An 81,071-nucleotide genomic window follows, 5' to 3' on the forward strand; every position below is an offset into this window, starting at 1 on the left:
CAGGATGATCGATTTTCAGCCAGGAGGACGGATCTAGCAGATTGGCATCTGCTGGAGCCACTAGCATACCCAAGCAGTAGTTTTCGTCTGTTGCGCTGGCTGAGTATGTGAGGAAAACATGATTGTTCTTTATGAGTACGCTCGGTCCCTCATTTACCCAGAAAATCTGTCGTTCCCAGCTGAACTCAGGTTGAGTCAGGAGGGTAGGTCTTCCGGTCAGCGTCCACGGATTTTTCATTTCAGAGATGTAAAGATTGGAATGGGATTTTTCACTGATGTCCTTATCTTCTTGGGCCCAAATATAATATAGTTTGTTGTTGTGTTCGAATACTGTGGCGTCCAAGGAAAAGGATTCCCAGCCTGTATGGATTTGTCCCTTCTCTACCCAATGGGGAGTCAGCGGATCAGCATTGCTGTTTTCCAGTACATACATGCGGTGATTGAAGGTGTCGCCAGTTACCTGCTGGTTGGGGGCAGCGGCAAAATAAATGTACCATTTGCCGCGAAGATAATGGATTTCTGGTGCCCAGATCAAGCTGCTCATTTCTCCTTGCAGGTGATGCGTCCAAGCAGTAAAAGGAGAAGCTGTATCAAGTCCGGCCAGAGTTCTTGCACGGCGGATTTCGATGCAGTCATAAGCGGGGACTGAGGCTGTGAAGTAATAATAGCCGTCTGTATGCTTGTAGATACAAGGATCAGCTCGTTGAAAGACCAACGGATTCGGATAACTCTTTGTCATGATGACCAGCTCCTTCTTAATTAAGTGTACTATTAATTATGTATTTAAATAAATAATTTGCTTTATTTAACCTTTAGCTATAATATACTCGTTTATTATCATTATGTCAATGCTTCTGTTTTTATTATTTCCGTTTTTTCTTATTTTGCTAGTAATGACAAGAAAAGATTGCTATATCATTGTTGGATATGGTATATTGATTAAGGAAATACTTAATTAGAAGGTGCGTTTTATGCGTGAATTGTTCAGCCTGGAAGAGTTGACGGCTTTTGCCAAGGCTATTAGTTCCGATATGCGGGTCAATATCATTTTGCAGGTAGCGCAGCAACCGGGAATCGGGTTGATGGAATTAGCAGATCATTTTGGCGTGAGCAGGGCGGCAATAACACAAAATATTAAAATCCTTACCGCTGCTGGACTTATTGAGCTTGGACAAACGGATGGGGAAAGTGGTGCCCGCAAGGGGTGCTTTGTGACAGAGGATAGATTCCTGTTGAATTTTCATCGCCGGTTATTGACACAGAAAATCTATACAACAGAAATTCCTATCGGCCAGTATAGCGATTGCGCGATTACGCCTACTTGTGGTATTGCAACTGCAGAGGAGCTTATTGGGCGTGTGGATGATCCAGCATTTTTTGATGATCCCAGGCGCTTTGCGGCAGGAATCCTTTGGTTCAGTACAGGCTTTGTCGAGTATCGGCTGCCGAACTATCTGCAGGAGGGGCAGTCGTTGGTGGAGATCCAATTATCGTTTGAAATTTCTTCGGAGGCTCCGGGAATTGCGGAAAACTGGCCTAGTGATTTGACTTTTTTCTTGAATGGGACAAAAATCGGTACTTGGACAAGTCCTGGCGATTTCGGTGAGGTGCGCGGGCGCTATACGCCTGCGTGGTGGGAACCCAATTGGAATCAATATGGTCTGCTGAAATTACTTTCCATCAATGAACGGGGGACTTATCTGGACGGACGTATGATTTCCATGCAGAACATCCATAATCTTCAGCTGGATAACGATAGTGAGCTGCGCTTCCGTATAGCAGCGCCAGCAGAGGCGGCCAATGCGGGTGGCTGTACGATTTTTGGCAAGGGGTTCGGTAATTATAATCAAGGCTTGAAGTTCAATATTATTTATACAGAAGCATAGACATAATCTTGTAACATTTTTAACAGACTGTTTCCGTTTTTTCACGTATATTTTTAGACAGTGATGAAACGGAGGGAATAGAATGAGTGCTTTTTTAGGGCCCATCCATTATTGGATGTATGAGAAAATCAAGGTACAGGAGGAGCTCTTGCGCCGTATTGCTGCCAAAGCAGAGCAGGAAGGTTGGCTGGCAGCAGCGGCGGAGTTCGTCAGGGAGGAGGAGCGTCCGCTGGAGCAGATCATCGACGCCGCCAATATCCATGGCTGGCTCAATGGTCATATCGAAAGTGTGGAGCGCCGCTATGCAGAGCTGACGACTGCCGTCCTGGCTGGTCACGCGGAGCGATTGGAGGAACTCAAGGCAATCGCTTATGGACTGGGACGGGAAAAGTCTGCGGCGGCGGACAGCACGGCTGAGCAGTGCTATAAGCGGATCGAGGATTGCACGCTGAATGGCATGCCCTGCGATGGCGTCAATATCGTCACGGATAAGAGCGAGGAACATTTCAGCTGGGAACAGCGCTTTGATGTCCATGGTGCTTACTGGATCGAGGCTGGTGGCAATGCGGCCGATTATTATGCCTTGCGCCAGCAGTTGATTGCAGGGATACTGGCAGGAACGCCATTTGTGCTGGCAAGCCCTGCCCCTGGTACATATAGCCTTTGCCGTCGCTGAGAGAAGAATATACCGTAGGGAAAAGCTGCTGTTGCTGCATCTGGCACAGCAGCTTTTTTGGTGAGCAGCGATAAAAACGGGGGCTGGCCGATGGTGATTGGATTACGGAGCTGCCTTGCCTGCTGGTTGTATAATGGAACCAATCTATATTCAGGAGGATCTTTATGTGTAAAAAGAAACGTCAGGCCGTGGTGCAGACGGCAGACTGTGTGGCTTGCGGTACCTGCGTGGATGTATGTCCGCGCGGGGCGCTTACGATCTATCGGGGAAGTTTTGCGCAGGTGGATGCCGTGGTCTGCGTGGGCTGCGGCAGGTGCGTTCGGGAATGTCCGGCTTCTATAATACGGCTGGAGGTGCAGGTATGAAAAAGCGTTGGTATCATTATCTGTGGATTTGGTCGCTGCTTTACTTCAGTTTAGGCTTTTTCAACATACTCTTTGCTTGGCTGGGACTTATAAGTTTTGCTTTGCCGCTGGTCATGGCCATTGGCTTTGGCAATAAGCTATTCTGCAATCGCTATTGCGATCGAGGGCAGACGTTAAGAGCTTTGGGGCAGCTCGGTTTTTCCCGTCGGCGGGATATGCCTGCCTGGATGAAGAGCCAGGCATTCCGCTATGGCTTCATGGTGTTCTTTTTTGCCATGTTTGGCAATGTTCTCTACAGTACCTGGCTGGTTTATAGCGGCGCTGGTTCTCTGCAGGCAGTGGTTACACTTCTGTGGACTTGGCAGCTTCCATGGCAGTGGACGTATTCGGAGATGGTGAATCCTTGGACAGCACAGTTTGCCTTTGGACTCTACAGCCTGATGCTGACTTCTGAGGTTATTGCTCTCCTTACCATGCTCGTATACCGCCCGCGCTCCTGGTGCGTCTACTGCCCGATGGGAACTTTGACGCAAATTGTCTGCAAGGCCAAAGCAACAAAAAAATAACAGATTAAGCAGGTATTCTTGTTGTTTACGCGGCCGGAAAAATGGCTTTATGGTAAACTGACTTACATGTAATGGTTGACGCTTACAGTATATATATCTATAATGGGAAACAGTAGAAAAGTGAAAGAGAAAGAAGGCGGCAGCAAAGACAATGGAAGAGGTTTATATCTTAGGAGCTATGCGCACGCCGATTGTGGGGAAAAATGGGCCTTTTCGAACGGTGCGGCCGGAGGTGTTAGGCGCGCGGGTACTGCAGGCGTTGCAACAGCGTTATGATGTGGGGCCTTTGTCCGGCGTTATCGGCGGTAATGCTGTGGGGACAGGTGGCAATATCACGCGGCTCATGGCTTTGCTGGCAGGTATCGGGCAGACGGTACCTGCATTTACGGTCGATATGCAGTGCGCATCAGCGGCAGCGGCTATTTCGCTGGCCTATGCCAAGATTGCCAGTGGACAGGGGGATGTCTGGCTGGCTGGAGGCATGGAGAGCTCGTCCCTGCAGCCCTTGCGCGTCTATGCCAGGCAGGATGAGCGCTACGGTCTTACCGCTAAGGGCGATGGCTGTTATTATACCGCGCAGTTTGCTCCAGGAGATATCGCAGAGGACACCATGCTCTGGGGGGCTGAGCGGGTGGCCGCTGCTGAGCACATAAGCCGCAAGGAGCAGGAGGGCTGGGCGCTGGTCTCTCATGCCAGGGCGGCTGCTGCGGCAAAGCGGGGAGTTATGCGCGACATCGTGGTACCGATCGATGGCTGGGAGTGGGACGATGGCATCCGGGAGCGCATGAGCCAGCGGCTGCTTGACCGCCTGCCGCTTCTGCTGGGGGAAGGGACCTCCCTTACGGCAGGGACAGCTTGCAGGATAAACGATGGGGCGGCCTTTGCCCTGCTGGCTTCGGGAAATGCTGTCCGGCAGCGGGGATTGCATCCCGTGGCCCGCATCCTGGGGACAGCGTCGCTGGGCGGAAATCCGGCGGAAAGCCCGCGAGGCGCGATGGCGGTAGCGGATGTCCTGCTGCGGCGTCATGGGCTTTCTTATGGGGATCTGCAGGGAATCGAGTTCAATGAAGCGTTTGCGGTCATTGACGTGCTGTTTGCCCGTGCGCATCCGGAGTGCAGCGGGCGGTATAACCGCTTTGGCGGAGCCTTGGCGTATGGGCATCCGTATGGAGCTTCCGGGGGCATCTTGCTGGCCCATCTGTTGAAATCCCTGCAGGCTGCTGGCGGTGGCCGTGGTTTGCTGGCTATTGCTGGTGCTGGGGGAATGGGCGAGGCGATCTTGGTGGAGATGATAGCGTGAATTATTATGAGTTGCTGCAGCTGTGGTGCGGGCGGCAGGCAGAGAAAGTGCTGCTGGTGGAAGATCAGCGCGAATACAGCTATGGAAAGATGCTGGAGCAGGTGGATGCACTGCGGGCAGGGCTGGCTGACGAGGCAGCCCATGGGCTGCGGGGCAGCATCTTGGTGCTGGCCGACACGCTGAACGGCCAGCTGGCAGCTTTCCTGGCATTGCAGGCCTTGCAGCTGCGCCCGGTCTTGCTGCATCATGGTTTGGCAGAGGGCGAGATAAAGGCCATCCTGTGCGAGAACAGGCTGAATGGCCAATTGGTCATACGGCAGCGGTCTCCGGCCCAGTCAGATCTTGACTGGACCTGGCTGGAAAGCGGTCTGGAAGAACAGGGGCGTGCGCAGGAAGATATCCTGGGGGTCTTGAGTTCTGGTTCGACGGGGGTACCCAAAGTCATGTATCGGACGTATGAGAGTTGGGCAGGTTTCTTCCCGGTGCAGAACGAGATTTTCCAGATCACAGGGGGGACGCGGTTGTTCCTTCATGGCAGTTTGAGCTTCACGGGGAATCTCAATGCGCTGCTGGGGGTGCTGTATGCTGGTGGCAGTATTATCACCAGCAGCAGATGGCATTGCCGCTGGTGGGCGCAGCTGATGGCAGACTGGCAGGTGGATGCCATCTATCTTGTGCCCACCAAGCTGCAGCTGTTGGCGGCAAAGGTGAAGCAGCCGCTGATGCAGGTGCGTTCGCTGTTCACTGGTTCGCAGCTGCTGAGTGACCGCAATATCGGCGACCTGCAGCGGCTGCTGCCCCAGGCGAAGATCATTCTTTATTACGGGGCCAGTGAGCTGAATTATATCACCTACACTGTCTGCGGGGAGAAAAGGCGGGACAGCTGCAATCTGGGCCGTCCATTCCCCGGAATCGGACTGCGTGTGGATGATGGGATCATCTATGTAGATACGCCGTATCATGTGAGTGGGCTGAAACCGCCCTATACAGTGAGGGACACTGGCTGGCTCAATGAGGCAGGCGAGTTGATGTTTGAGGGGCGGCGTGAGAATTGGATCAATAAGGGCGGTGTCAAACTGAATACCCTGCGGCTTGAGAACAAGCTGCGAGCAGTGCCAGGTATACGGGCGGCGGTAGTGATGCCCATGGCGGATGCGCTGCGTGGCAGTACCGTGGCGGCCTTTGTCGTCAAAGAGGGCGACGTCAGCGCTGCCAAGGTGCGCCAGGCGGTAAGGCAGGTGCTGCAGCCCGTAGAGATCCCGCGCCGGCTGTTGTTCCTGCCACGGCTGCCGCTCAACGATCGGGGCAAGGTGGATCGAAGCGTGCTGGCCAAGCTGGTGGATGAATAGAAAACGTGCTATGATATAAGAGTGCTCGGCAATTGCTGAGCACTCTTAGTATTTTAGCTGTCTGTATTTGGTTGGATAAGATTCAGGGAAGGTGCGTGCGTATTATGATTCATGAGATGTTTTCCCATCGGCTTTGCAATGGTTTCCTGCCGGAGATTGAGCCGCAGGCGACGGATATCATCATCTGTGTGAGCGGGAATGCCATCATGGTGGGGGGCGAACCGGAGGCGGCGGAGTTCCCTAGGGGCAGTCAGCTGCCGTCAGATGGCACGTATCTGTACTTGTTTTCCGTTGATGGCCAGAATGTGTTCTGGTCGCAGCAGGAGGACAGAGAGCTGCTGCCGGGGTTTGCCTATAAGACGCTAAAGGAAATCCGCTGGGAGCTCAAGGGGCCGGCGCATTATATGTACCTGGCCTATACGGCATGGCATCTCATCTCCTGGTATCGCGACAATCGTTTCTGTGGCCGCTGCGGTCACAACACGCATCCGGCAGCAGAGGAGCGGGCGCTGGTCTGTGACAGCTGTGGACATGTGATCTATCCGCGGCTCATCCCGGCTGTGGTCGTCGGCATCATAAATGGCGATGAGATCTTGATGACGAAATATGCCAATCGCGATGTGCCATTCTATGCCTTGGTGGCAGGCTTCACGGAAATCGGCGAGACGCTTGAAGAATGCGTGGCCCGTGAAGTCATGGAAGAAACGGGGCTCAAGGTCAAGAATATCCGCTACTACAAATCGCAGCCTTGGGGCAGTGTGCAGGATCTGATCGTGGGCTTTTTCTGCGACCTGGATGGCGACCCGACCATCCATATGGATCGGAGCGAGCTCAAGGAAGCCGTATGGGTGCAGCGTGCAGATATCCAAGGCCAGCCCGATGATTGGAGCCTGACCCATCATATGATGATGACCTTCAAGGCAGGCAAAGAGCCGGCTTGAGGCTCGTCTGAGCAGCCGGCTCTATCTTATCCGGCGTCAATATCCACATTGGCGCCGAGGTATTTGCTGCGGTCGGAAGATTTCAGGTCCTTCTGATAGGGATTGTCTTCATTATAGTAGCGGATCTGGGTGTTGGTTTCGCCACCCGAGATATAGGTGCGTCCACATTCGGGGCAGACGGAAGTTTTCAGCCGGACGCTGGCGCGGACGACTTCGCCGTTGCCCGTATCGGCTTTCTGATAGGCGTTGGCGACATGTTCCTGCTCGTGGCTCATGACCACGGAAGCTGCATTGTCGGGATCGATATGGCCTGCCGCCTTGAAGGAGACCATTTCGTTTGAACCGTCTTGATATTTGCGGCGCTTGCAGGTCTCGCACTCGGCGGGATTGGATTTCTGTCCGCTGATCTTATCGGTTTGGTTGTAGCCATTGTAGTTGCCGTAGCTGCTGTCGTAGGGCGAGCCATAGCTGCTGGCGGTGATGCCCATAGTTGTCATCTTGCCCACATCCTTCCTGGTGGTAAAATACTCCTATATATTATATCGGAACAAACTGCTGAAAGATTAAGTGGAACTATTGATTTTGGGCCGGAAAAAGCCCCGCGTCTGCATGGACGCGGGGCTGGTATTTTTGATGAGGTTATTTTTTCAGGCGGTCAAGGATGCGGCGTGCGACGTATACACCGCTGGCACCGGCCTGGGAGAGGCCGCGGGTCACGCCGGCGCCATCGCCGATGGCGAAGACGTTCTTGAGTTCCGTCTCAAGTTCCTTGGACAGGACGACGCGGGAGCTGTAGAATTTGACTTCGACGCCGTAGAGCAGCGTGTCGTCGTTCGTCATGCCTGGGGCGATGTTGTTGAGTGCCTGGATCATCTCGATGATGTTGTCGAGGTGGCGCTTCGGCAGGACGAGGGACAGATCGCCCGGCGTTGCCTGGAGCGTCGGCTTCGTGAAGCTCTTGGTCATGCGGTGCGCATTCGTGCGGCGGCCTTTCATGAGGTCACCGAAGCGCTGGACGATGATGCCGCCGCCGAGCATGTTCGAGAATGAAGCGATGCGCTTGCCGTACTGATGCGGGGACTTGAATGGCTCCGTGAAGCGGTTGCTGACGAGCAGCGCGAAGTTTGTGTTGTTGCTCTGGAGGCTCGGATCACTGTAGGAGTGGCCGTTGACCGTCACGATGCCATCGGTGTTTTCCATGACCACATGGCCGTGGGGGTTCATGCAGAAAGTGCGGACCTGATCGCCGTAGCGTTTCGTGCGGTAGACCAGCTTGGCCTCATAGACCTGGCTCGTGATGTGGTTCCAGACTTCATCGGGGACTTCGACGCGCACGCCGACATCGACGCGGTTGTTTTCCTGCTCCAGGCCGAGGGATTCGCATTCGTTGGAGAACCATTCAGCACCTGCGCGGCCCGGGGCGACGATCAGGTACTCAGCTTCAACCGTCTCGCCATTGGCCAGTTCAAGGCTGTTGTTACCGGCGCCGTCCGAGTGGATATGGGAGACCGGGCACTCGAAGCGGAATTCCACTTTGTCTTTGAGGTATTCGTATGTTGCTTTGAGCATGTTGAGGTTGTTTTCCGTGCCGAGGTGGCGGACGCTGGCCGACAGCAGATGGAGGTCATGCTGCAGGGCGAGCTGGCCGATGTTGGAGTTCTCGGTCGAGAATACTTCAGCGGGGGCACCGTGCTTCATGTTGATCTTGTCGACGTAGTTGATGAGATCCATGACTTCGTCATCGGGCAGATACTCGTTGAGCCAGCCGCCGAACTGCGTCGTGAAGTTGTACTTGCCATCGGAGAAGGCACCAGCTCCACCGAAGCCGCGCATGATGCTGCATGGTTTGCAGCCGATGCAGCTCTTCACCTTGCCGGCAGAGATCGGGCAGACACGCGTGTAGATGTCTTTGCCGCTCTCGAGCAGCAGGATGCGAAGCTCCGGGCTTTTCTCAGCGAGTTCGTAAGCCGCAAAGACACCGGCCGGGCCGCCGCCGACAATCGCTACATCATACTTTTTCATGATAATTCCCTCCTAATACACCGGGCACGGATCTATATCCGGGCGCACGAAAAGAGCGCAGATTTTTGCTGTTCCTGTGGTGAGCAATCTGCGTATCGAATCGACTTTTTCAAAACCTTAGCTATTATACGGGATGCTTTTACAGAATGCAAGCATTTTTTCGGCGAAAAAAATAAAGGATGTACACTATAACAGAAAAATCATAGCTCATATATAAATTATAGTTGCATATATGCTGTATTTACAGGTATAATGTATAGCATATTGTAAACCTGTAATACATTCGTAAGGAGGAGAATCGTTGGTACACAATTTAGCAATCATTAATACATTTATCCTATATATAGGACTCATGATGGCAATCGGCGTCTATTACTATCGCCGGACGCGCAACATGAGCGATTATTTCCTCGGCAACCGCAAGCTCGGGGCCTGGGTGACTTCGATGAGCGCGGAGGCCTCGGATATGAGCGGCTGGATGCTCATGGGCGTGCCGGGCTTTGCGTATCTGGCGGGACTCAATGCCGGCTGGATCGCTGTCGGGATCGCTGTCGGTACTTGGGCCAATTGGCAGTTCATCGCTGCCCGGCTGCGCAAGTATACGGAGCTGGCCAATAACTCGCTGACGCTGCCGGAGTTCTTCGAGAATCGCTTCGAGGACAAGAGCGGCCTTCTGCGCATCGTGCCGGCCGTATTCATCCTGATTTTCTTCATCATCTACACGTCGTCGGGGTTTGTCTCGGCGGGCCGTCTGTTTGAGACGGTATTCGGCATTCCGTATCATTATGCGATCTTCATCGGTGCCGGTTCGGTGGTTTTCTATACGCTGGTCGGCGGCTTCCTGGCCGTCTCGCGCACGGATTTCATCCAGGGCATCATGATGTTTTTCGCCATCCTTGTCGTGCCTATCACGGCGGCGATGGAGATGGGCGGTTTTGCGGCGACGCTGTCGGCTATCGATACGGTGCAGCATTCGATGCTTGAGCCGCTGACGAAACCGGATGGTTCGACGCTCGGAGCAATCGAGCTGATTTCGCTGCTCGCCTGGGGTATCGGTTATTTTGGCCAGCCGCATATCCTCGTGCGGTTCATGGCGATATCGAGTTCCAAGGAAATCAAGCAGGCAACGCGCATCGCGATGACCTGGGTGGTCGTATCGCTGGCGGCAGCCGTAGCAGTTGGCATGGTCGGCCGCGTATTCCTCACGACGCCGCTGGAAGGCACGGAGTCGGAGACCGTATTCCTCGTGATGACGAATACGATGTTCCCGCCGGTCGTGGCCGGACTCATCCTCTCGGCCGTGCTCGCGGCCATCATGAGTACAGCGTCGTCGCAGCTTTTGGTCGCTGCGTCGGCTTTTGCACAGGATTTCTACCGCACGCTGCTGCGCAAGGATGCCGAGCAGAAGGAACTCGTCTGGATCAGCCGTGCTTCGGTGCTCGTCATCGCTTCGCTGGCTATTTTCCTCGGCCTTAATCCGAATAATTTCATCCTCGATATGGTTGCCTATGCCTGGGCCGGTTTTGGTGCGGCTTTTGGGCCGGCATTGCTCATGAGCCTGTTCTGGCGCCGGACGACGCGCAATGGCGTGCTGGCAGGCATCATCACTGGTGGTGTGACTGTGCTGGTCTGGAAGCAGTTTGCCTTCTGGGGGCTCTATGAGATTGTTCCTGGTTTTTTGCTGGCGCTTTCTGCGATTTATATTGTCAGCAGGCTGGATGACAAGCCGGCAGAAAGTATTACGGCAACCTTTGATTCTGTAGGCCGAAGTGAGATATAATAAGGCTATAAGGAGGTGCAGTCATGAATTTTAAATTTGCACATAACAATTTCAATGTTCTCGATTTGGAGAAGAGCTTGAAGTTCTATCATGAGGCGCTCGATTTTACTGAGGCGCATCGCTTGGAGACGCCGGACTTCACGCTCGTGTATCTGTCCGATGGCGGCCGTACGCCCCATGAGCTTGAGCTGACCTGGCTCAAGGATCGCAAGGAGCCGTATAATCTCGGCGAGAATGAATTCCATCTGGCACTGACGGTGGATGATTTTGCTGCGGCGCATGCTCGCCATAAGGAAATGGGCTGCATTTGCTATGAGAATACTGCTATGGGCATCTATTTCATCAGCGATCCCGATGGCTACTGGATTGAGATCCTGCCCGAAAAATAAGGCCATGCCAGGCAAATGGCATCGGTGGAATGCATCGATGTCATTTTTTTATTATTTTTCAAACAGATAGCAGGGATTTTAATGTGGTGTAGCGAAAATTTAGGTATTGAGAACTATATGATTAGGAAAAGGGTACTATCAAGAATAAAGAGAAGCAGGTGAGCATTTGTGGAGAAAGTCAAAGTAATGATCGTCGATGATTCCAAGATCAGCTGCGCAATGCTGGCGGGAAGCCTCAAGAAGACGAATTTTGAGGTTTGTGCGACGGCTAAAAACGCTGCCGAAGCGGTTCAGTTCTATGCTGAACGCAAGCCGGCTGTAGTGACCATGGATATGAACCTTCCGGATGCAGATGGTATTGAGTGCAGCCGTCGGATTCGGGCAATCGATCCTGATGCTAAGATTGTCATGATTAGTGCCATGAAGGACGCCAGCCTTGTCGCCAAGGGGCGCGAAGCTGGGATCAGTGCCTTCTTGCAGAAGCCCATCAATACCAATGACCTCATCGATACGCTGATGATCCTTTGCCAGAGCAAGGTCGGCAAGGTGGCAGTGCTGCGCGAGTCGTATGCCAAGCCCTTTGCGCGGGCGTTGCAGCAGGGCTTGTTCAGCTTGATCGGTGTGCACAGCGAGGTCGAGGTTGAGCTCGATGAGCGTCATTTCCTCGATGTCAGCGGCATCGCTGTCATCATCGGCCTGACCGGTTATCCGGTGGGGCGTGCCATCGTATCGATGGAAGCGGAGACGATGCGCAAGTTCTCCATGATCATGATGGACAAGGAGAACATCGAGGACGTGACCGAAGAGGAGGCCAGCGAATCGGTGGAGGAGTCTGCCAACATCATCGTGGGCCGTGGTGTATCGAATATCAATGATGTGTTCAAGGACAAGGAGATGCGTATCACGCCGCCGGGGACGATTTGTGGCAACAATATCCGCATCGCCAGTCCGAAGCTGACAACGTTCTGCATCGTTGCGAAGACAAGGATTGGTGATATCAGTATGAATGTAGGATTTGCGGAAGGAGATTGATGAGATGGATGCAAAGTTAGTTAATCCGTTTGTCGATGCATTCACGACAGTCATGCCGCAAATGGGGTTCCCTGAGCCGAAGCGCGTCAAGATGGGTGTGCAGAATACGAATGCCGTAGGCTTGGGTGTGTCGGTTATTGTCGGCTTTACGAAGCAGATCCGCGGCAATGTCGTCTATAATATGTCGGAAGATACGGCAAAGTTCATCGCATCGACGATGATGATGGGCATGCCGGTCGCAGAGTTTGATGCGATGGCCCAGAGTGCCATCTCGGAGATGAGCAATATGCTCACGGCTAATGCGGCTACGAATCTGACGGGAATGGGCTTTGAAGTAGATATCTCTACGCCGTCGCTTTCGATCGGTAAGGATTTCCAGGTCAAAATCAGTGACGGACAGTATCTGACTGTCGAGATGGATTTGGCTGGTCATACGGTTGAACTTGACATTGCCGTAGAGCAGCAGTAATATTAGACATGGATTAGAAATGGGCATTGCATGAAGTGTTTCATGCAATGCTTTTTCTGACATTGACAGGTGTTGTAGGTATGGCCAGATAGGGAAATCTGGCGAGGGTATTTAGGAGGTTGAGTATGAAGCTTAACAGTCTAAGGACAAAATTTCTGGCAGGTTTTTTGCCGCTGTTTCTAGGTAGCTTTATTGTATTCTTTGCAATCAGCTACTATATGTCGAGCCAGGCATTGTTTCGCAATGCCGATATGATTTCACAGGAAATCGGCAAGAGCACGGCGCTGGAAATTGAGAAGACGTTTCAGAAGAAGGAAATGCTGGTCAGTGAGCTGGCGCATAATCATGGCATCATCAATGGTGATCGGGCGCAGCGCACGAAGATCCTGGCTGACAGCAAGGCCAGGAGTGAAGGCTTTGCAATGCTGGCCTTTTCCGATGTGAATGGCAAGGCTTACAGCGAGAAGGGCAAGGACATGGACCGTTCGTCGCGTGACTACATCAAGCAGGTCCGCGAGACGAAAAAACCGGTCATGACGGGGCCGTCCGTTTCGGGTACCAGCGGCAAGCTGATCACGATCATCGCCTATCCGGTGCTCGATGGCAATGAGCTCAAGGGCATCGTCTACGGCACGATCGAGCTCGATGAGATTTCGGAGATCGCCGGCCGTATCAAGTATATGGAAACGGGCCGCGTATTCATCGCTGACCAGGATGGTCTGGTCATTGCTTATGCCCAGCAGCCTGACGATGTCGGCAAGCTGGATCTATCCAAAGAGACTTCGAATAAGACAATCGACAAGGCACTGGTGGATGGCTTTACGAATGCTGTCAGCCAGGATAAGCAGATTCCGGCTTCATACAGGACTTCTGCTGGTGTAGATTCGCAGGCGGTCATGACGCCAATCCATCTGGGCAATCGCAGCTGGGTGGCTGTGTCTGTAGCTCCGTTGTCGGAGATTCGTGCGGATGCGAATCATCTGGTCACAGTTATGGGAATCGTTGGTTTTGTGATGATTGTGGGCATTGCCCTGCTGATCTGGTGGGTATCGGGCCGCATGGTAGCACCAGTCATTGCCCTGCGTACCGAGTGTGAAATCTTGAATGATGGCGATTTGCGCCAGCGTCCGCTGTCGAATGATGGCAGTGATGAACTCGGTGATCTGGCCCGCGGTTTCCAGACCATGCGTCAGACGCTGCGCGATCTCATCAGCCATATCCAGGCTAATGCCGAGAAAGTATCGGCTTCAGCGGAGGAGCTTACGGCGGCTTCGCATCAGTCGGCTGAAGGCTCCAATCAGATTGCAATGCAGATCACGGATATCGCTGGCGGTATTGCCAGCCAGTCGGAATCGGCGCATTCGGCGGATGATGTGGCCAAGGATATCTCCGAGCGTACGGACAGTGTTGTGATGAATACTGATGCGCTGGCAGCCGTTACGCAGATGACCGTCGACAATGTAAACTCTGGCCGTGATGCTATCAACTCCGTTGTCGGAGCAATGAAACATATCAACGACAGCACGACGACGGTCAAGACGTCGATCCAGGAACTTTCGAAGAGTTCCGATGAAATCAGTAAGATTGTCGAGATGATCTCGGGGATTGCCGAGCAGACGAATCTGTTGGCACTCAATGCTGCTATTGAGGCCGCTCGTGCTGGCGAGGCTGGCCGCGGCTTTGCCGTTGTGGCCGATGAGGTACGCAAGCTGGCTGAGGAGTCGGCATCGTCGACGCAGCAGATTGCCAACCTCGTGACGAAAATCCAGAGCGATATGAAGGAAGCTGTGGCGGCCAGCGAGCTCAGCTCGGAGAGTGTTATGAGCAGCATGGATTCTGTCAAGAGTGCTGATGAAGTGTTTGAATCCATCAAGATATCGATCGATTCGCTGTCGATGGGAATCGATGAGGTAGCGACGAATTTCCGCAGCATCGCTGAGGGCACGACTTCGATGCAGAAGTCGGTGCAGGATATCGCTACGATCAGCAATCAGAATGCTTCGCGGGCACAGTCCGTGTCGGCAACGACAGAGGAGCAGTCGGCTTCGGCACAGGAAATCGCGGCGGCGACCCGCAGCCTGGCCGAGCAGGCAGAGAAACTGGCTGGCGAGGTAGCCAAGTTCCGCATCTGACGGACGCAGATATTGTCCAGTGGCAGGCGGCACATCGAAGGATGTGCCGCCTGCTTTTTTAAAAAAAGGGAGTTGGCAAGGTCTGTGCATTGGGTTATAATAGTGTACAGTATGTTTTTTGAAGAGGTGACGTCATGAACGGAATGAATCCGGTGATCATTCGGATCCGTGGAACCCAGCGGGATGAGGCAGGCGAGACCAATACCATCGAGTCCATGGCTGTGGGCCGTCACTCGGTGAAAAACGGCAAGCATTACGTGCTTTACGAGGATGCCATGCTGCACGAACAGCAGAGTGTTTCCACGGTGCTCAAATTCAGTGACGAGGAAATGTCTTTGTTGCGGAAGGGTGCAATGAAGCAGGAGATGCGTTTCCGGCCAGGAGCTGCGACCGTCAACCGCTATCGGACGCCATATGGTGACTTGGCGATGACGATCCGCACGCATCGCCTGGATGTCAGCTATGGCCTGCTCGAGGGCTTCATCGAGGCAGAGTATGATATCGCCATCGATGACCAGCATCAGAGCACGAATACGCTGCGGATCGAGATTGCCAATGACAAGAAGAAAAAAGAGGGATAACATGGATATCAAAGATACGCTTTCGGCTGCAATCGAGCAGGCCGCAAAGGACGCTATTGCAGCGGGTGTGTTCCCGGAAGGGGAACTGCCGAAAATCGTTCTGGAGGTGCCGCCGCAGAAGGAGTTTGGTGATTTTGCTACGAATTTTGCCATGCAGTCGGCGCGCGTGTTTCATAAGAACCCGCGTCAGATCGCTGAGGAGCTGGCCAAGCGCATCGAGGGCGATTGGCTTGATCATACGCAGATTGCCGGTCCGGGTTTCCTGAACTTCTATCTCAAGGGCAATGTGCTCTACGACTCGTTCCAGAAAATCTATGCAGCAGGTGAGGACTTCGGCCAGCTGCCAGCCAAGGATGCCCCGAAGATCCAGGTCGAATATGTCAGCGCCAACCCGACGGGCCCGCTGCATGTCGGCCATGGCCGCGGCGCAGCGGCAGGCTCGGCACTGGTCAATCTGCTGCGGGCTGCTGGCTATCCGGTGGAGAGTGAGTACTACATCAACGATGCAGGCAACCAGATGAACAATCTGGCTCGCTCGGTCAATGCCCGCTATCTGGAGCTGCTCGGCCAGCAGGTCGATTTCCCAGAGGATGGCTACCATGGCCAGGACATCATCGACACGGCGCAGCGCATCATCGATAAGGAAGGCGACAAGTATCTTCATATGGAGGAGGCAGAGCGTCTGGCAATCTTCCAGGATCTGGCTTATCTGGAAAAACTTGCGGCACTCAAGGAAGACCTCGCAGCGTTCCAGGTCACGTTTGACAAGTGGTTCAGCGAGCGCACGCTGCATCCGGAGGCGGTGAAGGCTGCGGTCAAGATCCTGCAGGACAATGGCAACATCTATGAGCAGGATGGGGCACTGTGGCTCAAGTCCACGGCTTATGGCGATGACAAGGATCGCGTTGTCATCCGCGACAACGGCGTGCCGACGTATCTGGCTGCTGATATCGCTTACCATCACAATAAGTACGAGCGCGGCTTCGACCGTCTCATCAATATCTGGGGCGCTGACCATCATGGCTATGTCTGCCGTGTCAAGGCGGCGATGGCGGCTCTGGGCCACGATCCGGAAAAGCTCAAGGTACTGCTGCTGCAGATGGTGGCCCTGTTCCGTGGCGGCGAGCTCGTCAAGATGAGCAAGCGCACGGGCCAGAGTGTCACGCTCAATGAGCTTATGGAGGAAGTCGGCACCGATGCTGCCCGTTACTTCTTCCTGATGCGTTCCCTCGACAGCCAGCTTGATTTCGACCTCGACCTGGCTAAGAAGAAGTCGAACGATAACCCGGTTTACTATATCCAGTATGCGCATGCGCGCATCTGCAGCATCTTCCGCCAGGCGGAGGAGACGAAGCTGACGCTGTCGGACAAACCGCAGCTTTCGCTGCTGACCGATCCGTCGGAAATCGATCTCATCAAGAAAATCGAAGAGTATCCTGAAGAGGTGGAGAAGGCAGCTGCCGATTATGCTCCGCAGCGCATTGCCCGCTACAGCTACGATCTGGCATCCCTGTTCCACAGCTTCTACAATAAGTGCCGCATCATGGGCGTAGACCCGCAGCTCGCGGAGGCCCGTCTGGCCCTCGTGACAGTGACGGCTCATGTCATCCGCCACTCGCTGGGCATCCTCGGCGTTTCGGCCCCGGACCATATGTAAGAAATATCTGCAAGAAAAGATTTGGAAGGAGACCACTATCTATGGATTTCGTCAACAGCTCGGAAGTAGACATCGCCTATCACATCCTGACCCAGAAAGGCCAGACTATCTATTATAAGGATCTGGTCCTCGAAGTCATCGAAAAGAAACATAAGCCAGTCCAGTCCCTGGCGGCAGCTATCTCGGAAGTCTATACGCTCATCAACATGGACAGCCGTTTCCACTATGAGGGTGACGGACAGTGGGGCCTTACGGAGTGGAACCCGCCTGAGGTGAAGCGCCATAATAGCCGCACGGGGGCTGGCAAATCGAAAGCTGCCAACAAGGCAATCAACAATCGCCAGAAGAAGCTTGAGAGTATCCAGGAATAATTTCCTGGCAGTGTATTGACAGTACTTGGTAAAAAGGCTAGAATAGTCAACATGTGATTTTTGAAAAGCAACAGGAGGCAGTTCCATGGCAAAGTATATTTTCGTTACCGGTGGTGTTGTATCTTCCCTGGGCAAGGGCATCACGGCCGCATCGCTCGGCCGTCTGCTCAAGAGCCGGGGCCTCAAGGTCACGATCCAGAAGTTTGACCCGTATATCAACATCGATCCGGGCACGATGAGCCCGTATCAGCATGGTGAGGTTTTCGTCACGGACGATGGTGCTGAGACGGATCTCGACCTTGGTCACTATGAGCGTTTCATCGACATCAACCTGTCGAAGAACTCGAATATCACCACGGGTAAGGTATACTGGTCTGTCTTGAACAAAGAGCGCCGTGGGGAATATCTGGGCTCGACGGTCCAGGTCATCCCGCACATCACGAACGAGATCAAGCAGAAGGTCTACGATGTAGCCAAGGCTGATGGCGCTGATGTCGTCATCACGGAGATCGGCGGTACGGTCGGTGATATCGAGAGCCAGCCGTTCCTCGAGGCCATCCGCCAGGTCAAGAAGGAAGTCGGCAAGAACGACACCCTCTACATCCATGTCACGCTGCTGCCGTATATCTCGGCTGCCGGTGAGCTCAAGACGAAGCCGACGCAGCATAGCGTCAAGGAACTGCGCGCTATCGGCATCCAGCCGGACATCCTCGTCTGCCGCACGGAGAAGACCATTTCGAAGGAAATGAAAGAGAAGATCGCGATGTTCTGCGATGTGCAGCCGGAGGCTGTCATCGAGAACCGCACGGCTTCGACGATCTATGAGGTTCCGCTGATGATGCAGCGCGAAGGTCTCGACAAGATCGCCCTGCAGAAGCTCAACATGGATTATTTCCCGGCGGATATGTCGGACTGGGAAAAGATGGTCTACAAGATCAATCATCCGTCCAAGAAAGTGAAAGTCGCTGTGGTCGGCAAGTACGTCGAGCTGCCGGATGCCTATATCTCCGTTACGGAGGCACTGCACCACGGTGGTATCGACAACGATGCGGCTGTCAAGATCCATTGGGTCAACGCCGAGGAGATCGAGAATCCGGACACGGATCTTGACGAGGTGTTTGTCGGCTGCAAGGGCATCCTCGTGCCGGGCGGCTTCGGCGACCGCGGCGTCGAGGGCAAGATCAAGGCCATCCAGTATGCGCGTGAGCACAAGCTGCCGTTCCTGGGCCTCTGCCTGGGCATGCAGTGTGCGGTCATCGAGTTTGCCCGCCACGTCTGTGGCATGACGGACGCACATAGCTCCGAATTCGATGAGGAGACGAAGCATCCGGTCATCGACCTCATGGAATCCCAGCAGGGTGTCGAGAACAAGGGCGGCACGATGCGCCTCGGTTCCTATCCGTGCAAGCTGCGTGAGGGTACGCATTCGCTGGCTGCTTACGGCAAGGCTGAGGTCGAGGAGCGTCATCGCCATCGTTATGAGTTCAACAACAAATACCGTCAGGAACTCACGGAGAAGGGACTGGTCATCGCCGGTACCCTGCCGGATGACAGCCTGGTCGAGATGATCGAGGTCAAGGATCATCCGTGGTTTGTGGCTACGCAGGCTCATCCGGAGCTCAAGTCCCGCCCGAACAATCCGCATCCGCTGTTCCGCGACTTCGTCAAGGCAGCGCTGGCCAACGTACAGGTCAAATAAGCATAGAAGCATAGCATACGCCCCGTCATCCATTGAGGATGGCGGGGCTTTTTTGTCAAGAAATATTTTCAGGCGGGAGGATTTTGCTGGCTGATTGGCGAACTATTGACTTAGGAAACAAAGGTTGGCGAATGGGAAATGGACAAGAGACAAAAGAGAGGAGGAAAACCGATGCTTATCGATACGGCCTGTTCCTTGGCGTTTTACTGCCAACGCTGTGGCCGGATTGAGCTCCATGATGTGCCGCTTTTCAGTGGGCAGAAGCATTTCACGCTGGAATGTGGCAGCTGCGGGCATACAATGGGAGAGATCTCGCTGAAACCACGTCAGGGACTGATACTCACGACTACCTGCGGTGTCTGCGGGGGGAAGAACCAGCAGCAGTTCACCTGGCGTCAGCTGCGCCATCTGCGTTTTGAAAAACTCTACTGTGAACACGATCATTTTGAGCTGGGATACATTGGCCAGTGGCAGGATATCGCCGAGTTCCTGGACTTCAATGCCGCCGAGTATGATTCGCTGCATCCCAATGATGGCGATGAGTACCTGGAGCGCCAGCAGACGCTCTTGGAGGCACTGAATCGCGTGCATGACCTGGCGGACAGCGGTGAGCTCGTCTGCCCCTGCGGCAGCAAGGACATCGTGGCGGGGATACGCGGCGAGGAGATCGTGCTCGAGTGTGAGTCCTGTGGCAGCTATTGTGTCCTGCCGGCGCGTACGGCCAAGGATCTGCAGAGCCTGCGCCCCGGGATGGCTGTGGAATTTGTCTGGAAACAGCGTTCGTTCCTTGACGTGCGCTAGAAATAGGATTATCATAAAATACATTGAAATGAAAGCATTACAAGGGACTATCGGCTGTCTCGCGCAGCCGGCAGTCCCATTTTGGCGTAATTGATAAGATAGACAGAGGTGTGAAGATGGATTCATTATTGGCGGCCATAGGACTGGATGCCGCCGTACAGAAGCTGCAGGAGCGGTTTGCCGGAAAACCGGGAGAGACGCTGGCTTATGGACTTTCCGGCTCGCAGAAGCATGTGGCCTTTGCTGCCTGCTACCGCAAGAGCCCGCAGCCATGGGTGGTGCTGGTGCACAACAGCGATATGGTCAGCGCCTGGCGGGAAGACTTGGAAGCGCTCCTGCCGGAGGCGACGGTCGTGGAGCTGCCTGAGCTGGATATCGTCAATGTGCAGGCAGCGGCCAAAAGCATCGAGCGTTCGGCGCGCCGCATGGATGTGCTCGGCCGGCTGATGCGGCAGGAGCCTGTCATCGTGCTGGCGACCTCGGCGGCAGCTGTCCAGAAAGGGATGAGCCGCAATGAGTTCGAGCGCCTGAGCCTTGGTGTCCGCATCGGCCAGCAGCTGCCCCGCGAGGAGCTGCTGGCGCGCCTTGTCCAGCTTGGCTATGAGCATGCAGAGGAAGTGGAGCGCGTCGGGCAGTTCAGTTCGCGCGGCGGCATCGTGGATGTCTATGCCATCAACAGCCCTGCACCGGTGCGCATGGAATTCTTTGATGACGAGATCGATTCGCTGCGCGAATTCGATCTGGCGACCAAGCGCTCTATCCGCAACATCAGCAGCACTGCCATCCTGCCACTGGCTCAGACTGATGATGCGGGACGTCCAGAGCTTTTCCTGACGTATCTGGAGAAGAAGGGGGCCGTGCTGTTCGATGAACCCATCCGCATCCGTGAGCAGATCAAGACGATGGTCAAGGAGAATCCTGACATCAAGACCAAGGTGTTCAGCTGGGAGGATATGCGCGTAGCTGCCCAGGGCAACCACGTATTCTACTCGGCCTTGATGCTCCAGCAGGTCCACGGGGCTGAGCCGGATGCAACGATCAGTTTTACGGCGACGAACATGACACCGTTCCAGCGGCAGATGGACTTGCTGGAAAATGAGATCGGCCGCTGGCTCGGCCAGAAGCAGCGTGTGCTCATCCTGCTCGGGGACCGTGCGAAAGCGGATTCGATGCGCGAGCTGCTCGCACGTCATCGGGTGCCCTCTGCCGTCGTCGCGGCAGGGGAGGAACTGCGCACCGACCTGGTCAATATCCAGCAGGGGGCACTCCTGGCCGGCTTCGAGATGGCCGCGGCCCGGCTGGTGGTGGTGACGGAGAAGGATATCTTCGGCCGGCAGAAGCGCCGCATCGTGCGCAGCGCCAATCAAGGCGAGAAAATCTCACATTTCCGGGAGATCCGGCCTGGGGATTACGTCGTCCATGTGAACCACGGCATCGGCAAATACCTCGGTGTCGAGACGCTGGAGGTCGGCGGTATCCACAAGGACTACCTGCATATCAAATACGGCGGCGATGATAAACTGTTCGTGCCGACCGACCAGGTCGGGCTGCTGCAGAAGTATATCGGCTCGGAGGGCGATGTACCGCGCCTGCATCGCATGGGCGGTACGGAATGGGTCAAGGCTAAGGCACGCGCGAAGAAATCCGTGGAGGACATCGCCAAGAAGCTCATCGAGATCTATGCCAAGCGGCGGCAGGCCACAGGTTTTGCCTTTTCCCCTGACGATGCCACCCAGCGCGACTTCGAGGATGCCTTCCCCTATCAGGAGACGGACGATCAGCTCAAGGCCATTGCGGAGATCAAGGCCGATATGGAAAAGGAGAAGCCGATGGAGCGTCTGCTCTGCGGCGACGTAGGCTTCGGCAAGACCGAGGTCGCCATCCGGGCGGCCTACAAGGCGGCTATGGACGGCAAGCAGGTGGCCGTGCTCGTACCGACGACCGTGCTGGCTCAGCAGCACTTCCAGACCTTCAGCTCCCGGTTCATGGATTTTGCGCCGAATGTTGATGTCATCTGCCGGTTCCGTACGGCAAAAGAACAGAAGGCGACGCTGGAGCGGGTCAAAGAGGGAAAGGTGGATATCCTCATTGGCACCCATGCCATCCTGAACCAGAAGAAAGTCCAGTTCAAGGAACTGGGTCTGCTGATTGTCGATGAGGAGCAGCGCTTCGGCGTCAAGCAGAAGGATAAGATCCGCAGCCTGTCGGCAGGCATCGACGTGCTGACTTTGTCGGCGACGCCGATTCCGCGCACGCTGCATATGTCGCTGGTCGGTGCCCGGGACATGAGTATCATCGAGACGCCGCCGGCTGAGCGCTTCCCGGTGCAGACGTATGTCGTGGAGAACAACGACACGATAATCGCCAATGCCATCAAGCGCGAGCTCAAGCGCGGCGGGCAGGTTTATTTCGTCTACAACCGCGTCGATACGATCGACCGCATGCGCGACCATATCCAGCAGCTCGTGCCCGATGCCCGCATCCAGACGGCGCACGGCCAGATGCCGGAGGAGATGCTCGAGCGTGTCATGATGGACTTCTACGAGGGTGATTACGATATCCTGCTGGCAACGAGCATCGTCGAAAATGGACTCGATGTGGCCAATGCCAATACGATCATTGTCTACAATGCCGACCACTTCGGATTGTCACAGCTCTATCAGATGCGTGGCCGTGTCGGCCGCTCGCACCATATGGCCTTTGCCTACTTTGTCTATCAGGCCGACAAGATCCTTACGGAGACGGCGGAGAAGCGCCTGCAGGCCATGAAGGAGTTTGCTGAGCTCGGGGCTGGCTTCAAGATCGCCATGCGCGATCTCGAGATACGCGGAGCCGGCAACCTGCTGGGCTCGCAGCAGCATGGACATATCGCCAGTGTTGGTTTTGAGATGTATTGCAAGCTGCTGGAAGAAGCTGTTGAGAAGCTGCGGCAGGGCAAAAAGGAGGTCGAGGCACCCAAGCCGGATCCGACCATCGACCTGCAGGTCGAGGCCTATATCGATGGCGGCTACATCGACGATGCCATGCATAAGATCGAGCTTTACCAGCGCATAGCGGCTATCCGCACCGACGAGGAGCTGCACAATCTGCTCGACGAGCTGATCGATCGCTTCGGTGAGCCGACCAAGCCTGTCATGAATCTGCTGGCGGTGGCGCGCATCAAGAATCACGCGCGCGCGCTGGGCCTCCGCTCGCTGGCGGAGCTCCCCCAGGCGCTGGACATCTACCTGCTGCCGGACTGCAAGCTGCCGGTCAAGGGGCTGCTGGCGCTGGACAAGATGTTCGGCCGTACCATGAAGGCGCTGCCAGGCAAGCATGGCTATCGCTTTGCATTGAATGAAAAATACAAACAGGACATCACAAACTTCGCTACCCGGCTGCTGCTGGCAGCGGCTGGTGATGAAACGGCGATGTCTGCCAGGAAAACTGCCGGGCAGGAATGAGGAATAGGAGACAGAATATGGCAACCATTACAGTAACAGGCCTGGGCCCCGGAAGGGCTGGCCTTATCACGCGTGAGAGCTGGGAGCTCATGGCCAAGGCCGAGCGTCTCGTGCTGCGCACGCGCATCCATCCGACCGTAGCGGCCATCGAGGCGGCGGGCATGACGTTTTCCACGTATGATGGATTTTATGAGGAGGCGGCGGATTTCGAGTCGCTCTACGGGGCGATTGCCCGTGATCTCCTGCAGCGGGCAAAGTCTGAGGGTGATATTGTCTACGCTGTGCCGGGCAGCCCGCTGGTGGCGGAGCGCACGGTGGTGCTGCTGCGCGAATTCGCGCGTACCAGCGAGGTGACGGTCAATATCCTGCCGGGCATGAGCTTCGTCGAGGTCATGTACACGCGGCTCGGCATCGACCCCATCGATGGGCTGACAATCCTTGATGCTGAGGATGTAGCAACGCTCAAAGAGCGGCCGGCCCAGTCCCTTGTCATCACGCAGGTATACAGCCAGCCGATCGCTTCTGATACGAAGCTCATGCTGATGGAGCTGTTCCCTGATGAGTACGAAGTGACCTATATCCACAATCTGGCCCTGCCCGATGAATCCATCCGGCAGATCCCGCTCTACGAGCTTGACCGGCAGAGGGATGTCGATCATCTCACGAGCCTGTTTATCCGTGCCAAAAGCGAATCGTAGATAATAATTGTCAAAACTGGCGGACTGTTTCGTGTTTTTTCGTGAAACCCCTTGCTTTTTCGGAGCTTTTCTGTTAAATTCTCTTATAGTGGCAGGAATTACGCGGAGGAGCGCGAATTCAACTGTCGTAGACAAATCATTTATCTTTAAGGAGGCTACGGTTGTGAACAAAACTGAATTGGTAGCTAGTGTTGCTGAGAAAACCGGTCTGACGAAGAAAGATGCAGAAAAAGCTGTAAATGCTCTGTTTGACAGTGTTCAAGACGCGCTGACGGCTGGGGATAAAGTCCAGATGATTGGCTTTGGCACGTTTGAGGTGAAAGAGCGCGCTGCCCGCAAAGGCCGCAACCCGCGTACGGGTCAGGATATCGAGATTCCGGCATCGAAGAATCCGGTATTCAAGGCTGGTAAGGCACTCAAAGATGCCGTAAATGGCTGAGGATAGCAAAAGCATAAAAGCAGGGCCGGGTTCCTTCGGGAACCCGGCCCTTTTCAAAAGGGAGATGGATGGAAATGGATATGCGGATGACAGACAAGGTGGTCATGATATCTGGCGGTACTTCGGGGATCGGACTGGCCGCTGCCCGTGAGTTCCTGCAGGCCGGAGCCAAGGTGATGCTGCTCGGGCGGTCCGTGAAGCACGGCCAGGAGGCACTGGCTCAGCTGGCGGCAGGGGAGCGGACATCTTTCCAGCCCTGTGATGTGAGCCGGCGCGAGGATTGCCAGCTGGCGGTGGATACGGTGCTGAAGCGCTGGGGACAGCTCGATGTGCTTGTGAATTCCGCTGGTGTCTACTGCGAAGGTGCCATCGAGGACGTGAGTGAAGCACAGCTCGAAGAGGTACTCGATATCAACGTCAAGGGGACGTATTATCTATGTCAGCTGGCGGTTCCGGCGCTCAAGAAGATGCACGGCAATATCGTCAACGTGGCTTCGGATGCTGGTGTCCATGGCAATTACTATTGCACGGCTTACTGTGCCAGCAAGGGGGCAGTCGTCATGTTCACGCGGGCGCTGGCCTTGGAGCTGGCTGGCTTCGGCGTGCGCGTCAACGCCATCGCCCCGGGAGACATCCTGACGCCGCTGACAGAAAAGCAGCTGGCAGCGATGCCTGACCGGGAACAGGCGTTGCGCGAGATGGCCTCGGTCTATCCGTTGGGGCGCATCGGCACACCGGAGGAAGCGGCAGCGCTGATCGCTTTTCTGGCCTCACCGGCTGCAGCGTTCGTGACCGGTGCGGTCTGGGGGGTCGATGGTGGCCTGACTGCCTGAAATGTGATACAATAGGCGGGTATGATTTCAACGGAGAGAAGGAACAAGATGAAGGCAGACAGGATACTCATACTGACGGCATCGATCGGCTCAGGCCATATCAAGGCAGCTGAGGCCGTGGCCAAGGAGATGCAGCGGCAGCTGCCGGAAGCCGTGCTCACCACGGTGGATTTCATGGCGCGCGATACGGCCTGGCTCCATTGGCTGATGAAGAAGATCTATCTTGTCATGCTGGCCTTTGTCCCGAATCTGTATGATGTATTCTACAAGGTGTCTGGCGGGGCGGCGAGCGGTTCGCTGGTTCAGAGTGCCTTTGCCGCTATCATGCAGCCGGTTGTGAAGCGCCTCATCCGCAGATATGAGCCGACGGCCATCATCTGCACGCATCCGTTCCCAGAGGGAGCGGTATCCCTATGGAAACGACGCCAGCATAGCCAGCTGCCGCTGGCTGTGGTCATGACGGATTACTCGCTGCATCAGATCTGGCTGTACCCGCAGGTCGATCAGTATTTCATGGCGACGGCGGCGATGCAGGCAGAGATGACAGCCTGTGGCTTTGCGGTGGAGACACTGCAGGCAACGGGGATTCCTGTGGACAGCAATCTGCGCAGCCTGCCGCCGAAAGCAGAGCTGCGCCAGCATTTTTCGCTGCCGCTGGAACAGCCGACCGTGCTGCTGATGGGCGGCGGCCTGGGACTGGGAGGCATCCAAGCCACCCTGCAGGCTTTGGAGAAGCTGCCGCAGCAGTTGACACTGCTGGTGATTGCCGGGCGCAATGCACGGCTGCTCAATGAGGTACGGGCGTTTGCCCGCACCTCGCATCATCTGGTGAAGCTCTGGGGATATACCGATAAGGCCCATGAGCTCATGCGAGCAGCCGACCTGCTGATCACCAAGCCAGGGGCACTGACCATCAGTGAAGCCTTCGTGCTCGGGCTGCCGATGCTGCTGCACGATCCCATCCCCGGACCGGAGACTGAAAACGCCGTCTATGCGACACGTCATGGTGCGGCTGTCTGGCTCCATCCCGGCGAGAAGCTGGCACCGGCGGTACAGGAACTGTTTGCCGAGGGCTGCCTGCAAGCGATGTCTGAGCGGGCGCTTGCCTGTGCGCGGCCTGAAGCTGCGCAGAAGATTGCCTGCGCGATTACAGCTTTCATCCAGGCGGACAGTGGCCAGTAAAAATAATTCATCACCAGGCAGGTTTTTTTCTGCGATATGGGGAATATATATAGATAGTCTGCTGAGCACCCGATATGTTGGTTGGGAAAGATATGGTGATGGAAATGGCCGTTTACCAGTTAGCAAAAAATGATAAGGGGCAATATCTCTGTCCGAAATGCCAGGGGAATCTTCGGTTTGTCGATGGCACGGCCGTACAGATTGTCGATGGGCGGGCGGATATGTCTGCCATATTGCCGAAATACGAGTGCCATCACTGTGGCATATATTTTCAGGAGCTGCTGGGATCGGGGTTCTTCGATGAGCACGATCTGCCGCAGCAGCCTAAAACCAAGGTGCTCAATGTCCGCCGTACTGGCGATCTTGAGCCGATGATCCTCAAGAAGGATGTCAACAATCAATGTGTCTGCCCGCGTTGCGGCCAGAAGATGGATTTCGTTGAGGGACAGGCCGTCCGCATCGTGGATGGCCGTGCGGATATGGAAAACGTCAAAGATCATTTTGATTGTCCGCATTGTTCATCAAAATTCCGCCGGATAGCATCAACCGATTATTTCCAGTGGTCAGAAAAATAATTGCAGTTTTGCTTGCATCCGTCCATAAATATCGGTATCATTAAGGAGATTGATGTTTTTTGAAGGGGGGATAGTGATGCAGCGCCAAAGACAACAGAAAAAACGCCGGTTCAGCTGGTTTTTTATCCTGATGGTTGGCAGTGTAGTCTATTTTTCCTCGATTCTCATCTCGCAGCAGCTTTACCTGCGCCAGGTAGGCCAGGACCAGGCCGCAGCAGAGGCCCGGCTGGCCGCCGCGCAGAAGGAGAATGAAGCTCTGCGGCAGGAGAAAGAAAAACTCAATGAACTGGGGTATATCGAGAAGATTGCCCGGGAAGAACTCGGGATGACCCGGGCGGGGGAATTGCCCTATACGACCGGGCGCAGCAAATGATTATGTTCCTTGACACTGTTTAGCGTGCAAGGGTATAATAAAGCGTGTATTCTTTAATACTTAAGGGGGAAGAATTAATTTGTCCATTGAAGTTGGCAGTGTGGTTGAGGGTGTCGTAAGCGGCATCACGAACTTTGGTGCATTCATCGAATTGCCAGAGGGTAAGACTGGTCTCGTCCACATTTCGGAAGTCGCAGATGTTTATGTAAAGGATGTTCATGACTTCCTCGCAGAAAAAGATAAGGTAAAAGTCAAGGTCCTGACGATTGATGAGAAGGGCAAGATCGGTCTTTCCATCAAGCAGACTCAGGAGAAGAAACCAGAGGAACATGCCACTACCCAGCAGCATGCCGCCACGAATAATTCTTCCTTCCGGACGCCGCGTCCTGCACGCGGGCCGCGTGATTTCCGGAAACCGAATAATCGTTTCAACAATACCTCGGCATCCTTTGAGGATAAGCTCTCGCGCTTCCTCAAGGACAGCGATGAGCGTCTAACGGACTTGCGCCGCAAGACGGACTCGAAACGCGGAGGCCGTGGTTCCCGCCGTTCGGACTGATGGGACGATCGTAGTTCGTAGTTTCAAAGCACTCTGCATAAGGGTGCTTTTGTTCGTTTGCCCGCAGATTCGAGGAAGGTCAGGTGACAGGTGTGCTGGAACAGGTCGAGCAATTCTGCTTGGAACATGGGCTGCTGCACCGTGGGGACCGCATTGTCGCAGCGTGCTCGGGCGGCCCTGATTCGCTGGCGCTGCTGGTGATCTTGTGGCAGCTGCGCCGCAAATATGACCTGCAGATCGTGGCAGCGCATTTCGAGCATGGTATCCGCGGGGCGGCATCAAAGGCCGATGCTGATTTTGTGCAGGCTTTCTGCCAGCAGCGGGGGATACCGGTGCAGCTGGCTGCGGCTGATGTCCCCCAGGAGGCTGCGGCCCAGGGGCTTTCGCTGGAGACAGCGGCCCGTGAACTGCGCTATCGTTTCCTGGAGCAGGTGCGGCAGACGGCAGGCTTTGATGCCATCGCTGTGGCGCATCATGCCGATGACCAGGCAGAGACTGTGCTCATGCGCATCCTGCGCGGCACGGGAACCCAGGGACTGGCGGCGATGCGTCCGCGCAGTGGCAAGAGGGGCACGATCATCCGTCCGTTATTGGGGGTGACGAAGGCGGCGATACGCGCGTTTTGTGCGGCGCAGGGCTTGCAGCCATGCGAGGACGCCACCAATGAGCAGGCAGAGTGCACGCGCAACCGCCTGCGGATGGCGACGCTGCCGGCACTCAAGCAGGCGTACAACCCCGAACTTGCGCGGGCCCTGTGCCAGCTGGCAGAGGTAGCCGCTGCCGAGACGGAATACATCGAGACGCAGGTCGAAGCACTGTGGCAGGATACCGCGCGTGTGCGCCAGCAGCCGCTGGCCCTGAACCAGCAGGGCTTCAGCCAGCTGCCGCTGGCGTTGCAGCGCGGCCTGGTGCGCCGTTTCTGGCAGGCCGCAGCTGGCAGCCGGCAGGACTTGGGGTTTGGGCAGGCGGAGAAGCTGCGCTTGCTTTTGCGAGTGGGGCAGACGAGCAGCCAGCTGGAACTTCCCCATGGCTTTGTGGCCCGGCTGGCCTATGGCTGGCTGACCTGTGCACAGCGGCCTGAGACCGCAGCGGCGCCTGCGCCAGCAGACTTGCAGATACCTGGCTGCACACAATGGGGCAGCTACCTCTGCACGGCTGAGTGGTGTGCGGAGATCGCACCGGCGCCCACACCGTGGGAGCTCTACCTGCAGCCTGATGATCTTGCGGAGCCGCTGGTCATCCGCCAGCGTGAGTCTGGCGATGCGATACAGTTGCCTGGCGGCCGCAAAAAGCTGAAAAAACTGCTGATCGATGACAAGATCCCCCAGCAGGAACGCGACCAGCTGCCGATCCTGGCGGCTGGCCATGAAGTATTATGGGTGGCAGGCCATCGGCGCAGCGCACGCTGTGCGGTGGCTTTCGATAGACCATTGAAGAGAAGAGTTTTATATCTCAGACTGGAAAGAAGAGAGGAAATTTATCATGATGAACGATGATATCGAGAAGGTAGTATATTCGGAGGAACAGCTCCAGGCAAAAGTAGCCGAGCTGGGCCGCCAGATTACGGAAGACTATAAGGATGTCAAAGAAGAGATCTACTGTGTCGGTATTTTGAAGGGGGCAGTGACGTTCTACACGGATCTGGTTCGTCAGATCGATCTGCCGGTCCATTTCGATTTCATGATCGCTTCGAGTTATGGCAATGGCACGTCGACGACGGGATCGGTCAAAATTTTGAAGGATCTTGACTACGATATTGAAGGAAAACACCTCATCGTTATTGAAGATATAATAGACTCGGGTACGACCATGAACTATCTCATGAAGTACTTCCGTGAGCGCAAGCCGAAAAGCGTCAAGCTCTGCTCGCTGCTCTCCAAGCCGTCCCGCCGTACGGTGGATGTCGATATTGACTACTGCGGCTTTGTAGTACCGGATGAGTTCCTGGTCGGCTATGGCCTGGATTATGCCGAGGTATACCGCAACCTGCCGTATATCGGTGTCCTGAAGCCGGAGATTTACGCCTGAGCCAGTAAAAGAAAAAGACCGGAGGAGCCTTTGAAAGGCCCCCGAAAGGGAGGGCAATGGATTGAATAAGTTTCTACGCAATGTAGGGTTCTACCTGTTGATTATCCTGGTCGCCATATCGATCATCGATTATTTCTCAACAAAGAACACGACGAAGCAGGAGGTGGAGTACACCAAATTCCTGCAGCAGGTGGATAATGGTGAAGTGGCCAGAGTCGTGATCATCCAGAACACGATTCGCGGTAAGCTGACCGATGGTACGGAGTTTACGACCATTACACCGGATGCCCCGAACAATGACCCGCAGCTCTACCAGAAATTGAGCAGCAAGAACGTTGACATCGCGGCGGAGAACCCGCCGGAACCGCCCTGGTGGTCGACGATGTTCTCTTCGGTCCTGCCGATCCTGCTGCTTGTCGGCGTGTGGTTCTTCATCATGCAGCAGACACAGGGCGGCGGCGGCCGCGTCATGTCGTTCGGCAAGAGCCGTGCGCGCATGAGCGGTGCGGATAAGATCAAGGTCAATTTCAAGGACGTTGCTGGTGCTGATGAAGCCAAGCAGGAGCTCGAAGAAGTCGTCGAGTTCCTCAAGCATCCGAAGAAATACAACGATCTCGGGGCCCGCATCCCGAAAGGTGTGCTGCTTTCAGGCCCCCCGGGAACTGGTAAGACCCTTCTGGCCCGTGCGGTCGCTGGTGAGGCTGGTGTGCCGTTCTTCTCGATTTCCGGTTCGGATTTCGTAGAGATGTTTGTCGGTGTCGGTGCTTCGCGTGTCCGCGATCTGTTCGACCAGGCCAAGAAGAACGCGCCTTGCATCGTCTTCATCGATGAGATCGACGCCGTAGGCCGCCAGCGTGGCGCTGGCGTCGGCGGTGGACACGACGAACGCGAGCAGACCCTCAACCAGTTGCTCGTCGAGATGGATGGCTTTGCTGCCAATGAGGGCATCATCATCATTGCTGCGACCAACCGTCCGGATATCCTTGATCCGGCGCTGCAGCGTCCGGGCCGCTTTGACCGTCAGGTCGTCGTCGATCGTCCGGATGTCCGTGGCCGCTTGGCTATCCTCAAGGTACATACGAAGGGCAAGCCGCTTGATGATGCTGTCGATTTGGATATCCTTGCACGCCGTACGCCGGGCTTCACGGGTGCGGATCTCAGCAATCTTGTCAACGAGGCAGCACTTTTGGCAGCACGCCGCGACAAAACAAAGATTTTCATGGGTGAACTCGAAGAAGCTATCGAGCGTGTCATGGCTGGTCCGGAACGTAAGTCTCATATCATGAATGATGAGGAAAAACGTCTGACGGCTTATCATGAGGGCGGCCATACTCTTGTGGGGATGCTCCTCAAACATGCCGATCCGGTCCATAAGGTCACGATTATCCCACGCGGCCGCGCCGGCGGCTATACGCTGATGCTGCCGAAGGAAGACCGCAACTATGCGACGAAGTCAGAGCTCCTGGATCGTCTCAAGGTCGCCATGGGCGGACGTGTAGCTGAAGAGATCGTGCTCAAGGAAATCAGCACGGGTGCTTCCCAGGATATCCAGCAGGCGACGCGCATGGTACGCGGCATGGTCATGCAGTACGGCATGAGCGATGTGCTCGGCCCGGTGGCTTATGGCGAAGCCCAGAACCATCAGGTATTCCTGGGACGCGACTTCAATCATGAACGCAACTACTCGGAAGAGGTTGCCGGCGAGATCGATAAGGAAGTCCGCAAGTATCTGGAAGAGGCTTATGAAGCCTGCCGCAAGCTCATCACGGAGAACCGGGACAAGCTTGAGCTCATTGCCCAGGCACTCATGGAACGTGAGACGCTGACGGCCAAACAGCTCGAAGAGCTGCTGACGAACGGCAAGCTGTCTGATGAGGATGAGAAGAAAACGGATTCCTTGGATTTTGAAGAAAAGAAGGACGATTGGTCGTTCTTTGATCCAGCACCTGTTGGGAAGATCGAGCAGCAGGATGATGCGGATACATCAACGGCTGCCAAAAAGGAAGACGAGGAAGCAAAAGAAACGGTGACGGAGGAGAAGACGGGCGCAGAGAAAGAAGAGAAAGCGGAACCGAAATTCAACGTTACCCATTATGATCGCTGAGCAAGCGGAAAAAAGACCTACCCTGCTTTGAGGGCAGGTCTTTTTTAATGGCTGGATTCGTTGTATAATGGACAGGTGTGAATGGGCAAAGGAGGAAATGCCATTGCGGACTAAGATACTCGAGATCCTGCGCAGTGCAGGTGATGGATATATATCAGGCGAAGAGATGGCGAGCCGGCTCGGCGTTTCGCGGACGGCAATCTGGAAACACATCCGGGAGCTGCGCGAGAACGGCTACGATATCGTCAGCCATTCGCGCAGCGGCTATTCGCTGCGCGAAGCGCCGGACCGGCTGCTGCCGAATGAGATCCGGCACGGTTTGCAGACGCAGTGCGTGGGGCGGGAAATTCACTTCGAGGAGGTCCTCGATTCGACCAACAACGTGGCCAAACGCCTGGCGGCGGCTGGCGCAGCAGATGGCACCATCGTCGTGGCCGAGCAGCAGACCGGGGGCAAGGGACGCTTGGAGCGCAGATTCTTTTCGCCAGCTGGCAAGGGGATCTGGTTTTCCGTCATCCTGCGTCCGCCGTTCATGCCACAGGAGGCACCGAAGTGCACGCTGCTGGCGGCGGTGGCAGTGGCCAAGGCCATGGAGCGGTTCGGCCTGCCGGCTGGAATCAAATGGCCCAATGACCTGCTCTATGAGAACCGCAAGCTCGTCGGCATCCTGACGGAGATGAGTGCCGAAATGGACCGCATCAATCACATCGTCATCGGTATCGGCATCAACGTCAACATCCTGCCGCAGGAGTTTCCTGCTGAGATACGCAAGACGGCTACCTCCCTGCAGGCAGTGAATGGCGGCAAGCCTGTGCCGCGGGTGAAGTTCTTCCAGGCTGTACTCGAAGCGCTGGATGCGCTTTATGCTGAAGTGGCAACCCAGGGCTTTGCACTGGTGCTGGCCGCCTGGCGCAAGTATACGATCACGCTGAGGCAGGAAGTGCGTGTCATCGGTGTGCGTGATGGCGAAGAATATACCGGCATAGCGGCAGACATCGATGAAGATGGTGCCCTGCTTGTCGACGCAGCGGATGGACGTCACCGCGTACTGGCTGGCGACGTGTCCATCCGGCCCAAGAAGTAAGAGATTCAGGAGGAGTATCCTTTGTTATTAGTATTCGATATTGGCAACAGCAACATCGTTATGGGAACGTATGAGGGGAAGAAACTCATCAAGCATTGGCGTATCTCGACGGACCGGCAGAAGACCGGCGACGAATACGGTATGCTGATGAATGACCTGTTCCGCTATCAGGGCATCCGCATGACGGATATCCATGCCATCATCATTTCGTCGGTCGTGCCGCCACTGGTCGTGCCGATGGTCAAGATGTGCGAGCGTTATTTCCACATCCGGCCGCTGGTGGTCGGCCCGGGCATCAAGACGGGCATCAAGCTGCATTATGAGAATCCGCGCTCCATCGGTGCTGACCGTATCGTCAATGTCGTCGGTGCTTATGAGCAGTATGGCGGCCCGCTCATTGTCATCGATATCGGCACTGCGACGACCTTTGATGTGGTCGGCGATACCGGCGATTTCCTCGGCGGCGTCATTGCACCGGGCATCGGCACGAGTGCCGATGCGCTGTTCCAGAGCGCTGCACAGCTGCCGCGCATCGAGCTCGTCCCTCCGAAGCAGATCATCTGCCGCAATACGATCCAGGGGATGCAGGCCGGCATCATCTTTGGCTATGTCGGCCAGATCGACGAGATCGTGCGGCGCATCAAGACGGAATATGGCAAGGACATGAAGGTTATCGCTACGGGCGGTCTGGCGCGCATGATCGCCAAGGAATCGGCGACGATCGATAAGGTCGATCACTTCCTGACCCTGACGGGCTTGCAGGCACTCTACGAACGCAATGCTGACCGCCGCGAGGGGCATAATCCTGAGCGCCTCAAGAAGGAGAACGAAGCATGAGCATGGATATCGGCAATTTCCATTTCGAGCAGCCGGTATTCCTGGCACCGATGGCAGGTGTGACCGATACGGCTTACCGTATCATCGCGCATGATATGGGCTGTCCGCTCTGCTATGCGGAGATGGTCAGCAGTCAGGGCATCCACTTCCGCAACGAGCGCACCCTCGAGATGCTGAAGACAGAGAGCGGCGAGCGCCCGATTGCCATGCAGATCTTTGCCAATACGCCGGAGATGGCGGCTGAGGCGGCCAAGTATGTCGAAGACCTCGGCACGGCGGATATCCTGGATTTCAACATGGGGTGCCCGGCACCAAAGATCGTCAAGAATGGCGAGGGCTCGGCACTTATGCGCGAGCCGACCAAGGCTTTTGCGATCCTGTCGGCCATCCGCAAGGCGGTCAAGATGCCATTCACGGTCAAGATGCGTAAAGGCTGGGATGACGACAATGTCAACGTGCTGGAGATCGCCAAGCTGGCCGAGGAGGCTGGTGTCGATGCGATTGCTGTCCATGGCCGCACGCGCGAGCAATTCTACCGGGACAATGCGGATTGGGAGATCATCGCGGCCGTCAAGCAGATGGTAAATGTGCCGGTCATTGCCAATGGTGACGTGCGCAGCTGTGCCGACCTCAAGAAGATACTGGCGGTGACTGGGGCTGATGGCGTGATGATCGGCCGGGCGGCACAGGGCAATCCGTGGATCTTCCGGCAGCTCACGCATTATCTGCAGACTGGCGAGGAGCTGCCAGGTCCGACGATGCAGGAGCGTGCAGAGGTAATCCTCCGGCATCTGGATCTGCTGCTCAAATACAAGGGTGACTACGTTGGCCCGCGCGAGATGCGCAAGCATGCGACCTGGTATACGCGCGGGATAAAGCACGGGGCGATTCTGCGCGACCGCTTCAACAAGGCGGAGACGCGGCAGGACTTTGTGGATATCATTGAGGAGTTTTTCTGACGAGAAAGAAGGATATAGATGGCAGAAGAAAAGACGTCAATCTGGAATCAGTACAGTGAAGAAGAAAAGCAGGAGCTCGAGGCGCTCAACCGAGGGTATCGCGAGTTCCTGTCGAACTGCAAGACGGAGCGCGAAAGTGTGACTGAGGCTGTACGGCAGGCTGAGGCAGCAGGATACCGCGACCTCTATGAGGTCGTCAAGAATGGCGGGACGCTCGCCGCTGGCGACAAGGTCTATGCGGTCAATATGAAGAAGGCTGTTGTGCTGTTCAATATCGGTGACGAGCCTCTCGAGCAGGGCATGAATATCCTTGGGGCCCATATCGATACTTGCCGGCTCGATGTCAAGCAGAACCCGCTCTATGAGGATGGCGGCCTGGCTTATCTTGATACGCATTATTACGGTGGTATCAAGAAGTACCAGTGGGTTACCCTGCCGCTCGCACTGCATGGCGTTGTCGCCAAGAAGGATGGCCGTATCATCGATATCTGCATTGGTGAGGATGAGGCAGATCCGGTATTCTGTGTCACGGACCTGCTGATCCATCTGTCCCAGGAACAGCTGAAGAAGAATGCGGCCAAGGTCATCGAGGGCGAGAATCTCGACATCCTGGTCGGCAATCATCCGCTCAAGAAGGACGACAAGGAATCGGTCAAGGACGGCGTGCTGAAACTCATCAAAGACAAATACGATATCGATGCGGAAGATTTCCAGTCGGCAGAGCTTGCTCTTGTGCCAGCTGGCAAGGCGCGCGAACTCGGCTTTGACCGCAGCATGATCCTGGCCTATGGGCAGGATGACCGCGTCTGCTCATATACTTCGCTGGTGGCTATGCTGGCGACCGGACATATGAAACGCACGGCCTGCTGCTTGCTGGTCGACAAGGAAGAGATCGGCAGTGTCGGTGCGACGGGCATGCAGTCGCATTTCTTCGAGAACGCCGTAGCGGAGCTGCTGAATGCCTGTGGTGCCTACACGGATCTTACCCTGCGCCGCACGCTGGCAAACTGCAAGATGCTGTCCTCGGATGTGTCGAGTGCTTATGATGCGCTTTATGCGAGTGCCTACGATAAGAAGAATGTCTCCTATCTGGGCCGCGGCATGGTGTTCAACAAGTTCACGGGGGCGCGTGGCAAGTCGGGTTCGAACGATGCCAATGCAGAATACCTGGCGGAGCTGCGCCGCATCATGGATGGCAACAACGTCCACTACCAGCTCGCTGAGCTCGGCAAGGTGGATCTGGGCGGTGGCGGCACGATCGCCTACATCATGAGCCTCTATGGCATGCAGGTCATAGACAGTGGTGTCGGGGTCATGAGCATGCACGCACCCTGGGAAGTCACGAGCAAAGTAGATGTCTACGAGGCCCGCAAGGCCTACACGGCTTTCCTTAACGAGGCGTGAAGCGGATAAAACAAAACAAGGACTGCGGCACGACAGGTGATGCGTGCCGCAGTCCTTTTCAGTATGTGCAGGTGGTTCATGGTTTCTGGCGATCGAGGCCTGAGCCTTCAAGACAATGCCGACGCATTCGCTGGCATAGGCCTCGTCCAGCGCGGCGATGCGTTCTGTGCACATTTCCTCGCTCAGGCAGTTGAAGTGGTCTGCGTTCTGCATTTCCGTATTTACCAATATAAGTGGTCCTCCTATATCTCGTTTGTCAAGTCTTGGGTATCTCTACTGCGTATCGCTGAGAGGGAGCGGTTTCCCTGCTGAAAGGAGAATAGCTGGGAATCCTGCATAGGAGGGAACGAGAGACAAAAAGTGGCTGCCGCCTGTGTGATTCTTCACCCAGGCAGCAGCCACAGTGTGTATGAGATTTGAACTGGAAAATAATAGGATGCGGGCCAGAGATCAGTCCTCGATTGCAGTTTCGAGGGCAATCTTGATCATATCGTTGAAGGTCGTCTGGCGCTCCTCTGCCGTGCAGGCCTCACCCGTCAGCAGGTGATCGCTGACCGTGAACAGAGCCAGTGCCTGGACATGGGCCTCAGCTGCAAGCGTGTAGAGAGCAGCTGCCTCCATCTCGACGGCAAGGATGCCGTATTTGCGGAGCTTGTCGTTATCAATCTCGTCATCGTAGAAGCGGTCGACGGAGATGATGTTGCCGACTTTGGCGTGCAGACCGAGTTTACGCGTGTTGGCTACTGCCTTCTCCAGCAGCTCGAAATCAGCCAGCGGTGCGTAGTTGATCGAACCGCCGAAGATGTTCTTGATGATGGATGAATCCGTGCTGGCGCCCTGGGCAATCAGCACGTCGCGGAGCTTGACGTCCGGATGCATGCCACCGCAGGTACCGACGCGGAACAGTTTCTTGCAGCCGAACGAATGGATGAGCTCATGGACGTAGATGGAGATGGACGGAATGCCCATGCCCGTGCCCTGTACGGAGACAGGAACGCCCTTGTACGTACCCGTATAGCCCAGGATATTGCGGACGGACGTGTACTGTTTCGGATTGTCGAGGAAATTCTCGGCGATGAATTTAGCTCGCAGCGGGTCGCCTGGCAGCAGGATGCGCTCAGCGATATCGCCCTTTTCGGCGCCAATATGTGGTGTAGCCATGATGTACTCCTTCTTTCCTAAAGCGGATTTTTGAAAATTTGAAACCTATAAACCAATTATAAAAAAAAATAGGAAATAAGAAAAGGGCAAATGTCCAAAAAATATTATAAAAGCATTAAAAGCTGTATAAAATACGGGGAAATACTGGCTTTAGTACCTGATTTGACAAAGACGTGCTAATTGTGCTATAATCACGTACGTTGATATAAGTTGTCAAGACAATCGCGGCTGGCGCTTGACGCCAGATGAGGAAAGTCCGGGCTCCACAGGGCAGTGTGCTGGATAACGTCCAGCGAGGGTGACCTTAGGGAAAGTGCCATAGAGATTTAGACCGCCTGCTTGTCAGGTAAGGGTGGAAAGGTGCGGTAAGAGCGCACCAGCAGTCAGGTGACTGGCTGGCTTGGGTAAACCCCACACGGAGCAAGACCAAATAGGGAAGGGATGATGCGGCCCGCGGAACCTTCCGGGTTGAGTCGCTTGAGCCGGCAGGCAACTGCCGTGCCTAGATAAATGATTGTCACCGCGCAAGCGGAACAAAACTCGGCTTATTGATTGCTTATAGCAACGTGAAATGAATATTGTGGCTGTCAGTGATGGCAGCCAATTTTCATGTCTGGATGTTTTCTGAAAAGAAGATGAAAGAATAAGCCGCATTAAGACTAAATAAGAGAATATTTAAAAAATAGCAGGAATACGACGGCTTTTGTCGTATTATATACATTGGGTTCTATAAAGGATGGAACAAGCCGAATCCAACCCAGGAGCGGGGGAACCAATTTCTTGGGGCGAACGTCAGGCTCACGGCAAGCGTGAAATTGACGCGGGTGGTCTTCTCTACCCGAGCCCGGCAGCTAACCTCGTAGGCGAATAGAGAGAGGAGTGGCTTTTTGAGTAAAGCAATGCGCGTGTTTGCGCTATCCATGATCCTTATGTGCTGGTTTTCCGTATGCGGTGCTTCGGCATTCCGTGTAGGCGATCAGGGCACCGAGGTAGCAGAGATACAAGGACAATTAGTCCGTCTCGGCTACGACGTTTCGGCTGATGGCGACTTCGGTCCGGCCACGGCTGAGGCAGTGAAGGCATTCCAGTCTTCGCACGGTATGAATGCAGATGGGCAGGTAGGTTCCTCGACTTACGTGGCGCTGCTCGGCAAAGCGATGCCGGCTGTGAAACATGCTGCCAACTACATCAACCGCACGATCCTTTCCGAGTCCATGCAGTACCTTGGTGTACCGTATGTATTCGGTGGCACGACGCCGAACGGCTTTGACTGCTCCGGCTACGTGCAGTATGTCTTCGCTCATGCTGGCGTCTCCCTGCCGCGCACGGCAGATGTCCAGTATGAATGCGGCACGCCGGTTTCCTCCGGTGAGCTCATGCCAGGTGACCTGGTATTCTTCTCGACGTATGATGCAGGTGCGTCTCATGTCGGCATCTATCTTGGTGACCGTCAGTTCATCAATGCATCGTCGAGCCGCGGCGTCAGCGTAGCATCGCTTGACAGCTCCTATTGGGGCTCCTGCTACATCGGCGCACGCCGGGTGATGTAAAATGACCAGTATGGTTGGGAGAGGCTGAGAGCCTCTCCAATTTTTTTAATAAGAATGAGGAGGGCAGGATGGGCGATCTTTTTTTGGCACTGCTGATATTTCTGATGGCAGCCTATACGTTTTGGGACGAGCTGTTTACAAATTAATCTGAAATATTCGCATACGCAAGCAGGAATTTTGTCATGCGCCACGAAATACATAAACAATGAGAACCTGTAGATGGGAATAAGATGTAAATGATGGATTCAGTTTGTGAGGAGTGACCATAATGGCAAAAGTAAGAATTCTCAACATGATGTTCTATGGCTTCCATGGCGTTTATGAATATGAGCGTGAGCAGGGCCAGAAATTCTATCTCGACATCGAGATTGAGACGAAGGATGACCGCATGGCTGAAACCGATGATGTCAAGGATGGTGTCGATCCTGCTGCTATCTATGACATTGTCAAGGACGTCACGGAGAATAAGCGTTTCCAGATGCTTGGCGCTTTGTCTGCACATATCGGCGACAAGCTGCTCGCCAAGTATCCGCATTTCCATTCGGTCACCGCGCGTATCCGCAAACCCTCTGTGCCTATTTCCGGGCCTATCGATTATGTCGAAGTTGAGACTACCCGCGTGCAGGACTGATAGAAGCGCGTTTGAGGTCATCAGCCATATCTTGGCTGATGGCCTTTTGTCATGTCCGCAGGATAACAGGTTGGTAAAAATTTCTGAAATTGTAATGGAAAGTGTTGCATTCGATTTAAATATTCGCTAAGATGAATAAATGTATAGGTCTAAGGATGGCGATAGCATGGAATCCGAAGATAGATATTATCTGGCGGCATTGGCCCGCTCGCCGGGAGCAGGCAGCCGCCTGCTCCAGCAGCTGATGGGGCATTTCCCTTCGGCACGGGCAGTATGGCAGGCAGGGGCTGAAAGTCTCGTCCTGCAGGGAAAGTTGACCTCTGGCCAGGCACAGCGGCTGGCGTTGTTCTGCCGCAAGCAGCCACACCTTCCGGAGCAGCTGGCAGTGGATTGCCAGCGGACGGGGGTGAGACTGTGTGCGATCGGCCAGCAGGAATATCCTTATATATTGAAGGAAATCTTCGATCCGCCGCCGGTTCTCTTCTATCGTGGGGAACTGCAGCCGCAGGCTGAGCGCATCGCGATGGTGGGGGCCAGACGCTTTACCCCGTATGGCGAGGGCATTGCCCTGGAGCTTGGCGAACGGCTGGCTTCTGCGGGCATCACCGTAGTCAGCGGTGCTGCTCGTGGCATCGATACGGCTGCCCACAAAGGCGCGCTGAAAAGCGGCCGCACGGCAGCTGTGCTGGGCTGCGGCGTGGATGTGGCCTACCCGGCAGAAAACCGGCGTCTCTTGGCGCAGATCGTGGAAGCTGGCGGCGTGGTCATTTCTGAGTATGGACCGGGCACACAGCCGCTGCCGGCTTTTTTCCCGGCACGCAACCGCATCATCAGCGGCCTGTCGCGTGGGACGGTAGTCGTAGAGGCTGCCAGCCGCTCGGGGTCGCTGATCACAGCGCAGCTGGCCTTGAATGAGGGGCGCGACGTGTTTGCAGTCCCTGGCAGCATCTATTCGGCGACGAGCCAGGGCTGCCACCAGCTGATCCAGCAGGGGGCAAAGCTTGTGCAGTGTCCGGACGATATCCTCGAGGAATACGGCCTGGTGGCGCCGCCGAAGCCAAGGAAAGTTCGCCGATTCACGCCAGCGGAACGCCAGGTATGGCAGGTACTTTCTTTTGAGCGGCCGTTGTCCTTGGATGAGATCATCCAGAGCCTGCCGGATGGCGAAATGTCGAATCTGGCCTTTATCCTTCTGCAGATGGAGCTTAAAGGCCTTGTCATAGAGAATGAGCTGCACGCTTACCGGCGTGCTGAGAGGGAGTGAAGGTTTGGCTGCAGCAGCAACGAAAACCAAAACGAAAGCAAAGGCGAAGACCAAGGTAAAGAAAACCTTGGTCATTGTAGAGTCGCCGGCCAAAGCGAAAACTATTGAGAAATATCTGGGACGCAAATACATGGTTCGCGCGTCAATGGGACATCTGCGCGATCTGCCGAAGAGCCAGTTCGGCATCGACGTAGATAACGAGTTCGAGCCTAAATACATCAACATCCGTGGCAAGGGCGACCTCATCAAGGCGCTCAAAAAAGATGCCAAGAATGCGGATAAAGTCTATCTCGCAAGTGACCCGGATCGCGAGGGCGAGGCGATTGCCTGGCATCTGTCGTATATCCTGGGGCTCAATCCTGAGGAAGACTGCCGCATCGTGTTCAATGAGATCACCAAGCCAGCGATCCAGGATGCTGTCAAGCATCCGCGGGCTATCAATATCGATCAGGTCGATGCTCAGCAGGCGCGCCGCATGCTCGACCGCATTGTCGGCTACAAGCTGTCACCGCTGTTGTGGCGCAAGGTGCGCAAGGGTCTTTCCGCTGGACGCGTGCAGTCGGTCACGGTCAAGCTGATCTGCGACCGCGAGAAGGAGATCCAGGCCTTCGATTCGGTGGAGTACTGGACGGTAGGCCTCAAGCTGCGCAAGGATAAGTCTGCCATGTTCGATGCGGAACTCACCCATGCCGATGGCGAGAAACTGGACCTGCACAATGAGCAGGAGACCAAGGCGCTGCTGGATGACTTTGGCAAGCAGGAACTCAAGGTAGAGACCGTCAAGAAAAGCGAGCGCCGCCGCAAGCCTGCGGCACCGTTCACGACGAGTTCCCTGCAGCAGGATGCAGCCCGCAAGCTGGGCTTCACTTCGCGCAAGACGATGATGCTGGCCCAGCAGCTCTATGAAGGCATCGAGCTGGGCCGTCATGGCGCAACGGGTCTTATCACGTATATGCGTACGGACTCCACGCGCCTGTCGGATTTGGCCCAGGATGAGGCCCGTACGTATATCAGCGAGCAGTTCGGCGCAGACTATATTCCGGCCAAGCCTAATGTCTATGCGGCTGGCAAGAAGGCGCAGGACGCCCATGAGGCTATCCGGCCGACGGATGTCAACCTGACACCGGAAGCGCTCGAGAAATTCCTGAACAAGGATCAGCTGAAGCTCTATACGCTGATCTGGCAGCGCTTCACGGCCAGCCAGATGACGCCAGCTGTCTACGATACGATGAGCATCACCATCAAGGCTGGCGAGCGATACACAGTGCGCGCTGCCGGCTCGAAGCTCAAGTTCGCCGGCTTCACGGCTGTCTATGCCGGTGCTGATACGACGAAGAAGGAGAAGGATGTCGTCCTGCCGGAACTGGCAGAGGGCGATATGCTCACGCCGGCCAAGACGCTGCCGCAGCAGCACTTTACCGAGCCACCACCGCGCTATAATGATGCTTCGCTGGTCAAGACCTTGGAAGAGAAGGAAATCGGCCGTCCGAGCACCTATGCGCCAATCATCGAGACCATCCAGGCGCGTGGCTATGTGCAGCGCATCGACAAGCATTTCCAGCCGACGGAACTCGGCTTTGTCGTTGTCGATATGCTCGAGGAATATTTCAAGAATATCGTTGATGTCAAGTTCACGGCTAATCTGGAAAATGAACTCGACGAGATTGCTGAGGGCAAGGTCAAGAAGAACAACCTGCTGCGTGAATTCTATGATCCGTTTGAAGAAACACTCGAAAAAGCCGATGAGGCCATCGGACATGTTGAGCTGCCTGTCGAGGTATCGGACGTGCCGTGTGAACTCTGCGGCCGCATGATGGTGGTCAAGCAGGGGCGCTTTGGCAAGTTCCTGGCCTGCCCGGGCTTTCCCGAGTGCCGCAATACGAAACCATTGCTCGTGGACACGGGGGTCAAGTGCCCGAAATGCGGTGGGGCCATCGTTGAGCGCAAGACGCGCCGCGGCCGCAATTTCTATGGCTGCAAGAATTATCCGGAGTGCGATTACACGACCTGGGATCAGCCGCAGCAGGAGAAATGCCCGGAATGCGGAGCCTTCATGCTCAAACACCATTACAAGAATGGCCGGGCGTTGCTCTACTGCAGCAACGATGACTGCAAGACGCGCATCGACCATCCCATCAACAAGGAATTAGAAAAAATGCGCCAGCGTGCAGAAGCCAAGAAAGCCCGGGAGGCAGAAAAGGCTGCGCAGGAGGCGGAAGAGGAAAAATAAACGTGAAAAAAGTAATTATCGTAGGAGCTGGCCTGGCTGGCTCTGAGGCCGCATGGCAGGCGGCAAAGCTCGGCGCTGAGGTCACGCTGTATGAGATGCGGCCGGAAAAATCGACCCCGGCGCATAAGACTGCCGGTTTTGCGGAGCTGGTCTGCAGTAACTCGCTGCGCGGTGCGGGTCTTGAGAATGCGGTTGGCGTACTCAAAGAGGAGATGCGCCGGCTGGGCTCGATCATCATGGAAGCTGCCGATGCGACAAAGGTTCCGGCAGGCGGGGCGCTGGCTGTTGACCGTCATGGATTCAGCGACTATGTGACGAAAAAGGTCACGGAGCATCCGCAGATCACGGTCGTCCATAAGGAACTTGACGCGATCCCGTTGGCAGACGATGCAATCACCGTGGTGGCCAGCGGCCCGCTGACGGCCGGTAAGCTCGCGGAGGACATTGCTGCCCGCACGGGCAATGATTCGCTGTATTTCTACGATGCAGCAGCGCCGATTGTCAGCATCGATTCGGTCGATATGAGCAAGGCGTACCGCGCTTCGCGATATGGCAAGGGCGAGGCAGCTTATATCAACTGCCCGATGACCAAGGAGGAATATGAGGCGTTCTGGACAGAACTCGTCAATGCTGAGAAAGCACCGACCAAGGATTTCGAGAAAGAGAAGTTCTTTGAGGGCTGCATGCCGGTGGAGGTCATGGCGAGCCGGGGCAAGGATACGCTGCTGTATGGGCCTTTGAAGCCGGTGGGCTTGGAACACCCCGAGACGGGGGTGCGTCCCTATGCCGTTGTCCAACTGCGTCAGGATAATGCCAGTGCGACGCTCTACAATATCGTCGGCTTCCAGACACACCTCAAATGGCCGGAGCAGCGCCGGGTGTTCGGCATGATCCCCGGACTTGAGCATGCGGAATTCTTGCGCTATGGCGTCATGCACCGCAATACGTTCCTGAACTCGCCGCAGCATATGCAGGCAACCCTGCAGCTGCGCGGAGAGGATACGCTGCTGTTTGCCGGGCAGATGACGGGCGTTGAGGGTTATATCGAGTCGGCTTCATCGGGGCTCATCGCTGGTGTCAATGCTGCACGGCTGGCCATGGGGAAGGCGCCGCTGGTATTCCCGGCAGAAAGCTGCCATGGTGCGCTCTGCCACTATATCACGACGAGCGAAGCCAAGCATTTCCAGCCGATGAATGTCAATTTCGGCATCCTGCCGGAAATCGATATGCGCAATGAGAACGGCAAATACATCAAGGACAAGAAACTCAAGAAACAGCGGCTGGCCGAGCGGGCGCTGGCCGCGATTGAATCCTTCAAAGCAAAGATTGGAGAATGACGCGATGGAGACACAATTTCATGCAACGACAATCTGTGCCGTGCGCAAGAACGGCAGAACGGCCATTGCTGGCGACGGTCAGGTGACCTTCGGGGAACACACGATAATGAAAGCCAATGCGCGTAAGGTACGACGCCTCTACCACAACAAGATCCTGGCTGGCTTTGCCGGATCTGTGGCCGATGCCTTCACTTTGTTTGAGAAATTCGAGGCTAAGCTGGAGTCCTATAATGGCAACCTGCAGCGGGCTGCGGTCGAACTGGCCAAGGAGTGGCGCACGGACAAAGTCCTGCGCAAGCTTGAGGCGTTGCTGCTGGTAGCGGATCATGATACGATGCTGATGCTTTCCGGCAACGGCGAGGTCATCGAGCCGGATGGTGATGTGGCGGCAATCGGTTCTGGCGGCTTCTATGCCCTGTCAGCTGGCCGTGCGATGGTCAAGCATACGGAGATGAGCGCTGGCGATATCGCCAAGGAAGCCCTGTCGATCGCTGCAGATATCTGTGTCTACACGAATCACAACATCAAGGTGGAGGAGCTGGACTAATGAAGGAAATCGGCGTAAATGAACAGACTCCGCGTCAGATTGTCGAGGAGCTCAACAAATACATTGTCGGGCAGGATGAGGCGAAGCGGTCGGTAGCGATTGCCCTGCGCAACCGCTGGCGCAGCCGCCAGCTGGCCGGTGACATGCAGGAAGAAGTCATTCCAAAGAATATCCTGATGATCGGCTCCACGGGCGTCGGCAAGACAGAGATTGCCCGCCGCCTGGCTAAATTGGTCAACGCGCCCTTCATCAAGGTGGAAGCGACGAAATTCACCGAGGTCGGTTATGTCGGCCGTGATGTCGAATCCATCGTGCGCGATCTGGCAGAGACTTCGGTGCGCATGGTGCGCCAGCAACGGCTCGATTCGGTGCAGGACAAGGCGGCTGAATTGGCCGAAGAGCGCATCCTGGATGTATTTGTCCCAGAGCCGCGCAAAGCCCAGAGCCCTCTTGGCCGTCTTTTTGGCGCCGATAGCGAAGAGAAGGATGAGGAGCAGCCTGAGCCGAAATATCAGGCTGGCCGTGATTGGGTACGCAAACGGCTCAAAAATGGGGAGCTTGAACAGGAGACCATCGAAATCGATGTCGAGGAGTCGGGCAAACCGATGGTTGGTATGTTTGCTGGCTCCAGCCTTGAAGGCATGGGCGATAACCTGCAGGACATGATCGGCAATCTGATGCCCAAGCGCCACAAGAAGCGCAAGGTGACGGTTGAGCAGGCCCGCAAGATCTTCACGCAGGAAGAGGCGGGCAAGCTCATCGATATGGATGCCGTGGCGGATGAGGCTATCAAGGTGGCAGAGCATAGCGGTATTGTCTTCCTCGATGAGATTGATAAGGTGGCTGTGAAGGGGAACTCTTCCGGCGCAGACGTATCCCGCGAGGGAGTGCAGCGTGATATCCTGCCGATTGTCGAGGGCTCGACGGTCATGACGAAGTACGGCCCGCTCAAGACGGATCATGTGCTCTTCATTGCTGCCGGTGCCTTCCATATGGCCAAGCCGTCCGACCTCATCCCGGAGCTGCAGGGACGTTTCCCTATCCGCGTGGAACTCAAATCCCTGCGCAAGGAAGATTTCGAGAAGATCCTCACGGAGCCGCGCAATGCGTTGCTCAAGCAGTATGAGGCCCTGCTGGCGACGGAAGGTGTGAAGATCACCTTTTGCGCCGATGCTATTGCCCGTCTGGCCCAGCTGGCCTGCGATGTCAATGAGCAGGCTGAAGATATCGGAGCGCGCCGTCTGCATACCCTGCTGGAAAAGCTGCTGGAGGAAATCAGTTTCACAGCACCAGAGCTTGAGGAAAAAGAGATCTGCATCGATGCTGCTTATGTGGACAAGCAGCTTTCGGATATCGTCGTGAACCGCGATTTGTCGCAGTTCATTCTCTGATTTTTGCGGCTCCTATCAAATATTTCGAAAATTTAATTAAAAATATTGTTCAACATCTATGATTATTTTGAAAAATGTGATAAGATAATTATAGTTATAATCAGGCTGATTTATGGCCCAGAGAGAATATCGGAATATTTGAAAAAAGGAGTAAGCTTAAATGGCATCATTACTTGAAAAAACCAGAAAAATCAATCGTCTGCTGCAGCGTTCGGAAAACGTCGAATACGATGGCATTTCCCGCGTGCTCAGCAATGTCCTGGGGGCTAATGTCTACATCACGAATCGCAAGGGCAAGATTTTCGGGTATGCTTTCATTGATGATTTCGAGTGTGACCTCATGGTCGATAAGGTCATCAATCAGGGCGAATTCCCGAAACACTATGTGAACTGGCTCATGCGCATGGATGAGACGAATGCCAACCTGCGTTCCAAATCCGGCATGTGCGCCTATGAAGAGAATACGAAATGCATGTTCAACGGCAAGAACACGACAATCGTTCCCATCTATGGCGTCGGCGAGCGCATTGGTACGCTGATCGTGGCCAAGTATGACGAAGAGTTCACCGATGATGATCTGCTGCTCTGCGAGTATGGCGCTACGGTTGTCGGCATGGAAATGCTGCGCGACCATGCGGAGAAGATCGAGATCGAAGCCCGCAAGAAGGCAACGGTGCAGATCGCACTGGAAACGCTGTCCTTCTCTGAACGCAAGGCGGCATTTGCTATCCTTTCCGCTCTGCAGGATACGGAAGGGCTGCTCGTCGCTTCGAAGATCGCCGATGAAGTCAAGATCACGCGCTCGGTCATCGTCAATGCACTGCGCAAGTTTGAATCGGCAGGCGTCATCGAGTCGAGATCGCTGGGCATGAAGGGAACGTACATCAAGGTGTTGAACGAATACCTGCTGGATGGCGTGCGAAAACTGAAGGATTGAGCTTTTGCTTCTTATAGCTGGCACCATTTCGTGCCAGCTTTTTTCATTCCCGCAAAAAAAAATATACAGGGCATCTTCTAAAAAAAAGAAAAAAATGATAAACTTGAAAGGAATTGCGGGTATTATGTAGAAAATAAATAAAAGATAACTATAGCCGCAGGGCAAACGTGCAAGAAAGGATGTGATTCCGGAGATGCTGGAACAAATCATGAACTCGTCGAACTTCGACTACTTGGGCAGGGGCTTGGCAGCCGCGACGATGCGCCATGAGGTCATCAGCAACAACATTGCCAATGTGAATACGCCGAACTTCAAGCGCAGTGCGGTGAACTTTGAGGATCTGCTGGCAAAGGAACTGCATCTGGACAATGATGGCCGCAGACTGGACATGGTAAGGACGCATGACCGCCATTTGCCGATGGCGTTGCCGGGTAAGGTACACGCTGTCATCGAGGAAGATGGGACGACGACGATGCGTGTTGATAACAACAATGTGGATATCGATATCGAGATGGCAGGACTGGCGAAGAACCAGCTCTACTACAACGCGATGACCACGGAGCTGGGCAGCTTCATCAACAGGATGAAGGGCGTCATCACGAGTGGCCAGAGCTGATGAAGGATTGGGATACAGAGGAGATAGATCATGAGCATGTTTCTAGGAATTGATGCGGCAGCTTCAGGCCTCACGGCTGAACGGCTGCGCATGGACGTCATTTCCAACAATATTGCCAATGCAAATACAACACGGACTCAGGAAGGCGGTGCATATCACCGCCGTTATGTAGTCTTTGAGCCTAGAGTGAAGGGCGGCAACAGTTTTTCGAGCTTCCTGCAGAGATCGGTCAACAAGCTGGAGGCTGGTGACGGCGTGCGTGCCATCGGCATCGAAGCGGATGATACGCAAGGGCCGCTGGTCTATGACCCGGGACATCCGGATGCCAATGCACAGGGCTATGTGGAGCGACCGAATGTCAACATTGTCGCCGAGATGGTGGATATGATCACGGCATCGCGTGCCTACGAAGCGAATACGACGACCATCAACGCTGCCAAGTCCATGGTGACCAAGGCGCTGGATATGGGCAAATAACGTGACCGTGAAGATGAGTTTCAGATGATTGAAAGGGTAAAGATATGGAGATAGCAGCATTACAGATGACTCCGGTGCCCATGCATGCGGAGAGCCATTTAGGTGAAACCCAGCCCCAGAAAGAAGTGAAAGGCTTTGGCGAATATCTGACAGATGCTTTGAAGAAGACAAATGAGCTTCAGCTGGAGTCTGACCGAGAAAATGCGCTGCTGGCGGCAGGCCAGATCGATGATGTTGCACAGGTAGTCATTGCCAGCCAGAAGGCTGACCTCGCCTTGCAGCTTACCCTTCAGCTGCGCAACCGTGCGGTTTCCGCTTATCAGGAAATCATGCGCATGCAGGTATGACCATGCAGTATATTCGTAATATAAACTTGACTTGAAGGGATTGAGATCATGGGAGATTGGAAAGAGCGGTACGAGAACCTGTGGGCCAGGTTCAGTAAACGCCAGCGGTATATTATGCTGGGGTCCGCTTTGGCTATTCTCGTTGCTATTATCGGGGTCAGTGCCTGGTACGGCAATAAGCCGGATATGGTTCCTCTGTTCACCAACATGGAGACGAAGGATGCCGGCGAAGTAGCGGCAAAACTGAAAGAAGCAAAGATTGAATATGAGGTGCAGGAGAACAAGCAGGGAACGACGATCCTCGTCCCCTCGAAGAATGTGCACGGTGTTCGCCTGGAACTTTCCTCGCAGGGACTGCCGCGTGGCAACAAGGGCTTCGAGATTTTCGATGACAGCAAGCTGGGCGTCACGGAGTTCCAGAACAAGGTGAACTATCTGCAGGCGCTGCAGGGCGAGCTGACGCGCACGATTGAGCAGATCGAAGCCGTCGAGAAGGCACGCGTGCATATCGTATTGCCAGAGGATAGCCTTTATAAGAAGAATGAGAAGCCGGCGACGGCTTCGATTATGCTGCATCTGAAGCCGCATGTCGAATTGAGCAAGAAAGAGATCAAAGGCATCGTGAACCTAGCTGCTAACAGTGTCCAGGGCCTCAAGCCGGAGAATATCACGATCATCGATGATACGGGCAAGATTCTCAATGATCCGGATGAGAACGAAGAGAACAGCGTCGGTGCCAAGACGATGACGCAGCTCGACATGACCAAGAAGGTCCAGGACAATATCCAGAAGAACATCCAGTCCTTGCTGGATCAGTCCCTGGGTGAGGGCCGTGCGTTTGCCCGCGTGAGTGTTGAGCTGGATTTCGATGACCGCACGACGGACAAGCAGACGTTCACGCCGGTGGTCGATGATGCCGGCATCATCCGCAGCCAGCAGGATCTCAGCGAGACGTACAGCGGTACGTCGACGCAGCCGGGCGGTGCGGCTGGCGTACAGTCGAACGTACCAGGCTATGTCGCTCAGAATGGCAATGCCAATGCAGATTATGAGAAAAAAGAGTCGACGAAGAACTACGAGATCAACGAGGAGAAATCCAAGGTCGTAGCTGCGCCGGGCTCTATCCGCCGCCTGAACGTCGCAGTCCTCGTCAATGAGGATGTCAATGCGACCCAGCAGGACAGCATCATGCGTACCGTCAGCAGTGCTGCCGGCATCAACCAGGATCGTGGCGATACGATCTCGGTCGAACCGTTGCCGTTCAGCACGGAGCTCAGAGATCGCCGTGCTGCTGAGGAGCAGGCTGCCAAGGACAGAGAAGACCGCATCTTCTACATGCAGATTGCAGCTGTACTGCTGGTACTGGCTCTGATTGCCGCATACATCATGATGCGCCGCAAGAAGAAACAGCAGGAACTGGCAGCTCTTGCAGAACAGAAACGTCTCGAAGAGGAAGAGAAGCAGCGCTTGGCTGCCGAGCGAGCAGCCCTTGTGGAGGCAGGCGAAGTGGGCGAAGAAGAGCTTACCGAAGAAGAACAGCGCCAGCTCACCGAGAAGCAGACGCTGCAGCAGCTCATCGATCAGAAACCAGCCGAGGTGGCTATGCTTATCAAGACTTGGCTTTCGGAGGATGAATAAATGGCATTTGATATGTATGGAGAAAGCGAGTCGGAGCTCTCCAATCAGCAAAAAGTTGCGATATTGTTTATAGCGTTGGGACCAGAGTATTCGGCCAAGCTGTTCCAGCATCTGGATGATGAGGAAATCGAGAAGATCACGCTCGAGATCGCCAATCACAAGCAGGTGAGTGCGGAGCAGAAGGCGGCTGTTATCAGCGAGTTCTATCAGATGGCGATGGCCAAGGACTACATTTCCAGTGGCGGTCTCGAGTATGCACAGAATGTACTCGAGAAGGCGCTGGGCTCCGAGAAGGCCATGGAGATTCTCAACCGTCTGACGACGAGCCTGCAGGTCCGTCCGTTCGATTTCCTGCGCAAGACCGATCCGTCGCAGCTCATGAACTTTATCCAGAACGAGCATCCGCAGACGATTGCCCTGATCATGGCTTATCTCGATCCCGATCAGGCAGCGACCGTCCTGGGATCGCTGTCGCCGGAAGCACAGGCCGATGTTGCCAAGCGTATCGCGCAGATGGACCGCACTTCGCCGGATATCATCCGCGAGGTCGAGCGCGTCCTCGAACGCAAGCTGTCGGCACTGGTCACGCAGGACTTCACTACGGCTGGTGGCGTCAAGGCCATCGTCGAGGTACTCAACCGCGTCGACCGCACGACCGAGAAATCCATCATCGAGACACTCGAAGTGGACAATCCGGAACTGGCCGAGGAGATCAAACGCCTCATGTTCGTATTCGAGGATATCGTCCAGCTGGACGACCGCTCGCTGCAGATGGTTCTGCGCGAGGTGGATACGAAAGACCTGTCGCTGGCCCTCAAGGCTACGCCACAGGAGGTTGCCGACAAGGTATACAGGAATATGTCCAAACGTGCTGCCGATATGCTGCGTGAAGAGATCGAGTTCATGGGACCGGTCAAGATCCGCGATGTCGAAGAGGCACAGCAGAAGGTCGTCAATGTCATCCGCACACTGGAGGACAAGGGCGAGATTGTTGTTTCGCGTGGACAGGGAGACGAGATGATTGTCTAGGGTTATCAAAGCCGCTGTATGGAAAGACAACCCTCATTATATCGATACGCCGGAGCCGCCTAAAACAGAGGCTGCGGCAGATGTAGCGATGGATGATGAGGCGCTTGCCCATATGATGGCAGAAATTGCTGCCAAGGAGCAGCGGGCATCGGAGATGCTCAAGGATGCCAAAGTAAATGCAGAGATAATCAAGCAAGAAGCGCAGGCGGAGCAGGAACGGCTCATCGCTGAGGCACAGCAGGAAATCGCTGAGCTAAAGGAAAAGGCGCAGCAGGAAGGCCGGCGTGAGGGCTATGATGCCGGTCATGCTGATGGCGAGCAGAAGGTTCGCGAGGAGCTGGCGGATATTATCCGTCAGGCAAATGCAAAAGCGGAAAAGACGCTGGCTGATGCTAAAGCAGCTTCGCAGGATTATGTCCAGCAAGCTGAGCATGATGTTGTGACGATTGCCATGAGCGTGGTTGAAAAAATACTGCCGCAGCATTTCATCGATGTGCCACAGATGGTATTGCCACTGGTCAAGGATGCGATTCTCAAGGTCAAGAATCAAAAGGAGCTTATCGTGCATGTACCACCGGACAGTTACGATTTGGTGCTTATGGCGCGGGATGAGTTCCGTACGATATTGACATATGGTGATGCTATACTTACGGTTAAATCGGATGAAAGCCTCAAGGCAGGCGATTGCTTGATTGAGACGCCAAACGGCAGTGTCGATGCGCGCCTCGCGACGCGTATGGAATTGCTGAAACAGGCGGTACGGGATGTAATGTTATGACTGATGTGAGGGATAGCAAGGGATTCCAACTGAATATCGGGAAGTTTACAGATGCTGTTGCAGCTTGTCCTTCAATGAAGCTGACGGGCAAAGTCACGCAGGTCATCGGATTGGTCATTGAGGCACAGGGGCCGACAGTCAGTGTGGGCGAACTTTGCTATGTTCATTCGCGATTCCCGAACGTCCCGCCGGTACCGGCTGAAGTCGTGGGCTTCCGCGAAGGTTATGTCATGCTGATGCCGGTTGGCGAGATGCAAGGGATAGGTCCTGGCTGTGAAGTCGTGGCGGCACAAAAGATGCTGCAGGTAAAAGTCGGCCCTGAGTTATTGGGGCGCGTGCTTGATGGTCTGGGGAATCCTATGGATGACAAAGGGCCACTCCTATGCAAGGAAGAATATCCTTTGCAGGCAGAGCCGCCGGCACCGCTTACGCGTCCGCGTATCCATGAGAATCTCTATGTTGGTGTCCGCGCGATCGATGGACTCATCACGATGGGAGAAGGGCAGCGTATCGGCATCATGGCTGGCTCAGGTGTCGGCAAGTCGACGCTGCTGTCCATGATTGCCCGCAACACCGAGGCGGATATCAGTGTCATTGCATTAGTCGGCGAGCGTGGCCGTGAGGTGCGTGACTTCATTGAGCGCGACCTTGGCGAGGAAGGCATGAAGCGGTCTGTCGTTGTTGTGGCGACATCCGATCAGCCGGCGCTGGTCCGCATCAAGGGGGCCATGACGGCTACGGCCATCGCCGAGTATTTCCGCGATCAAGGCCGCAAGGTCATCCTGATGATGGACTCGGTTACCCGTTTTGCCATGGCTCAACGTGAGGTCGGCTTGACGATCGGTGAGCCACCGGCAACGCGCGGCTATACGCCGTCGGTCTTTGCCATGCTGCCAAGACTGCTTGAGCGGGCCGGCACAAGTGCTACGGGTTCCATCACGGGAATCTACACGGTGCTGGTCGATGGTGATGATATGAATGAGCCGATTGCCGATGCTGTCCGCAGTATCCTTGATGGTCATATCGTCTTGAGCCGCAAGATCGCTGCACAGAACCATTTTCCGGCCATCGATGTCATGCCGAGCGTCAGCCGTGTCATGAATGAGGTGGTATCGCCAGAACATCTGAAGGCAGCACAGCAGATGCGCCAGCTTATGGCGGTCTACCGTGATGCGGAAGACCTTATCCATATCGGCGCATATGTCAAGGGATCGAGCGCAAAAATCGATGAATCCATTGCCAAGATTGATGCAATCAATGATTTCCTTTGTCAGGGGATTTTTGAGGTAGATACTTACGAAGATACTGAGAACAAGCTGATCGGCATATCCGGGTGATAGGCATGAAGAAGTTCAAATTTCAGCTGGAAACACTGCTCAAAGTCACGCGCATGAAAAAAGAGGATGCGGAGGTTGCCTTTGCTGAGTCAGCACGCAGGTTGGAAGAGGGCCGGGCGGCACTGACAAATCTCATGACAGAGATGCAGCAGGGCCAGCAGGACTACGAGGCGTTATCCAAGGAGGGCACAAAAGTAACGATTGGCCGCTTGATGACGTTCAACAGTTTCTTTGCCTGGAAGCGTGAGCAGATAGAGATGCAGCAGGGAATTGTCCTGCAGCTGCGGGCAGAAAAACAGAAAAAACTGCAGGCACTCATGGAAGTCATGAGTTACCTGAAAAGCATCGAGCAGCTGAAGGAAAAAAGACTGCAGGAATACAAGGAAGAGGCAATGCAGGAGGAGCAGAAGATGCTCGATGAGATTGGCCTGCAATTGACGATGAGAAGGAAAGCGGGGGAAGCTTCATGATAAACCTGATGGGCGTAAGGGCTGTGCAGGCAAGGATTGCGCAGCTGCAACAGCAGTTTGGGCTGCCAGGCCCGGTTCCAGGCATGGATTTCCAGAAGAAGCTGGACAAGGAAATGCAGCGTGGCAGTGCGGCTGGCGCTGCAGCTGCTGGAGCAGAGGGGAAAGCTGCCGTCCAAACGCCGAAAGAGGCAGTGGTACATAGTGCTGGCAGCAATGGCGCAGCCAATCCGTTTGCGTCTTATTCGGTCAATAGCAGCTTGCCGGTAGCCGACCAGAATCTTTCGTCGCTTATCGACGCGGCGGCCCGCAAGTACAATGTCGATCCAAAGCTCGTTTCGGCAGTGGCAGAAGTCGAGTCTGGAGGCGATCAGGATGCTGCTTCGTCAGCAGGTGCGGTCGGTGTCATGCAGCTGATGCCTGATACGGCGGCTGCACTGGGCGTCAATCCTTACGACAAGAAGTCGAATATCGAGGGTGGTGCAAAGTATCTGCGGCAGATGCTCGATGCCTTTGATGGCGATGTCCGCCGGGCGGTGGCAGCCTATAATGCCGGGCCACAGGCTGTGAAGGATTATGGCGGGGTTCCGCCTTATCAGGAAACGCAGAATTATGTCAACAAGGTGCTGGATATCTACCGCTGAGGGTGTGTTCCAAAGATATGCAGTATAGATCAAGATAAAGGCAGGTAATACGATGGCAGGGGAAAAGCCAAAGAAAAAAGGAAAGAAAATAGTGAAGCTGCTGCTGATGCTCTTCCTGTTGCTGGTACTTATCATTGGCGGATTTGCCCTGGGCATTTATCTGCGGCTGTTCGATACCCAGGAAGCGAATGAGAAGCTGGGGCTCCACAATCTGCCGGTTGTGGGTCAGTATTTCGTGAAACCAGCACCGACACAGGCCGAGATGGAGAATACACCGTTAGAAGACGTCAAGCCGGACAAGGATGAGAAAAAACAGCAATCCAAGAAAATGACCATTTCGAAAAAAGAAATCGAGAAGCAGATGAAGGAACGTGAGGCTGGCGAACGTAAGCGCGTATCGAAGCTGGCGCGTTTGTACAACTCGATGAAGCCAAAAGACGCTGCTAAGGCCATGGATGAGCTCGATGATGATCTCTGCATTGCCATCCTGCAGCGAATGGACGAAAGCAATGCGGCCAAGGTTTTGTCCGAGTTTGAAGCTGGGAAGACTGCCCGGTTGACGCAGATTATGTATGAAGGCACACAAAAGCAATTGAACACCGAAGAGGATGTACGCAAGATGCTTGAAGCGGAGCAGGCCAAGCAAAATGGTGAAAATGCGGATACTGCGGCAAATGAAGTGTCAAATCCATAAGTGCAAGTCCTTCCTGGTTGGCAGGAAGGACTTTTTTCGGGCCAGGTGCTTTTTTTACTTAAGAGAATAGATGATTTTTACGATACATACATTGTAAGGAGGTGAAGTTTGTGAATACAGCAAATGTAATGGCTGTTGCGACGCAGGCCAGCACATCGGTAAAAGGGCAGGGAACAAAGCCTGCAGCTAAAACCGGCAAAGGTACTGGCAAGGGAAGCGAATCCTTTGGAGATGCTTTGGGAAAGCTTGACCAGGATGTCAAGGAAGCCCTGACGCAGGCAGCCACGAAAGAGCAGGGAAGCACAGCAGATGATGGTGATGTCATGGAGGATGCGCCAAAAGATCCGCTGGCCGCAGTGCTTGCTGCATCACAACAAGGGAATGATACGCAGGGTAGGGATATCGTTGAGCCGCTGCCGCAGATAAATGAGCCAGTAACGGTGGTCGATGTTTCTGACGAGGCTCAGGCGGCTTTTATCAATAAACCGGTGGCAGAGGGCGAGAATGCAGCCGATCTGCAAAGCCTGCTGCCGCAGCCCGCAGAAGCTGGCCGCAAGAACCAGGATTTCCTGGCGATGCTGTCGGGACAGCATCTCAAGAGCAGTTCGGTCAAGGAACAGACCGTAGATGTGAAGCTGGAAAACAAACCACAGAAGGCGGCTACTGCGCTGGAAGCACAGCTCGTAAATGTGCAGCAGGCGGGGAAAGATCCGAAGACTATGGCATTGCAGGAAAATAGCTGGGCTAAGAGTGATCCTCGCGGAGCTTTGCTAAGGGATGCCCGTCAGGATCAGCAGCTGCAGCAATCTGTGGTAGCTGAGCAGGTAAGTCAGTCAGCTATGCAACAAACTATGATGCAAAGTCCCGCAGTCAGGGAAGTGGCCAAGGAAGATAAGAGTGTGGCTTCGCTGCTCGGGGATGCTGAGCTGACGGTGGAGGAGCAGCCGGATGTTGTTCCCCTCCGCATGGATGCGCAGCAGGCTATGAGACAGCCGGGACAGCAGGCCGGGCAGCAGGAACAGCCAGCAAGCCAGCAGATAAACCAGTCTCCTGCGGGCAAGGCTGAGCAGCTGCAGCAGCTTCCGGAAGAGGCGGCTGGCGACAGAGCGGTTGCCTCGCAGCCTGCGGGCAGCAATACCGTGAGTGCTTTCCAGCAGAGCTTGCAGGAAAGCATCCATGGCATTGAAGCACCTAAGGCACAGGATGTACAGCAGCCACAGACCGATTTCGATATCCCGCGCCAGATTGTCGATCAGGCACGCCTGATCCGCAGGGCGGAGGATACGCAGATGGTCATCAAGCTCCATCCGGAGCATTTAGGTGAGCTTACGCTGAAGGTCTCGGTCACGCAGAATGGTTCGGTGAATGCCTCGTTCCACAGCGATAATGCGCAGGTACGCGCTGTCATTGAGAATTCGTTGGTGCAGCTTCGGCAGGAGCTCAACAATCAGGGGCTCAAGGTGGACAGCGTCGAGGTATATGCTGGCCTTGCCGATGGGCAGTTGCCGCAGGAGCAAGGACAGCAGGCCTGGCAGAACCAGCAGGGAGGCAATGCCAATAGGATCCAGGGCATCACGTTGGATGCGGAGGAATATGGCGAAGAGGCCGATCAGCTGGCAGCTGCCGCTATGCAGGGTACGAACCAGCCAGCTGCTGAAGGCGTAGATTACCGGATTTAACAAGTTAGGAAGTGAGCATATGGCAAATTCACTCAATACTATCACGACGAATGGTGTGACCCAGACGCTGGAAAGCTATCAGCAGTCGCAGGCTAATTCGGCGACCAAGGCTAACGATGCCTTGGGAAAAGATGCATTCCTGCAGCTTTTGGTCACGCAGATGAAGTATCAGGATCCGCTCGATCCGCAGGACAATGGTGAGTACCTCGCGCAGCTCGCGCAGTTCTCGGCTTTGGAGCAGATGACGAATGTTGCTGATGGGTTATCAGGGGTGTCGAAGCTTGTCAGCAATATCGATACATCGGTTCTCGTTGGTCAGCTCAGCAGCATGATCGGCCAGCAGGTTCAGTGGACGACGTCAACGAAGACGACTGATGCCGAGGGCAATACCAAGACGATCAAGAATACCTTCGAGGGTACGGTCAAGGGGGTCAGTATCTCGGACGGTTCACCATCTATTGTGGCTGAGGCAGGCGGCAAGACCTATCAGGTCGCCATCAGCGATGTTACGCGTATCGGCGAAGGAACGAAGAATACGTGACAGGTACAAAGAAATAGGCAAGGGAGGAATCGGATGATGGCTGTTTCAAGGATGTATCTCAATGCGCAGCCACTTCTTCCCCTTAACCAGCCAGCAAAGGGAAGGCTGCAGGATGCACAGGTTGCTGGGAAAACGGATTTCGGTGCCATTTTGCAGAAGGCCCAGAAGTCAGTAAGCTTTTCACGGCATGCGGCAGACCGCCTGCAGGAACGGAACATCCGTCTGAGCGACCAGGATCTCTCAAGGCTTGATGATACCGTTGACCGGCTGGCACAGAAGGGAGCACGGGAGTCACTGATCTACATGAAGGATGTGGCGCTTATCGTCAGTGTGACGAATCGTACCGTGATTACGGCCATGGATGGTACAAGTGGAAAAGATAATATAATAACAAATATTGACAGCGCAGCAATTATTTAAAAGTTGGACCTAACGGAAACTTTGGATGGTTGAATGACAGAGGCCATCCTGCTGCGCATCGATATAATGAAGAAAGAGATTCTTTCGTGTAAGGAAAGGAAGTAATTCATTATGATGCGTTCGCTTTTCTCCGGTGTATCCGGACTTAAATCTCACCAGACCCGTATGGATACTATTGGTAACAATATTGCCAATGTAAATACTACTGGTTTTAAATCTAGCCGGACAACTTTTGCGGATACTTTGTCGCAGACCCTGACAGGTGCATCGGCACCGACGGGTAACCTCGGTGGTACCAATCCAAAGCAGATAGGCCTTGGTACGGGGGTAGCATCCATTGATTTGTTGTTTACGGATGGTTCTGTACAGTCGACGGGCAAGAACACAGATCTGTGTCTTTCGGGCAATGGCTTGTTTGTGGTAAAACGCGGAGAAGAAACCTTCTATACGCGTGATGGTGCCTTTGAATTTGATTCGGAGGGTAACTATGTATTGCCAGGCAGTGGCTTGTTTGTGCAGGGATGGACGACGCGCGATGCAGATGGCAATATTGCTACGAATGCTGAGCCGACTAATATAAAAATTCAGGCAGGGTCCAGTATGGCAGCTCAACAGACGAGCAAAGCGACGTATACGGGCAACCTGAATGCGGACACGGCGAGTGGAACGGCTATCACGACAACGATGACGGCTTATGATTCCCAGGGATTCAAATATTCGGTTCCCTTGCTGTTCACGAAAACTGCCAATAATACATGGCAGTTATCGGTAGCAAATGGTGGAAATATCGATCATGGTGGCACAGCAGCGTTTGCTACGACACCCACACTGACATTTGATGCGAATGGTAAATACGCTAGTGGAACGGGTACTGTTGATTTAACGATAACGACTGGTGCTACTGCATCACAGACTGTTACGCTTGACCTTAAGGCACTTACCCAGTATGCGAATGAGAGCACGATTCATGCGGAGACGGATGGCCATTCCTCGGGAACGCTTTCCAGTGTTTCAATTGACAGCTCCGGTGTTATCACGGGTGTGTATACCAATGGCGTGCGTCAGGCTGAAGCACAGGTGGCTGTGGCACAGTTCTCGAATGCTTCTGGCCTTACGAAGACTGGCAATAGTCTTTATCAGGAGTCGAACAACTCTGGCTCAGCAAATATCAAGAAAGCCTCTGCTCTTGGGTGCACGATTACTCCGTCGGCACTTGAGATGTCTAATGTTGATATTGCTAACGAGTTCTCGGATATGATCATTACCCAGCGCGGGTTCCAGTCGAACTCCAAGATCATCACGGTTGGTGATGAGATGCTTGAGACCATGATCAATATGAAACGGTGATAGCTAATCAGCTATCTTTACGGCCGATGTATGAAAATGCATCGGCCGTTATTCATAGTTTGGTAGCGTTAGGGAAAAATATTGCAGATTTTTAGAGAATCTGGGAAAATAAAAAGGAGAATGAGGGCTTGACGACGAAAAAAGAAAGAATGAAGATGTATAGCGATGCGGATAAGGAGATGACAAGGCAATGATAATGCTTACAAAATTTAATTCTAAGACAAATAAAAAAGGAGAATTTGTCCTCAATGCCGAAATAATAGAAACTATAGAGGAAACGCCGGATACGGTTGTCACGCTGACAAATGGCAAAAAGTTCATCGTCGATGAGCCAATGGATGAGATTGTCCGCCGTGTGATGAAATATCGTCGGGCGTTGCATCAATTTTGATGTAGACAAATTGAAAACTCTTGGTATAATTAGAAAAGCAGATTTAATGGAGGGAGTATCAAATGGCAGACGAAGAGAAGGAAAACGAGGCAGCGCCGGAAGAGAAGAAAAAGAAATCACCGATAATCCTGGTGGTAATTCTGGTACTGGTCGGCCTTGTCCTGGCCGGAGGTATTTCGTTCTTTATTACCACGAAGATGATGAAGGAAACAGCTACGGAGTCTGTGAGCGAGCATCATGATCCAGGCATCTTTATTAAACTCGGCGACGCCAAAGAAGGGATAATGGTCAATGTCGGCGGGCAGAAAGCTGGTAAATTCCTCAAAGCAGGGATTGTATTGGAGATGAATCCTGGCAAGAAGGACAACATCGAAGAGGGAAAACTCCAGCCAATGGCTGAGACAAAAATCCTTGATACGACGATGCAGATCCTGCGCAGTGCCAAACTCGATGAGTTTGATGCAGCCAAACAGGATGAGCTCAAGAAGAAAATCAAGGATGAGCTCAACACGAAGCTGGGAGCAGGGTCGGTCTATGATGTCTACATCACCAGCTTCCTGCTTCAGTAACATCATAGGCAGATAGCAGGAAGGAGGACGAAGGTTGGCAGATGATGTACTATCTCAATCTGAGATAGATAAACTGCTTTCAGCGCTCTCAGACGGAACAGTATCCGCAGAAGAAGTCAAAGCAGATGAAGAACAGAAAAAAGTCAAAACCTATGATTTCAAGCGGCCGGATAAGTTCTCCAAGGACCAGATCCGAACATTGTTCATGCTCCATGAGAGTTTTTCCCGGTTATTGAATACATATTTGTCTACACATCTCCGCACACTGGTAAATGTCGAGGTGGCCTCGGTCGAACAGCTGACTTATCAGGAGTTCGTCCAGTCGCTGGCCAATCCATCGGTAATCAGCATCTTGGCGGTTCCGCCGCTCAAGGGCAACATCATCATGGAGGTCAACACCGAGATAGCTTTTGCTTTCATTGACCGTGTGTTTGGTGGTGAGGGCAGATCGGGTATCAAGCCACGCGTGCTCACAGAAATCGAGGAAGTCGTCATGAAGCGTTTCATCGATACAGCAATGAGCCACTTGAAAGAGGCTTGGTCCAATGTCGTAGATTTTAAGCCAAGTTTAGAGGCAACGGAGTCCAATCCGCAGTTTACGCAGATTGTGCCTCCGAGTGATATGGTAGTCATCGTCACGATTCAGATGAAGGTGGGCGATGTTGAGGGCATGATGAACATCTGCATCCCGTACCTGGTACTGGAGCCTATCATGTCCAAGCTGACCACGACGTTCTGGGTAGCATCCTCGGTTTCCAAGGATGATGATCCGGAGCAGGTCAAAATCCTGCAGCGTAAGATTGAACGTACCAAGGTTCCGTTTGTCGTCCAGCTGGGCGGCGTCGATATTACCATCAATGAGTTCCTGACTTTGGGCTTTGGTGATGTCTTGCAGATGGATGCCAAGGTGGATGATAATCTGCTCTGTCTGGTCGGGCATAAGCCCAAGTTCTACTGCCGCCCCGGCACATCCGGCAAGAAGATGGCGGTACAGATAACTAAGATAATTAACGAAGGGGATGAAGATACTGATGAGTGACGATATGATCTCGCAAGAGGAGATTGACGCCCTGCTGAATGGTGGTGCTATACCAGAGGCAGGCGGCGATGCAGCACCCGCGGGAGAGTCGGAGGCAGCAGCTGAGGCGCCAGCCGCAGACAGTAGCTCATCTCAGTTTGACGATGTACTCACTGATATGGAGAAGGATGCGCTGGGCGAGATCGGTAATATCTCGATGGGCAGTGCAGCTACGACGCTTTCCGTACTGCTTGGCCATAAGGTAAGTATTACCACACCGACTGTTTCGGTTGCCACGATGAGCATCATTCAGGAGCAGTATCCGATGCCGTATCTCATTGTTGAGGTTGGTTATACAATCGGTATTGATGGCAATAATGTCCTGGCTATCCAGGCACAGGATGCATCGATCATTGCCGACCTCATGATGGGTGGCGATGGTACGAATCCTGACACGGAAATCAACGAGATTGCTATGAGTGCCGTGGGCGAGTCCATGAATCAGATGATGGGTACGGTAGCGACCTCGCTTTCCACGATGTTCAATAAGAAAATCGATATTTCGCCGCCAAAGGTTAATTTGATCGATCTTGGTAATGAGGATAAGGTAACTGAGATTGTTGGCCAGGACGAGCCTGTAGTGCGGACTTCTTTCCGCATGGAGGTCGATGGCCTGATTGATAGTGAAATCATGCAGATCCTGCCTGTGCCAGTGGCGAAGGAAATGGTTGAGGCCTTGACGAACAGTTCCAAGGCAGAAGAGCCAGAACCGGCACCAGCTCCTGCAGCTGCGCCAGCTCCGGCACCGGCCCCCACGCCCACGCCTGCACCAGCACCGGCAGCAGCGCCACCACCACAGGCAGCACCAGCAATGGCAGCACCACCAGCTGGCGGCTATGGGATGGCGATGCAGCCACATGTGGCTACGAATGTTCCTGTTCAATCGGCGCAGTTTACGCCGCTTAACACGCAGCCTGTACAGGTCAATGATGCCAATATCGGCTTGATCTTGGATGTACCTTTACAGGTTACGGTCGAATTGGGGCGTACGAAGAAGTCAATCAAAGAGATCCTGGAGCTCACAAATGGTTCGATCGTTGAGCTCGATAAGCTGGCTGGTGAGCCGGTAGATATCCAGGTCAATGGCAAGTTCTTGGCCAAAGGTGAGGTTGTTGTCATTGACGAGAACTTTGGTGTCCGTATTACGGAGATAGCAAGTCCGGCTGAGAGAGCGGCTAAGCTTCAGTGATCCCCACTCTTGTTTTAGGCAGGACTTTCTTATATAATTAAAAATATATTGAACCAAGTCGAGTGATTTTTTAAGATGAGGAGAGATGAAACATGGCAGTACGAGTATTGGTCGTTGACGATGCGGCATTCATGAGAATGATGGTTAAAGACATTCTGTCGAAGAATGGCTACGAAGTAGTCGGCGAGGCTGAGAATGGAATGAAGGCTCTGGAGAAATACCAGGAGCTCAAGCCGGATCTCGTTACGATGGATATCACGATGCCGGAGATGGATGGTATCAGTGCCGTCAAGGAAATCAAGAAGGTTGATCCGAATGCCAAGATCGTAATGTGCAGTGCTATGGGTCAGCAGGCTATGGTTATCGAGGCAATCCAGGCTGGTGCCCGTGACTTTATCGTTAAGCCGTTCCAGGCAGACCGTGTACTGGAGGCTGTCCGCAAAGCAGTAGGCTAATGGAGAGAAAACACATTCTTTTGACGTGTGTTATTGGGGTACTGGTATTTTTGGTCATGATGGATCCCGTCCTGGCCGCTGAGGAGGCGGCTAAGGGCGGGTATTTGTCAGGCTATGAGAATGCAGATCCCAAGCCGTCGTCGATTTCGTGGTGGTCATCTATTGCTTATTTGGTCAGCCTTTTTGCCATTTTTATTTTTGTGGTAGGGCTGGCTTATTTTGCTGCTCGCTTTCTGGGCGGGCGATTTGCCCAACAGAAAATGGGCTATGGGGGGAGGATTCTTTCCCATCTGCCGCTCGGACCGAATCGTTCGGTCTGTATCATTGAGATGGCTGGCCGCATATTCATGTTAGGGGTGACTGAGCATTCGGTTACCTTGCTGGCAGAAATCAACGATCCCGATGAGATTAATCGTCTGCATCGGGAGGAGTTGACAGGTCCCAAGGTTCCCGAGATGTTTTCACAACAATTCGGGACGCTGTCCGATTTTGTGCAGAAGATTCCACCCATATTCCGCAAGTAGGCAGCAATGTTTATGTCTGTGATTGAGAAAGGATTGTAGGCGCTTGAAACGTCGGGAGGTTTTGATTTTGCTGGGAGGCTTGGCCTTCCTGCTGTTTATGACGAATAATGCCTTGGCGGCGCCTTTGATTCCCACCGTCAATGTAGATGTGGGAACTTCAGACAAGCCGCAGGATGTAGCGGTAACGCTGCAGGTCATGGCATTGCTGACGGTATTGACGCTGGCACCTGGAATCCTGATTATGACGACGTCATTCGTGCGCATCGTCGTGGTTATCGGCTTTTTGCGCAATGCACTGTCGACGCAGAATGTACCGCCCAATCAGATCGTTATCGCTTTGTCAATGTTCCTGACATTCTATATCATGGCTCCCTATTGGGGGCAGGCCAATGAAAACGGCATTCAGCCGTATCTGTCAGGACAGATTACGCAGGAGCAGGCACTTGAGAATGTTGTCGAGCCGATTCGTGAATTCATGTTCAAGCAGACGCGTGAGTCGGATTTGGCGTTGTTCGTTAATTTGTCTGATGCCGAACGGCCCAATGGCCCTGAGGATGTATCGACATTTACCCTGATTCCGGCATTCATTATCAGTGAGCTCAAAACGGCATTCCAGATTGGTTTTATGATTTATGTGCCGTTTATTGTCATTGATATGATTGTTGCGAGTACCTTGATGTCAATGGGTATGATGATGCTGCCACCGGTCATGATATCGCTGCCGTTCAAGATTCTGCTGTTTGTCATGGTCGATGGATGGCATTTGCTTATCAAGTCCCTGATTGTCAGCTTCAAGTAGTAAGGGGATAAAAGGGAGGTTGTAGCATGTCGGGAGATCTGGTGGTCCAGCTGGGACAAGAAGCCTTGTTCGTCGTCATGCTGGTAGCAGCGCCGATGCTGGGCCTTGGTCTTATGGTTGGCCTTATGGTCAGTGTCTTTCAGGCAACGACATCGATTCAGGAGCAGACGCTGGCATTCATACCGAAAATCATTGCCGTGTTTGTGGCAATTTTGATTTTTGGGCCGTGGATGCTGCGCATCATGGTGGAGTATCTGACCAATGTCCTTGTCAATCTGCCGTCTTATATCGGCTGAAGGAGTGAATAATGGATTTCTATGATCTTTTGGAGGGGCATGCTGCAGTATTCTTGTTGCTCATGACCCGGGTCAGCGGTTTGTTCATTATTTCTCCGTTTTTTGGCAGTATGAATATTCCCGTATACTTTCGGGCAGGGGCGTCGCTGGCTATGGCTATCGTACTTTATCCTGTGATCGACAATATGGGAATCATTCAGGCGCCAACGTCGGTATGGGCTTATGCAGGTGCTGTTTTGTCCGAGTTGTTTATCGGTTGGCTCATTGGCTTTGTCGCGTATATTTCGTTTGCGGCGATCACAATGGCTGGTAAGGTCATGGATATGCAGGTCGGATTTGCCATTGTCAATGTTATGGACCCAACTTCCGGTCAGCAGATGCCGCTTATCGGAAGTTTTCTTTATAATTTGACCGTTATCATTTTCCTGGTAGTGAATGGGCATCATATGCTTATCGATGCCTTGTTCGAAAGCTTCAAGATGGTGCCGTTGCTATCGATGGAGATGAGTTTGTCATTGCCGCTCATCATTGCCAATTTCACGACGGGGATATTCCTGACGGGCATGAAGATTGCCATGCCGGTGACCTTTGCCATCTTGTTGACAAACGTGGGGCTAGGAATACTGGCGCGGACGATGCCGCAGATGAATATCTTTGTTGTCGGTATTCCGATGCAGCTGACGATTGGTACCTTGATTTTGGCGATGGTGCTGCCGTTCTATGTATTATTCCTGGATGTGCTATTCAATGAGATGTATGGAAATATTACAATCGCTCTACAGGCCTTACGTTAGCAGGCCCTTTGCCTTTGACCTGCAGCTCTTTGCCGGCGACAAGACCGAGGAGCCTACGTCCAAGAAACGGGCTGATGCGAAGAAGAAGGGCCAGGTCGGCAGGAGTACAGAGCTCAGTACGGCTTTTGTCCTGCTCATTGGTTTCTTCATCATCAAGGTGATGTGGGCGCATATCTATGGCAGTATTGCGGCCTATACGACGTATGTATTCAGCCACCTGAACCAGCCGGTCGATACAGAGAATATTCTGCGCATATTCATCGGCATCATTGAGCTGTTAGCGCAGACATCGCTGCCCATCATGCTTGGTATCATGCTCATGGGCCTGGCAATCAATGTTTTTCAGGTAGGACTGAATTTCAATACGGAGGCCATCGGTTTCAAGCCGGATAAATTGAATCCCATCAACGGGTTTGGACGTATCTTTTCCAAGCGTTCGCTGGTGGAACTTGTCAAATCACTGTTCAAGATTGCAATCATTGGTTTTTTCCTTTATGATTTCCTCAAAGATCATCTGATGGCTATGCCACAGTTCATCTATTTTGACTTGCCGAACAGTCTGGCGCAGATCGCGGATATTGTTTTCAGCATGGCCTTTGAGGTCATCGCGGTCATCATTGTCCTTGGTATCCTGGACTATGGCTATCAGAAATGGCAGACGACACAGGATCTGAAGATGACCAAGCAAGAGGTCAAGGATGAAATGAAACAGACCGAAGGTGATCCGCAGATCAAGGGCAAGATCAAACAGAAACAGCGTCAGATGGCTATGAGCCGTATGATGCAGGAAGTGCCGAAGGCGGATGTCATCGTCACGAACCCGACGCATTTCGCGGTAGCCCTGCAGTACAGCAAGGGAATGGTCGCGCCGCTTATCGTGGCGAAAGGGCAGGATTTGGTCGCCAAGCGTATCAAGGACATCGCGCGTGATGCGCGCGTACCTATCGTGGAGAACCGTCCTTTGGCGCGTGCCCTTTACGCCAGCGCCGAGGTCGGCGATACGGTGCCGGCTGAGCTCTATCAGGCGGTAGCTGAAGTCTTGGCGTATGTATATCGTTTGAAGAATCGCCGCCGGGCTTGATTCATAAAATTATTCGAAAGTAAGGAGAGTCACATATGGCTGCACCACAGGCAGCTGCTGCGTCAAATGCATTTGGCAAGGGCAGTTTTATCCAAAAATACAGTGATGTAATGATTGCGGTGGCAATCATCGTCATCGTTGTCATGATGATCATCCCGCTGCCGACGCTGCTGCTGGATATGTTGATCTGTCTGAATATCACGATTGCGTTGCTGCTGGTCATGGCGGTCATCTACAACAAGGAAGCACTCGACCTGTCGATTTTCCCTTCCTTGCTGCTCGTGACGACGCTGTTCCGTCTTGCACTGAACATCTCATCGACGCGACTTATCCTGCTCGATGGTTACGCCGGTGAGGTCATCACGGCTTTCGGTAACTTCGTCGTCGGCGGTAACCCGGTTGTCGGTTTCATCATGTTCGTCATCCTCGTTGCCGTAAACTTCATCGTCATCACGAAGGGATCGGAGCGTGTCGCTGAGGTATCGGCACGTTTCACGCTCGATGCAATGCCTGGTAAGCAGATGTCTATCGATGCGGATCTCAATCAGGGCGCTATCACGGATGCTGAAGCTAAGATACGCCGTGAGAAAATCCAGCATGAGTCGGATTTCTTCGGCGCGATGGACGGTGCTTCTAAGTTCGTCAAGGGCGATGCTATCGCCGCAATCCTGATTATGTTCATCAATATTGCCGGTGGCTTCATCATCGGCATGATGCAGCGCAATCTCGAGGCCGTGCAGGCTTTGCAGACGTATACGCTGCTGACCGTCGGCGAGGGTCTGGTCAGCCAGATCCCTGCGCTCTTGATCTCTACGGCAACGGGCCTTATCGTCACGCGTGCCGGTGCTGAGGGCAATATCGGCAGCGACCTTGTCACGCAGCTCGTCCGCAATGATCGTATTTACTTCATTTTGAGCGGTGTCCTGTTGTTCTTCGCTATCATTCCGGGTTTGCCGGGGATCCCGTTTACGGTGCTGGCTATCTTCTGCTTCTTCATCGGCCGTCTGCTCAAGCAGGGTGCAGAGGTCAAGACTGAGACCCAGAAGGAAGAGAAGAAGGTGCAGGAGAAGAAGAAGGCCACGACGCCAGAGAATATCGTCTCGTTGCTGCAGGTCGATCCGATGGAGCTGGAAATCGGCTATTCGTTGATTCCGCTCGTTGATACGGGCCAGGGCGGCGATCTCCTCGACCGCATCGTCATGATCCGGCGGCAATGTGCTTTGGAGCTCGGTCTGGTGGTGCCGACTATCCGCATCCGTGATAACATCCAGATCAAGCCGAATGCGTACATCATAAAGCTCAAGGGCATCGAGATCGCCAAGGGCGAGCTGATGCTTGACCACTATCTGGCGATGAACTCGGGCACGGTTTTTGAGGAAGTGCCGGGCATCGAGACGACCGAGCCGGCCTTTGGCCTGCCGGCCCTCTGGATTCCGGAGAATGAACGCGAGCAGGCAGAGCTCAATGGTTATACGGTAGTCGATGCCGTATCGGTATTGGCTACGCATCTGACAGAGGTCATCAAGCAGCATGCCGATGAGATCCTCGGCCGTCAGGAGACCCAGAACCTCATCGACAACCTCAAGAAGACGAACCAGTCGCTGGTCGACGAGGTCGTACCAGATCTCATGACTGTCGGCGAGATCCAGAAGGTGCTCTCCAATCTCTTGCGGGAGCGCATCTCGATCCGCGATATGGCGACGATTCTCGAGGTGCTCGCCGATTATGCCCGGGCAACCAAGGATACGGAAATACTTACCGAGTATGTCCGCCATGCAATGGCGCGCCAGATCACTCAGCAGAATGTACAGAATGGCACCCTGCCATGCATCACGCTCGATCCGGCACTCGAAAACCGCATTGCCGGGGGCGTGCAGCGCACGGATCATGGCTCATATGTCAGCCTCGATCCCGATTCGCTGCAAAATCTCATTACGGCGCTCAATAACGAGCTGCCGAAACTTACGAATATGGGCTATCAGCCAATCGTGCTGACCAGTCCTGCGGTGCGGCTGTATTTCCGCAAATTGGTCGAGCGTTCTGTTCCGGGACTTATCGTCCTGTCGCATGCTGAGATAGAACAGAGCGTCGAGATTCAGATTCTTGGGGTGGTGAAGATCTAAGTGCAAATAAAAGTAGTCAAGGCTCCATCGATGAAGGAAGCCATGCAGCAGGTAAAGGAAGAACTCGGGCCGGATGCGGTCATCCTGCATACGAAAAAATACCGGGAAGGCGGCTTCCTCGGGTATCATAGCGCCGAGGTGGTTGAGGTGACTGCCGCAATCGAAGAGGCGGATGAGGTGCAGGCTAACAAGCGGGCCAAGCGCAGCCTGGCTGCTAAGCAGGCCAAACCAGCGCCGATGGGCGGCCGTCTTGACGTGGTATCGCCAGCCGCGCCTGTCATGCCAAACCAGGTCTTGTCGCAGTACAAGACGAATGGGACGGAAGCCGGGGTACGCATGGCGGAGTCGCCGATACCAGCTCCGGTATTCCAGCCGGCGCAGCCTGTGGTTACGTCTGCGCAGCCGGTACAGACCTTGCCGGATGAAAATCCAGCCGATACAGCGAAACAAGAGGATGATGTACAAGTTATGGAAAAAACAGCAGCAGAACCGATGGCCTCCAATCCGGAAGATACGGAAAAGATCCAGCGCTTAGAAGATGAACTGGCACAGATGAAGGCGATGCTGGCCCAGGTCATGAGCAAGGATCAGCCGAAGGACAAGGTATCGATACAGGAAGCTTTGCGCCGCCAGGAAGTGGATGAGGAGCTCTTGAAGGATATGGCTGCCCAGCTGCCGGCGGGGGACACCTTGCTCGACAGTCAGGATGAGCGGGCTGCTGAGGTGCTGGCTGGTTATCTGGGCGATGCGATGAATTTTTCCGAGGGCATTACGCTCAACAAGCATGGAGTGCGCATTGTCGCCCTGATTGGTGCGACAGGCGTCGGCAAGACAACGACGCTGGCCAAGATTGCCGCGCGTTTCGTGCTTGAAAAAAACATCCGTGCTGCGCTGATAACAGCCGATACCTACCGGATCTCAGCTGTCGAACAGCTCAAGACGTATTCGGATATCATCGGACTGCCGCTCGAGATCGTCTATTCTCCAGATGAGCTCAAGGTAGCAATCCATAAACATCGTGACAAAGATCTGATACTCATCGATACAGCTGGGCGAAGCCAGCACAATGAATATCAGATGAAGGAGCTGCAGGAGTTCTTGGCCGTGAATTCGCACATCGAGTGCCATCTCGTCATGAGTGCGACCACGAAGAACCGCGATGCAGCTGAAATCCTGGATAAATTCTCGGCTTGCGAGCCGGATCGGGTGATCTTCACGAAAACCGATGAGACCAGCAGTGTCGGTCTCATCCTGAATCTGTTAGCCAAGCGGGATATTGCTTTGTCCTTCCTGACGAATGGGCAGAGTGTACCCGATGACATCATACCGGCAACGCCGCAGAAGCTGGCGGAGCTGCTGCTGAGGGAATGATATGGGAGATCAGGCGCAAAGACTTCGCCAGCTGGTTGGCGACAAAACGGAATATCCGGCCGATTACAGCGCGCGGGGCGCAGCCGTCATGCCGAATGCACGCACGGGCCTGACTGATGCCAGGGTGCTGGCCATCACGAGCGGCAAGGGTGGTGTCGGCAAGACGAACCTGACAGTCAATCTGGCCATCGCCCTTGGCATGGCTGGACAGCGGGTGCTCGTCATCGATGCGGATCTTGGCATGGCTAATGTCGATGTGGTGCTGGGCAGCATGTCGCGCAAGCATCTGCTGAATCTGCTGGAGGATGGCACGGAACTGCAGGATGTCATCATGCAGGGCCCCTATGGCGTCAATTATATATCGGGCGGTTCGGGAATCGAGAAGGCCGCGGAGTTTACTCTTGAGGAGCGTCAGCGGCTCATGCAGAAGCTGGCAGGCTGCGCAGCCGTAGCCGATATCATCCTGGTCGATACCGGAGCAGGCCTTGGCAAGAATGTCATGGATTTCATCCTGGCTGCGGACGAGGTACTGCTGGTGACGACGCCGGAGCCGACCGCGTTGACGGATGCCTATGCGGTCATGAAGGCTTACAGCATGTATGCCAGCTACCAGAATATACGCCTGGTTGTCAATCGCGTGTATGATGAAGCAGAAAGCCGGGAGGTTGTAGCCAAGCTGCAGCAGACCTCAGAGCGTTTCCTCAACATGCCGATCGATTGTCTGGGATATATTTTTGAGGACACGGCAGTCATGCGGTCGGTGCGCAAGCAGACGCCATTCCTGGTCGCGCATCCGGGCAGTACAGCTGCAAGGTGCGTGCAGGCGATGACGAACAGTGTTCTCTATGGCAGCAAGATGAAGGTTACGCAGGGGTGGAGAGGATTTTTGCGACAAATTTTTAGTTTTTCGCGTTAAACATGGAGGAACTTTACTATGGCGGGCGAATTAATAAAAGCAAGGGATGTCTTAAAGATTGGCCAGCGCGTGGAGTTTTTTGTCGAGGCGAGCGATGAGCGCCATACAAGCCGTATCGAGGGCATGACGGATGAAGAACTGATCGTGGCTATGCCTATGAACAGCAAGCATGTACCAATCATACCGCTCAGTGGATCGCACCTGTACGGGGTGGCGATAGGCAAGCAGTGCCGTTATCGTTTCTTCACGACGTTCCATGAAACAGGAATGCTCGATGAGCGCATTGCGGTCTGGTACATAAGCTTTCCTGAGGAAGTAGAGCGGCATCAGAACCGCGAATTTGTCCGTGTGAAGGTCAACCTGCCTGTACAGGTCCGGCTCATCGATGAGGAAGGTACCATACAGACGCCGGTGATGACGCGGATGATCGACCTCAGTGGCAATGGTATCTGCTTTGCCATGCATCAGGAAGTGAAGCCTGGCCTCAAGGCTGCGCTGTCGTTGAGCAGCATCCCTGGCGTGGGACCGATCGAGCAGATGTGCAAGGTTGCAAGCTGCCGGAAAATCGAGAAAGATGATGGTGAGTTCGTCTACCATATCGGGGCGGCTTTCCAGCATATGCCACGTGCAGTGAGCAATCAGATTGTCCATTATCTGTTTGCAGTGCAGCGGGCAACGATTGCCAAGGGCATCAACAAGAATGATTTGTAAGGGCTTCTGAATGGGGGGAGCGGGATGATTCGTGTCTTGATTGCCGATGATTCAGCATTTATGCGCAAAGTCTTAGCAGACCTGTTCCAAAAGCAGCCAGATTTTGACGTGGTCGGTACGGCCATGAACGGCAAGGATGCAGTCAGCAAGGTGAAACAGCTGCAGCCTGACCTGGTGACGATGGATGTCAATATGCCTGTCATGGATGGCATCAATGCATTGGCCGTCATCATGGAGTCGTCGCCTGTGCCAGTCGTCATGCTGAGCAGTCTGACACAGAAGGGGACGGATGCTACGATCCGAGCACTCAGCCTTGGGGCGGTGGATTTCATCAGCAAGGCGGGAGGTTCAATCTCACGCATTGATGACATTGCCGAGGAGATCCTCGCAAAATGCCGCAATGCTGCCAAAGCACATGTCCATCGGACGCTGGCAGCGCCAAGACCTGAACCGGTTGTGTCACCGGTGCAGGCAGCACCAAATATGAAACGGGGCGAGCTCCCGCGCCGTCAAGGCATGAAACTGCCACAGATGACGACAGGAGCAGTGCCCGCAGTACCAGCAGCTGGAGTGGGCAGCAAGCGGGTGAATCCGTTGCTGCAGAACCGTACCAGTGTACCGCCGTCCATCGGCCGGCCGACACCCATGGCCAGCGGTGGCATCGGCAGCAGCAAGAAGCTGGTGGCGATCGGCACATCGACAGGCGGGCCGCAAGCCCTGCAGAATGTCATCACGCGCCTGCCGGGGAATCTTCCCTGCGGCGTCGTGGTCGTTCAGCATATGCCCGCAGGATTTACGAAAGCATTGGCTGACCGGTTGAACTCCATCTCGCAGGTGACCGTCAAGGAAGCTGAAGATGAAGAACCGATCCGGGCTGGCCATGTATATATTGCACCAGGGGATTTCCACCTGCGCGTCAGGGACGACGGCGGGATGCGCAAGATCAAGCTTAGTCAGGAAGCAAGGGTAGGGAATCATCGTCCAGCGGTCAACGTGATGTACGATTCGGTAGCCTCGATTGGCCAGAATCTCGTGGCTGTCATCATGACAGGCATGGGCGCAGATGGCTGTGAAGGTATGAAGAAGATAAAGGCTTCCGGCGGCTATAGCATCGCGCAGGACGAACCCACATGTGTGGTCTATGGAATGCCGAAAGCAGTTGTGGATGCAGGGCTGGCCGATGAGATACGGCCAGTCCAGGACATTGCCCAGGCCATCGTCGAGGCTGTAAAGAGATAGAAAGGATATAGGGGGAATACAAATGGAAACAAATCAGTATATGGACATGTTCTTGGATGAATCACATGAACATTTACAGTCTTTGAACGAAGGACTGCTGAGCTTGGAAGAGAATTCAGAGGATGTGTCTGTCGTCAACGATATCTTCCGCAATGCGCACACGCTCAAAGGTATGTCGGCAACTATGGGATACAACAAGATTGCCGAGCTGACCCATGAGATGGAGGATGTCCTTGACCTGATCCGCAAGGAACAGCTGAAGCTCGATGAGGATATTATCGATACGTTGTTCAAGTGCCTGGATTCGCTGGAGCAGATGATCAACAGTGTCGCCGATGGTGAATCGGAGGATGTTGTCGATGTATCGGATCTCGTGGCAAAACTCAGCTCGATCTCCAAAGGCGAGCCGGCACCGGCGGCTGCTCCAGCTGCACCAGCGGCAGCTGCAGCACCGGCAGCTGCTGCCACTGTGGGGGGCATGCAGCTTACGGACATTGACCGCGATATGCTGCGCCAAGCCAAAGAGGGTGGCATGATCGGTGTTCACGTCCAGATCACGCTGTCCGAGACCTGCCTGCTCAAATCGGCGCGTTCGTACATGGTAATGAATGCACTTGATGAAATCGGTGATGTCGTGAAATCCGTACCACCGGCTGAGGATCTTGAGCAGGAGAAATTCGACCATAGCTTCGATATCCTCGTGGTGACGGGGGCAGACAAGAAGGCGGTTGAGGATTCGCTGAGCAGCATCTCGGAAATCGACAAGATCCTCGTCGAGGTAGTCGATCCCGAGGCAGCCGCAGCACCGGCAGCTGCTCCGGCATCTGCAGCAGCACCAGCACCGGCAGCACCAGCCGCTGCGGCTCCGGCTCCGAAACCGGCAGCCCCGGCGAAGAAGGCAGCTCCGGCGAAGGCTGCTCCGCCGAAAAAAGCACATCAGAGCCAGTCCGTACGTGTCGATATCGATAAGCTCGACACGCTGATGAACCTCATGGGCGAGCTGGTCATCAATAAAGTCCGCCTGGAGCAGATCGGCCAGACGCATCGTCTGTCGGAGCTCACGGAAACGCTGGAGCAGATGGACCGCGTAACGACCGATCTGCAGAACATTGTCATGAAGGTCCGTATGGTCCCGGTCAGCGCAGTATTCAACCGTTTCCCGCGCATGGTCCGCGACGTATCCAAAGAGCTCAATAAGGAAATTAACCTGACCATCGAGGGTGAGGAGACAGAGCTTGACCGTACCGTCATCGATGAGATCGGCGACCCGATCATGCACTTGCTGCGCAACTCCCTCGACCATGGTGTCGAGCATCCGGATGAGCGTGAAGCTAAAGGCAAGCCGCGCACTGGTGAAGTCGGCCTCATTGCCCGTCATGAAGGCAACAATGTTGTCATCATGGTCACGGATGATGGTGCTGGCATTGCTGCGGATAAGATCCGCAAAAAGGCCGTCGAGAAGGGCATGATCTCGCAGGAAGATGCAGATAAGCTCGAAGATGCCGATGCTGTACGCCTGATCTTCCTGCCGGGCTTCTCCACGGCTGAGCAGATCACGGATATCTCGGGCCGCGGCGTTGGTATGGACGTTGTACGCAGCAAGATCGAGTCCCTTTCCGGTCATGTCGATGTTGAGACGAAGATCGATGAGGGCTCGGTATTCAAGATTAAACTGCCGTTGACGCTGGCTATCATCCAGGCAATGCTCGTCAAGGTACAGGAAGAGATGTATGCAATCCCGCTCGGCTCGATCGACAGCACGATCAATATCCAGCCGGAGGATATCAAGACGGTAAGGAATAAGGAAGTCATTGTCCTGCGTGGTGAGATCATCCCGATTATCCGCATGGAAGAGACGCTGCAGGTACCGCACGTCAAGGATTCGGATGAGATTTTCGTAGTCGTTGTCCATGCTGGCGAGGCTAAAGCAGGTATCGTTGTCGACAATCTGATCGGACAGCAGGAAATCGTCATCAAGACCTTGGGCAACCTGTTCGCAGGTCTCAAGATGTTCTCTGGTGCGACGGTACTCGGCGATGGTCGTGTTGCCCTGATCCTGGATGTCGCTACGATGATGCAGCAGTAAGAGGAGGTAGCTGAGATGGCAAATGAAGAGAACATGAATGAGATGGATGAAGGCAGACAGGTAGTCGCTTTCAAGCTCCGGGATGAGGAATATGGTGTCAGCATTCTGAATGTCCAGGAGATCCGCAATCTCACCGATATAACCCGCGTTCCTTTTTCCGCTGATTTCATCAAGGGCGTCATCAACCTGCGCGGCTCTGTGCTGCCGGTCATTGACCTCAAGAAACGCCTGGGACTGGCGGAAACACCGTATACGGATGACACGCGTATTGTCACGGTGAATATCGACGATCTCCATGTCGGTATGCTGGTAGATGCAGTGACGGAAGTACTCACGATCGACAGCAAGCCGGTGGATACCAAGAAGGCAATCAACGACAAGAGCGGTTCGCGTTTCTTGAGCGGTATCGGCAATGTAGATGGTCGTCTGATCATCATGCTGAATCTTGAAGAGATCATCGGCAATGTTGGTGACGGGAAATAACTAGACAGTATCAGTGAGGGGGAGGGCTGCGGCTCGTCCCCTTCCTGTAGAAGAGAGGTCCAACTATGACAGATGAATTGAATCTTTCCGCCAATCAGCTTGATGCCTTGCGGGAGATCGGCAACGTTGGTGCGGGCAACTCCGCTACGGCGCTGTCACAGGTCATTAACCGCCGCATTGATATGAATGTACCGAAGGTGGCATTGGTTCCGCTAGAAGCCGTACCAGATCTGGTCGGCGGTCCGGATGCCGTTGTCGTCGGTATTTTCCTGCGCGTTTACGGTAAAGCACCGAGCAATATCTTGTTCCTGCTGCCCCAGAAGAGCGCCTTCTATCTGGTAGATACGCTCATGGGGAAACCGCATGGTTCAACTACAAAGCTGGAATTCATGGATGAGTCTGCACTGATGGAGATCGGCAATATCCTATCCGGTGCGTACCTCAATGCATTCTTTACGTTCACGAAGATTACGATGCTGCCATCCATCCCCGCCTTGGCTATGGACATGGCAGGCGCAATCCTCAACGTCGTTTTGGCACAGCTTGGCCAGATGGGCGATCAGGCACTCGTCATTGAGACAGAATTCCTTTCTGAGGATGATGGCATCAATGGCCAGTTCTTCCTGGTCCCTGATCCAGGCTCGTTGAATACAATTATTGACGCGGTAGGAGTTGAGTGATATGGCAGATCTTATCCGAGTCGGCATGGCAGACTACAAAGTAGGCCAGGCGCCGTCGACAATCATCAGCTATGGCCTCGGCTCCTGTATCGGCATTTCCTTGTACGATCCGCAGACAAAAGTGGGCGGACTCCTGCATATCATGCTGCCGGACAGCACCCAGGCCAGGCCAACCGATAATCCGGCAAAATTTGCCGATACCGGCTTGCCGCTGATGCTGAAAGATGTCTTGGCATTAGGTGCTTCACGGACGCGTCTCGTGGCTAAGATTGCTGGCGGTGCGCAGATGTTTGCTTTTGCCAATGCGACGGACATCATGCGCGTGGGTGCACGCAATGCAGAGGCTGCAAAGAAGATCCTGAAGGATCTGAATATCCGGCTGATCGCCGAGGATACGGGAGGCACGTATGGCCGTACGGTTTCCATCGATATGGAGACTGGTGTGTACAAAGTCAAGACCATAGACAAAGGTGAAAAGGAAATCTAAGCAAGGGAATAATGCCGTTAGGAGGTGAAGCAGCGTTGTTCAAATTGGGAATGTCGTTGGTATTTGGTGTTATTTCGGCCTTGATCATCGTCCTGACAGGACTTAGCAGTGAGGCCAGACTGACAACGGTGCTGCTCCGCAGCCTGATTGGCTTTCTGTTGACTGGAGCGTTGGTTTGGCTGGTGACGCTCATCCTGGAGACAAAGGACATAGTCGGTTTCGACAAGAATCTCGAGCTCATCGAAGAGATGGAAAAAGAGGAGCCCAAGAGTCCGGAAGAGTATGAGGCTGAGGATGCGGCAGCTGCTGCTGAAGCTGAAACGCAGTCGGCAGAAGAAGAACAAGAACATGAGCAGGCGGAATTCAAGCCGCTGGGCTCAGAGGATCTCAGGCATATGGAGGCTCCATCGCAGAATTGATGGTGCCTCCAGAAAATGATGGAGGGAGGACGTTCCGTTGGATTCTGTGGGAATGAACCAGGATGAAAATTTGGCCGATGTCACTTCCCTTTGGCATAGCTATCTGGAAAATAAGACTGTCGAGCTTCGCAATCAGCTGGCTGAGCATTATCTGCCTTTAGTCAAGCTGGTTGCGGGCAGGCTGGCCATCAGTCTGCCCGCCCATGTAGATCGTGATGACCTGCTTTCCAGTGGTTTTTTCGGTCTGATGGATGCGATTGACCGGTATGACATGGAGCGCAAGAATAAGTTTGAGACCTATGCGGGGGTACGTATCCGCGGTGCGATGCTCGATTACCTGCGCTCGAAGGATTGGCTTCCGGTTGCTATCCGGCAGAAAATACGGCGCTATGAACAGACTGTTTATGAGCTGGAGACCCGTTTGGGGCGGCCAGCGAATGACCAGGAACTCGCTGAAGCATTAGGTCTGACCGAGAAAGAACTTCGTGCTCTGGAAAGCCAGATCAGCGTGGCTACTGTGATTCCGTTGGATGATTATCTGCGGACCGATTCGCCAGCTTCGGCTGAAGAAGGGCCGACTGAGCGCCTGGAAAAGGCGGAGCTCCGCAATACACTGGCAGCGGCGATTGAGCGTTTGCCAGAGAAGGAAAAAAAGGTTGTAGCGCTTTATTATTACGAAGAATTGACCTTGAAAGAAATCAGCTTGATTTTGAATTTATCCGAGGCGCGTATCTCGCAGCTGCATACCAAGGCAGTATTCAGGTTGAGGGGATATTTGGCACGGATGAAGGCAAGCTTGGTATAGCAAATTCAGCCTTAGGGGGGACGTATCATGGATGACCAGACATTACGCCCGGCGGTAGGCAGCAAAGAAGCAGGCTACTTGTTTGAATTTCGGGAAGATGGTGTCTATCTGACGATTTATCCCGATGCTGCTGACGGCCTTGCTTTTGAGTTGTCGGATATACGCCAGGTTTTGCATGACCATGGTGTTATTGATTACGATATCATAACGCTGTCGCAGATTCTGCGCGAAGCAGCTGGTGAGCCGCGGAAATTGGCAACCTCATATGGACTGCCGGAAGAGATTGCTGAACAGGAAAATCAGCAGGCGCAGCCGGAGCAGGAAAAGCCAGTGGAAGAGGAGCAGAAGCCCGCGGGAATCATCGTCGACATCAGTCATGATAAAATGATAGCAACGATCCGTTATGATACGAATGTGGGGCGGAAGCTGCCAACTTATGAGGATGTCCGGCAGGCGTTGACGGATACTGGCGTCGTGTTCGGTATCGATGTGGATGCAATCCGCAGGGGAATAGAAAGCTTGTCGCCATTTGTGGCGGCGAAGGGACAGTCTCCCAGGCATGGTGAGAATGCTCGGATTGAGCGTCATTTTGATTTAGGTATCAAAGGACGTCCAAAGGTTGACGAATATGATCGTGTTGACTTCAAGAACATGAATCTGTTCGTGCTGGCGAAAAAAGGTGATTTGCTGGCGGTTCGTATTCCGCAGACTCAGGGAGAGCCAGGACGGGATGTATATGGCCGGGAAATCAATGCCCGCAATGGTAAGCCCATTCCGATGCCACAGGGAAACAATACGGAAATCACGGGAGACAATGAGCTCATTGCCTTGATCGATGGACAGATTGTCGATACAGGCAAAAAGATTTCAGTCGATCCGCATCTGCTGATTCAAGGCGGTGTCGGCGTCGGCACTGGCAATATCGATTTCATTGGCAGCGTCGAGGTCAAGGGAAATGTCGAGGCAGGCTTCAATGTCAAGGCCACAGGCGATGTCCAGATCGGCGGCATGGTCAGCGGCGGCAACGTCGAGGGCAGGAATGTATTTGTCAATGGCGGCGTGAATGGTATGAACCGAGGCAAGATCCGGGCAGATGAGGATGTGCATGCATCCTTTGCGGAGAATGCGGAGATCGAAGCCGGCCGTGATATCTATATCCGCGATGTGTCGCTGCATTCAGCGCTTACGGCTGGGAAGCGCATCTACATGGAGGAGAAGCGGGGCATGCTCACGGGCGGCAGATGTGCTGCTGGCGAGGAGATCCGCTGCAAGATCGTCGGGAACCCAGCTTCGGTAGTCACGCGGTTGTCTGTGGGGGTTAATCCTCAGCTTGAAAAGAAATACCGCGATCTGTGCCGGGAGTATAAAGAGTCGAAGGAGCGTCTCAGACAGATCAATCAGATGCTCAATACGCTCAGCAAGATTGACATCAGCCGTCTGCCGCAGGAGCGCATCAACCAGATCAATGCTTTGACGCGTTCGCAGTTCCCCTTGGCCGGCAAGATCAAGCGGGATGAGCAGGAGATACAGGCACTGGGCGAAGAGCTTTCGCAGATGCAGAATGGCAAAATCCGCGTAAGTGATACAATCTATCCAGGTGTCAAGATTTCTATCAATTCGGTCATCATGAATGTGCAGTCGGAAATCAAGCGCACGACGCTGACCGTCAAAGATGAACGGGTGGACATTGGTCCATACTGATTGAAGAAAGCGAGGGAATCCGATGGATGTCACGCCGATGAGTTTGCAAATGATGGTTCCGCGGGCGGCTGATGCGACACAGGTTCAGCATAACCTGAATCAGGCAAATGCCATGCAGTCGGATTTTCAAGCCGTAAAACAGAAAGAAGAAGATAAGCTGAAACAGGAACAGGTCCGCGAAAAGGATGAACTGGAGGATGGCCGCATCAAGGACGAGCCAGATCGCCAGCAGAAGCAGGGCGGTGGCGGCGGTTCGCGCCGGCGGCACATGGCGGCGGCCGAGCAGACTGAGCCGGAGCCCGAGCATTTTGCCAAGGATCCATCGCGCGGACATCTTCTGGATATCAGCCTATAGGAGGCATGTTGCAGTCAGTCATGGTCTTAACATTAGGTTTACTTATTATCGTAGGGTTCATTCTCGTCATGGGAGCACGCTGGTTGTCACACCGCCAGCAGCAGCAGATCGACAGTGAGGCGCTCCGGCAGTCGACAGATCAGCTCAAGGCGGAACTCGAGCGCTCGGCGGATGCCGTTATCAGCCGTATGGGCAGCCATATCAAGCATCTGGAGCGGCTGCTGCAGGAGGCGGATGAACGCAATCGCAAGCTGGAAGCTCAGCTGGATGAGGCCAGGAGAGCTGGCCTTGACCTTGAGCAGCAGCTGCGGCAGCTTTCATCGGATACGCTGACAGCACGCCGCGTAGCCGATGAGCTGGCCGCCCGCTGGCAGGCTGTACCGCCGGTGATGCCATCCGCGGTCATGCCGGCGGCTCCAGCTCCGGCAGCCAGTGCGCCGATGGCTGCTTCGCCAGTGGTTGCACGGGAGCCAGAGCGCGTCGATGCCCAAGACTTTGCGCAGGTTTTGCAGCAGTCGATGGAGCGGGACGAGCTGGCGCAGGCTGTCCATGTTGAGACGCCACCTGTGAGTGTCCAGCAGGCAGCCGGACTGGCAGAGGCCATGAGCAGCCGCTCGGCCAAGGCTATGGATGAGCGGCTGCCCGTAGAAGAGGGCGGTCAAAGTGCTGAGGTGATTGCACCTGCTGATGAAGGGCTTGATATTTCCCCGAATGCGGCCAAGGCCAGAGCGTTGCTTCTGAGTGGCTACAGTGTGGAGGAAACTGCGCGGGAGACAGGAATCGGCAAGGGAGCCATTGAGCTGCTGCGTGAGATGAACCGCCGCGAACTGGAAAACAAATAAAAAAGTCGCGTGATATCGCTGGGATGTGTAGTGACCCCATAAAGTTAGACCTTACCGGTAGTAGCAATTATTTGCTGCTAC

82 protein-coding genes, 1 other RNA gene and 1 riboswitch are annotated in these 81,071 nt (G+C 54.2%); of the genes, 79 read left to right on the forward strand and 4 right to left on the reverse strand.

Translation table 11 applies throughout. The annotated features are described in order from the left end of the window. The coding region (locus tag FZ041_RS07350) for a family 43 glycosylhydrolase (protein WP_149189113.1) at positions 1 to 739 on the reverse strand (739 nt) is incomplete at its 3' end. A gap of 232 nt (positions 740 to 971) precedes the next feature. Here FZ041_RS07350 and FZ041_RS07355 point away from each other — a divergent pair. From FZ041_RS07355 to nudC, 7 genes are all read left to right on the forward strand, one after another. Further along, positions 972 to 1,886: an ArsR/SmtB family transcription factor gene (locus FZ041_RS07355; protein WP_149189114.1), complete on the forward strand. Its 915-nt coding sequence runs from the start codon at positions 972 to 974 to the stop codon at positions 1,884 to 1,886. An 82-nt stretch (positions 1,887 to 1,968) separates the two neighbouring features. Next, complete coding sequence (locus tag FZ041_RS07360; protein WP_149189115.1) at positions 1,969 to 2,562, forward strand: hypothetical protein; 594 nt, start codon at positions 1,969 to 1,971, stop codon at positions 2,560 to 2,562. A 164-nt stretch (positions 2,563 to 2,726) separates the two neighbouring features. After that, positions 2,727 to 2,927 carry a 4Fe-4S dicluster domain-containing protein gene (locus FZ041_RS07365; protein ID WP_149189116.1) on the forward strand — a complete coding sequence of 67 codons (201 nt, stop codon included), beginning with the start codon at positions 2,727 to 2,729 and terminating at the stop codon, positions 2,925 to 2,927. Beyond that, positions 2,924 to 3,493 (forward strand): 4Fe-4S binding protein, encoded by a 570-nt coding sequence (locus FZ041_RS07370; protein WP_149189117.1) that lies wholly within the window; start codon positions 2,924 to 2,926, stop codon positions 3,491 to 3,493. Before FZ041_RS07365 ends, FZ041_RS07370 begins: the two co-directional genes overlap by 4 nt. Positions 3,494 to 3,644: 151 nt before the next feature. Then, on the forward strand, positions 3,645 to 4,793 hold the full coding sequence (locus tag FZ041_RS07375; protein WP_149189118.1) for an acetyl-CoA C-acyltransferase: 1,149 nt from the start codon (positions 3,645 to 3,647) through the stop codon (positions 4,791 to 4,793). Further along, positions 4,790 to 6,142, forward strand: a complete 1,353-nt coding sequence (locus FZ041_RS07380) for an AMP-binding protein (protein WP_149189119.1) — start codon at positions 4,790 to 4,792, stop codon at positions 6,140 to 6,142. The genes FZ041_RS07375 and FZ041_RS07380 overlap by 4 nt, the downstream gene beginning before the upstream one ends. A gap of 104 nt (positions 6,143 to 6,246) precedes the next feature. Next, complete coding sequence (gene nudC, locus FZ041_RS07385; RefSeq protein ID WP_075443858.1) at positions 6,247 to 7,083, forward strand: NAD(+) diphosphatase; 837 nt, start codon at positions 6,247 to 6,249, stop codon at positions 7,081 to 7,083. Positions 7,084 to 7,109: 26 nt separating this feature from the next. Here nudC and FZ041_RS07390 read toward each other — a convergent pair whose 3' ends face one another. Next, on the reverse strand, positions 7,110 to 7,580 hold the full coding sequence (locus FZ041_RS07390; protein WP_187626340.1) for a hypothetical protein: 471 nt from the start codon (positions 7,578 to 7,580) through the stop codon (positions 7,110 to 7,112). Between the two features lie 142 nt (positions 7,581 to 7,722). Next, positions 7,723 to 9,105 carry an NAD(P)/FAD-dependent oxidoreductase gene (locus tag FZ041_RS07395; protein WP_149189120.1) on the reverse strand — a complete coding sequence of 461 codons (1,383 nt, stop codon included), beginning with the start codon at positions 9,103 to 9,105 and terminating at the stop codon, positions 7,723 to 7,725. A gap of 301 nt (positions 9,106 to 9,406) precedes the next feature. Here FZ041_RS07395 and putP point away from each other — a divergent pair, with 301 nt between their 5' ends. The 25 genes from putP to FZ041_RS07520 all read left to right on the forward strand — a co-directional run bounded on the left by putP (position 9,407) and on the right by FZ041_RS07520 (position 36,534). Further along, on the forward strand, positions 9,407 to 10,885 hold the full coding sequence (gene putP, locus FZ041_RS07400; RefSeq protein WP_149189121.1) for a sodium/proline symporter PutP: 1,479 nt from the start codon (positions 9,407 to 9,409) through the stop codon (positions 10,883 to 10,885). Positions 10,886 to 10,908: 23 nt separating this feature from the next. After that, a complete protein-coding gene (locus tag FZ041_RS07405; RefSeq protein ID WP_149189122.1) occupies positions 10,909 to 11,274 on the forward strand; it encodes a VOC family protein in 366 nt (121 codons plus the stop codon). A gap of 168 nt (positions 11,275 to 11,442) precedes the next feature. Next, complete coding sequence (locus FZ041_RS07410) at positions 11,443 to 12,306, forward strand: response regulator (RefSeq protein WP_075443848.1); 864 nt, start codon at positions 11,443 to 11,445, stop codon at positions 12,304 to 12,306. 4 nt (positions 12,307 to 12,310) lie between these two features. Then, positions 12,311 to 12,775, forward strand: a complete 465-nt coding sequence (locus FZ041_RS07415; RefSeq protein ID WP_075443846.1) for a chemotaxis protein CheX — start codon at positions 12,311 to 12,313, stop codon at positions 12,773 to 12,775. 125 nt (positions 12,776 to 12,900) lie between these two features. Continuing rightward, the gene (locus tag FZ041_RS07420) at positions 12,901 to 14,907 is read left to right on the forward strand and encodes a methyl-accepting chemotaxis protein (protein WP_149189123.1); all 2,007 of its coding nucleotides are present in this window, start codon (positions 12,901 to 12,903) and stop codon (positions 14,905 to 14,907) included. A gap of 134 nt (positions 14,908 to 15,041) precedes the next feature. Beyond that, positions 15,042 to 15,488, forward strand: a complete 447-nt coding sequence (locus FZ041_RS07425) for a YwiB family protein (protein WP_149189124.1) — start codon at positions 15,042 to 15,044, stop codon at positions 15,486 to 15,488. 1 nt (position 15,489) lies between these two features. Next, complete coding sequence (gene argS / locus FZ041_RS07430; RefSeq protein ID WP_149189125.1) at positions 15,490 to 17,145, forward strand: arginine--tRNA ligase; 1,656 nt, start codon at positions 15,490 to 15,492, stop codon at positions 17,143 to 17,145. Between the two features lie 41 nt (positions 17,146 to 17,186). Beyond that, positions 17,187 to 17,516, forward strand: a complete 330-nt coding sequence (gene rpoE, locus FZ041_RS07435) for a DNA-directed RNA polymerase subunit delta (RefSeq protein ID WP_075443829.1) — start codon at positions 17,187 to 17,189, stop codon at positions 17,514 to 17,516. Between the two features lie 85 nt (positions 17,517 to 17,601). Beyond that, positions 17,602 to 19,215, forward strand: coding sequence for a CTP synthase (pyrG, locus tag FZ041_RS07440; protein WP_075443827.1), 1,614 nt, complete (start codon positions 17,602 to 17,604; stop codon positions 19,213 to 19,215). Positions 19,216 to 19,386: 171 nt separating this feature from the next. After that, complete coding sequence (locus FZ041_RS07445) at positions 19,387 to 20,016, forward strand: hypothetical protein (protein WP_075443825.1); 630 nt, start codon at positions 19,387 to 19,389, stop codon at positions 20,014 to 20,016. A 116-nt stretch (positions 20,017 to 20,132) separates the two neighbouring features. Next, positions 20,133 to 23,459, forward strand: coding sequence for a transcription-repair coupling factor (gene mfd / locus FZ041_RS07450; protein WP_149189126.1), 3,327 nt, complete (start codon positions 20,133 to 20,135; stop codon positions 23,457 to 23,459). Positions 23,460 to 23,476: 17 nt separating this feature from the next. Next, complete coding sequence (locus FZ041_RS07455; protein ID WP_149189127.1) at positions 23,477 to 24,157, forward strand: SAM-dependent methyltransferase; 681 nt, start codon at positions 23,477 to 23,479, stop codon at positions 24,155 to 24,157. Between the two features lie 163 nt (positions 24,158 to 24,320). Further along, the gene (locus FZ041_RS07460; protein WP_082336238.1) at positions 24,321 to 24,596 is read left to right on the forward strand and encodes an HU family DNA-binding protein; all 276 of its coding nucleotides are present in this window, start codon (positions 24,321 to 24,323) and stop codon (positions 24,594 to 24,596) included. A 74-nt stretch (positions 24,597 to 24,670) separates the two neighbouring features. Next, positions 24,671 to 25,429: an SDR family NAD(P)-dependent oxidoreductase gene (locus FZ041_RS07465; protein WP_255449295.1), complete on the forward strand. Its 759-nt coding sequence runs from the start codon at positions 24,671 to 24,673 to the stop codon at positions 25,427 to 25,429. Positions 25,430 to 25,477: 48 nt separating this feature from the next. Continuing rightward, positions 25,478 to 26,611, forward strand: coding sequence for an MGDG synthase family glycosyltransferase (locus FZ041_RS07470; RefSeq protein WP_149189128.1), 1,134 nt, complete (start codon positions 25,478 to 25,480; stop codon positions 26,609 to 26,611). Between the two features lie 74 nt (positions 26,612 to 26,685). Beyond that, the gene (locus FZ041_RS07475) at positions 26,686 to 27,186 is read left to right on the forward strand and encodes a hypothetical protein (protein ID WP_255449296.1); all 501 of its coding nucleotides are present in this window, start codon (positions 26,686 to 26,688) and stop codon (positions 27,184 to 27,186) included. Positions 27,187 to 27,262: 76 nt separating this feature from the next. Further along, positions 27,263 to 27,559: an FtsB family cell division protein gene (locus tag FZ041_RS07480; protein ID WP_075443814.1), complete on the forward strand. Its 297-nt coding sequence runs from the start codon at positions 27,263 to 27,265 to the stop codon at positions 27,557 to 27,559. Positions 27,560 to 27,638: 79 nt separating this feature from the next. Then, the gene (locus FZ041_RS07485; protein WP_075443812.1) at positions 27,639 to 28,118 is read left to right on the forward strand and encodes a S1 domain-containing RNA-binding protein; all 480 of its coding nucleotides are present in this window, start codon (positions 27,639 to 27,641) and stop codon (positions 28,116 to 28,118) included. A gap of 83 nt (positions 28,119 to 28,201) precedes the next feature. Further along, positions 28,202 to 29,614 carry a tRNA lysidine(34) synthetase TilS gene (gene tilS / locus FZ041_RS07490; protein WP_149189129.1) on the forward strand — a complete coding sequence of 471 codons (1,413 nt, stop codon included), beginning with the start codon at positions 28,202 to 28,204 and terminating at the stop codon, positions 29,612 to 29,614. Beyond that, entirely contained in the window at positions 29,601 to 30,146 is a 546-nt protein-coding gene (hpt, locus tag FZ041_RS07495) for a hypoxanthine phosphoribosyltransferase (protein ID WP_075443808.1), read from the forward strand. The genes tilS and hpt overlap by 14 nt, the downstream gene beginning before the upstream one ends. A gap of 61 nt (positions 30,147 to 30,207) precedes the next feature. Beyond that, on the forward strand, positions 30,208 to 32,250 hold the full coding sequence (gene ftsH, locus FZ041_RS07500) for an ATP-dependent zinc metalloprotease FtsH (protein ID WP_149189130.1): 2,043 nt from the start codon (positions 30,208 to 30,210) through the stop codon (positions 32,248 to 32,250). A gap of 103 nt (positions 32,251 to 32,353) precedes the next feature. After that, entirely contained in the window at positions 32,354 to 33,334 is a 981-nt protein-coding gene (locus tag FZ041_RS07505; RefSeq protein ID WP_149189131.1) for a biotin--[acetyl-CoA-carboxylase] ligase, read from the forward strand. A 21-nt stretch (positions 33,335 to 33,355) separates the two neighbouring features. Then, positions 33,356 to 34,171 carry a type III pantothenate kinase gene (locus FZ041_RS07510; RefSeq protein ID WP_075443802.1) on the forward strand — a complete coding sequence of 272 codons (816 nt, stop codon included), beginning with the start codon at positions 33,356 to 33,358 and terminating at the stop codon, positions 34,169 to 34,171. A 2-nt stretch (positions 34,172 to 34,173) separates the two neighbouring features. Beyond that, positions 34,174 to 35,130: a tRNA dihydrouridine synthase DusB gene (dusB, locus tag FZ041_RS07515; RefSeq protein ID WP_149189159.1), complete on the forward strand. Its 957-nt coding sequence runs from the start codon at positions 34,174 to 34,176 to the stop codon at positions 35,128 to 35,130. Positions 35,131 to 35,148: 18 nt separating this feature from the next. Further along, the gene (locus FZ041_RS07520; RefSeq protein ID WP_149189132.1) at positions 35,149 to 36,534 is read left to right on the forward strand and encodes an aminopeptidase; all 1,386 of its coding nucleotides are present in this window, start codon (positions 35,149 to 35,151) and stop codon (positions 36,532 to 36,534) included. 450 nt (positions 36,535 to 36,984) lie between these two features. On the opposite strand, the gene deoD is transcribed toward FZ041_RS07520, so the two are convergent. Further along, positions 36,985 to 37,695 (reverse strand): purine-nucleoside phosphorylase, encoded by a 711-nt coding sequence (deoD, locus tag FZ041_RS07525; protein WP_075443799.1) that lies wholly within the window; start codon positions 37,693 to 37,695, stop codon positions 36,985 to 36,987. A gap of 206 nt (positions 37,696 to 37,901) precedes the next feature. On the opposite strand from deoD, the gene rnpB reads away from it, so the two are divergent. From rnpB to FZ041_RS07760, 47 genes are all read left to right on the forward strand, one after another. Continuing rightward, positions 37,902 to 38,258, forward strand: an RNA gene (gene rnpB, locus FZ041_RS07530) — RNase P RNA component class A. A 171-nt stretch (positions 38,259 to 38,429) separates the two neighbouring features. Next, a riboswitch (cyclic di-AMP (ydaO/yuaA leader) is annotated at positions 38,430 to 38,577 on the forward strand. Between the two features lie 17 nt (positions 38,578 to 38,594). Next, positions 38,595 to 39,245, forward strand: a complete 651-nt coding sequence (locus tag FZ041_RS07535) for a C40 family peptidase (RefSeq protein WP_173371176.1) — start codon at positions 38,595 to 38,597, stop codon at positions 39,243 to 39,245. Positions 39,246 to 39,513: 268 nt separating this feature from the next. Then, positions 39,514 to 39,876, forward strand: coding sequence for a dihydroneopterin aldolase (gene folB / locus FZ041_RS07540; RefSeq protein WP_075443797.1), 363 nt, complete (start codon positions 39,514 to 39,516; stop codon positions 39,874 to 39,876). Positions 39,877 to 40,042: 166 nt separating this feature from the next. Further along, a complete protein-coding gene (dprA, locus tag FZ041_RS07545; RefSeq protein WP_149189133.1) occupies positions 40,043 to 41,140 on the forward strand; it encodes a DNA-processing protein DprA in 1,098 nt (365 codons plus the stop codon). Beyond that, a complete protein-coding gene (topA, locus tag FZ041_RS07550) occupies positions 41,103 to 43,370 on the forward strand; it encodes a type I DNA topoisomerase (RefSeq protein WP_149189134.1) in 2,268 nt (755 codons plus the stop codon). Before dprA ends, topA begins: the two co-directional genes overlap by 38 nt. Before the next feature lie 2 nt (positions 43,371 to 43,372). Continuing rightward, complete coding sequence (gene trmFO, locus FZ041_RS07555) at positions 43,373 to 44,707, forward strand: methylenetetrahydrofolate--tRNA-(uracil(54)-C(5))-methyltransferase (FADH(2)-oxidizing) TrmFO (protein ID WP_255449297.1); 1,335 nt, start codon at positions 43,373 to 43,375, stop codon at positions 44,705 to 44,707. Between the two features lie 4 nt (positions 44,708 to 44,711). Beyond that, on the forward strand, positions 44,712 to 45,254 hold the full coding sequence (gene hslV / locus FZ041_RS07560; RefSeq protein ID WP_075443794.1) for an ATP-dependent protease subunit HslV: 543 nt from the start codon (positions 44,712 to 44,714) through the stop codon (positions 45,252 to 45,254). Then, positions 45,254 to 46,645, forward strand: coding sequence for an ATP-dependent protease ATPase subunit HslU (gene hslU, locus FZ041_RS07565; RefSeq protein ID WP_075443793.1), 1,392 nt, complete (start codon positions 45,254 to 45,256; stop codon positions 46,643 to 46,645). Before hslV ends, hslU begins: the two co-directional genes overlap by 1 nt. 160 nt (positions 46,646 to 46,805) lie before the next feature. Continuing rightward, a complete protein-coding gene (gene codY, locus FZ041_RS07570) occupies positions 46,806 to 47,582 on the forward strand; it encodes a GTP-sensing pleiotropic transcriptional regulator CodY (RefSeq protein ID WP_075443791.1) in 777 nt (258 codons plus the stop codon). 193 nt (positions 47,583 to 47,775) lie between these two features. After that, positions 47,776 to 48,198 carry a flagellar basal body rod protein FlgB gene (gene flgB, locus FZ041_RS07575; RefSeq protein ID WP_149189136.1) on the forward strand — a complete coding sequence of 141 codons (423 nt, stop codon included), beginning with the start codon at positions 47,776 to 47,778 and terminating at the stop codon, positions 48,196 to 48,198. Between the two features lie 30 nt (positions 48,199 to 48,228). After that, the gene (gene flgC, locus FZ041_RS07580; protein WP_075443787.1) at positions 48,229 to 48,675 is read left to right on the forward strand and encodes a flagellar basal body rod protein FlgC; all 447 of its coding nucleotides are present in this window, start codon (positions 48,229 to 48,231) and stop codon (positions 48,673 to 48,675) included. A gap of 44 nt (positions 48,676 to 48,719) precedes the next feature. Next, complete coding sequence (fliE, locus tag FZ041_RS07585; protein WP_149189137.1) at positions 48,720 to 49,022, forward strand: flagellar hook-basal body complex protein FliE; 303 nt, start codon at positions 48,720 to 48,722, stop codon at positions 49,020 to 49,022. A gap of 48 nt (positions 49,023 to 49,070) precedes the next feature. Next, entirely contained in the window at positions 49,071 to 50,660 is a 1,590-nt protein-coding gene (gene fliF / locus FZ041_RS07590; protein ID WP_149189138.1) for a flagellar basal-body MS-ring/collar protein FliF, read from the forward strand. Continuing rightward, positions 50,661 to 51,689 carry a flagellar motor switch protein FliG gene (gene fliG / locus FZ041_RS07595; RefSeq protein ID WP_143092147.1) on the forward strand — a complete coding sequence of 343 codons (1,029 nt, stop codon included), beginning with the start codon at positions 50,661 to 50,663 and terminating at the stop codon, positions 51,687 to 51,689. It abuts the gene before it with no gap. Further along, positions 51,682 to 52,467: a FliH/SctL family protein gene (locus tag FZ041_RS07600; RefSeq protein WP_149189139.1), complete on the forward strand. Its 786-nt coding sequence runs from the start codon at positions 51,682 to 51,684 to the stop codon at positions 52,465 to 52,467. Before fliG ends, FZ041_RS07600 begins: the two co-directional genes overlap by 8 nt. After that, on the forward strand, positions 52,464 to 53,804 hold the full coding sequence (gene fliI / locus FZ041_RS07605; protein WP_149189140.1) for a flagellar protein export ATPase FliI: 1,341 nt from the start codon (positions 52,464 to 52,466) through the stop codon (positions 53,802 to 53,804). Before FZ041_RS07600 ends, fliI begins: the two co-directional genes overlap by 4 nt. A gap of 5 nt (positions 53,805 to 53,809) precedes the next feature. Next, on the forward strand, positions 53,810 to 54,274 hold the full coding sequence (fliJ, locus tag FZ041_RS07610) for a flagellar export protein FliJ (protein WP_149189141.1): 465 nt from the start codon (positions 53,810 to 53,812) through the stop codon (positions 54,272 to 54,274). Beyond that, on the forward strand, positions 54,271 to 54,915 hold the full coding sequence (locus FZ041_RS07615) for a lytic transglycosylase domain-containing protein (protein WP_149189142.1): 645 nt from the start codon (positions 54,271 to 54,273) through the stop codon (positions 54,913 to 54,915). Before fliJ ends, FZ041_RS07615 begins: the two co-directional genes overlap by 4 nt. Before the next feature lie 52 nt (positions 54,916 to 54,967). Then, positions 54,968 to 55,609: a MotE family protein gene (locus FZ041_RS07620; protein WP_149189143.1), complete on the forward strand. Its 642-nt coding sequence runs from the start codon at positions 54,968 to 54,970 to the stop codon at positions 55,607 to 55,609. A gap of 110 nt (positions 55,610 to 55,719) precedes the next feature. Further along, the gene (locus tag FZ041_RS07625) at positions 55,720 to 57,288 is read left to right on the forward strand and encodes a flagellar hook-length control protein FliK (protein WP_255449300.1); all 1,569 of its coding nucleotides are present in this window, start codon (positions 55,720 to 55,722) and stop codon (positions 57,286 to 57,288) included. Positions 57,289 to 57,307: 19 nt separating this feature from the next. Continuing rightward, the gene (locus FZ041_RS07630) at positions 57,308 to 57,829 is read left to right on the forward strand and encodes a flagellar hook capping FlgD N-terminal domain-containing protein (protein WP_149189144.1); all 522 of its coding nucleotides are present in this window, start codon (positions 57,308 to 57,310) and stop codon (positions 57,827 to 57,829) included. Between the two features lie 36 nt (positions 57,830 to 57,865). Further along, positions 57,866 to 58,249, forward strand: a complete 384-nt coding sequence (locus tag FZ041_RS07635) for a TIGR02530 family flagellar biosynthesis protein (protein ID WP_149189161.1) — start codon at positions 57,866 to 57,868, stop codon at positions 58,247 to 58,249. Between the two features lie 111 nt (positions 58,250 to 58,360). Beyond that, complete coding sequence (locus tag FZ041_RS07640; RefSeq protein ID WP_149189145.1) at positions 58,361 to 59,596, forward strand: flagellar hook protein FlgE; 1,236 nt, start codon at positions 58,361 to 58,363, stop codon at positions 59,594 to 59,596. A gap of 190 nt (positions 59,597 to 59,786) precedes the next feature. Next, positions 59,787 to 59,987 carry a flagellar FlbD family protein gene (locus FZ041_RS07645; protein ID WP_075429692.1) on the forward strand — a complete coding sequence of 67 codons (201 nt, stop codon included), beginning with the start codon at positions 59,787 to 59,789 and terminating at the stop codon, positions 59,985 to 59,987. 62 nt (positions 59,988 to 60,049) lie between these two features. Next, complete coding sequence (locus FZ041_RS07650) at positions 60,050 to 60,556, forward strand: flagellar basal body-associated FliL family protein (protein ID WP_149189146.1); 507 nt, start codon at positions 60,050 to 60,052, stop codon at positions 60,554 to 60,556. 34 nt (positions 60,557 to 60,590) lie between these two features. Further along, entirely contained in the window at positions 60,591 to 61,595 is a 1,005-nt protein-coding gene (gene fliM / locus FZ041_RS07655) for a flagellar motor switch protein FliM (RefSeq protein WP_149189147.1), read from the forward strand. After that, positions 61,588 to 62,823, forward strand: coding sequence for a flagellar motor switch phosphatase FliY (fliY, locus tag FZ041_RS07660; RefSeq protein WP_149189148.1), 1,236 nt, complete (start codon positions 61,588 to 61,590; stop codon positions 62,821 to 62,823). The genes fliM and fliY overlap by 8 nt, the downstream gene beginning before the upstream one ends. Positions 62,824 to 62,915: 92 nt before the next feature. Then, on the forward strand, positions 62,916 to 63,278 hold the full coding sequence (locus FZ041_RS07665) for a response regulator (protein ID WP_014423701.1): 363 nt from the start codon (positions 62,916 to 62,918) through the stop codon (positions 63,276 to 63,278). Positions 63,279 to 63,298: 20 nt separating this feature from the next. Then, the gene (gene fliO / locus FZ041_RS07670; protein WP_369407318.1) at positions 63,299 to 63,802 is read left to right on the forward strand and encodes a flagellar biosynthetic protein FliO; all 504 of its coding nucleotides are present in this window, start codon (positions 63,299 to 63,301) and stop codon (positions 63,800 to 63,802) included. Positions 63,803 to 63,899: 97 nt separating this feature from the next. Next, a complete protein-coding gene (gene fliP / locus FZ041_RS07675; RefSeq protein WP_075443878.1) occupies positions 63,900 to 64,601 on the forward strand; it encodes a flagellar type III secretion system pore protein FliP in 702 nt (233 codons plus the stop codon). Positions 64,602 to 64,627: 26 nt separating this feature from the next. After that, on the forward strand, positions 64,628 to 64,897 hold the full coding sequence (gene fliQ, locus FZ041_RS07680; protein ID WP_075443757.1) for a flagellar biosynthesis protein FliQ: 270 nt from the start codon (positions 64,628 to 64,630) through the stop codon (positions 64,895 to 64,897). A gap of 11 nt (positions 64,898 to 64,908) precedes the next feature. Then, entirely contained in the window at positions 64,909 to 65,691 is a 783-nt protein-coding gene (gene fliR / locus FZ041_RS07685) for a flagellar biosynthetic protein FliR (RefSeq protein ID WP_149189150.1), read from the forward strand. Continuing rightward, positions 65,654 to 66,772, forward strand: a complete 1,119-nt coding sequence (gene flhB / locus FZ041_RS07690; RefSeq protein WP_149189151.1) for a flagellar biosynthesis protein FlhB — start codon at positions 65,654 to 65,656, stop codon at positions 66,770 to 66,772. The genes fliR and flhB overlap by 38 nt, the downstream gene beginning before the upstream one ends. Positions 66,773 to 66,807: 35 nt before the next feature. Then, positions 66,808 to 68,895, forward strand: coding sequence for a flagellar biosynthesis protein FlhA (gene flhA, locus FZ041_RS07695; protein WP_075443753.1), 2,088 nt, complete (start codon positions 66,808 to 66,810; stop codon positions 68,893 to 68,895). Beyond that, positions 68,896 to 70,266 carry a flagellar biosynthesis GTPase FlhF gene (gene flhF / locus FZ041_RS07700; protein WP_149189152.1) on the forward strand — a complete coding sequence of 457 codons (1,371 nt, stop codon included), beginning with the start codon at positions 68,896 to 68,898 and terminating at the stop codon, positions 70,264 to 70,266. Between the two features lies 1 nt (position 70,267). After that, the gene (locus FZ041_RS07705) at positions 70,268 to 71,182 is read left to right on the forward strand and encodes a MinD/ParA family protein (RefSeq protein ID WP_075443748.1); all 915 of its coding nucleotides are present in this window, start codon (positions 70,268 to 70,270) and stop codon (positions 71,180 to 71,182) included. 18 nt (positions 71,183 to 71,200) lie between these two features. Next, a complete protein-coding gene (locus FZ041_RS07710; protein ID WP_075443746.1) occupies positions 71,201 to 71,893 on the forward strand; it encodes a flagellar brake protein in 693 nt (230 codons plus the stop codon). 24 nt (positions 71,894 to 71,917) lie between these two features. Next, a complete protein-coding gene (locus FZ041_RS07715; protein WP_149189153.1) occupies positions 71,918 to 73,132 on the forward strand; it encodes a protein-glutamate methylesterase/protein-glutamine glutaminase in 1,215 nt (404 codons plus the stop codon). Between the two features lie 22 nt (positions 73,133 to 73,154). Further along, a complete protein-coding gene (locus tag FZ041_RS07720; RefSeq protein ID WP_149189154.1) occupies positions 73,155 to 75,218 on the forward strand; it encodes a chemotaxis protein CheA in 2,064 nt (687 codons plus the stop codon). 15 nt (positions 75,219 to 75,233) lie between these two features. Further along, a complete protein-coding gene (locus tag FZ041_RS07725; RefSeq protein WP_033169888.1) occupies positions 75,234 to 75,701 on the forward strand; it encodes a chemotaxis protein CheW in 468 nt (155 codons plus the stop codon). Between the two features lie 65 nt (positions 75,702 to 75,766). Further along, the gene (locus tag FZ041_RS07730; protein ID WP_075443740.1) at positions 75,767 to 76,381 is read left to right on the forward strand and encodes a chemotaxis protein CheC; all 615 of its coding nucleotides are present in this window, start codon (positions 75,767 to 75,769) and stop codon (positions 76,379 to 76,381) included. A gap of 1 nt (position 76,382) precedes the next feature. Then, entirely contained in the window at positions 76,383 to 76,868 is a 486-nt protein-coding gene (locus FZ041_RS07735) for a chemotaxis protein CheD (protein WP_075429718.1), read from the forward strand. A 35-nt stretch (positions 76,869 to 76,903) separates the two neighbouring features. Beyond that, on the forward strand, positions 76,904 to 77,287 hold the full coding sequence (locus FZ041_RS07740; protein WP_075443738.1) for a hypothetical protein: 384 nt from the start codon (positions 76,904 to 76,906) through the stop codon (positions 77,285 to 77,287). 52 nt (positions 77,288 to 77,339) lie between these two features. Next, on the forward strand, positions 77,340 to 78,092 hold the full coding sequence (locus FZ041_RS07745; RefSeq protein WP_075443876.1) for a FliA/WhiG family RNA polymerase sigma factor: 753 nt from the start codon (positions 77,340 to 77,342) through the stop codon (positions 78,090 to 78,092). 27 nt (positions 78,093 to 78,119) lie between these two features. Next, positions 78,120 to 79,793: a flagellar assembly protein A gene (locus FZ041_RS07750; RefSeq protein ID WP_149189155.1), complete on the forward strand. Its 1,674-nt coding sequence runs from the start codon at positions 78,120 to 78,122 to the stop codon at positions 79,791 to 79,793. Positions 79,794 to 79,830: 37 nt separating this feature from the next. Next, on the forward strand, positions 79,831 to 80,148 hold the full coding sequence (locus FZ041_RS07755; protein WP_082336241.1) for a hypothetical protein: 318 nt from the start codon (positions 79,831 to 79,833) through the stop codon (positions 80,146 to 80,148). 5 nt (positions 80,149 to 80,153) lie between these two features. Continuing rightward, complete coding sequence (locus tag FZ041_RS07760; RefSeq protein WP_149189156.1) at positions 80,154 to 80,990, forward strand: hypothetical protein; 837 nt, start codon at positions 80,154 to 80,156, stop codon at positions 80,988 to 80,990. Positions 80,991 to 81,071 lie beyond the last annotated feature (81 nt).

It is taken from the genome of Pseudoselenomonas caprae (assembly GCF_008271345.1).
In the GTDB taxonomy this organism is placed as follows: Bacteria; Bacillota; Negativicutes; order Selenomonadales; family Selenomonadaceae; genus Selenomonas_A; species Selenomonas_A caprae.

Bases quoted from the DNA above. Each gene is read 5' to 3' on its own strand.
- FZ041_RS07355 (WP_149189114.1), top strand. From the start codon at position 972: ATGCGTGAATTGTTCAGCCTGGAAGAGTTGACGGCTTTTGCCAAGGCT.
- FZ041_RS07360 (WP_149189115.1), top strand. From the start codon at position 1,969: ATGAGTGCTTTTTTAGGGCCCATCCATTATTGGATGTATGAGAAAATC.
- FZ041_RS07365 (WP_149189116.1), top strand. From the start codon at position 2,727: ATGTGTAAAAAGAAACGTCAGGCCGTGGTGCAGACGGCAGACTGTGTG.
- FZ041_RS07370 (WP_149189117.1), top strand. From the start codon at position 2,924: ATGAAAAAGCGTTGGTATCATTATCTGTGGATTTGGTCGCTGCTTTAC.
- FZ041_RS07375 (WP_149189118.1), top strand. From the start codon at position 3,645: ATGGAAGAGGTTTATATCTTAGGAGCTATGCGCACGCCGATTGTGGGG.
- nudC (WP_075443858.1), top strand. From the start codon at position 6,247: ATGATTCATGAGATGTTTTCCCATCGGCTTTGCAATGGTTTCCTGCCG.
- FZ041_RS07390 (WP_187626340.1), bottom strand. From the start codon at position 7,580: ATGACAACTATGGGCATCACCGCCAGCAGCTATGGCTCGCCCTACGAC.
- FZ041_RS07395 (WP_149189120.1), bottom strand. From the start codon at position 9,105: ATGAAAAAGTATGATGTAGCGATTGTCGGCGGCGGCCCGGCCGGTGTC.
- FZ041_RS07405 (WP_149189122.1), top strand. From the start codon at position 10,909: ATGAATTTTAAATTTGCACATAACAATTTCAATGTTCTCGATTTGGAG.
- FZ041_RS07415 (WP_075443846.1), top strand. From the start codon at position 12,311: ATGGATGCAAAGTTAGTTAATCCGTTTGTCGATGCATTCACGACAGTC.
- FZ041_RS07420 (WP_149189123.1), top strand. From the start codon at position 12,901: ATGAAGCTTAACAGTCTAAGGACAAAATTTCTGGCAGGTTTTTTGCCG.
- FZ041_RS07425 (WP_149189124.1), top strand. From the start codon at position 15,042: ATGAACGGAATGAATCCGGTGATCATTCGGATCCGTGGAACCCAGCGG.
- argS (WP_149189125.1), top strand. From the start codon at position 15,490: ATGGATATCAAAGATACGCTTTCGGCTGCAATCGAGCAGGCCGCAAAG.
- rpoE (WP_075443829.1), top strand. From the start codon at position 17,187: ATGGATTTCGTCAACAGCTCGGAAGTAGACATCGCCTATCACATCCTG.
- pyrG (WP_075443827.1), top strand. From the start codon at position 17,602: ATGGCAAAGTATATTTTCGTTACCGGTGGTGTTGTATCTTCCCTGGGC.
- FZ041_RS07445 (WP_075443825.1), top strand. From the start codon at position 19,387: ATGCTTATCGATACGGCCTGTTCCTTGGCGTTTTACTGCCAACGCTGT.
- mfd (WP_149189126.1), top strand. From the start codon at position 20,133: ATGGATTCATTATTGGCGGCCATAGGACTGGATGCCGCCGTACAGAAG.
- FZ041_RS07455 (WP_149189127.1), top strand. From the start codon at position 23,477: ATGGCAACCATTACAGTAACAGGCCTGGGCCCCGGAAGGGCTGGCCTT.
- FZ041_RS07465 (WP_255449295.1), top strand. From the start codon at position 24,671: ATGGATATGCGGATGACAGACAAGGTGGTCATGATATCTGGCGGTACT.
- FZ041_RS07470 (WP_149189128.1), top strand. From the start codon at position 25,478: ATGAAGGCAGACAGGATACTCATACTGACGGCATCGATCGGCTCAGGC.
- FZ041_RS07475 (WP_255449296.1), top strand. From the start codon at position 26,686: ATGTTGGTTGGGAAAGATATGGTGATGGAAATGGCCGTTTACCAGTTA.
- FZ041_RS07480 (WP_075443814.1), top strand. From the start codon at position 27,263: ATGCAGCGCCAAAGACAACAGAAAAAACGCCGGTTCAGCTGGTTTTTT.
- hpt (WP_075443808.1), top strand. From the start codon at position 29,601: ATGATGAACGATGATATCGAGAAGGTAGTATATTCGGAGGAACAGCTC.
- dusB (WP_149189159.1), top strand. From the start codon at position 34,174: ATGGATATCGGCAATTTCCATTTCGAGCAGCCGGTATTCCTGGCACCG.
- FZ041_RS07520 (WP_149189132.1), top strand. From the start codon at position 35,149: ATGGCAGAAGAAAAGACGTCAATCTGGAATCAGTACAGTGAAGAAGAA.
- deoD (WP_075443799.1), bottom strand. From the start codon at position 37,695: ATGGCTACACCACATATTGGCGCCGAAAAGGGCGATATCGCTGAGCGC.
- FZ041_RS07535 (WP_173371176.1), top strand. From the start codon at position 38,595: ATGCGCGTGTTTGCGCTATCCATGATCCTTATGTGCTGGTTTTCCGTA.
- folB (WP_075443797.1), top strand. From the start codon at position 39,514: ATGGCAAAAGTAAGAATTCTCAACATGATGTTCTATGGCTTCCATGGC.
- dprA (WP_149189133.1), top strand. From the start codon at position 40,043: ATGGAATCCGAAGATAGATATTATCTGGCGGCATTGGCCCGCTCGCCG.
- topA (WP_149189134.1), top strand. From the start codon at position 41,103: ATGAGCTGCACGCTTACCGGCGTGCTGAGAGGGAGTGAAGGTTTGGCT.
- hslV (WP_075443794.1), top strand. From the start codon at position 44,712: ATGGAGACACAATTTCATGCAACGACAATCTGTGCCGTGCGCAAGAAC.
- hslU (WP_075443793.1), top strand. From the start codon at position 45,254: ATGAAGGAAATCGGCGTAAATGAACAGACTCCGCGTCAGATTGTCGAG.
- codY (WP_075443791.1), top strand. From the start codon at position 46,806: ATGGCATCATTACTTGAAAAAACCAGAAAAATCAATCGTCTGCTGCAG.
- flgB (WP_149189136.1), top strand. From the start codon at position 47,776: ATGCTGGAACAAATCATGAACTCGTCGAACTTCGACTACTTGGGCAGG.
- flgC (WP_075443787.1), top strand. From the start codon at position 48,229: ATGAGCATGTTTCTAGGAATTGATGCGGCAGCTTCAGGCCTCACGGCT.
- fliE (WP_149189137.1), top strand. From the start codon at position 48,720: ATGGAGATAGCAGCATTACAGATGACTCCGGTGCCCATGCATGCGGAG.
- fliF (WP_149189138.1), top strand. From the start codon at position 49,071: ATGGGAGATTGGAAAGAGCGGTACGAGAACCTGTGGGCCAGGTTCAGT.
- fliG (WP_143092147.1), top strand. From the start codon at position 50,661: ATGGCATTTGATATGTATGGAGAAAGCGAGTCGGAGCTCTCCAATCAG.
- fliI (WP_149189140.1), top strand. From the start codon at position 52,464: ATGACTGATGTGAGGGATAGCAAGGGATTCCAACTGAATATCGGGAAG.
- fliJ (WP_149189141.1), top strand. From the start codon at position 53,810: ATGAAGAAGTTCAAATTTCAGCTGGAAACACTGCTCAAAGTCACGCGC.
- FZ041_RS07615 (WP_149189142.1), top strand. From the start codon at position 54,271: ATGATAAACCTGATGGGCGTAAGGGCTGTGCAGGCAAGGATTGCGCAG.
- FZ041_RS07620 (WP_149189143.1), top strand. From the start codon at position 54,968: ATGGCAGGGGAAAAGCCAAAGAAAAAAGGAAAGAAAATAGTGAAGCTG.
- FZ041_RS07630 (WP_149189144.1), top strand. From the start codon at position 57,308: ATGGCAAATTCACTCAATACTATCACGACGAATGGTGTGACCCAGACG.
- FZ041_RS07635 (WP_149189161.1), top strand. From the start codon at position 57,866: ATGGCTGTTTCAAGGATGTATCTCAATGCGCAGCCACTTCTTCCCCTT.
- FZ041_RS07640 (WP_149189145.1), top strand. From the start codon at position 58,361: ATGATGCGTTCGCTTTTCTCCGGTGTATCCGGACTTAAATCTCACCAG.
- FZ041_RS07645 (WP_075429692.1), top strand. From the start codon at position 59,787: ATGATAATGCTTACAAAATTTAATTCTAAGACAAATAAAAAAGGAGAA.
- FZ041_RS07650 (WP_149189146.1), top strand. From the start codon at position 60,050: ATGGCAGACGAAGAGAAGGAAAACGAGGCAGCGCCGGAAGAGAAGAAA.
- fliY (WP_149189148.1), top strand. From the start codon at position 61,588: ATGAGTGACGATATGATCTCGCAAGAGGAGATTGACGCCCTGCTGAAT.
- FZ041_RS07665 (WP_014423701.1), top strand. From the start codon at position 62,916: ATGGCAGTACGAGTATTGGTCGTTGACGATGCGGCATTCATGAGAATG.
- fliP (WP_075443878.1), top strand. From the start codon at position 63,900: ATGACGAATAATGCCTTGGCGGCGCCTTTGATTCCCACCGTCAATGTA.
- fliQ (WP_075443757.1), top strand. From the start codon at position 64,628: ATGTCGGGAGATCTGGTGGTCCAGCTGGGACAAGAAGCCTTGTTCGTC.
- fliR (WP_149189150.1), top strand. From the start codon at position 64,909: ATGGATTTCTATGATCTTTTGGAGGGGCATGCTGCAGTATTCTTGTTG.
- flhB (WP_149189151.1), top strand. From the start codon at position 65,654: ATGGAAATATTACAATCGCTCTACAGGCCTTACGTTAGCAGGCCCTTT.
- flhA (WP_075443753.1), top strand. From the start codon at position 66,808: ATGGCTGCACCACAGGCAGCTGCTGCGTCAAATGCATTTGGCAAGGGC.
- FZ041_RS07705 (WP_075443748.1), top strand. From the start codon at position 70,268: ATGGGAGATCAGGCGCAAAGACTTCGCCAGCTGGTTGGCGACAAAACG.
- FZ041_RS07710 (WP_075443746.1), top strand. From the start codon at position 71,201: ATGGCGGGCGAATTAATAAAAGCAAGGGATGTCTTAAAGATTGGCCAG.
- FZ041_RS07715 (WP_149189153.1), top strand. From the start codon at position 71,918: ATGATTCGTGTCTTGATTGCCGATGATTCAGCATTTATGCGCAAAGTC.
- FZ041_RS07720 (WP_149189154.1), top strand. From the start codon at position 73,155: ATGGAAACAAATCAGTATATGGACATGTTCTTGGATGAATCACATGAA.
- FZ041_RS07725 (WP_033169888.1), top strand. From the start codon at position 75,234: ATGGCAAATGAAGAGAACATGAATGAGATGGATGAAGGCAGACAGGTA.
- FZ041_RS07730 (WP_075443740.1), top strand. From the start codon at position 75,767: ATGACAGATGAATTGAATCTTTCCGCCAATCAGCTTGATGCCTTGCGG.
- FZ041_RS07735 (WP_075429718.1), top strand. From the start codon at position 76,383: ATGGCAGATCTTATCCGAGTCGGCATGGCAGACTACAAAGTAGGCCAG.
- FZ041_RS07745 (WP_075443876.1), top strand. From the start codon at position 77,340: ATGAACCAGGATGAAAATTTGGCCGATGTCACTTCCCTTTGGCATAGC.
- FZ041_RS07750 (WP_149189155.1), top strand. From the start codon at position 78,120: ATGGATGACCAGACATTACGCCCGGCGGTAGGCAGCAAAGAAGCAGGC.
- FZ041_RS07755 (WP_082336241.1), top strand. From the start codon at position 79,831: ATGAGTTTGCAAATGATGGTTCCGCGGGCGGCTGATGCGACACAGGTT.
- FZ041_RS07760 (WP_149189156.1), top strand. From the start codon at position 80,154: ATGTTGCAGTCAGTCATGGTCTTAACATTAGGTTTACTTATTATCGTA.